General features: G+C 34.5%; 105 protein-coding genes, 2 tRNA genes, 1 other RNA gene and 4 riboswitches (2 of these 112 running past the window's edge). Of the genes, 75 read left to right on the forward strand and 33 right to left on the reverse strand.

Annotation, left to right across the window (positions count from 1 at the left end; translation table 11 throughout):
- The 13 genes from RBR53_01095 to RBR53_01155 form a co-directional block, all read right to left on the reverse strand.
- Window positions 1-81 carry the beginning of a hypothetical protein gene (locus RBR53_01095; protein MDY0131240.1) on the reverse strand. 2,175 nt of this gene lie to the left of the window's left edge, so only the first 81 of its 2,256 coding nucleotides appear in the window; the start codon lies at window positions 79-81; its stop codon lies beyond the left edge, outside the window.
- Window positions 59-910: a hypothetical protein gene (locus tag RBR53_01100; protein MDY0131241.1), complete on the reverse strand. Its 852-nt coding sequence runs from the start codon at window positions 908-910 to the stop codon at window positions 59-61. Before RBR53_01100 ends, RBR53_01095 begins: the two co-directional genes overlap by 23 nt.
- A 45-nt stretch (window positions 911-955) precedes the next feature.
- On the reverse strand, window positions 956-1,465 hold the full coding sequence (locus RBR53_01105) for a hypothetical protein (GenBank protein ID MDY0131242.1): 510 nt from the start codon (window positions 1,463-1,465) through the stop codon (window positions 956-958).
- Window positions 1,466-1,496: 31 nt separating this feature from the next.
- A riboswitch (cyclic di-GMP riboswitch) is annotated at window positions 1,497-1,578 on the reverse strand.
- 80 nt (window positions 1,579-1,658) lie between these two features.
- Window positions 1,659-1,739: riboswitch (cyclic di-GMP riboswitch) on the reverse strand.
- Window positions 1,740-1,742: 3 nt separating this feature from the next.
- A riboswitch (cyclic di-GMP riboswitch) is annotated at window positions 1,743-1,824 on the reverse strand.
- A 245-nt stretch (window positions 1,825-2,069) separates the two neighbouring features.
- Window positions 2,070-3,551: a hypothetical protein gene (locus tag RBR53_01110; GenBank protein MDY0131243.1), complete on the reverse strand. Its 1,482-nt coding sequence runs from the start codon at window positions 3,549-3,551 to the stop codon at window positions 2,070-2,072.
- Complete coding sequence (locus tag RBR53_01115; GenBank protein MDY0131244.1) at window positions 3,535-5,352, reverse strand: outer membrane protein transport protein; 1,818 nt, start codon at window positions 5,350-5,352, stop codon at window positions 3,535-3,537. The genes RBR53_01110 and RBR53_01115 overlap by 17 nt, the downstream gene beginning before the upstream one ends.
- A gap of 14 nt (window positions 5,353-5,366) precedes the next feature.
- On the reverse strand, window positions 5,367-6,491 hold the full coding sequence (locus RBR53_01120) for a transporter (protein MDY0131245.1): 1,125 nt from the start codon (window positions 6,489-6,491) through the stop codon (window positions 5,367-5,369).
- Between the two features lie 17 nt (window positions 6,492-6,508).
- On the reverse strand, window positions 6,509-7,609 hold the full coding sequence (locus tag RBR53_01125; GenBank protein ID MDY0131246.1) for a transporter: 1,101 nt from the start codon (window positions 7,607-7,609) through the stop codon (window positions 6,509-6,511).
- The gene (locus RBR53_01130; protein ID MDY0131247.1) at window positions 7,588-8,331 is read right to left on the reverse strand and encodes a C39 family peptidase; all 744 of its coding nucleotides are present in this window, start codon (window positions 8,329-8,331) and stop codon (window positions 7,588-7,590) included. Before RBR53_01130 ends, RBR53_01125 begins: the two co-directional genes overlap by 22 nt.
- 119 nt (window positions 8,332-8,450) lie before the next feature.
- Entirely contained in the window at window positions 8,451-9,104 is a 654-nt protein-coding gene (locus RBR53_01135; GenBank protein MDY0131248.1) for a hypothetical protein, read from the reverse strand.
- The gene (locus tag RBR53_01140) at window positions 9,101-9,997 is read right to left on the reverse strand and encodes a hypothetical protein (GenBank protein MDY0131249.1); all 897 of its coding nucleotides are present in this window, start codon (window positions 9,995-9,997) and stop codon (window positions 9,101-9,103) included. The genes RBR53_01135 and RBR53_01140 overlap by 4 nt, the downstream gene beginning before the upstream one ends.
- Before the next feature lie 18 nt (window positions 9,998-10,015).
- Window positions 10,016-10,741, reverse strand: coding sequence for a hypothetical protein (locus tag RBR53_01145; GenBank protein ID MDY0131250.1), 726 nt, complete (start codon window positions 10,739-10,741; stop codon window positions 10,016-10,018).
- A 76-nt stretch (window positions 10,742-10,817) separates the two neighbouring features.
- Window positions 10,818-11,591 carry a hypothetical protein gene (locus tag RBR53_01150; protein MDY0131251.1) on the reverse strand — a complete coding sequence of 258 codons (774 nt, stop codon included), beginning with the start codon at window positions 11,589-11,591 and terminating at the stop codon, window positions 10,818-10,820.
- Window positions 11,592-11,642: 51 nt separating this feature from the next.
- A riboswitch (cyclic di-GMP riboswitch) is annotated at window positions 11,643-11,742 on the reverse strand.
- 591 nt (window positions 11,743-12,333) lie between these two features.
- Entirely contained in the window at window positions 12,334-12,783 is a 450-nt protein-coding gene (locus RBR53_01155) for a CBS domain-containing protein (GenBank protein MDY0131252.1), read from the reverse strand.
- 376 nt (window positions 12,784-13,159) lie between these two features.
- On the opposite strand from RBR53_01155, the gene RBR53_01160 reads away from it, so the two are divergent.
- The 3 genes from RBR53_01160 (at window position 13,160) to RBR53_01170 (ending at window position 17,455) form a co-directional block, all read left to right on the forward strand.
- Complete coding sequence (locus RBR53_01160; GenBank protein ID MDY0131253.1) at window positions 13,160-14,467, forward strand: putative Na+/H+ antiporter; 1,308 nt, start codon at window positions 13,160-13,162, stop codon at window positions 14,465-14,467.
- Window positions 14,468-14,735: 268 nt separating this feature from the next.
- Window positions 14,736-16,454 (forward strand): sigma 54-interacting transcriptional regulator, encoded by a 1,719-nt coding sequence (locus RBR53_01165; protein ID MDY0131254.1) that lies wholly within the window; start codon window positions 14,736-14,738, stop codon window positions 16,452-16,454.
- Between the two features lie 425 nt (window positions 16,455-16,879).
- Window positions 16,880-17,455, forward strand: coding sequence for a porin family protein (locus RBR53_01170; protein ID MDY0131255.1), 576 nt, complete (start codon window positions 16,880-16,882; stop codon window positions 17,453-17,455).
- Between the two features lie 95 nt (window positions 17,456-17,550).
- Here the strand turns inward: RBR53_01170 and RBR53_01175 are convergent, their stop codons facing one another.
- From RBR53_01175 to RBR53_01185, 3 genes are read right to left on the reverse strand one after another with little or no spacing between them, the layout of a single operon-like run.
- The gene (locus RBR53_01175; protein ID MDY0131256.1) at window positions 17,551-20,340 is read right to left on the reverse strand and encodes a hypothetical protein; all 2,790 of its coding nucleotides are present in this window, start codon (window positions 20,338-20,340) and stop codon (window positions 17,551-17,553) included.
- A gap of 14 nt (window positions 20,341-20,354) precedes the next feature.
- Window positions 20,355-21,350 carry a hypothetical protein gene (locus RBR53_01180; protein MDY0131257.1) on the reverse strand — a complete coding sequence of 332 codons (996 nt, stop codon included), beginning with the start codon at window positions 21,348-21,350 and terminating at the stop codon, window positions 20,355-20,357.
- Window positions 21,334-21,807 carry a hypothetical protein gene (locus tag RBR53_01185; protein MDY0131258.1) on the reverse strand — a complete coding sequence of 158 codons (474 nt, stop codon included), beginning with the start codon at window positions 21,805-21,807 and terminating at the stop codon, window positions 21,334-21,336. The genes RBR53_01180 and RBR53_01185 overlap by 17 nt, the downstream gene beginning before the upstream one ends.
- Before the next feature lie 379 nt (window positions 21,808-22,186).
- Between RBR53_01185 and RBR53_01190 the strand changes: the two genes are divergently transcribed.
- The 31 genes from RBR53_01190 (at window position 22,187) to RBR53_01340 (ending at window position 57,173) form a co-directional block, all read left to right on the forward strand.
- Window positions 22,187-24,259 (forward strand): flagellar hook-length control protein FliK, encoded by a 2,073-nt coding sequence (locus tag RBR53_01190; protein ID MDY0131259.1) that lies wholly within the window; start codon window positions 22,187-22,189, stop codon window positions 24,257-24,259.
- Window positions 24,260-24,271: 12 nt separating this feature from the next.
- The gene (locus RBR53_01195) at window positions 24,272-25,363 is read left to right on the forward strand and encodes a FlgD immunoglobulin-like domain containing protein (GenBank protein MDY0131260.1); all 1,092 of its coding nucleotides are present in this window, start codon (window positions 24,272-24,274) and stop codon (window positions 25,361-25,363) included.
- 128 nt (window positions 25,364-25,491) lie between these two features.
- Window positions 25,492-28,290 (forward strand): flagellar hook-basal body complex protein, encoded by a 2,799-nt coding sequence (locus RBR53_01200; GenBank protein MDY0131261.1) that lies wholly within the window; start codon window positions 25,492-25,494, stop codon window positions 28,288-28,290.
- Window positions 28,291-28,482: 192 nt separating this feature from the next.
- Window positions 28,483-29,001, forward strand: a complete 519-nt coding sequence (locus tag RBR53_01205; protein MDY0131262.1) for a flagellar basal body-associated FliL family protein — start codon at window positions 28,483-28,485, stop codon at window positions 28,999-29,001.
- Between the two features lie 29 nt (window positions 29,002-29,030).
- A complete protein-coding gene (gene fliM / locus RBR53_01210; protein MDY0131263.1) occupies window positions 29,031-30,008 on the forward strand; it encodes a flagellar motor switch protein FliM in 978 nt (325 codons plus the stop codon).
- Window positions 30,009-30,022: 14 nt separating this feature from the next.
- The gene (gene fliN, locus RBR53_01215) at window positions 30,023-30,361 is read left to right on the forward strand and encodes a flagellar motor switch protein FliN (GenBank protein ID MDY0131264.1); all 339 of its coding nucleotides are present in this window, start codon (window positions 30,023-30,025) and stop codon (window positions 30,359-30,361) included.
- A gap of 8 nt (window positions 30,362-30,369) precedes the next feature.
- The gene (gene fliO, locus RBR53_01220) at window positions 30,370-30,747 is read left to right on the forward strand and encodes a flagellar biosynthetic protein FliO (GenBank protein MDY0131265.1); all 378 of its coding nucleotides are present in this window, start codon (window positions 30,370-30,372) and stop codon (window positions 30,745-30,747) included.
- A 1-nt stretch (window position 30,748) separates the two neighbouring features.
- The gene (gene fliP, locus RBR53_01225) at window positions 30,749-31,510 is read left to right on the forward strand and encodes a flagellar type III secretion system pore protein FliP (protein ID MDY0131266.1); all 762 of its coding nucleotides are present in this window, start codon (window positions 30,749-30,751) and stop codon (window positions 31,508-31,510) included.
- Between the two features lie 11 nt (window positions 31,511-31,521).
- Window positions 31,522-31,791 carry a flagellar biosynthesis protein FliQ gene (gene fliQ, locus RBR53_01230; protein ID MDY0131267.1) on the forward strand — a complete coding sequence of 90 codons (270 nt, stop codon included), beginning with the start codon at window positions 31,522-31,524 and terminating at the stop codon, window positions 31,789-31,791.
- 2 nt (window positions 31,792-31,793) lie between these two features.
- Window positions 31,794-32,597: a flagellar biosynthetic protein FliR gene (gene fliR / locus RBR53_01235; protein MDY0131268.1), complete on the forward strand. Its 804-nt coding sequence runs from the start codon at window positions 31,794-31,796 to the stop codon at window positions 32,595-32,597.
- A gap of 3 nt (window positions 32,598-32,600) precedes the next feature.
- Complete coding sequence (gene flhB / locus RBR53_01240) at window positions 32,601-33,665, forward strand: flagellar biosynthesis protein FlhB (GenBank protein MDY0131269.1); 1,065 nt, start codon at window positions 32,601-32,603, stop codon at window positions 33,663-33,665.
- 58 nt (window positions 33,666-33,723) lie between these two features.
- Window positions 33,724-35,805 carry a flagellar biosynthesis protein FlhA gene (gene flhA / locus RBR53_01245; GenBank protein MDY0131270.1) on the forward strand — a complete coding sequence of 694 codons (2,082 nt, stop codon included), beginning with the start codon at window positions 33,724-33,726 and terminating at the stop codon, window positions 35,803-35,805.
- Window position 35,806: 1 nt separating this feature from the next.
- Window positions 35,807-36,958 carry a flagellar biosynthesis protein FlhF gene (flhF, locus tag RBR53_01250; protein ID MDY0131271.1) on the forward strand — a complete coding sequence of 384 codons (1,152 nt, stop codon included), beginning with the start codon at window positions 35,807-35,809 and terminating at the stop codon, window positions 36,956-36,958.
- Between the two features lie 120 nt (window positions 36,959-37,078).
- Entirely contained in the window at window positions 37,079-37,909 is an 831-nt protein-coding gene (locus tag RBR53_01255; protein ID MDY0131272.1) for a MinD/ParA family protein, read from the forward strand.
- Between the two features lie 66 nt (window positions 37,910-37,975).
- The gene (locus RBR53_01260; GenBank protein MDY0131273.1) at window positions 37,976-38,731 is read left to right on the forward strand and encodes a FliA/WhiG family RNA polymerase sigma factor; all 756 of its coding nucleotides are present in this window, start codon (window positions 37,976-37,978) and stop codon (window positions 38,729-38,731) included.
- Window positions 38,732-38,746: 15 nt separating this feature from the next.
- Window positions 38,747-41,158: a hypothetical protein gene (locus RBR53_01265; protein MDY0131274.1), complete on the forward strand. Its 2,412-nt coding sequence runs from the start codon at window positions 38,747-38,749 to the stop codon at window positions 41,156-41,158.
- A 238-nt stretch (window positions 41,159-41,396) separates the two neighbouring features.
- Window positions 41,397-41,681, forward strand: coding sequence for a hypothetical protein (locus tag RBR53_01270; GenBank protein MDY0131275.1), 285 nt, complete (start codon window positions 41,397-41,399; stop codon window positions 41,679-41,681).
- Window positions 41,682-41,685: 4 nt separating this feature from the next.
- Complete coding sequence (locus tag RBR53_01275) at window positions 41,686-42,186, forward strand: hypothetical protein (protein ID MDY0131276.1); 501 nt, start codon at window positions 41,686-41,688, stop codon at window positions 42,184-42,186.
- Between the two features lie 7 nt (window positions 42,187-42,193).
- Window positions 42,194-43,474 carry a flagellar hook-length control protein FliK gene (locus tag RBR53_01280; protein ID MDY0131277.1) on the forward strand — a complete coding sequence of 427 codons (1,281 nt, stop codon included), beginning with the start codon at window positions 42,194-42,196 and terminating at the stop codon, window positions 43,472-43,474.
- Window positions 43,471-43,740, forward strand: a complete 270-nt coding sequence (locus tag RBR53_01285; protein ID MDY0131278.1) for an EscU/YscU/HrcU family type III secretion system export apparatus switch protein — start codon at window positions 43,471-43,473, stop codon at window positions 43,738-43,740. The genes RBR53_01280 and RBR53_01285 overlap by 4 nt, the downstream gene beginning before the upstream one ends.
- A 233-nt stretch (window positions 43,741-43,973) precedes the next feature.
- Entirely contained in the window at window positions 43,974-44,654 is a 681-nt protein-coding gene (locus tag RBR53_01290; GenBank protein MDY0131279.1) for a flagellar hook-basal body protein, read from the forward strand.
- 18 nt (window positions 44,655-44,672) lie between these two features.
- Window positions 44,673-45,455, forward strand: coding sequence for a flagellar basal-body rod protein FlgG (gene flgG / locus RBR53_01295; GenBank protein MDY0131280.1), 783 nt, complete (start codon window positions 44,673-44,675; stop codon window positions 45,453-45,455).
- A 5-nt stretch (window positions 45,456-45,460) separates the two neighbouring features.
- The gene (gene flgA / locus RBR53_01300; GenBank protein MDY0131281.1) at window positions 45,461-46,393 is read left to right on the forward strand and encodes a flagellar basal body P-ring formation chaperone FlgA; all 933 of its coding nucleotides are present in this window, start codon (window positions 45,461-45,463) and stop codon (window positions 46,391-46,393) included.
- 12 nt (window positions 46,394-46,405) lie between these two features.
- Window positions 46,406-47,086, forward strand: a complete 681-nt coding sequence (locus RBR53_01305) for a flagellar basal body L-ring protein FlgH (GenBank protein ID MDY0131282.1) — start codon at window positions 46,406-46,408, stop codon at window positions 47,084-47,086.
- 10 nt (window positions 47,087-47,096) lie between these two features.
- Window positions 47,097-48,188: a flagellar basal body P-ring protein FlgI gene (locus RBR53_01310; protein MDY0131283.1), complete on the forward strand. Its 1,092-nt coding sequence runs from the start codon at window positions 47,097-47,099 to the stop codon at window positions 48,186-48,188.
- Window positions 48,189-48,217: 29 nt separating this feature from the next.
- Window positions 48,218-48,559: a rod-binding protein gene (locus tag RBR53_01315; protein ID MDY0131284.1), complete on the forward strand. Its 342-nt coding sequence runs from the start codon at window positions 48,218-48,220 to the stop codon at window positions 48,557-48,559.
- Window positions 48,560-48,622: 63 nt separating this feature from the next.
- The gene (gene flgN / locus RBR53_01320) at window positions 48,623-49,120 is read left to right on the forward strand and encodes a flagellar export chaperone FlgN (GenBank protein ID MDY0131285.1); all 498 of its coding nucleotides are present in this window, start codon (window positions 48,623-48,625) and stop codon (window positions 49,118-49,120) included.
- 1 nt (window position 49,121) lies between these two features.
- A complete protein-coding gene (flgK, locus tag RBR53_01325; GenBank protein ID MDY0131286.1) occupies window positions 49,122-52,502 on the forward strand; it encodes a flagellar hook-associated protein FlgK in 3,381 nt (1,126 codons plus the stop codon).
- Between the two features lie 9 nt (window positions 52,503-52,511).
- On the forward strand, window positions 52,512-55,166 hold the full coding sequence (gene flgL / locus RBR53_01330) for a flagellar hook-associated protein FlgL (protein ID MDY0131287.1): 2,655 nt from the start codon (window positions 52,512-52,514) through the stop codon (window positions 55,164-55,166).
- 198 nt (window positions 55,167-55,364) lie between these two features.
- Entirely contained in the window at window positions 55,365-56,357 is a 993-nt protein-coding gene (locus RBR53_01335) for an NAD-dependent 4,6-dehydratase LegB (GenBank protein MDY0131288.1), read from the forward strand.
- A gap of 165 nt (window positions 56,358-56,522) precedes the next feature.
- Window positions 56,523-57,173, forward strand: coding sequence for an acetyltransferase (locus RBR53_01340; protein MDY0131289.1), 651 nt, complete (start codon window positions 56,523-56,525; stop codon window positions 57,171-57,173).
- Between the two features lie 47 nt (window positions 57,174-57,220).
- On the opposite strand, the gene RBR53_01345 is transcribed toward RBR53_01340, so the two are convergent.
- Together RBR53_01345 and RBR53_01350 are read right to left on the reverse strand one after the other, a co-directional pair.
- The gene (locus tag RBR53_01345; protein MDY0131290.1) at window positions 57,221-58,105 is read right to left on the reverse strand and encodes an alpha/beta fold hydrolase; all 885 of its coding nucleotides are present in this window, start codon (window positions 58,103-58,105) and stop codon (window positions 57,221-57,223) included.
- Window positions 58,106-58,160: 55 nt separating this feature from the next.
- Complete coding sequence (locus tag RBR53_01350; protein ID MDY0131291.1) at window positions 58,161-58,817, reverse strand: hemolysin III family protein; 657 nt, start codon at window positions 58,815-58,817, stop codon at window positions 58,161-58,163.
- Between the two features lie 450 nt (window positions 58,818-59,267).
- Between RBR53_01350 and ychF the strand changes: the two genes are divergently transcribed.
- Complete coding sequence (gene ychF, locus RBR53_01355; protein MDY0131292.1) at window positions 59,268-60,374, forward strand: redox-regulated ATPase YchF; 1,107 nt, start codon at window positions 59,268-59,270, stop codon at window positions 60,372-60,374.
- A 62-nt stretch (window positions 60,375-60,436) separates the two neighbouring features.
- Window positions 60,437-61,702, forward strand: coding sequence for a Glu/Leu/Phe/Val dehydrogenase (locus RBR53_01360; GenBank protein ID MDY0131293.1), 1,266 nt, complete (start codon window positions 60,437-60,439; stop codon window positions 61,700-61,702).
- A 196-nt stretch (window positions 61,703-61,898) separates the two neighbouring features.
- Here RBR53_01360 and RBR53_01365 read toward each other — a convergent pair whose 3' ends face one another.
- Window positions 61,899-62,891, reverse strand: a complete 993-nt coding sequence (locus tag RBR53_01365; GenBank protein ID MDY0131294.1) for a nitronate monooxygenase family protein — start codon at window positions 62,889-62,891, stop codon at window positions 61,899-61,901.
- Window positions 62,892-63,089: 198 nt separating this feature from the next.
- Between RBR53_01365 and RBR53_01370 the strand changes: the two genes are divergently transcribed.
- Window positions 63,090-63,212 (forward strand): hypothetical protein, encoded by a 123-nt coding sequence (locus RBR53_01370; protein MDY0131295.1) that lies wholly within the window; start codon window positions 63,090-63,092, stop codon window positions 63,210-63,212.
- Between the two features lie 103 nt (window positions 63,213-63,315).
- Window positions 63,316-64,692 (forward strand): MFS transporter, encoded by a 1,377-nt coding sequence (locus RBR53_01375; GenBank protein ID MDY0131296.1) that lies wholly within the window; start codon window positions 63,316-63,318, stop codon window positions 64,690-64,692.
- Window positions 64,693-64,732: 40 nt separating this feature from the next.
- Here RBR53_01375 and RBR53_01380 read toward each other — a convergent pair whose 3' ends face one another.
- Entirely contained in the window at window positions 64,733-65,089 is a 357-nt protein-coding gene (locus RBR53_01380; protein ID MDY0131297.1) for a hypothetical protein, read from the reverse strand.
- 153 nt (window positions 65,090-65,242) lie between these two features.
- A complete protein-coding gene (locus RBR53_01385) occupies window positions 65,243-67,609 on the reverse strand; it encodes a hypothetical protein (GenBank protein ID MDY0131298.1) in 2,367 nt (788 codons plus the stop codon).
- A gap of 350 nt (window positions 67,610-67,959) precedes the next feature.
- On the opposite strand from RBR53_01385, the gene RBR53_01390 reads away from it, so the two are divergent.
- The 5 genes from RBR53_01390 (at window position 67,960) to RBR53_01410 (ending at window position 73,202) form a co-directional block, all read left to right on the forward strand.
- Window positions 67,960-68,862, forward strand: a complete 903-nt coding sequence (locus tag RBR53_01390) for an ABC transporter substrate-binding protein (protein MDY0131299.1) — start codon at window positions 67,960-67,962, stop codon at window positions 68,860-68,862.
- A gap of 65 nt (window positions 68,863-68,927) precedes the next feature.
- Entirely contained in the window at window positions 68,928-70,034 is a 1,107-nt protein-coding gene (locus RBR53_01395; GenBank protein ID MDY0131300.1) for an ABC transporter permease, read from the forward strand.
- On the forward strand, window positions 70,031-71,107 hold the full coding sequence (locus tag RBR53_01400) for an ABC transporter ATP-binding protein (GenBank protein MDY0131301.1): 1,077 nt from the start codon (window positions 70,031-70,033) through the stop codon (window positions 71,105-71,107). Before RBR53_01395 ends, RBR53_01400 begins: the two co-directional genes overlap by 4 nt.
- Window positions 71,094-71,831, forward strand: coding sequence for an ABC transporter permease (locus RBR53_01405; protein MDY0131302.1), 738 nt, complete (start codon window positions 71,094-71,096; stop codon window positions 71,829-71,831). The genes RBR53_01400 and RBR53_01405 overlap by 14 nt, the downstream gene beginning before the upstream one ends.
- 117 nt (window positions 71,832-71,948) lie before the next feature.
- Complete coding sequence (locus tag RBR53_01410; GenBank protein ID MDY0131303.1) at window positions 71,949-73,202, forward strand: valine--pyruvate transaminase; 1,254 nt, start codon at window positions 71,949-71,951, stop codon at window positions 73,200-73,202.
- A 59-nt stretch (window positions 73,203-73,261) separates the two neighbouring features.
- Here RBR53_01410 and RBR53_01415 read toward each other — a convergent pair.
- Window positions 73,262-73,338 (reverse strand) — tRNA-Arg (locus RBR53_01415).
- Between the two features lie 175 nt (window positions 73,339-73,513).
- On the opposite strand from RBR53_01415, the gene RBR53_01420 reads away from it, so the two are divergent.
- Window positions 73,514-74,254, forward strand: coding sequence for a Smr/MutS family protein (locus tag RBR53_01420; GenBank protein ID MDY0131304.1), 741 nt, complete (start codon window positions 73,514-73,516; stop codon window positions 74,252-74,254).
- Window positions 74,254-74,541, forward strand: coding sequence for a DUF503 domain-containing protein (locus RBR53_01425; protein ID MDY0131305.1), 288 nt, complete (start codon window positions 74,254-74,256; stop codon window positions 74,539-74,541). Before RBR53_01420 ends, RBR53_01425 begins: the two co-directional genes overlap by 1 nt.
- A gap of 42 nt (window positions 74,542-74,583) precedes the next feature.
- On the opposite strand, the gene RBR53_01430 is transcribed toward RBR53_01425, so the two are convergent.
- A complete protein-coding gene (locus RBR53_01430; protein MDY0131306.1) occupies window positions 74,584-75,567 on the reverse strand; it encodes a DUF2804 domain-containing protein in 984 nt (327 codons plus the stop codon).
- A gap of 144 nt (window positions 75,568-75,711) precedes the next feature.
- Here RBR53_01430 and RBR53_01435 point away from each other — a divergent pair, with 144 nt between their 5' ends.
- Window positions 75,712-77,913 (forward strand): dynamin family protein, encoded by a 2,202-nt coding sequence (locus RBR53_01435; GenBank protein ID MDY0131307.1) that lies wholly within the window; start codon window positions 75,712-75,714, stop codon window positions 77,911-77,913.
- A gap of 32 nt (window positions 77,914-77,945) precedes the next feature.
- On the opposite strand, the gene RBR53_01440 is transcribed toward RBR53_01435, so the two are convergent.
- Window positions 77,946-78,575, reverse strand: coding sequence for a putative metalloprotease CJM1_0395 family protein (locus RBR53_01440; protein MDY0131308.1), 630 nt, complete (start codon window positions 78,573-78,575; stop codon window positions 77,946-77,948).
- Window positions 78,576-78,778: 203 nt separating this feature from the next.
- On the opposite strand from RBR53_01440, the gene RBR53_01445 reads away from it, so the two are divergent.
- The 10 genes from RBR53_01445 to ispD all read left to right on the forward strand — a co-directional run bounded on the left by RBR53_01445 (window position 78,779) and on the right by ispD (window position 88,139).
- Entirely contained in the window at window positions 78,779-79,294 is a 516-nt protein-coding gene (locus RBR53_01445; GenBank protein ID MDY0131309.1) for a hypothetical protein, read from the forward strand.
- An 81-nt stretch (window positions 79,295-79,375) separates the two neighbouring features.
- Window positions 79,376-79,957: an imidazoleglycerol-phosphate dehydratase HisB gene (gene hisB / locus RBR53_01450; protein ID MDY0131310.1), complete on the forward strand. Its 582-nt coding sequence runs from the start codon at window positions 79,376-79,378 to the stop codon at window positions 79,955-79,957.
- Window positions 79,958-80,264: 307 nt separating this feature from the next.
- Window positions 80,265-81,911 (forward strand): DNA primase, encoded by a 1,647-nt coding sequence (gene dnaG, locus RBR53_01455; protein ID MDY0131311.1) that lies wholly within the window; start codon window positions 80,265-80,267, stop codon window positions 81,909-81,911.
- 149 nt (window positions 81,912-82,060) lie between these two features.
- Window positions 82,061-83,893 carry an RNA polymerase sigma factor RpoD gene (gene rpoD / locus RBR53_01460; protein ID MDY0131312.1) on the forward strand — a complete coding sequence of 611 codons (1,833 nt, stop codon included), beginning with the start codon at window positions 82,061-82,063 and terminating at the stop codon, window positions 83,891-83,893.
- Between the two features lie 51 nt (window positions 83,894-83,944).
- A tRNA-Ile gene (locus RBR53_01465) sits at window positions 83,945-84,020 on the forward strand.
- A gap of 137 nt (window positions 84,021-84,157) precedes the next feature.
- Window positions 84,158-84,958, forward strand: coding sequence for a Nif3-like dinuclear metal center hexameric protein (locus RBR53_01470; GenBank protein ID MDY0131313.1), 801 nt, complete (start codon window positions 84,158-84,160; stop codon window positions 84,956-84,958).
- A 20-nt stretch (window positions 84,959-84,978) separates the two neighbouring features.
- On the forward strand, window positions 84,979-85,707 hold the full coding sequence (locus RBR53_01475; protein ID MDY0131314.1) for a C4-type zinc ribbon domain-containing protein: 729 nt from the start codon (window positions 84,979-84,981) through the stop codon (window positions 85,705-85,707).
- A gap of 42 nt (window positions 85,708-85,749) precedes the next feature.
- An RNA gene (rnpB, locus tag RBR53_01480) (RNase P RNA component class A) lies at window positions 85,750-86,106 on the forward strand.
- Window positions 86,107-86,137: 31 nt separating this feature from the next.
- Complete coding sequence (locus tag RBR53_01485) at window positions 86,138-87,451, forward strand: HPr family phosphocarrier protein (protein ID MDY0131315.1); 1,314 nt, start codon at window positions 86,138-86,140, stop codon at window positions 87,449-87,451.
- A 4-nt stretch (window positions 87,452-87,455) separates the two neighbouring features.
- The gene (ispD, locus tag RBR53_01490; protein MDY0131316.1) at window positions 87,456-88,139 is read left to right on the forward strand and encodes a 2-C-methyl-D-erythritol 4-phosphate cytidylyltransferase; all 684 of its coding nucleotides are present in this window, start codon (window positions 87,456-87,458) and stop codon (window positions 88,137-88,139) included.
- A 19-nt stretch (window positions 88,140-88,158) separates the two neighbouring features.
- Here ispD and RBR53_01495 read toward each other — a convergent pair whose 3' ends face one another.
- From RBR53_01495 to RBR53_01505, 3 genes are read right to left on the reverse strand one after another with little or no spacing between them, the layout of a single operon-like run.
- The gene (locus RBR53_01495) at window positions 88,159-88,656 is read right to left on the reverse strand and encodes a TIGR00725 family protein (GenBank protein MDY0131317.1); all 498 of its coding nucleotides are present in this window, start codon (window positions 88,654-88,656) and stop codon (window positions 88,159-88,161) included.
- The gene (locus tag RBR53_01500) at window positions 88,637-89,065 is read right to left on the reverse strand and encodes a thioesterase family protein (protein MDY0131318.1); all 429 of its coding nucleotides are present in this window, start codon (window positions 89,063-89,065) and stop codon (window positions 88,637-88,639) included. The genes RBR53_01495 and RBR53_01500 overlap by 20 nt, the downstream gene beginning before the upstream one ends.
- 4 nt (window positions 89,066-89,069) lie before the next feature.
- A complete protein-coding gene (locus RBR53_01505; GenBank protein ID MDY0131319.1) occupies window positions 89,070-89,591 on the reverse strand; it encodes a type 1 glutamine amidotransferase domain-containing protein in 522 nt (173 codons plus the stop codon).
- Window positions 89,592-89,700: 109 nt separating this feature from the next.
- On the opposite strand from RBR53_01505, the gene map reads away from it, so the two are divergent.
- On the forward strand, window positions 89,701-90,588 hold the full coding sequence (gene map / locus RBR53_01510; GenBank protein ID MDY0131320.1) for a type I methionyl aminopeptidase: 888 nt from the start codon (window positions 89,701-89,703) through the stop codon (window positions 90,586-90,588).
- A 39-nt stretch (window positions 90,589-90,627) separates the two neighbouring features.
- Window positions 90,628-91,116 (forward strand): YchJ family protein, encoded by a 489-nt coding sequence (locus tag RBR53_01515; protein MDY0131321.1) that lies wholly within the window; start codon window positions 90,628-90,630, stop codon window positions 91,114-91,116.
- Between the two features lie 128 nt (window positions 91,117-91,244).
- On the opposite strand, the gene RBR53_01520 is transcribed toward RBR53_01515, so the two are convergent.
- From RBR53_01520 to RBR53_01530, 3 genes are all read right to left on the reverse strand, one after another.
- Entirely contained in the window at window positions 91,245-91,772 is a 528-nt protein-coding gene (locus RBR53_01520) for a hypothetical protein (GenBank protein MDY0131322.1), read from the reverse strand.
- 21 nt (window positions 91,773-91,793) lie between these two features.
- Entirely contained in the window at window positions 91,794-92,063 is a 270-nt protein-coding gene (locus tag RBR53_01525; GenBank protein ID MDY0131323.1) for a hypothetical protein, read from the reverse strand.
- A gap of 84 nt (window positions 92,064-92,147) precedes the next feature.
- On the reverse strand, window positions 92,148-92,453 hold the full coding sequence (locus RBR53_01530; protein ID MDY0131324.1) for a hypothetical protein: 306 nt from the start codon (window positions 92,451-92,453) through the stop codon (window positions 92,148-92,150).
- Between the two features lie 543 nt (window positions 92,454-92,996).
- Here RBR53_01530 and argC point away from each other — a divergent pair.
- The 9 genes from argC (at window position 92,997) to RBR53_01575 (ending at window position 104,495) form a co-directional block, all read left to right on the forward strand.
- On the forward strand, window positions 92,997-94,034 hold the full coding sequence (gene argC / locus RBR53_01535) for an N-acetyl-gamma-glutamyl-phosphate reductase (protein MDY0131325.1): 1,038 nt from the start codon (window positions 92,997-92,999) through the stop codon (window positions 94,032-94,034).
- 32 nt (window positions 94,035-94,066) lie between these two features.
- Complete coding sequence (gene folD / locus RBR53_01540) at window positions 94,067-94,978, forward strand: bifunctional methylenetetrahydrofolate dehydrogenase/methenyltetrahydrofolate cyclohydrolase FolD (protein ID MDY0131326.1); 912 nt, start codon at window positions 94,067-94,069, stop codon at window positions 94,976-94,978.
- 71 nt (window positions 94,979-95,049) lie between these two features.
- The gene (locus tag RBR53_01545) at window positions 95,050-95,982 is read left to right on the forward strand and encodes a M23 family metallopeptidase (GenBank protein ID MDY0131327.1); all 933 of its coding nucleotides are present in this window, start codon (window positions 95,050-95,052) and stop codon (window positions 95,980-95,982) included.
- 472 nt (window positions 95,983-96,454) lie between these two features.
- Window positions 96,455-99,001 (forward strand): preprotein translocase subunit SecA, encoded by a 2,547-nt coding sequence (gene secA / locus RBR53_01550; protein MDY0131328.1) that lies wholly within the window; start codon window positions 96,455-96,457, stop codon window positions 98,999-99,001.
- Window positions 99,002-99,066: 65 nt separating this feature from the next.
- Complete coding sequence (locus tag RBR53_01555) at window positions 99,067-99,381, forward strand: ATP-dependent Clp protease adaptor ClpS (GenBank protein MDY0131329.1); 315 nt, start codon at window positions 99,067-99,069, stop codon at window positions 99,379-99,381.
- A gap of 3 nt (window positions 99,382-99,384) precedes the next feature.
- Window positions 99,385-101,628: an ATP-dependent Clp protease ATP-binding subunit ClpA gene (clpA, locus tag RBR53_01560; GenBank protein MDY0131330.1), complete on the forward strand. Its 2,244-nt coding sequence runs from the start codon at window positions 99,385-99,387 to the stop codon at window positions 101,626-101,628.
- The gene (aat, locus tag RBR53_01565; protein MDY0131331.1) at window positions 101,628-102,332 is read left to right on the forward strand and encodes a leucyl/phenylalanyl-tRNA--protein transferase; all 705 of its coding nucleotides are present in this window, start codon (window positions 101,628-101,630) and stop codon (window positions 102,330-102,332) included. The genes clpA and aat overlap by 1 nt, the downstream gene beginning before the upstream one ends.
- Window positions 102,333-102,336: 4 nt before the next feature.
- On the forward strand, window positions 102,337-103,755 hold the full coding sequence (locus tag RBR53_01570; protein MDY0131332.1) for an exodeoxyribonuclease I: 1,419 nt from the start codon (window positions 102,337-102,339) through the stop codon (window positions 103,753-103,755).
- A 44-nt stretch (window positions 103,756-103,799) separates the two neighbouring features.
- Window positions 103,800-104,495, forward strand: a complete 696-nt coding sequence (locus RBR53_01575; GenBank protein MDY0131333.1) for a transglutaminase family protein — start codon at window positions 103,800-103,802, stop codon at window positions 104,493-104,495.
- 36 nt (window positions 104,496-104,531) lie between these two features.
- Here the strand turns inward: RBR53_01575 and RBR53_01580 are convergent, their stop codons facing one another.
- Both RBR53_01580 and RBR53_01585 read right to left on the reverse strand, forming a co-directional pair.
- Window positions 104,532-105,086, reverse strand: a complete 555-nt coding sequence (locus RBR53_01580) for a chalcone isomerase family protein (protein MDY0131334.1) — start codon at window positions 105,084-105,086, stop codon at window positions 104,532-104,534.
- Between the two features lie 119 nt (window positions 105,087-105,205).
- Complete coding sequence (locus RBR53_01585) at window positions 105,206-106,141, reverse strand: dihydroorotate dehydrogenase (protein MDY0131335.1); 936 nt, start codon at window positions 106,139-106,141, stop codon at window positions 105,206-105,208.
- Window positions 106,142-106,399: 258 nt separating this feature from the next.
- On the opposite strand from RBR53_01585, the gene RBR53_01590 reads away from it, so the two are divergent.
- The 8 genes from RBR53_01590 (at window position 106,400) to RBR53_01625 (ending at window position 114,527) form a co-directional block, all read left to right on the forward strand.
- On the forward strand, window positions 106,400-106,993 hold the full coding sequence (locus tag RBR53_01590; protein MDY0131336.1) for a cupin domain-containing protein: 594 nt from the start codon (window positions 106,400-106,402) through the stop codon (window positions 106,991-106,993).
- A gap of 89 nt (window positions 106,994-107,082) precedes the next feature.
- The gene (locus RBR53_01595) at window positions 107,083-108,369 is read left to right on the forward strand and encodes a 3-isopropylmalate dehydratase large subunit (GenBank protein MDY0131337.1); all 1,287 of its coding nucleotides are present in this window, start codon (window positions 107,083-107,085) and stop codon (window positions 108,367-108,369) included.
- A 10-nt stretch (window positions 108,370-108,379) separates the two neighbouring features.
- A complete protein-coding gene (locus RBR53_01600) occupies window positions 108,380-108,904 on the forward strand; it encodes a 3-isopropylmalate dehydratase small subunit (protein MDY0131338.1) in 525 nt (174 codons plus the stop codon).
- A 177-nt stretch (window positions 108,905-109,081) separates the two neighbouring features.
- Window positions 109,082-109,693, forward strand: a complete 612-nt coding sequence (locus RBR53_01605; protein ID MDY0131339.1) for an HAD family phosphatase — start codon at window positions 109,082-109,084, stop codon at window positions 109,691-109,693.
- A 101-nt stretch (window positions 109,694-109,794) separates the two neighbouring features.
- Window positions 109,795-110,058, forward strand: coding sequence for a phosphoribosyl-ATP diphosphatase (locus RBR53_01610; GenBank protein ID MDY0131340.1), 264 nt, complete (start codon window positions 109,795-109,797; stop codon window positions 110,056-110,058).
- Between the two features lie 43 nt (window positions 110,059-110,101).
- The gene (gene hisG / locus RBR53_01615; protein ID MDY0131341.1) at window positions 110,102-110,950 is read left to right on the forward strand and encodes an ATP phosphoribosyltransferase; all 849 of its coding nucleotides are present in this window, start codon (window positions 110,102-110,104) and stop codon (window positions 110,948-110,950) included.
- Between the two features lie 80 nt (window positions 110,951-111,030).
- Window positions 111,031-112,443, forward strand: a complete 1,413-nt coding sequence (gene thyX, locus RBR53_01620) for an FAD-dependent thymidylate synthase (protein MDY0131342.1) — start codon at window positions 111,031-111,033, stop codon at window positions 112,441-112,443.
- Window positions 112,444-112,640: 197 nt separating this feature from the next.
- Entirely contained in the window at window positions 112,641-114,527 is a 1,887-nt protein-coding gene (locus tag RBR53_01625; GenBank protein ID MDY0131343.1) for a class I adenylate cyclase, read from the forward strand.
- 8 nt (window positions 114,528-114,535) lie between these two features.
- Here RBR53_01625 and mtaB read toward each other — a convergent pair whose 3' ends face one another.
- Window positions 114,536-115,343, reverse strand: partial view of a tRNA (N(6)-L-threonylcarbamoyladenosine(37)-C(2))-methylthiotransferase MtaB gene (gene mtaB, locus RBR53_01630; GenBank protein ID MDY0131344.1) — the 3' portion only. Its footprint extends 488 nt past the window's final position; the window shows 808 of its 1,296 coding nt (coding positions 489-1,296); its start codon lies off the right edge, out of view — the gene reads right to left on this strand; the stop codon is at window positions 114,536-114,538.

Below are 115,343 nucleotides of genomic sequence, written 5' to 3' on the forward strand. Positions count from 1 at the left end.
AAATGAATGAATGGAAAAACTGGAAAATCCCATGAATAAAACAAGTAAAACTATTTTTTTAAAATTTAATTTGAGCTTCAAAACTTACCCCCTCTTCATCTCCAATACGCTTTTGGATTGCGAGTGAATATCTGTCTTTGGCAAAAAAACTGATTCCAAAAATCCACCCAATATTTTTTGAGGTTTTAATTTTTTCTTCATATAAAAAGTCTTCTTTTTCAATATAAAGTTTTTCATCTCCTGTTATACTTGAAACTCTTGGTCCCAAAAAAACTTTTATATGATCAGTCGAGCCAGTCAGTACCACCCCTGCTTGAAGTTCATCAAGATCTGCTTCATAAGTTAGATTGTTTCTTCCCTGTTTTTTAGCATCTATGGTTATTTTATTGTATTTAAAATCAAGATGGGCATTTAGATGTTTGAAAATTGAATTAACTTCTTTTTCAAACATTTTAAAGGCCAATCCTCCTCCAAAGCTGACCATTGAATCATCTTTTACATGAAATTTACTTGGAGAGGTATACAAACCACTTATTGTTTCGTCCAGTATCATTAAGTCTGATTCAAATTTCCCAAAACCTGCTTTACCGTAAATTAAAAAATTGTCAAAAAATAAAAAACCTGCCTCAACTTCATTGAGATCAAAGGTATTATTGGAGCTCCTTGTTCTGGAATAATGCCTGTGATCATCTGTAGAGTTCTTGGGTTTGTGCAAGAATGTTTTTATTTGTTTTGGAAAATCGTTTTCTTGGTGATCTCTTCTGATAAGGATCTGAAACCCCGATAAAAATTTACTATCCTTGTTTTCAGTGTAAGAAAAAGAATTGATTCCTGAAACAGGGGCAGATAAAACTGAAACAGAACTTAATGGATATAATAATATAGAAATGAGTAACCATATTTTTTTCAAAAAAAGAACCTCCTTGATGTAAAAATTTGTTTGGAGGCAAAAAACTTAATCATTGAAAGATGATATTCTTATATTGCCTGAAATTTCGGCTTTAAACCCTTCCACAGTGATGCTGCCAAAACTCTTCCCGTCATTCATGAATTTGACACCGTCTTCCCCTTGAATTGTTATTGATCCAATATGGTATCTGTCTATTTGGACCAAAGACTTGTCCAGTTCCACATTTATTCCACTGGTCAATCTACCTGTATAAGGATCAATTGAAGTGGTTTGATTTATGGAAACTGGATTGTCGAGGAAGGTCTTTCCTGAATACACAATTCCTTTAATCAGCAAAGACGCAGGATTCCCGTCGGTGCCGTCGTCATCCCTGAAAATTAAGTTCTCTGCAGTCCAGTCAATTCCAAGAATATTGTCACTGCTAATTCTAATTCCTGACTGTCCTGTCAAGGTCTTCATTTTTTCAGGAGAAACCGGCGAAAGAGCAATGGCTTGTCCAGCGGTAAGGATTATTATAGATACCATTATTGTTGCTATGTATGAAAACTTGGTCATAGCTGACCTCCTATCTGTAAGATCAAATCTCACAGGCAACCCGGCTAGCCTTAAATTAATAAGGTCCCGCAGCTTTCCGTCCCGGAATTACTTCCGGTTTGGCTAAAGAGGGCGGCCCGGCTGACCATAAATTCTGGCCCCGTGGCTTTCCGTCCCATGGTCACCCAGTGGTTTGGCTAGTTATTCTGACTCTCTTGGCAACTCGGCTGACCTGAAAAATTCAGGCCCCGTAGCTTTCCGTCCCGGGATTACTCCCGGTTTGGTTTTTACAAAGTGTACAGGTGGCTAGGCTGACCTTGAGTAAACAAGGTCCCTTGGCTTTCCGTCCCGGAGTTACCTCCGGTTTGGCTCTGGTATCCTTTGGTTTGAATTTCACCCTTAATCGTTTTTTGCCTCCATGCAGATTTTTTTATTTTCATAAAAAGATCTGCATGGCAGTTTTTTTCAAAGAACAGTTCTTACCTGAACATTGCTTTTACAGCAATTGGCCTGAAGCCGGAACAAAGACCTGATAATTTAATCAGGCTAAGTCTTTATCTAACAAGCTAAATCTTAACTTTTATAGATAATAAGAAAAAGAGCCTTAATTGATTAATTATCTGATTTATTTAATTATACATTGATATTTAACAAAATCCAATCCATTTACACCAAGAGAATGAAATTTGTTTTCAGATTCAAAAATTATTGGAAATTTTGATATAAAATTGTCTATTGGTGTTTTTGTTTCAATACCGTCAATATTTAAGATCCATTTTTTATCATCATGGCTTGCACAATAAGCAAGGCGATTTCCTTTGGGACTGAACTTGGGCAGGCCGGTGATAGCCTTGTATTTTCTTCCCTCATTTTCATTTTTTACCATTACAACGTTTTTTCCATCAAATGCCATATAGGCAATTTCATTTTTTACAGGATTAAATATTGGCTGTTTTACATCAAAATAGGCTTTGCCTTCTTTTTTATCCCAAACTACAAACCATCCCTTTTGTTTTAAAAAAGCTCTATAAGCGTAGTTTCTACCATCGGTTGAAAACTTAATAAGACCTGAAGAGTCGTACTCTTTTTCTTTTTTACCGTTTATCACAATTGTGGGTTTGTCTTTTTTTATTCCCGGATATCCGTATGAATTTCCAGTATCAGAATATGCAATAGGACCAAGAGTATCGAATTTGAATTCTTTTTTTCCGTTTACAACCATCTGCCAGTCTTTTCCTGTGTTTGCAGGATAGGAAAGAATTGTTCCTTGCGGGTTGTAAAAAGGTTCGCCAATGGTCTTGTAGGGCGGGTGTTCATTAAAGTTTTCTAGCAAAATGAGGTTGTCTTTATCATTTTGAACCACACAGGCGAAATTGCCCAATTTGGAAAATTTTAAAAGTATGGCATTTTTATAAGGTTTTGATTCTTTTTCATCAATAAAGACCTGCCAGCCATTGTCCTTAAAAGCTATGAACCCTAGCTTTGAAGAATCAGGGCTGAAAACAAGTTCATTTATATTTTTGAAAGGCCCATATTTTTTGTCCTGGCAAATTACATATCCTTTGTGTCTGCCTTCAAAGGCAATATAGGCCAGTCTTTTTCCGTCAGGACTGAAAACAGGGTCATTTTTAAATCCGTCAAAACTTTTGCCTTCTCTTCCATTTATTACAACAAATTGTTTGTCACCTTTTTGGGCTATATAGGCAAAGTTTTTACCATCATTACTTGTTACAAGATTGCCTGTACCATCATATTTTTTTTGTTCCTCCCCATTGATTACTGCAAAATAATTGGAGTTAGAAATTGCTGTAAAAGCAGAGATTCCTGAAAAAGGAGCAAAAAATGGGGTGCCTTTCCCAAGGCTTTGATAGGGTCCATAGACTTTTGAATTTATCTGGGCAAACATTTTTTTATCTTTTAAAAGGGTTATTCCTAGTTTGTCGTAATCAGGAAAGTTTGAGGAAATATCAAGAATATTTGATTGCTCTGGAGGTGTTGATAAGCTTATTATTTTTTCATTTATTTCAAGGATTTCGGCATTAATCAGGGGGGAATAAATTAATGACAGGGCAAAGACAATGGTTGGAACATTAAATCTGATTTTCATGGTTTATCTGATCCTTTTCTACTTTTTTATCTTTTTTAAATGGATTTAATTTTTTTAAAAATTTTTTTACTTTACCTGCAGCGTGGTGGAGCATTTCCTGCTGATGATGCAGCATTTCCATTTGAACAGAAAGGGGCATGGTAACTCCAAAAAGTGCAATATAAAGATAGGTTTCCTGCTCATAATCCAGCCCTGCATAGGGATTGTAAACTATTTTGGTAAAATCTGTTGAGTTCATATTGGTGCTTGAGTTGTTTGGAACTTTAAGTGAATCATTAAACAAATAGCCAAAGCCAAAATCCAGGGTAACATTTTTAGGCAGATGAAGGGAAAATCCAGCAGCATAAAAAGTCATATCAGGGAGAAAATAAAGTGCATCAATTTTATCTTTTGGAAGAGATGCAGGTCGAAATTCATAACCGCATCTTAAAGTAAGCCAGTCTTTTGGATAAACTTCAAGACCAACTCCCCAATGCCAGGTATCTTCCATTTCCCTTTTAACAATAAGATTATTATCTCCGCCTGTATATCCAAGAAGTTTAGCTATCCTGAAAAGCTGAATTCTTTGATCAAAAGTAAATTTATCTTCTTTTAAAGCAGCCCAGTTTGACCAGTGGAGATCTGCTGTGATCTGAATTTTTGACCAGGGTTTTAGTTTTATACCCATATCAATTCTTCTTGGAAAAAGCTGGGTTGCTGTCACTCTTCCAGTTTGAGAAGGCACTGCTTTGTAGGGCATATCAAGCATCCCTGCTGTTGTCATTGTATATTCTGTGCTTCCGTTCCAGGCAATCTGTCGCTGCCATTGTTCACTATAGGTAAATTTGTATTTTCCTGAAAGTTTTGCTTTTGCCTGACTCTGGTAAGAAAGGCCAAATCCAAACCAATGGGTTGGTTCCCATAAAAGACCAAGATTTACCGAAGGGGTAAAGTCATCTCTTAGGTCCATTTCCATGCTTGTGTTGTGCTCATAGGGACCAAGTCCGCCTCCAAGCCAGGGGGCTGGAAGAGTCAATTGTGAAACAACAGGTATTTCAAGATCTCTTGTTGCATCACCAATAACCCTTGTAAGTCCGACAAGCTCGTTTGGGGTTCTTTGATCAAGGGATATTCCCATTGCTGTTTGTCCAAATCCCACTGAAATTCCAAGTGAGAGTTGGTCTGAGGCTTTATAGCTCAAAGTTGGAGCAGCATAAATAAGATGCTGAAGGTAAAGAGATTTACATCCAAAACGAAGAGGATCCCCTGGATCATTATGGGTCATCCCTCCTCCGTAGGGAGCGTAGTTTGTGTATGCAAAAGTCCACTTTGAGTCAGGCTTTCTATGGGATAGTCCAAGGCTCACAGCAGCAAGAAAATCTATTGGACCAAGAAAAGGGATGTACATTTTGGTTGAGGAGTTTGTGCCTTTTGTATTCCTTAATGGATCAGGGCCTCCATGGTTTGAATCCGGGTCATTTATATTAGGTTCAGCATTTGGCCCCCATTTGTCGCCCATAAAACCTTTAAAGTCTTTATTTTCTTTAAAGCTCCCTTTTCTTTTAATTATAGGTATACCAAAACCGTTGGAAAACATTGCTCCTTCATCAATTTTTGATAATCCTGCAGGATTGAAATGAGCAGACATATGACCAGGAGGAGAGGCTGTGCATGCATTTGCAAGACCTAAAGCTCTTGCATCAATTGCAGGGTTTTCATTGAAGGTTGCCAATGTTTCTTTTGATAAAAACAAAACAAGAACAATTGTAATTAAAAGTTTTTTTATTCTCATGTTTTTTGTTTTTGGGCTAAGGAGTTTCATTTCAAATCTTTAAATTAGAGTTTAAAATCAAAGGGTATGCTTAAACTAAAACTTACATCTGAGTTACTATTGAAAAGTCCTATATTTAAACTTGTATTAACTGAGCGGGTGCTTGAAATTCTCCAATTTGTGCCTATGGAAAGTGAAGATGAATAAGATGTGGGAGAAGTGCTTTTTCCTATGTTCCTCCAATAGTAATCCGTTGAGTAGCTATATGTATACTGAAACCCCACACTAACTGAAACAAGATATGATAGGGAATAACCCATCCCAAGATTGGCACTTATTTGGTTTCCCGGACTTACTTTTTCAATATAAATTCCCTGTTCTTTTTGTTCTTTGTCGGTATTGTACTTTGCATCGTCCACATCCATATTTTTGTAAAAAGAAATTCCGCCAAAGGCAATAACCGGGTCAATTGATTTGCTGAAATTTGCACCGGCAAAGACAGTGTAGTATCCATTTCCTATTGCAACCTCATCATCACCGTCCATTTTATAGGGATTGTCTCCAAGGGGGACAATTATCCCTGCATTGAGAATTGTTGTTGGAATTCCTTCTCTTGGCTTGAAGGGTTGGTATTGGATGTTAAAGCTTGGGTCTCCTATTCCACTTCCGTTTTTTGAACCTTTTTGACTGTCTATATATTCATAGGAAAAGGGGATATTTGAAGAAAGGGTGAGGTTTTTTAAAATCGGTACTTTAAATGAAAGAGAATTGGAAAGTTTATGGGAGTTTAAATGCTTTACCATGGTGCTTGTTCTTCCGTTTTCATCTTCAACTGATTGCAATTGGTCATAGGTGTCTCCTGTATAGCTTATTGAATAGGAAATGTTTAAAAGACCTGGAGTTGCAAGAGTGTATTCACGGCCGGCAGCATCAAGAATATCTTCGTCTTTTTGTTTTTTTTCTTCATCAGTTTGTTTAAGCTCGCTCATTACTTCCGAAGCTTTTTGTTTTTTTTCAATCTCAAGTAAGAGCTGTTCAAGCTTTTCCAGTCTTTCTTTTATTTCTGGAGAATTTTTACGATCGATTTCATCTGCATTGAGGTTTGAATAAACTGGTAAAAGAATAAATAATAAAATTATTAAATAGAAAAAAGGAAGTTTTTTGGTTGCTAATTGAAGTTTTGTAGCCATTTGCCTTTGCTTTCCAATCAAAGAATAAAATTAAAAGGTATTCTGAATTTAAAACTAAAATCTTCGTCATTATTTGTGAGCCCAATACCCAGTTCCATATAAATTTTTCTTTTTTCTGTGATTTGCCAGGCAGTTCCTAGCAAGAAAAGCGAGCTGGTGGTTGAAGAAGAAGAAAGTTTTCCTCTTCCTCTCCAAGTATAATCAGTTGGGAATTGATAAATAAATTTACATCCAAAGCTTATGGATACATTTTCTGAAATAACATAGCCCATTCCAGCATTAAAACCAGCCTCATCTCCAGGGTTTATTTTTTTTAAATATTCACCTGTTTCGCCAAGGTAAATTGAGTTTTTAAAATCCAGTCTTGAGTTTTTAAATTTGTATGAGTAAAAAAAGCTTCCATAAACAAGGGTAGGGGAGACTTTTTTACTCATCCCAAGTCCTAGGTTGAATGTATAAACACCTTCTCCTGTTGGGAATTCTGTTTGGGGGTTTATTTCATAGGGGCTTCTTCCCATGGGAAAGGTAAAACCAGAACTTATTGTAAACCCGGGTTTGTTGTCTTGTTTTTTGAAGGGCTGGAATAAAATTCCCATATAGGGGTCTCCAAAATCATCCATATCAGCAGTTTCCCCCTGAATATCATCATAGATTGATACAAAAGGCAGATCAATTAGAAAGGAAAGATTGTTTTTTAAAGGATATTCAATTGAAACAGTATTTACCATTCTGTGAGTTGCTTCACGCTCAAATGAAGTCCCTGATTCTTCTGCTGAACTTATTTGGTCATAGGTTTTTCCATAATATGAAAAACTATAATCTACTCCGACTACTCCTTTGGGTCTCAGTGTATATTCACGGCCCGCAGCAGATAAAAGTTTTGAATACTCGTCTTGTTCAGATAAAAAATCTTTTTTGGTTTTTTCGGTCAGAGTTTTTTTGTTTAGTTCTTCTGCACGTTTTTCAAGCTCTATGATTTGTTTATCAAGAAGGTCTTGGTTGATATCTATTTCATCTGCAAAACAGGCAACAAAGGGCAGGGTTAAAAAACACAAGAAATAAAAAACATATAATTTGCTGAATTTATTGGCCTTGATCATTTTTTGTAAGTCTTCCATGGTCCTGTTTCATCCAGCCTGTAGGTTTCAATTTTATGGGTTGGATCTATTGAGGGAGTCATCAGGGTTTCCTGAAATTCTTTGTCAATATATCTTAAATCTCTTCTTGAAAGCTTAAGGTTTGAGATTGTTTTTTCTTTATCTGCCCAGATGATGAACATTATATTGTCATCCCAGATTTTTTTAAATTTATCCATTGAGTAGCTGGAATTCCCCAGGAAAGGATCAGCAAGAAAAACATGATCTTTATAAATTCCTTTTAAAACAACAAAATGTTTATAATTGTATACCTTGATTGGAAGGATACAAGGCCAGTACTCATTGTTATTCAAGTCTTCCAGTTTAGCTTTGTAGCCCCCGCTTTTATAGCCTATGGCGTCGAGAAACTGCTGCATATCCCATAAAGAAAAAGCTCTGAGTTGTCTAATCTGCTCTTTATCGCCAAATTCCATGAGACCTCTTATAACTTGTTTTTCGCTTAAGTTTTCGTTGAGATAAAAGTTTAAAAGAGTTGCAAGAGCAGCAGAACCGCAGCTGAAATCATGCTCCTGCTTTACTATATGTCTGAAGTTTTCTTCAGTAAAAGGGATGATATCTTCTCTGATGCGAATTTCACCTTTATAGCCTGAAGAAAAAATAGCAATTTTTTTATCTGCTCCTGCTTCAGGAAAAAAATTTGGGATTAAAGCAATTAAAATTGCAAAACCTATGGCAAAGTGCATTTTTTTAATTAATCTTTTTTTAAAGTTTTTATGTTCTCATATCCTAAACACAATTTATCTTTCGGGCAACAAAAATCTGCATTGAATCCTTGTTAATACAAAAAGTTTTTTATATAAATTTAAGGCTGATCCCACCAATGGTTTGGAGCAAAAGCGTTTTGAATATTTCCTTCACTAAAACCAAGAACAGAATGAATTCCCTGATTTCCTGCCTGGGGATTTAGAATAAGAAAAAAACCCTGTCTTTCTGAACTTGAGTCAAAAGAAAAGTTTTTGGAGCCCAGGTTTTCTCTTGAATATTCCAGCGGAGGAGAGTTCCCACCTTCAAGAGCTGGGTGAAATGTTCCTGTAAATGAGTTGAAATTACCGGAAATGTTTCCATTGAGCATATTGGAACCTATTATAAGTCTTTTAAGGGTTGGATTGGCAGAGTTTAAATCGTCAAAATCCGCTTTTATAATAAGTCCGTCAATTGTTAAATTTGCAGTATTTGTTCCAATACTTATATTTGTCCAGTTTTGATCCCAGCCGTTTGCACCTTCTTTTGCATAATAGCCAAGCTTGATGGATTCAATTTCTGTAAAGGTTTCAATATGGGTATTTAAAAATATTCTTGTTGTTGTGTTAGTGGTGGTAAAATCTGAAAAAGAAATTTGTCCTGTGGTTGTTTTCATTTTTTCTTTTGAAAGTTCCTCAAGGGCAAAAGAAAAATTTACAAAAATACTGAAGAAAACAATTAGAATAAAAAGAAAGAATAGTTTAGTTTTAATCATAGATTACCCAAGTTTCTTCCAGGCACTTCAATTGTTAGTCTATGTATATTTATTCCGTCAATTGCAACGGCACCAAAATCTTTATTTCCCAAGTGGATATTTTCAATTCTTAGAGAGCCAGTGATTGGGGCTGAAACATAAATAACTGGTTCTGTATCAGATCCTGTTGGATCATTGGTTGCTCTTTGTCCTATATCAAAGGTGGCAGGAGAGTTGGTTTTAAAATTACCTAATTTAAATTTCCCTGAAGGCTGCCAGGTTGAAGGGTTTTCAGGAATGCCTGAAAACGAATCTGCAATAAATAGGTTTTGAAATCCAAGCCAGTTTCCATTGGCTTCCGGTCCGTAGTCAAATTTAAATGAATCTACCTTAAGCTGGAATCCTGTCTCAAAATCTATGCCTGAACCATGACCTCCAAAGTAAAGATTCCATTTTGGAAAACCTGTTCCTATGATCTCCATGCTTCCAATGGCTGATTGGTTAAATTCCAGTTCACCAATTTTAATAAAGGACTGAACCTCAAAATCATCAGATTCAATTGAAATATAGGGGTTTGGATATCCGCCTGAAGCTGGGTCAGAAGGGCTGGCTATATCAATGAGGATTTCTCCCATAATTCCGTCATTGTCAAAATCAACATTGCCTGTATTATAAGTGGTTAAGGTTTTTACGTTTTTAAAATTGAGATAACCCGGGGTTGGTTTATTTAAGTCATCAATTAATTTGATTTGTGAATCTTCATTGTAAAAAACTGCATTGTCAATGGCAATAGAAATACCTGCCTGGGCAGTTTGAGATTTTAACTCGTTTTCACTCATCAAGGATATTGCGAATAGACTTGAATTTGTCAGGCAGATAAAAATTATAATTGTAGTAAGGTTTTGTAAAAACATAAAGACTTCCTATTTTCTTTATTTGTTTGGACTTACTTCAACAGTGCCTCCAAAAATTACCTGGGTGGCAGGGCCCTTTTCAATTGTAAGAAGAGTCTGGTTGCTGTTCATTGCCTCAAAATCAGATCCAGTAAAAAAAACTATGCTTTTTGTTGAGTGTCCAGTTGTGGCTTCAATGGAAGGAAGTTTTGAAATAATTCCTCCTTTTATAAGGTTTGGTTCCACTGGGAGAATCCTTGAAATCTCTTTGAGGCCTGAATTTATAACACCCATTGCTGTAAGAAGAGGGCAAAAGTCTGTTGTTTCAATTATCAGGGGAGAAAAGTTAACTCCTTTTTCTTTTGTTGATTTCTTATTTTCTTCCCTGTGTATTTTATTAATTTCTGAATTATAATTTTTAATTAAATTTTTATTTAAACTAAGATTCCCGATTTGTTCACCAAAATCTTTTTTAAGTTTGGCATTGGAATATTTTCCAAAATCAGTTACAGGTTTGAAGTATAATCTAGAACCTTGATCATCTGAAATTATCTTTATTCCTGCTTTTTTAATTGAGCCGTATCCGTCGGTGTCAGTATAGATTATGGTACCATATTTAACTTTTACTATAATTTCTTCTAGCTCAATTGCTATTCCAGCCTGGCCTCTTATTTTTTTCAAATCATCCTGGTGAAGTATTTCTTTTGAGAAACAGGGAAAAATAAAAACAGAAAAAATAATTAATGTTGCAATTGTTTTTTTCATTTTTTTTTCTCCTTGGTTCAGGTTGAAAAAAACCCCGCCTTTATATTAAAGACGGGGTTAGTTTATGACTTACTTATTAATGAGGAGCTATTTCAAGGGTTCCACCTAGGATAGCCATTGTTGATGTACCTGATTTTTCAATTGTGATTAGGGCATGATTTGCGTTAAAGTGTTCCTGGTCAGCTGTTCCGTATGAATCTGTAACTATACCAGCAGCCGCATCCCAGGTACCGTTTCTTAATTTAATGGTTTTGAAATCTACTGTTGAATAGGTTTTGATTTCAACTGTAGGAAGACCGATTACAACACCACCAACTGCAAGAGCTGATGCAGGAAGAGTTGCTGCGTCCATTCCAGTTGTATTGTAGTTCCATCCAGCTGTAAGGGCCTTACATGTTCCAACATCAATTGTTAGTGGAGAAATACCTGTTGTAGTTCCTGCCATCTGGCCATTTGTAGGATCTAGAGTGCCACCGGCAATAGCTGCTGCAACACCAGCTGATTCGATAATACCAATGTCTTCTGTGTTACCAAATGTGGCTCTTAGTGCATCTACTCCATAAATATCTGCATTAAGTATTGCATTTATTGTTATAAGTTTTTGCATTTCTTCTGCCTGGTCTATCATGATACCGGCTGCACCAGTCATTCCGTTTACACCATCGGTATCCCAGAATGTGCTGTCTGCTAAACTTTTTTGATAAATTACAATACCATCAACTGCAATAGAAACCCCAGCCTGACCTGTTGCAGATCTAAGCTGTGAATTGTCCATTTTTTCAAGTGCTGATGCTGCCATTGGCATGGTGAGAATTGCTGCTACTGCTAAACCTACGATAAAACGTTTCATAAAAATCTCCTCCTAGACAGGTTAGTTAAAAAAAGTTTGTTCCAACCTACCAGAGGCAGCCTGGCCATCCTTAAAGTCTTTTCAAGTCAGTGCATTAAGGACCCGTTTGGCTTTCCGACCCCCGATTACCCGAGGTGTGGCTTTTTCTTGGCATTTTTAATTTTGTTTCCGTTTGTTAAATTTAAAGGTTAATTCCTTTTCAGTATATAATCTTTTTGGCGGAAGGTTATCCTACTGATTTTTATTTAGCTACGGAAACACTCTAAATTAAAAAGAACAGTGTTTACTGCTTGAGTGAAAGATTCTCATAACCAGGGTTTTGATGTCAATAAAAAAAATAATAAAAAGTGGATTTTTTTTAGTCTTATTTTTAAATATTTGAAATTAATAGGAATAACATTGTTTATATTTCACAGATTTTTAGTGTGAAAACTCTTTTTAAGAAATAAATTGGAACTTAGGGGTCATTTTGGAGGGGTGCTGTTAAATTTTTTAGTTTGGAGTTTGGGCTTTTATTAGGATAAGTTTCAACTGGATTTGTACAAAAAATTGTTTAGGGAATCTGAGGTTAAAATACAAATAAATTTAATTTAAAAAAACAATGTTTACTGCTTATGTTCAAAAGTTTTAAATTTAGAAATAATAAAAAGTTAGTTTGACTAACCTGATCCCAGGGTTAATTCCTGAAATCAGGTTGTTTATTGTGATGATTGTAAATTCAGTCAGTTTTTTTACTTAAAGATTATTTGACCATTGAAAAAGCTTTGATGAGATCTTTTCTTGTAACAATTCCAACAAGTTTTTTGTCTTTTACAACAGGAATCCTTTTCAGGTTCCTGTTGCCCATGAGTTCAACAAGGGCTGTTAAGCTTGAATCAGCACTGATTGTAACTGGATCTTTTGTCATAACTTTGTCAAGGGGGTGGTCTTTTACCTCTCTGTATATTTTCTCAATGTTTCCCCTGTATGCGGTTTTGCCAAAAAGCATTCTAATAGAAGCCATTGCACGGGGAATATTAGCGTCTTTTCCAACAAAATCAGATTCTGTCAAGATTCCCAGGAGCTTATTGTCTGAGTCAACAACAGGAAGAACGCTTATGTTTTTTTCCAGCATCAGGTCAGCAGCGTCTTTGAGAGTTTTATCAACGTTACAGCTAATGACATCAGTTGTCATAAATTCAGAAATTTTCATTCATCCTCCAAAAAGTTAAGCAAAATATTTTTATCTAAACACAAGATAATTTTTATTTATTAAATATTGCAAGGGAAAACTAAAATTATTAAAATAAAAAATATGACACGGTGTAGAAATTTGTCAAGACAAATACTTAAAAAATAAGACTGGAAGATTTAATCTATTTTGGAATTCTATTGACAGAGAAAACTTTTAATTACTATTTATTTTGTAATTACTTTGTCTAAACTGAAAGTTTCATGTATTTGAAAGAAAATATTTGAAGATTTTCAAAGTTTTTTGGTTTAACCGCAAGTTGTGGCAAATGTATAAATGGTTCAGTTCATTTTAGAATCTGAATAAAATATTATCAGGAATATAAGAGGAGGAATTAATGAGCCCCACATCGATTCAGGTAATAGGAACAGTTATTTTTAGTATAGCTGTTATTCACACTTTTTTGGCTAATCCCATTGTGGCCTATTCCCATAAGTTTAAAGAAGGTTCAATGGCTAACCGGCTTCTTCATTTTTTGGGGGAAGTTGAAGCTATCTTTGGTATTTGGTCAATTATATTTATAGTGTTTTATGCAGCGATCGAAGGATTTATGATAGTTGACGAAGCCAATCGTATAATTGGTGGGGCAATTCACTATATTGACAGCGTTAACTACACAGAGCCGGCTTTTGTTTTTGTAATTATGTGTATGGCAGGTACAAAGCCTATTTTAGGGTTTGCCGAAAAGTTAATTAAGTTTATTGCAAATCTTATCCCCGCCAATGGAAAAATGTCTTTTTATATTTCAGCTATGATTTTTGGTCCTCTTCTTGGTTCTTTTATTACAGAGCCTGCTGCAATGACAGTTACAGCTCTTCTTCTTCTCAAATTTTATTATTCTGAAGAAATGAGCCAGAAGTTTAAGTATGCAACAATAGGAACCTTGTTTGTAAATGTTTCTGTTGGAGGTACTCTTACACACTTTGCAGCACCTCCCGTTCTTATGGTTGCGGCGAAATGGGGTTGGGGAATGTCGCATATGATGACCAATTTCGGCTATAAGGCTGCTACTGGAGTTATTGTGGTAACCCTTGTTACTTCATTTTTATTCAGGAATGAGCTTCAAGGAGACCTTGCAGAAAGTGAAGACTCAAGTCAGGATTCAGTTCCTTTCTGGATTATTGCAATCCATATAGTTTTTATTGCTCTTGTTGTTGTAACTGCTCACCACCCAAAGTTTTTCCTTGGTCTTTTTCTCTTTTTTATTGGAATGACCCATATCACCCACGAACATCAGGATCAGCTTAAATTAAAAGAATCTTTACTTGTAGGTTTTTTTCTTGCAGGTCTTGTTACTCTTGGAGGAATGCAGGGATGGTGGCTTCAGGATCTGATTGCCAAACTTCCTGATCTAGCTTTATTTTATGGTACAACTGTACTTACAGGGGTAACAGATAATGCTGCTCTTACCTATCTTGGTACACTTGTTGAAGGTTTAACCGAATCTGCCAAGTACTATCTTGTTGCAGGTGCTGTTGCAGGCGGTGGTCTTACAGTAATTGCCAATGCTCCAAACCCAGCTGGATACGGAATTTTAAATGCTCAGTTTGATAAAGGAGGAATAAATCCCCTTTATCTTTTAATAAGTTCTCTTTTTCCTACAGCAATTATGCTTGTTTGCTATCAGTTTCTTCCAAGTTTATAAGATAATTAGCTAAAATAAAGGGCCGCTTCTTTTTGGCGGCCTTTTTGTTTTTTAATTCCCCTTTCTTGATTGTAAATAACCTCTTGAAGTTTTTTATCCAGATTTAAAAATTAAAATTTTTGACCATGATTTTTTCCCTAATTATAAAAGTATAGAATTTAATTTAATTCAAAGCTTGGTGCTTGGGTTTTTTATCATCTTTGTTGATTTATTAATATTTTTTTGGTTGTATAGTTGTTTACTCGAAAGGTTTAAGGAATAAAATTTGATGAAGAAACCTCGAATACTGTTTGTTTGTGAAAAAGATTTTAAAACTTTGAAGCTGGCAGTTCAAATAGCCTTGGATAAATATGGTGAACACGCTGGTTTTGAGGGATGTTTTACAGGAGAAGTTTCAAACAAATTATCTGATAAAAAACTTGAAGATTTTAATTTAAAAACTCCTTTTGCGTTCAATGGCAAATCCTTTGACATTATAATTTCACTTTGTAGTACAAAATCAGAAAAGTTTCGCCAGTTTGCAGGATTTCCTGTGATTGTTGACTGGTCTGATAAAATTGAGTCCGCGGTTAAAGAAAAAGCCCTTGGCCCAATACTTGAAAAAGAACTTCAATGCTTTTTTGACTCAGGTTATTTTTCCGGGATAAAAAATTATAAGTTCAATATGGATCTTATAATAAACTCTCTTGGAGATGCGGTAATAGCCCATGATTTGAATAGAAGGATTTATTATTTTAATAAAACAGCAGAACAGATTACAGGATACACTCAGGAAGAAGTTTTGGGTAATGATTGTCATGATGTTTTCCCTTCTCCAATTTGTGGGAAAAACTGTTCTTTTTGTGTAGGGCTATCTCCTGATCAAAGTTTTAAAAGCAAATCCTATAAAACAACATTTCATGATAAGTCAGGAACAAGAAAAGAGCTTAAGGTAAATATAATTCCAATCAGGGATTCTTTTAATATTCTAAGGGGAGTAACTGCTTCTATTAAAGACCTTACTGAACTTAATCTTGCCAAGGAGCAAATACTTAAAGAGCAGAATTTTAATGGAATTATAGGTAAAGATCCTGAAATGCTAAAAGTTTTTCAGCAGATAAAAGATCTTGCACTCTATGATACACCGGCTCATATCTATGGTGAAACAGGAACAGGAAAAGAGCTGGTGGCAAGGGCAATCCACAATGAAAGTATAAGAAGTTCTCTGCCTTTTGTTCCTATAAACTGTGGAGCACTTCCCGAGGGCTTAATTGAAAGTGAACTTTTCGGTCATGTAAAAGGTGCTTTTTCCGGAGCTATAAGAGATAAAAAAGGAAGATTTGAGCTTGCAGATAAAGGGACAATTTTTCTTGATGAAGTTGGTGAACTCCCTAAAAATATTCAGGTAAAGCTTTTAAGGGTTTTGCAGGAAGGGACATTTGAAAAGGTCGGTGGAGAATCAACTATCAAGGTTGACGTAAGAGTTTTAAGTGCAACAAATAGAAATTTGAAACAGGCTGTTCAAAAAGGTGAGTTTAGAGATGATCTTTATTATCGTCTTAATGTTGTTCCTATTTACCTTGTGCCCCTTAAAAAAAGAAAAAACGATATCCCGGTTTTGTGTGCCCATTTTCTCAAAAAAATTGCCAGCCGCCATAAACAGGAAAAACTTGATATTTCCAAAAGAGCCTTAAGTGCACTAATGGACTATGACTGGCCTGGAAATGTAAGAGAGCTTGAAAATATTATTGAATATTCAATTATCCATTCTTTAGGTTCTGTGATTGATTTAGAAAGTCTTCCTGAAGAAATTCAAGAAGTTGCCAAAAATAGAGATAAAACCCTTAGAACCAATAAATCAAGGGGAAAACTTAACCGGGCTGCTGTTATTTATGCTCTTGAAAAAACCGGAGGAAATAAAACCAAAGCCGCCAAGATTTTAGGTGTTGGGCGGGCTACTCTTTATAGATATTTGAATAACAATTCTGTTGATTTTGAAATCGATTGATTTTTTAAATCCAGCAATTCTCTCCAATGGGCACAACCATCAAAACTAACAATTTTATACAAACCAACAACTGATCTAAGTTTTTTGGTTTATCTGGATGTACTATGTTTACTTATCTGCATGGCTTTTGTTTGATTAATAAGGTTTGATTTGCTTAAGTTTTGTTAAATTTAAGTAAAGACTGAACCTTGTTTTATAAAAACCATGGAAAATAAAATTCTTGGTTTAGTCTTATGCCTAAAGCTTCTTAGGGTGTTGCTATTTAGACGGCTGTCAATTAAATGGCCTGAGTTCAAAGGCTTTTAAAAGATTTTACGGATGAATTTACTTGTAATTTTTCAATAAGAAATTAGACTCAAATAATATAAAGGCATTTAATGTGAGTGCTCGTTAGAGAAAATAATTATTGATCACGGAGGCGGTAAATGAGGAAAACAATTTTTAAGATTTTTACTATTGTATTTTTGGTAGCGACTATTTCAATTCCTTCTTCAGTAGTGGCAGATCAGGGTAAGTTTTATTTGGGTCCGGCCATGGGTTATAATATGGATGCTTTTAATGGAGAAATGGACAGAGATAATGCCTTTGGGTTTAATTTTGCAGTTGGTTATGATTTTACTGAACGTTTAACTCTAGAAGCACAATTTGATAAGATAAGAGAAATTGGTACAAAAAACCCAGCTTCACATGATGAGGTTGACCTTCAGGCTTATTCATTAAATTTAAAGTTTTATCCAGCCCAGACCAAAGAAAAAATTAACGGCTATGTAACTTTTGGTCTTGGATGGATGGAAGCAAAAGCTCCAGGAAAATGTTCTGATTCAATCAAAAAAGGCAGGGGAAAAGAGGAAGACTTTTGGGGTAAGTTTGGAGTAGGAAGTGATTTTATTGTATCAGATAAAATATCTTTTTTTATTGAAGCTGACTATTCCCAGGGTTTTAAGGACTTGAATCCCATTGATTTTTTCTCAGCTAAAATAGGTTTTAAAATATATCCTTGAAATTAAGATGTTTAAAGTTGAAGTTTTGTCCGGTTTATTAAAAGAATTTACCCTTCCAAACATATTATGTTTGGAAGGGTAGTTTTTATTTAAAGCTAAAAAAAAGAGTTGATAAAGCAGGAGCTTGATGAATTGTTGCTTTTTGAAGAAGACTCTTCCTTTGTTTCAGCCTCAAGGTTACTTCCAAGCCCTGAGACAGTTCTTATAATTTTTTTGTTCGGATTAAGATCGTAAATCCCGTTATCTTCAATGTTTATAAAAACTTGGTCTTTTGAATGGTTGAAGTAGGCTCCGTTTGTTAAGGGAGTATTGGAGTCAGTCATTTCTTGCCATCCTTTTGCACTATTTTCCTGATACCATTTCTGATTGTCCAAAGCTCGCTCAGGCAAATGAATTATTAATTGAGCTGCTGTTTCATCATCTTCAAGATGTTTTTCAATATCTAAAAGGTTATAGAAGATTTTATGGGGCCTGTTTCTTGGATCTGAGCCCGGAGTCTTTATCTTTACTTGTGAAAGACCCTCAATATATTTAATTCCGTAAAAATTGGATTTTTCTCCTGATTCAACAGGTATAATTCCCAAAGAGTCAAACTGATCATTTTTTTCCCTGATTATAAAATCAAATATATGTTTTGACTCAGCTTGATCTATATTTTTTATTTTAAGTATAGCAGTGTATTTTTCATTTCCTTTGACAGGGGGAGCAACAAATTTTGCTTTTTTAGAATTCTTTCTTGAAAGATATACAGGAGGATTTCCGTTTATCACCTCCCAGTGCCAGGAAATTATTCCTTTGTCATCATTAGATTCAGAAGCGTCGAGAACAAGATTGTCTCCTTCGTAAGCCAGGTTTGTTTTAAGATTATTTTTTGTCATAAATCCTTTTGCATGGGGAAAAGAAATATTGTTATCAAAAACTTTTGCTATAATAGAGAAAGTGTTTATTGTGTTTTTGTCTGTAACAAAGATTTCACTTTCACCTTTTAGTTTTCCTGTAACAGTTACTGTTCTTCCAAGAACCGAGGTTGAAGCTATATCCGCCCTTCTTGAGGAGGTTTTGAAAGGAGGGATTCCACCGTATATTTCAAAAACATCAGTTGAACCTTTTCTTATATAAATCAGATTTTTATCAGGAAACATTTCCTTGATAATTATTTTTACCTCATCTTTTCCCTTTGAGTTTCCTGAATCTTTTACGGTAAGTTTTATTAAATGGGTTCCGCTTTTTAAATTATTTAATTTAAAAGAGTTCCCATTCCCAAGCTTTGTTATTTCTCCGTTAAGGTCTGAACTCCAGAAAAGATTTTCCGGAGGAAGATCTCCGTCTTCCATGTCTATTCCTATTCCATGAAAAACAACATCCTCCCCTCTTTCATATTCAGGATAGTCAGGGAAATCAGGTAGTGATTTGTCTGGTTTGAGTATTTTGGCAATAGGAGGCGTATTTCCGTATATTATTGTTGTTTCAGTGGTTGCTGAGGCACCGTATGAATCTGTGGCTTTTAAGCTTATTGTATGGATTCCAGCACTTAGATTCGGATTGAAAATTACTTCTCCAGTTCCTAAATAGCCGTCTCTGCTTGAGTTCCATTCAAGAGCTGTTCCCGGAATCATACCGTCTTCATAATCTTTTGCCTTTCCTGAAAGTTCAACCAGTTCCTTCTCGTCAAAAACAGTATTGTTTTTAGGAGAAATAATTTCAGGTACAGGGTACTTATTCCCAGTAACAATTGTAATTGAGGTGGAATTTTCAAATCCGTCACTATCTGTTGCTTTAAGGGTTATTGTGTGGTTTCCTGGGCTGAGATTTCGTGGTTTAATTTCTGTCCCTGTTCCAATGAACCCGCCAATATCTGAAAACCATTCAAGCCCGGCTCCTGTTATATAACCGTCCTCTTTGTCTGAAGCATTACCTGAAAAAACAATGGATTCATTTTCATTGAAAATTTTATTGTTTAAAGGGGAGCTTATTATAGGGAGAGGTCCTTCATTAGTTATTTCAATTGTGATTTGTGTTGGGTCACTCAAAAAACCGCTTGAATCTTTTACTGTAAGTGAAATTTTGTGTGTTCCTGGAGAAAGCTTGTCTGTATATACAAGAGGGCCGATTCCAAACTTACCGTCAAGATTTGAAACCCAAATTAATGTTTCATTTTGGATATCGGGTTCTTCAGCATCTTCTCCCCAGCCCTGAAAAAGGATTGTGTCCTGGGAAGTAAATTCAGAGTTATCATCAGGAGACTTTATTATTGCAACTGGTTTTGTGTTTATTACTTCTATAGTAACAGATTCCTGGGTTGTTTCACCGCCCGGGTCTGTTACAGTTAATGTGATTTTGTGGCTTCCCGGAGAAAGGGTGGAGACTTGAAAGTTTGCCCCGGTTCCAATGCTTCCGTCAATATCTGAAGTCCATTTCAGATACTTGTCTGGCAGACTGGTGTCACCATCTGAAGCATTTCCCTGAAACGTTATTTTGTTGTTAGCATTATACTTTTCCTCTTTCTCTGGAGAAAGGATGTTTACTGTGGGGGGAGTATTGACTATTGTTATTTTTATTTGAGCACTGGCTGTTTCTCCAGCTTCGTTTTTTACAGTAAGTGTAATAGTGTGAGTACCAACGCCAAGGTCAGATCTTGTCAGATTTTGACCGTTGCCAAGAGCTCCTTTTTCACTTGAGTTCCAGGTAAGAGAGTTTTCTATAATAGGAATTTCCTGTGCATCTGGGTCATGTGCATTTCCTTCAAAATATATAAATTGTCCCAGCTCAAAAGTTTTACTGTCTGCTGGTTTTGTTATTGTTACTATAGGAGGGGCTGTAAAACCAAGACGGGATAAAGCATTTAAAAAAAACAATATAAATAACAAATACTTAAGTTTATTCATTTTGTATCCGCAAATCAGTTTATTGTGATGGTTATATCATCAGTATCAACTGCACCATTTTTGTCAGTAACAGTGAGGGTGATAGTATGAGTGTCGATTGGAAGAAAATTTATTGCAAGATCTCTTCCTTGACCAAAATTACCGTAAACATTTGATCGCCATTTAAGTTCTGAACCGTAAAGCTCCCCGTCTTCATTATCCCAGCCTTCTCCGTTGAAAGTTATTGTATCTTTCAGATTAAAAGAAGAACCGTCCTGAGGATAGGTTATTTTGGCTTCAGGTCTTGTGTTTTTAATTGTTATTGTAACAGGGTCTGCAAAAGCCTGTAAACCTTTTGAGTCTTCTGCAATAAGGGTTATGGTGTGGGTTCCTCCGGAAAGATCGTCCCTGATTAAGGTTCCACCTTCTCCAAGTTCTTTATCTATATTTGAAAACCATTTTAGCCTTTTCCCTGAAAGATTACCATCCTCTAGATCTTCTGCGGTCCCTTCAAATAAAATCAGGTCTCCTGAATTGTATTCAGCATTTTGATAAGGCAATCTTAAAAAAACAGAATGGGGCGGAGTGTTTTGGTCGTCTTCTTGGAGAGAAAATTTGATTTTTGCCATGCCAAGATTCCCTTGAGCATCATTAGCTATGAGTGTTATTTCGTGAGTTCCATCACTTAAATATTTTGGATTAAGCAGATTCCCATTACCAAGATGATCATCTTGACTTGAAGTCCATATCAGGTTTGAGCCTGAAATGGGCAGCCCTTTATGATCATAGGCATTTCCAAAAAAAGTTATAAATGATCCTGAATTGTAAACAGCTCCGTCACTTGGAGATATTATTGAAACTGCAGGGGTAACTTCTGTATTTTCAGGAGATTCAGAGTCTTCTGTTTTGTTCTCCTTGGTAACACTGCTTGAACTGCTGCCCCCTCCGCTGGCAATTATGGTAAAAAGCCCGAAAAGAGTTATTAAAATTAAAATAATTTTTTTTGTTATGTCTTTATTTTTTTCTGACATAAGTTCTCACCTTTGTAAAATAAAAAACAATTGATCTTGATAAAATCAGAAATATCAGTCCTGATAACCCACCTGCAACAGCCATGCCAATATCCATGGGATCATAGGTACCCTTTTTAAAGTAGTTGTTTAAAGGCAAAAATATACCAGCAGAAAAAACTTTATTGAAAAAATCAGGATATTTTTGGCCGATTTCAAAAAATATTTGAATTGCTATCCATGAAAAACTTAAAAAAAACAAGGAACTTATCTTTTTTTTTATAAAAGGTGAAGAAATTAGAATCATTGAAAAAGTGTGAAAAAAAACAGGTGATGAAAACTTTATAAGACCAGGTAGATTAAATGAAAGTTCCTTTGGAAGAATAAAAAAAAGAGAATTTTGCCTTCCAAACCAATACACTGAGCATCCCCCAAGAAAGAAGATTATACCTATGGTAAAGTTTAGCCGGTTTTGCATTTGTTTTTCCTTAAACAATTTTTAAAAAAACTGTTAACTTTTTATTTTATGCTTTATCAAATCTCATGCTTTATCAGGAGTTTGTCTTTATAAAGTTTTGAAATAAAAGTCTTATTCTTTGGGTTTCAATCTTTTTTTAGCCTCAATAAATATTTATATCGGAAAAAGTTTTTTAAAATTTAGGTAATTTTTTGTTTTTTACCCGGGCAACTTTTTCCGTTGTTTATTTCAATCAGGGAAAAAGTTTCTGTTTTTTTGACGGATGAATTGGCTTTTCAAACCTAACTACCTGAAAATATAGCAAAAGAATTAATGTCAAAAAATTGGCACATAGATTGCTTTATTGTAGTTAATAAAAAATTATTCAGGAGCTTAAGTTATGTATACAAATATATTTTTTTCAGGCTTTAAGAGTTTAGAAACATTTGAAGTCTCATCTAAAAGTTCATTTAACTCAGAAAAAAATTCAGGGTTTGATGCTTTTTTAAATAAATATCAAAACTCTGATTTTGAGTTTATAAAAGGTTCTTCATCAGAGGCTGTATCAGAAATAAAAGATTTAACAAAACTAGAAGACCCTAATGAAAAAGTTATTGGTTTGATAGTTGAGAGAATGAAGGAAGTTTTGAGAAATGCTTCTAAAGGCTCGTCTTTTGTAAGTTTTTCCTATACAGAAATTTCTTCATTAAGGCAGGTGCTTATTTCCTCGGAAAATTTGTCAATGGAAGAAATCGACAATGCTCTAAGCTCTGATAAAAACACAAAATCTTATCTCCCTGATCTGTTTTCATCCATAGATAGTTTAGATAAAGAGAAAATTGATTCAAAAGAGGTTTATTTTCCTTTTTCATTTGTTCCCTATTTTGCCACTGCTCTTGAAAGTATAGGGGTAAACTCAGCTGATATAAGATCAACAATTGAGTCAAGTTTGGACATGGAAAAAGGGTTTTCTTTAAAAGGCCTTCTTGATTCAATTGATGAAATCAAGTCAAAAGCAATAAAAACCATGGAAACTCTTGGTAGAGACAATAAAGATCTTAGTTTTGAAAATGCTTGCCACTATGAGCTTCTTTCTAATTTGGTAAAAGGAATTGAGACAATTGAGTCTGTTTTTGAACTTCCCCAGGACAAAAATTCTTTTATAGAGATAGATAAAAACTCTATCAATAATTTCATGGCTGCCATTGAGAAAAGATTGAACCAGTCCTTTTCAGATTTGGAATTGTATAAAAAATCATTGGATAATTCTTCTAAAAACAAAGAAGCAGAGTTTGTGAAAAATCTTTTTAATGAAGAAGGTCAATTGTTTGTAAAAAGAGATTTTAATGAAGAAGGTCAATTGTTTGTAAAAAGAGATTTTAATGAAGAAGGTCAATTGTTTGTAAAAAGAGATTTTAATGAAGAAGGTCAGTTGTCTGTAAAAAGTTATTTTAATGAAGAAGGTCAATTGTTTGTAAAAAGAGATTTTAATGAAGAAGGTCAGTTGTCTGTAAAAAGAGATTTTCATGAAGAAGACCAGTTGTTTGTAAAAAGTCATTTTAATGAAAAAGATCTGGGAAAAGAAAGTTTTGAGCTGACCAGAAATATTTTTGAAGACTCATTTGCCTCCTGGAAAAGAAATCAAAGAGTTTTGTCAGAAGAAAATTTAAAATCAATCCAGGCAGATTACCAGTTAAAAGTTTTTGAAAAATCCCATGAGTATTCTTTTTTTGCAAACTCTCCAATTGATCAGCCAGAAATAAAAGCCCTAAATCTTTCAACAGTTTTGGGTCTGAATTCCTCTTTTAATGAATTAATTCAGGCATCAGTCAGAAATGATAAATTAAATTTTACTTTAGAAGGCTCTGGGGGAGAAGAAATAGATATTAATATTAAAAGTCTTTTGGAAATGAATCTGAAAAATTTAAAAAAAGAAAAGCTTAATGATTTTTCAGAAGATAGATCAGATTTTATGAAGAACTCTTTGACAAGAAACTCAGGTGGAGTGTCTAAGGCTGCCCAGCCTGGCTCAGGAGCAAGTCTTTCAAAACAAATAATGGAACAAATTGAAAAACAGATTTTAAGAACAGTAAGGCTTGGTGAAAAAGAGGTCTCATTTAGGTTAAATCCGCCTGATTTGGGAAGGCTTCACTTAAGAATAGAAAGTGTAAGAAATGGGCTTAATATAAAAATAATTGCTGAAAAAAATTCAACCCATGAACTTATGGTTCAGCAGGCTCAGGAGTTTAAAAATCAGCTTCAGTCTCAGGGAATGCAGGTTGCAGAGGTAAATGTTGAGCTTGCTCATAATTTTGATCAGGCAATGGCAAGAGAAAGAAAAAACAGTTTTGAAAACCAGTCGAAAAATAAAGGCATTTCAGGGGTTAAAGCTAAAAACAATTCAAAAGAAAATGCCGGGCTTGTTAAAAAGAAAATGTTTTTTTCTGACAAAGCCGTTGATTTGATTGCTTAAAGGGAGAAGATTATGACTATTGTATCAGATTCACTAAGTAGCATTACCGGCTATACAGACCATATGGCTGAAAAAATTAAGTCTGACGATGATCTTGGGATGAATGATTTTCTTACCATGCTCATTGCCCAGCTTCAGCATCAGGACCCTTTAAACCCAATGGAATCCCAGGATTTTACTGCTCAGTTGACCCAGTTTTCACAACTTGAAGCTCAGTTCAAGTCAAACAAAATCCTTGAAGATATTTCCAAATCCTTAAATCTTCAGACAGGAAAAAATGCAGAAGATTATCTTGACAAGTATATAACAGCCACAGTTGACACAATAGATCTGACAAATTCTAAAGCAGCCGGAGGTTTTTATACTCTTGAGGAAGCTGCCCAGGTTTCAATAACTGTTTTTGATAAAAACGGCAAAGTTGTTCAAACAATTGATTCAGGACAAAAAGAACCAGGCTCTTATTCTATAAACTGGGATGGAAAAGATCTAGAGGGAAATCCTTGTGAAGACGGAACTTATAATTTTTATGTTGAGGCTCTTACATCTTCAGGATATTCGCCGGTTACTACTTCTGTAAGCGGAAAAGTTGATTCAATAATCTATCAGGGAGAAAAACAGTATCTTGTTGTTGAAGGAGTTCTTGTATCACCCAAGTCTGTAGTTGAAGCAAGAACTGAAAAATCCTCTGAATTTGAACCAGGCTCAACTTTTGATTATCTTGGAAAAACAATTGAAGCTTCAACAGGGGCAATTTCCCTTGAATCTGGCAAGGTTAAAAGTTCTCTTCCATCGTTTATAATTGAAAGTGAAGCATCTACAAGGGTGAATATATTAAATTCAACAGGACAGATTGTTTATTCATATCACAATGGAAATACTAAAGGAGGGAAACCCGTAGAAATTGAATGGGATGGAAAGGATCAAAACGGCAATAAATTATCAGACGGATATTATTATTATGAAGTTGTAGCCTCAGGTAATCTAAAGGCTGATACTTCTGTCAAAGGAGAGGTTACAGGAGTGTTTTATGAAAATGGAAGGCATTTTCTTGATATTAATGGAGTGCGGGTTGCTCCTGAATATATAGAAGCGGTTAAAGGTTAGTCACCTGGAAATTCTGGTTAATTGGAAGCGGGTTAGAAACTGAAATTTTCAGCTTATTTTAAAATATGGAAATGGTTAAAAAAAACAGTTTCTGCTCAGAATAAATAAAAAATAAGGAGGGTTAGGCAATGTCCCTTACAAGTTCATTATATGCAGGTACAAGCGGATTGACAAACATGGGTAATTCCATGCAGGTTATAGGCGATAATATTTCAAACGTAAACACGGTGGGTTTTAAAGGAAACAGGTCTTTATTTGCAGACCTTTTGAACCAGAGTATGGCAACTCAGTCAGGCTCATCCCAGGTTGGTAGGGGTACTGCAATTCAAATTGTGGATACTTCTTTTCAGCAGGGCTCCTTTGAATCAACAGGAAATACAACTGATCTTTCCATAGGCGGAAATGGTTTTTTCCAGATTAGGGATAACAATTCTCAACAAATCTATTATACAAGAGCAGGTAATTTTAGTTTTGACAAGGACGGCCGTCTTATAAATCCGGAAGGCTATGTAGTTCAGGGGTGGCAGCTTCACGAAGAAACAGGCAATGATATAGGAGCTATCAGGGATATAGTTTTAGAATCCTTTACCTCTCCTCCAAAGAAAACAGATACTATAAACATGGTTACCAATCTTGATGCAGATGCTAAAAGTCAGTCGATTGTTCTTGCCAACACCTGGGATGGAACAAAAGATGAATTTATAGCCCCTAATAATTACGAGTATCAAAGTGTTGTAAAGGCTTATGATTCACTTGGAAGCACCCATGATCTTACAATTTATTATGATAAAAAATCAGGCTCAACCTGGGAATATCTTATCACATGTAATCCTGATGAGGATTTGAGAAACCTTGTTCAGGGTACTTCTGCCAAAGGTCTTTTAGCAAGAGGTGAAATAAAGTTCAATGAAAGTGATGGTTCTGTTCGTGATATGACCATGGAAAAGTTTACCGGGATAATAGGCAATGTAAGATCTTACGGGGTTAATAAATCAGAAGACATAACTTTCAGAGTAGATAATTATGATAAACTTGCCCATGATGGATTTAATTTTCATATGGAATTTGACGGGAATAGCTGGAAGTTTCAGGATACCTCAGGTCTTCTTGGAGTTGCCGATGGAACAATTGACAGTTTTGACAAGCCAAAAAATTATCCCAATGCAGAAATAATGACAACAAGTAATGAAAAGAAAATTGATATCAGATTTGATCCTGATCTTACAGACCCCAGGCCTGAACCTGATATGACTATTTATTTAAATAGTGATGCTGCTGCTACAGATTCGCTTCATTTTGATATAAACAGAACCCTTGATATTCATAAGCAAGATGTAACAAATTTAAGATATCAAGGAGATACAGGAAATGATAATTCAACTCTTATGATAAATGATCCCAGTGCTATGATAAGAGATGTTGAAGATTTAAATCTTGTTTGGGATCCAGTCAATGAATCCTGGTATCTTTCATTTCCTACTGAAGATGGTATAATTGAAAAAAATACAGGTGTTTTTGAAATAAGTTCTGGTACTGCTCTTGATCCTGAAGCTTCAATTACTGTAGATAATCCCGATGTTCTTACATACAGGACAGGAAATATTGACGTTGTCTATGGGGCGTCAGGAGACTGGTATTTTAAAGAGCCTGTAAAGTTTGTAAGAGGAACAGGAGAAATTGTTTCAGAGCCCTCTCTTTACTATGATAATCCCGAAGTTTTCACCAGGGCTTCAACTGTAAACTATGCTCTTAATTATGATGGTAACGGGAACTGGAGTTTTGCAAATATTGATGCAGTCAGAACAGACTATCCGGCTGTTCAGGTTTTAACAGGGGCAGATTCAAGTAACAAAAATCAGGTACAGATAGATTTCAATGGAGACGGCAATGCTGATATTACATACAGTTTTACAACCGCACTGGATGCAACAGGAGTTATTCCAAGTACAATGGCTTTTAAAATAGATCCGTTTCAAAACCTTGAATACCCGGGTGCAAGAATTATTTCAACGACAGACAGCTTCAATTTTACAATAGATTTTAATGGCAATGGTTCTGATGACATGACTTTTTCACTTAATGACGGAACTAATCCTGTTGAAGCAAACTCTGGAGATACCCTTACTTTTAATATAGATCCAAGATCAGCTCCCAAAGATTATTCCAAGGCAATTGTAAAAGGTGATAAAGACAGTGTTTATATAGATCTTGACGGTTCAGGCGGAGAAAATGATACTAAAGATATAGTTTTTACCTTTACAGAGTCCCTTGGAACCGGAACAGACGCTAAAAACAGCTTGATTAATTTTGATCTTATCGGCGGAACCTCATGGACTGAAATAAAAAAACAAGATATTGCAACCGAGGGTTATTTTTCTTTTATGGCAGACTTTCTTGGAGCCACAGGAGAGTTTGGTGCAAAAGGAACCTTTGAAACCACAGAGCAGAAAATGAAGTTTGACATAGGGGCTGTGTTTGACGGGATAAGTTTTAAAAAGAGTTCTTTAGCAACAACCCAGTATGCCAAATCATCTACAACAACATTTCAGTCTGCCAATGGATACGGAGCAGGAGACCTTGAAGGTGTTAATGTTTCAGGTGACGGTTCTATGACAGGAGTATATTCAAATGGTGAACAAATCCCTCTTTACAGAGTTTCTTTAGCCAAATTTTTGAGTGAGCAGGGATTGTATAAAGAAGGTGGAAATCTTTACCGTGGAACAAGATCAAGTGGTGATGCCATAACAGGAAGGCCTGGGGATAACGGCCTTGGAAGTATTTCACCAAACTCCTTAGAAATGTCAAACGTTGATATTGCAGATCAATTTGTTTCAATGATTACAACTCAAAGAGGCTTCCAGGCAAACTCAAAAATTATAACAACAGTTGATGATATGCTTGCTGAAGTAATAAATATGAAGAGATAATTTAATTGCCCCTCACTTAAAAAGGTGAGGGGCTTTAAAGCCTGACCTTCCTCAAATAAAAAACAGTCCTTTTTTAAAAAATTCATTATTTAAAAATATCAAACGTTTAATTCAGAATATAATAATTTTACAATTATGGCATATTAATTGTATATCTGTCTTTGATTATAAAAATAAATTCCAGGTGAAAAAATGTCTGAGGAAAAGGAAAAATCCAAATTTAAAATCAGCAAAAATCTTATAATAATAATTGGTGGAGGTTTTTTGCTTCTTGGTTCTGTCTTCTTTATTGTTTTTATTTTATTTTTTACTGATAAAGATATTGATAAAACAAAGAAAGCCCCCAAACCAGATGAAAATCAGGCTCTTTTTGTCTCTGGCCCAGAAGATTTTTATCCCGGGCTTTTAAAGTTTGGGGAAATTATTGTAAAGCTGAAACCTGAGTTTGAGGAAGAATTGGCTAAAAATTTAAGAATTACAATTTATGCTGAAGTTATTGAAAAAAGCGATAAACTTTTGTTAATTGAAAATAAAAATCTGATTGAAAAATATTTGGCCTTATATTTCAGTGGGAAAAAACCTTCTGATCTTGACGAAATCACTGAAAAACTTTTTATCAAACAAAATCTTTTTAAAAAAATCAATGAAATTTCAGGCAAAAATATAATGAGAAATCTTTATTTTACTGAGTTCCTTATTCTTGACTGGTGATGTCATAAATTTGACGGCGGAGAAAGATTATGAGTGAAGTATTAACCCAGGAAGAAGTTGATAGCCTTTTAGACGGGCTGAGTGCAGGCAAAGTTGAAGCAGAATCCAGCGATCCCGAAGAAATCGGGGGAGTTACAAAGTATGATTTTGAACGACAGGAGAAAGTAATAAGGGGAAGGCTTCCTACTTTTGAAGTTATCAATGAAAGGTTTGCAAGAGAAGTAAGATCAGCTCTTTCTGTTCTTTTGCAGACAAATATTGACATAAGCTCGGAATCTCTTGACACTCTTAAGTTTTCTGAGTTTGTAAGATCTCTTCCGGTTCCCACAAGCCTTCATGTATACAGAATGGATCCTTTAAGGGGAAATGCTCTTCTTGTAATGGACACTGAGCTTGTATTTAATCTTATTGATACTTTTTTTGGAGGAAAAGGAACAGGAAAAGCCAAGGTAGAGGGTAGGGAATTTACTCCAATTGAGGACAAAATGATAAGAAAGGTTGTTTCTTCATGTTTAAAAGATCTTGAAACAGCCTGGCAGCCTGTTGAACCAATTGTTACTTCACTCCAGAGATCTGAAGTAAACCCTCAGTTTGCCGCAATTGTTCCTCCAACAGATCTTGTTATTGTTGCAAGGTTTGAAGTTGAGCTGGAACAGGCCGCAGGAAAGCTTACAATTTGTCTTCCCTATGCAATGATAGAGCCTTTGAGAGGAAAGCTTTCTTCAGGGTTCCAGGCTGAAACTGAAGAAATTGACTTTACCTGGCAAAGAAGACTTACAGAAATTATCAGGGAGTCTTCTGTTAATTTTAAGGTTGTACTGGGCAAAACCACAATAAGGGGAGAAAAGCTTATTACAATGAGAAAAGGAGATGTTATTCCCCTTTCCCAGGATGCTTCAGCTCCTCTTCATGGTTATATTGAAGGCGTTCCTAAGTTTAAAGGTTTTGCAGGGGTAAAAAAAGGTTTTCAGGCATTTAGAATTACAAAAACATTAAAAAACAGCTAATCAGGAGAAATTTAATGACTGAAGAGGAAAAAGAAAAGATTGAAAGTGCAGAAGATGAAGAAACAAAAGGATCCCATGAAGATGAAGCTGAGCGGGATCTGGACTTTATTCTTGATATTCCACTTGAGCTTTCTGTTGAACTGGGACGTTCTAAAATGCTTGTAAATGATCTTCTTCAGCTTGGTCAGGGCTCAATTGTCGAGCTGAACAAGCTTGCAGGAGAACCTCTGGAAATTTATATCAACCATAAACTTGTGGCAAGGGGAGAGGTTGTGGTTGTAAATGAAAAGTTTGGAGTCAGGCTTACAGACATAGTAAGTCCAATGGAAAGGGTTAGAACCCTTGGAGAATAGGAAGATTTATGGAACCGGGAAGTATTAATCTTTATGCTGAACTTTTTAAAACCCTTGGGATGTTTGCAATTGTGCTTGGAATTCTTGGGGGCTGCCTTTATCTGGTAAAACGATTTATGGCAAAAAATTTTTCCATGGGAGACAAGTCTGAAATCAGGCTTATCTCATCTTTTTATCTTGGAAGCAGGGAAAAGCTTATAATTATTGATGCAGATGGTGAAAAGCTTCTCATTGGAGTTACCAAGGAAAGTATTACTCTTATTTCAAAACTTGGAAAAACTGATAAAGAGACTGAAAAAAAAGAAGAAAACACCCAGGAGTTTTCAAAAATTTTTAAGGAAAATCTTAAAAGCAGATTCTTTTTAAAAAAAGAAAAAAAGGATTAAAATGAAAAAACAAAAATTTGTTTTATTTTTAATTTTTTCAGGCATTTTTTTTATTCCCTCTTCTGCTTTTGCAGTAAGTTTTCCCATTCCTTCAATTGAACTAGGGGTAAAAGCTGCTGAAAATCCTTCTGAAGTTGCAATTGCCCTGGAAATTTTAGCTCTCCTCACAATTTTGACCCTTGCACCGGCAATTTTAATTTTAATGACTTCATTTACAAGAATTGTTGTTGTATTTCATTTTCTTCGTCAGGGAATGGGAATTCAGACAAGCCCTCCAAACCAGGTTCTTGTAGGGCTTGCCCTTTTTATGACTTTTTTTGTTATGAAGCCTGTTTGGACAGATGTATATGAAAATGCACTTGATCCCTATTTAAATGAAAAAATTAATTATCAGGAAGCATATTTTAATGCTGAAAAACCTTTGAAAAAGTTTATGCTTGCCAATACAAGGGAAAAGGATCTTGCCCTTTTTATAAGTTCTGCAAAAGCTATAAAACCCCAGACAAAAGAGGATGTAAATATTTTACATCTTATTCCCGCCTTTGTGATAAGCGAGCTTAAAACCGCATTTATAATAGGTTTTATGATTTATATTCCATTTATTGTTATAGATATGGTTGTTGCAAGTGTTCTTTTATCAATGGGTATGATGATGCTTCCTCCTATTATGATTTCTCTTCCCTTCAAGCTTATGCTTTTTGTTCTTGTTGACGGATGGAATCTTTTAATTGGATCAATGATAAAAAGTTTTGTGGTTCCCTGAAAGGAAAAATTATGACTCCTGAATTTATTGTAAGTTTTATTAAAGAAGCCATTATCCTGACAATAATAATCTCCATGCCCATGCTTGGAGTAGGTCTTATTGTGGGGGTTGCCATAAGTATATTTCAGGCAGTTACCTCAATTCAGGAAATGACTCTTATTTTTGTACCAAAAATTATTGCAGTTTTTTTGGCTCTTCTTTTATTTGCTCCCTGGATGCTTGACAGGCTTAGTGTTTTTACCATAAGAATTCTTGTCAATATTCCCACATACATAAGATGAAAATGGAAATTTTAAACCTTTTTTCTCCAGAAGAGTTCAAACATTTTCTTTTAATTCTTTTAAGAGTTTCTGTGATTTTGTTTCTTTTTCCTATTTATGGAAGTGAAGTTGTTCCCATAATGGTAAAGGCCGGACTTTCTCTTGTAATAACCCTCTGCCTTTATTCTGTTGTTTATGCAGATCCTTTGGTTTTTCCGGAAAAAGCAGCAGCAGCTCCTGTTCTCATTGTTACTGAGCTTTTCATAGGGCTTTGTCTTTCCCTTGGTGTGAGACTTTTTTTTGCAGCAACCCAGGTTGCAGGCGTTCTTATAGGATTCCAGATGGGTTTTTCAATGATAAATGTTGTAGATCCCCAGTCAGGAAGTCAGGTTTCCATCATGGATCAAGTTGCTTACTGGGTTGTTCTTGTGGTTTTTCTTCTTTTGAACGGTCACCATATAATTATCAGTGCACTTGTGGAAAGTTTCAGGATTTTGCCCATTGGAGGAGGTTTTTTTCTTGAAAAAGGCCTTTTTGACATGATGGGAGAATTTGGCGGGGCGATTTTTTCAATTTCAGTGAAAATGGGGTCTCCTGTAATAGCTGCACTTTTTTTTACCTCAGTTGCCTTTGGAATTATTTCAAAATTTGCTCCCCAGATCAACGTAATGATAGTTGCTTTTCCTGTAAAAATTATAATAGGGCTTTTGTTGTTTGGTTTTATGCTTGAAATAGCCTCTTATTTTACAAGCAGGTATGTTTCTGATTTTTATGGTATTTTGATTCACACCCTTAATTTTTTATCAGGTAAGGCAGGAGTTACTTAAAAAATGGCAGAAAATGAAGGACAGGAAAAAACCGAAGATGCAACCCCCAGGAAAAGACAAACATCAAGAGAAGATGGTCAGGTTGCAAAAAGTATTGAAATTGTTTCTGTTGTTATTCTTTTTTTTGCTGTATCCGCCCTTAATTTATCAGCTGGCTTTATTTATTCAAATATGGAAAAAATCTTTTATGAATCCTTTAATTTCGGGGTTATAATTGATTTGGACATCAAATCTTTTCTTTTCTTTTTTTATGCTGTTATTAAATACAGTGGAATGGCAATGGCACCTGTGCTTGTTGCTGTTTTTCTTGCCGCACTTTTATCAAATTTATTTCAGGTGGGTTTTTTTGTTTCCTGGAAAGCCATAGAGCCTAAGGGCAGCAAGATAAGCCCCATAAAAGGCTTTGGCCGGCTTTTTTCAATGAAGTCTATTTTTGATCTTGTAAAGAGTATTTTAAAAATCACCATAATATTTACTCTTGCCTATTTTGCAGTTATTTATGATGAGGAAAATCTTTTCAGGCTTTACGATAATGAAGTGAGGGGAATTTTTATTTATCTTTTGCAAACCTCTTTCAGGATTTTTGTATGGATTCTTATTGTGATGATAATTCTTGCTGTGATGGACTATCTTTATCAAAAATGGGACTTTGAACAAAAAATTAAAATGTCCAAGCAGGAAGTAAAAGATGAGATGAAACAAAGTGAAGGAGATCCTCATGTAAAGTCAAGGATCAAGCAACTTCAGGCAGAAGCCGCAAGAAACAGAATGATGTCTGAAGTTCCAAAAGCCGATGTTGTAATAACAAACCCTACCCATATTGCAATAGCTTTGAGGTATGATCAGCTCAATATGAAAGCTCCCAGTGTTTTGGCCAAGGGAGCAGGCCGTATTGCTGAAAAAATAAAGGAAATTGCAATAAAGGAAAACATACCTGTAATTGAACAGCCACAGTTGGCACGAAATTTGTTTAAGGTAGTAGGTGTAGGGGAGCAAATCCCTTCGGAATTTTTTCAGGCAGTGGCTGAAATTCTGGCTCAGGTCTACCAGATGAAGAAAAAAGCCTGATATTAATTAAGTTGGCTTCTGTCATAAAATTGACGGTTAAGTAAAAAGCGGGGAGATAATGGCGGAAACAGGTCAGGGAATTTTAAAATCTTTAAAAGCTGATGCAGCAGATATTGGAATGATAGTTGCCATTGTAGCAATACTTATGGCAATGATAATCCCTCTTCCTGCATTTGTTCTTGATTTTTTGCTTGCTCTTAATATCACCCTTGGAATCATTATTTTAATAACCACAATGTATACTGAAAAACCACTTGATTTTTCAGTGTTTCCTTCGGTTCTTCTAATGGTTACACTTTTTAGACTTTCTTTGAACGTTGCTTCAACACGGCTTATTCTCTTAAAAGGAAATGAGGGCGAAGGTGCTGCCGGAGCAGTTATTCAGTCTTTTGGACGCTTTGTTGTGGGCGGTGATTATATAGTTGGTATGATAATTTTTGTTATTCTTGTTCTTATTAACTTTATAGTAATAACAAAAGGTGCTGGAAGAATAGCTGAAGTTGCAGCAAGATTTACCCTTGATGCCATGCCAGGAAAACAAATGGCAATAGATGCTGATCTTAATGCAGGAATGATAGATGAGCATGAAGCCAGGGAAAGAAGGGAAACAATAAGACGTGAGTCTGAGTTTCACGGAGCAATGGATGGTGCCAGCAAATTTGTCCGGGGAGATGCTGTTGCCGGTATAATAATTACCATCATAAATATAATCGGTGGTCTTATAATAGGAATGCTCAAGGGAATGCCCCTTGCAGATGCTGCTCAAAACTACACAATTTTAACAGTAGGTGACGGCCTTGTAACCCAGATTCCATCCCTTGTGATTTCAACTGCTGCAGGTCTTCTTGTTTCAAGGGGCGGTGCAGATGGAAAACTTGGCGGAGATTTGTATAAGCTTTTATCTTCAAAAACCACTCCAATTTTTATTGGTTCGGGAATTGTTTTTTGTCTTGGTCTTGTTCCCGGTCTTCCAACTGTTCCCTTTGTATCTCTTGGTATTCTTCTTGGTATTGCTGCATATTTTATTTCAAAATCTTCAGGAGAAAAAGAAGAGCTTGAAGCAAGTGCAAAAGAAGAAGCAGAAGAAAAGCCTTCAGGGCCTGAAGAAGTTGATGATCTTCTTTCCATGGATCTTATGGAGCTTGAGGTTGGATACGGCCTTATTCCTCTTGTTGATGCTTCAGAAGCGGGAAATGTTTTAGAAAGAATAAGATCAATAAGAAGGCAGTTTGCAACAGAAATGGGGATTGTTGTTCCCCCAATTCACATAAGAGACAATTTAAAGCTTAATTCTTCAGAGTATAGATTTCTCATTAAAGGAGTTGAAGCCGCAAAGTTTGAGATAATGCCTGAACATTTTCTTGCAATGGATCCAGGAGATGTAATTCAGAAAATAAGCGGAATTCCAACAATTGAGCCGGCATTTGGCCTTGATGCCATTTGGATTCCCAAAGACAGGGAAGAGGATGCAAAATTTTCAGGGTACACAGTTGTGGATCCTTCAACTGTGATGGCAACTCATTTAACAGAAGTTATAAGAGACAACTCCTTTGAGCTTTTAGGGCGTCAGGAGGTTCAGCATCTTCTTGACAACCTTTCCAAGTCAAGTCCTAAGGCTGTTGAAGAACTTGTACCATCTTTGATGTCCCTTGGAATGGTTCAAAAAGTTTTACAAAATCTTCTTTCTGAAAAGGTCTCCATAAGAGATCTTTTAACCATAGTTGAAACCCTTGCAGATTATTCAATAATGACAAAAGATACAGATCTTTTAACTGAATATGTAAGGCAAAAACTTTCAAGATCAATTCTTTCCCAGTATCTTGCAAATGACGGGAATCTTAATGTGATTGTGCTTGATAGAAAAATTGAAGATCTTTTAAATAACAGCATCCAGAAAACTGAGCAAGGGGCTTATCTTGCAATGGAGCCAAAAATGGCAGAACAGATTATTTCTTCAATCAAGAAAAAGGCTGACGATGTATTAAACTTAAATATTCAGCCCATAGTGCTTTGTTCACCCAATGTAAGAAGACATTTGAGAAAGCTTACAGAGCAATATATCCCTTCAGCCGTAATAATTTCTTATGCTGAAGTTCCACAGAATATAAGTCTTAAAACCATAGGAAAAGCGGAGATTTGATATGAACGTAAAAACTTTTCGGGGCAGGTCTGTTCAGCAGGCTGTCTCAATGATAAAAGCTGAAATTGGTCCTGATGCTGTGATTTTGTCCACAAAAAGAGTTCCAAAAAACAGGACAAATCCCTATGGTGAACAGGTTTTTGAAGTAACAGCCTCAATGCCTGAAAAAGAGTCATCAATTAAATCCCGGAAATTTGTTTCATCAGGGCAGTCTAAGTTTTGTCCAAAAAAAGATTTTAAAAATTCATTGGAAGATTTTGATTTTAAGGCGGCCGGCAAAAAGGGAAGCAATGATGATGTTTTTAATGAAATTCAATCTCTTAAGGATCTTCTTTTTACTTTTCAAAAAAATGAAAATGTTCCTGAATATGTATTTAGATTTCCAGGAGCTTCTTCTGTTTATTCAAAACTTGTTGAAAGTGGATTGTCCTCTTCTCTTTCAGGTAAAATAATTAAAAGAGCCTATTCAATGGAAAAAAACCTTAAATCAACTCCTGATTCATTTAGAAAAAGGGTGTTTGAAGACATTGTTTCCATGATTGATACAAAAAATATTTTTGAAGGGCAGGGGCAAAGATATGCCTCAGCGTTTATAGGACCCACAGGGGTTGGTAAAACAACAACAATTGCAAAAATAGCAGCGGATCTTACAATCAACCAAGGTAAAAAAGTAGGCCTTGTTTCAGTTGATAACTATAGAATAGGTGCCCTTGAACAGCTTAAAACCTATGCAGCAATTCTTGGAGTTCCGTTTATGCCTGCCTTTGACAGGGCTGAACTTGAAAAAGTGCTTTCAAGAATGAGGTCAAGAGATGTAATTCTTATAGATACAGCTGGAGTTGGAAGTTATGATGCTGAGAAATTAAATGAGCTTAAAAAAATATTTTCAGATTCTGTTTCAGTGTCTTCTCATCTTGTGATGTCACTTACCTCTTCAAGGGAAAACCTTAAAGAGGCAGCTCTTAAATTTTCAGAACTGGCTCCAAGTTCCTATATATTCACAAAAATGGATGAAGTGAAAAACAAAGGGCATATTCTTGATCAAATAGATTATATGGATCTTCCCGTTTCATTTGTTACAAATGGTCAAAGGGTTCCTGAAGATATTGAAAAAGCAACCCCAAAGCTGATTTTGAAAAAGATTTTTATTTGATCTATGGTTTATATAAAATTATCCGGGTAATTTAAAGTGCAGGAGTCATAATTGAAAGATCAGGCAAGTAGTTTAAGAAAGATGGTAAAAAAAGAATTAAATCTTAAAGGGGGGAGTAAAGTGACTCGGAAAAAACCCTTGAGAGTTGTTGCTGTATCAAGCGGAAAAGGCGGAGTAGGTAAAACCAATGTTGTTGTAGGACTGGCTTTGTCCTTTGCAAGAACAGGAAAAAAAGTGCTTATAATTGATGCGGATCTTGGTCTTGCCAATATAGATATTCTTTTCAATGTAAGACCTGAATTCAATATCAGTGATGTTATCAATGGGGAGGTCTCAATTAAAGACATTTTGGTAAGTTTACATGAAAATGTTTTTTTAATCCCTGCTGGTTCGGGAATAAGTGATCTTACACGACTAAGTGATGCTCAAAAGCTTTCCCTTTTAAATGAATTTGATTCAATAGATGGTGATTTTGATTATGTGCTTGTAGACACGGGTGCAGGAATTTCAGATAATGTTTTATATTTTAATCTTGGTGCAGATGATTGTATAATTGTTACCACTACAGAGCCCACAGCTATAACAGATGCCTATGCATTGATGAAGGTAATGTCCCTTGAGCATGGGTATAGGTATTTCAAGCTTGTTGTTAATATGGTAAAATCTGAAAAAGATGCGAAAAGAGTTTATTTTTCATTAAGCCAGGCTGCATCTAAGTTCCTTGGTTCGGCTGTTATAGAGTATTTGGGCTATTTACCCCATGATTCAAAAATCAGTGAGTCAGTAATAAAAAGAGTACCTTATATAAGCTCCAATCCTGATTCTGAATTTACAAAGTCAATGACAAAAATTACAGGTGTTCTTTCAAGGTCTGTCCCTAAAAACACTGATTCTGGGAATTTGAAACTTTTTATGAGCAGGGTTGCCGTAAAAAATAAAAACAATATTTAAAGAACAGAGTTTTTTTAGTCAGTCAGGTGATTGGGTCATTACATTTATAGAGAAAGGCTTGAAGTCATGGAAAACAGAAGTTCTGACCGTGAAAATGAAGCTGTTGAACTTCATGCTAAAGATGAGCTTATAAAAAAGCATCTTCCTCTGGTGAAAAAAGCTGCAGCAAGATTTGCAATGCGGGTTCCTCCATCGGTGACCTTTGATGAACTTATGAGTGCAGGCCACCTTGGGCTTATTGATGCTGCAGGCAAGTTTGATCCCGGAAGACATGTTAGTTTTGAAACCTATGCTGGATTCAGGATAAGGGGATCTATTCTTGATGAATTGAGAAGTCTTGACAAGTATCCAAGATCCCTTAGGCAGAAAAATCAGGAGCTTGAAAAAGCCATTGCAAAAGTGGAAAATAGAGAAGGAAGGACAGCTGAAGAAATTGAAATTGCAGAAGAACTTGGGATAAACATTGAAGAATATCATGAACTTTTAAAAGATGTTCACTCAATAGCTTTTTTCAGCCTTGATGCTTCAATAAGAAATTCCTACAACAATAGCCAGCCTTCCAATACCAGATTTCAAGATCAGCTCAAAGGAGATGATAGTCCTGAAAAAAAACTGGACGAAAAAGAGCTTAAAAAATTTATTGCAAAAGCTATTGATACTCTTTCAGATACTGAAAAAAAAGTAGTTACCCTTTATTATTATGAAGAACTTACCCTAAAAGAAATTGGAGAGATATTTGAAAGAACTGAGTCAAGGATCTGCCAGATTCATTCAGCAGCAATAGTGAAATTAAGATCAAAAATTAATTTATTTGAGCATTAAAAACAGGAAAAGATTATGGCTTCTGAAAACAATAATAAATCAGACTCACTTATATCCCAAGACGATATAGATTCCCTTTTCAGTTCAATGGATGAAGATTTGGATGATTCAGGTGAGGAGCCAATGGATAACTCCCATGAAAAAGATAGAAGCCAGGTTTCCCAAGATGATATAGATTCTTTATTTGATTCTTCTTTAGAAGAAACTAAAGCACCAATAAAAGAAGATGAACTTTCCAAAACCTCAGAAGATTTAAAAGTTTCAGATGAAAATAAAGACGATATTTCTGTGGTTTCCCAAGACGATATAGATTCTTTATTTGATTCTTCTTTAGAAGAAACCAAATCACCAATAAAAGAAAATGAACTTTCCAAAACCTCAGAAGATTTAAAAGTTTCAGATGAAAACAAAGACGATATTTCTGTGGTTTCCCAAGACGATATAGATTCTTTATTTGATTCTTCTTTAGAAGAAACCAAATCACCAATAAAAGAAAATGAACTTTCCAAAACCCCAGAAGATTTAAAAGTTTCAGATGAAAACAAAGACGATATTTCTGTGGTATCCCAAGATGATATAGATTCCCTTTTTGATTCTTCAAAAGAAGAACCAGGGGCTGCCCAAAATACCCAGGAAGAGTCAGCCAAAAAACAGGAAACTACAAAAGATACCAGTCTTTCTCTTGATGATGTTGAAGCTATTATAAAAAATCCTATTTCAGATGCAAGTTCAGAAAACAAAGTGAAAAGCGAAGTAAGATCTGATTTTGAAAATGATGATTATGATTTTTCCGCAGTTTCTCAGGATGCAGTGGATGCTCTTCTTGAAGGAAAAGAATTTGATCCCAAATTAGATTCGGGTTCTGATTTTTCTAAGGAAATGGAGTCGGGAGAAGTTTCTCAAGAAGATATTGAAGCAATCCTTTTAGAAGCAAATGATCTTGGAGTTTTTGATCCTGAAGAAATTTCCAGTGAAGTTGATGAAAAACCAAAAAGCGATTCAGAATTAGTGGAAATGATTTCACAATCAGAAATAGATGATTTTTTTGCAAATGAACCTGAACTTTCTAAAGATGATTTTTCAGATGAAGAAGAGCCGGTATTTGATTCTGCCAATGAACCAGAAAAAGATTTAAATGATGAAACTTCTGTGCCTGACGACCAGAAAAAACAGGAAGAAGAGGAGTTTGTTCCCAAAGAGGACTGGAATTTAAGTCAGGGCGAAATAAACAATCTTCTTGGTAATGGGTCTAATGAAGAAGCAGATGAAACTAAAACCAATGATTTTGTTTCACAGGAAGAAGGCTTCCAAATTAATCAGGATGAATTAGATTCTATTCTTGAAAAAGAGAAGGATAGTCCTGGAGAAAATAAAAACATTGAGCAAGTTCCAGATTATGAATCGGAAAAAGGAGCTAATTTACTTACCCAGGAATATCTTGATTACCTTGAAGAAGAATTTTTAAGCCAGGATTCAGATTCGGATGATGAACTGGATGTAGATGATGTTTTTCAAGATGATGAAATCTCAAGCGATGGAGTTTTATCCGACAATGATATAGATGAACTTCTTGGAGTAGTAGAAGAGGAAGATGAAGAGGGTATAGTTGATGAAGATGAACTCGATTTTATTTCCCAGGATGATATCAATGAACTTCTAGGGGCTGTTGTAGAAGATGAAGCTGAAGAAATTGAGGGAGGCTATCAGGGTTTTAGTGAAAACCTAGAAGACTCAGGTGAAGGGCCTCTTACCCAAGAGGAGCTTGATAGGCTTCTTAGCCAAAAAGAAGAGGTAAAAGACAATGATCTTGAGCAGGCTCTGGTTCAAGAGGAAGTTGTTGATGAAAAAACAGTTATTCTTGAAAAGGAAGAAAAATCCTTTGTAAAGGAAAAGAAACCTGAAGGTAAAAAGAAAAAAATTATTGTTTTTTCAGCAGCAGCTTCATTTGTTGTTTTATTGTCAGCTTCTGTTGTTTTATTTTTTCTTTCTGGAAAGGAGCCCAAGCCTTTGGTTGAAATATCAGATAGTCAGATGATTGAAGAGATTTATCAGCCTGATTTTAGTAAACCTGAGCAGATAATAGAACCAAAGACTTTGAAGAGTGCTGGTTTTGTTTCAACAACTATCCTTTCAGAGATAATAGTTCCAGCTCCCTTGACTTCAAAAAGATATTCATATTTTGAAGTAGATATCTCAATAGATATTAAAGGGGATAAAAACTCAGAACTTTTAAATAAGAACAATGCTTTTTTTAGAGGTGTTTTTTTTAAAGCTCTTGATGAAGAATTTAGAAAAATTTCAAAAAAGGAAAAAGATGAAATCTCAAGAGACGAGCTGGAAAAAGAAATGATTAAAACCTTGGAAGTTTATTTTGAAGAGCCTGATGCTGTTAAAGGGCTTGTTTTTACAAGGTTTGCACCTGTTTAATCCTTTTGTATCAAAAAGTTTGAATTAAGGTGTTTTTTTGATTTATTTATTTTTCTCAAGATTTAACCTGATAAAGTTTTCCAGGTTAAAAATTTTGTTTTTCTAATTTAATTGTGAAAACAGGGGACAGAACTTCAAATTTGGGCTAAACTTGTGGTTGTAATAAATTGTTAAATATAGATATTGTTTAAACAGGATAAAGGCCAGCTCCTTTTAATTATTTTTCAGGAGGTCTGAAATGACAGTTATATCAGGTATTAATATTGTAATCCAGCAAGGCGATATAGCTAAGGAATCTCAGCAGCTGAAGTCCGGGCATCAGGATGCAAATCAGGTTGCTGCTTCAGCTATTCCAGACAAGGCTGTAAAACAAAGAACCCAGGTTCAGCAGACGCCGGATACAAAGAAATCTGAGTGGGAAAAGGAAAGGCAGAGGGAAAAAGACAGGAGAAAAGCTGCCAGAGTTAAAAAATCTGAAAAAAACAAAAAAGATCCAAAACGTATTGTGGACACTATAGCCTGAAAATATGGACATTTCTCAATTTAAAATATGGATTTCTATTCTTCTTGTTATTGATTTTTTAATTGTTGTCGGAGTTTTTTTTTATTTGTCAGGAATAAAAAAGGAAATGGAAAAAAAGGTTTTTGAAAAAGCCTCTAAAGAAGCTTTTGAATTTATTTCCCCTTTGTTTGATGAAGCTGAAAAAACTGCAGAAAAATTTGATATACTTATCAGAGAAAAAAAAAAGATTGTAAACCAACTCAACAAAGCCCTGGACAGCAGAATCTCTACCCTTACTTTTCTTGTAAACAGAGCTGAAAACACAATTAATTCTGCGTCTTTTCAAAACAGCTTTGAATCTGATGAAATAAAACCTCTCCATTCAAATGATGTTAAAATAATGGAACTTTTTAATCAAGGACTTAAAATTGAAGATATTTCAAAAGAGCTTGGTATAAGTTCAGGAGAAGTATCCATGATCTTAAGTTTAAAGAAAAAAATGCAAAAGTCCTTTTTAAAAGGCTGATAAAATCATGTCTTCCCCCTTTAATACTCTTTCAGGAAATATTTTAAAATCTTTGTCTTTTTCCAACAAGGCTGATTTTAAAGGAAGCAGTTTGGTAAAAGCTGTTGTTGAAAAAAAACTATCCTTGTTTGAATACTCATTTAAAACAGATTCTGGGAATATATCTCTTTTTTCAGATAAGACTTTTTCAAAAGGTGATTTGATTAAAATTCAGGCTTCTTTATTGAAAAATGGACAATTGATTTTATCTGACGAAAAAGGAATACCCTTGAAATTTAGCCCTTCACCTGAGTTTTTAAATTCATTTAAGGCTGATTATGGAATAAAGATTAATATCAAAGGTTCAATGGAAAAAGTTTTGTCTTTGCCCAAATTTCTGGTTTCTACTGAGTTTGGAAATCTTGAGGTTGAATCGGAATTGTTTTTAAAGAATGGTGATATTTTAAAACTTGATTTAAATGAAGTGAAAAACTTTATTTCTTCAAGGAATGCTCAGAATTTAGAAAATATTAAAACCGATTTTTTATCAAAACTTCCTTCCAGGGAAATTTTAAAAATTCTTGATAAAAATCCTGAAAAAATTATCAAAAACTTTTTAAATTCTGTTTTAAAGATCGATTCAAAAGAAAGTTTAAAAGTGATTGATAAAATAATTGATAATTTTTTAAATCCTTTAAACAGTTCAGGAAATGAAATCAAAAGCTCTCTAAGTTATTTTCTTGGCTCCTCATTTGATGATTTTCAGGAAGATCTTAATAATTTTAAGGGAAATCTTTTAAAATTTCAATCAGAAAAACCTGGGTTAAACCCTGAAGAATTAAAAGATATTTTTGAAAAAACAGATAAGTTTCTAGAGTCAATTCAGGATCAGAAAAATCTTAATTCATTAAGGTTTTCAGACTCTTCTAAAATGTATTTTTTTCTTCCTTTTCAAGGAAAAGATTCAAGTTTTGGGGAGTTTTTAATTGAACAGGGTAAAAAAAATAAAAAAGGAAATAATGAGTTAAGAGCCTTGTTAAAACTTGAGTTGTCAAACCTTGGCCTTTTAATGGCTGATTTGAGACTTTCAGGTAAAAATTTAAAAATTTATTTTGGAGTTGAATCAGGTTTATCCAAAAATATAATTGAATCCGGATTTGAACTTTTTAAAACCAATCTTAAAAAAGCTGGATTTAATGAAATTTCAATTTATTGCACTGTGGTTGAAAAACAAAAAATCAAGGAATCTTTGATTAAAGATTTCCTTAAAACCGATAATGAAAATTCAAGATTAAGCATAATAGCATGACAATAAGCAGAAAAATAAAAAAAGCTGTTGCTTTAAAATACGACAAATCAAAGGGCTTGGCTCCCAAAGTAAAGGCTAAAGGAAAGGGAGTTTCTGCTGAAAAAATTATTGAAACTGCCAAAGCTCACAATGTTCCTATTGCTGAAGATCCAGATCTTGCCGAAGTGTTGTCAAAGCTTGAACTTGAAGAAGAAATTCCTCCAGATCTTTATAAGGCTGTTGCAGAACTTCTTGCCTATGTTTATTCTCGTAATAAAAACCTTTAAACTTTATTTTATCAAAATTTAACTTTATCTGAATTGAGCTATTTTCAAGTTTGCCGCATTTAACGGCAAGTTTTTCCTTCCACCTGTCAAAAAACCATCCTTTTTTCTGTTGCTAGAATAATTCTAAAATAAAATTCATATAAATTTCAGTATCTTAAGCTTGCTTGTTGGGTTTATGTTTTATGGCATAGTCTTTGCTTTTATTATATACAAACAATGAAAGGAGAAGATTTATGCTTTTGGAAATGACAAGGCCGGTTCAGGGAGGTTTAAGGCAGCAAAGAAAGCTTGATGTGGTAGCAAATCATCTTGCTAATGCAGATACAACAGGATTTAAAAAAGATATTTTGTCTTTTAGCGATACTCTCCATTCAATAATTACCACAGATTTGTCCCAGGGACCTATAAGAAAAACTGAAAATCCCCTTGATCTTGCTTTAAAAGATGAAGGGTTTTTTAAACTGGAAACTGCCCAGGGGCCTAGATACACAAGGGATGGTTCATTTACTCTTGATAATCAAGGTTTTCTTGTAAATCAGAGCGGATTTCCTGTTTTAATGGGGGGAGCTCCAGTTCAGATTGAAGGTGAGCAAATTTATATAGCTCAGGATGGAATGCTTTCTGTTGACGGAGAAGAGCTGGGGCAGATTGATATAGTTACTTTTGGGGACAAGCTTAATCTTTATAAGGATGGAAGTAATCTTTTTTTGTACAGGGGAGATGAGGAAGATGAAATCCTGCCGGAAAATATAAGTGTGGAGCAAGGAGCCCTGGAACTTTCAAATGTTTCTCCTGTGATGGAAATGACATCAATGATTCAGGTTTCAAGAACCTATGAAACCGTTGAAAAAATGCTGAAAACCTTTGATGAGGTTGACGGACTTGCAGTTACAAGTGTTGGAGTGGTTGGATAGACAAAGGAGGGATGAAAAATGATTAGAGCCTTATGGACATCTGCAACAGGAATGGAAGCTCAGCAGATGCAGACAGATGTGGTTGCAAACAACCTTGCAAACACAAATACAACAGGATTTAAAAAGAGTAGAGCCAATTTTCAGGATCTTATGTATCAGACAGTTTTAATGGCAGGGGCAACAACTCCTGGAGGAGGGCAGATACCCTCAGGAATCCAGGTGGGTATGGGTGCCAAGCCTTCAAGTGTTCAAAAAATATTTACCCAGGGTGACTATAAGCAGACTGGAAATGAGCTTGATATGGCAATAGAGGGAAGGGGATTTTTCAGAATCACCAGGGGAGATGAGGAGCTCTACAGCAGGGCAGGAAACTTTACCAAAGACAGCGAAGGTTTTGTCACAACCCCTGCTGGAGATCGGCTTCAGCCTGAAATTGCAATTCCAGAAGAAACAATTTTAATCACAGTTCAGTCAAACGGATTGTTAACGGCCCATGGTGCTGGAGATACTGTTTTAATGCAGGAACAAATTCCTATTTACAATTTTGTCAACCCTTCAGGTCTTTTTGCAATGGGGCAAAATCTTTTCAGGGAAACCGATGCTTCAGGAGATTCAATTGAAGGGATTCCCGGAGAAGAAGGTTTTGGAACACTTGCAAACAATTATCTTGAAATGTCCAATGTAAGTGTAGTTGAAGAAATGGTTGCAATGATAGTTGGGCAAAGGGCTTATGAAGCAAACTCCAAATCCGTTCAAACAGCAGATACAATGCTTGGGATTGCTAATGGACTCAAGAGGTAGATGAAATGAGAATACTTTTTCTGGCACTTTGTTTTATTTTTACTTTTAATTTTAAAGCCTATTCCATGGTTTTAACAATTCCGGAAAAAGTGTCAGTTGAAAGCGGTGAAAAAATAAGACTTGATCAGATTGCAAAGATAGACGGCAAATCCAAATCAATTGGAGATATAATTGTTCATGATGAAATAAGTCCCGGGAAAACTTCTTTTTTGTATAAAACCCAGATTGAATCTCTTTTAAATGAATTTGGAGTTTTTTCTGTAGATCTTTATATGAAAAGCCGGGTGGAGCTTAAAGGCAGTTTTTATGTTCTTGATGAAGATCATGGGGCAAAGCTTATTGATTCACATCTTAATAAATTAAGGCCCGGAGAAAAGTTTGAAATAAAAAAGTTAATCCTTGTTGGAAATAGAAAATTTTCTTCATCAGATTTTGATTTGTCAGAAGTTAGTTTTAATTCAGATTTGATAAAACCAGGGAACAACAGGGGGGAAATTTTTGTATTTTCCAATGGAAAAGAAACAAGAATAAAGTTTATGGTATCACTTTCTAAAGAAGTCGAAATAGTTTGTGCCTCAAAAAATCTATCTCGTGGTAAATCTATTGATTTCAACGACTTGGAGTTAAAAACTTTTTCCCTTGAAATGGAAAAAGGGGACTATTTTCTTGAAAAAAGATTTCTTCTGGGAAAACAATTGAGAAAAAATTATAAAAAAGGTGAAATTATAACCTCAGCAATGATATTTCGACCTTCCCTTATAAATAGAGGTGATGAAATTCAAATAGCAGCTGTTTCTGATGGAATTGTTGTTATAACAAGAGGCCAAGCCCTTAAAGCCGGCCATCTTGGAGATAAAATCATGGTAAAAAATCTTAAATCAGGAAAAAAACTCATAGGGGAAATAATTTCTTCAACCAGTGTAAAGGTTTCTTTTTAAGGAGAAGATCAAATGAAAAATATCTTATTAGTTTTGTTTTTAGTTTTTTCGGGATGTTCACTTAAGGAGGTTCCGGCTGTAAAATCAGATAATATTTCGGAAACATACGAAAATATAGATTTTGGAAATTCAATGGAAGAAGGCTCTCTTTGGCAAAAAGGCAATAGCGGTCTTTTTGCAGACGGACAGGCTCATAGAAGAGGCGATATAATCATTGTTGATATTGTTGAAAATACAAATTCCAATACTTCCGCTTCAACCAAGCTTGAAAGGGAAGCAGATATAAGTGCGGGAATTCCAAATGCCTTGGGTTTTATGTCTCATCTTTCAGGGATGTATCCCCGGATGAATACAGGTAACCTTATAAAAGCGGACACTTTAAATGATTTTGAAGGGAAGGGACGTACAGGTAGAAGTTCCAGTGTTCAGGCCTCTGTTGGTGCTAGAGTTGTTAATGTTCTTCCCAATGGAGATCTTGTTATTCTGGGAAGAAAAGATGTTAAAATAAACAATGAAACCCAAATTATAAATCTGTCGGGAGTTGTAAGAGCAGAGGATGTAAGTTCCAATAACAGGGTTGAATCTACCTATCTTTCAAATGCCCAAATAGAAATTTCAGGTAAAGGTGTGATTGCAGACAAGCAAAAGCCCGGCTGGATGGCAAGGGTGATTGATAAAGTATGGCCTTTCTAAAGGAGGATCTATGAAAAAAATCATTGTTTTAATAAGTTTGATTCTTGCCTTTCCTTCAATGTCTTTTGGGGTGAGGCTTAAGGATATTGGGCAGTTTAAAGGGATAAGAAGTAATCAATTGGTGGGATATGGGATTGTTGTTGGTCTTGACGGAACAGGAGACAAGGCTGGAACTGTTTATACAGCCCAGGCAATGTCAAATATGCTTAAAAGAATGGGAATCAATGTAGGGAAAAATGATGTAAAGCCTAAAAACGTTGCAGCAGTTATGGTAACAGCAGATCTTCCTCCTTTTGCAAGAATAGGAGACAGAATAGATGTTGCTGTTGCTTCTGTGGGGGATTCTCAAAGTCTGGCAGGAGGAACTCTTTTAATGACTCCTATGAAAGGGGCGGATTCTAATGTTTATGCCCTTGCCCAGGGTTCTCTTGTGCTGGGGGGATATTCTGCAGGTGACGGGAATGTTGGAACAGTAAAAAACCATCTTCTTGTTGGTAATATTTCAGGCGGAGCAATTGTTGAAAAAGAATTGAATGTAAGCCTTCAAGGGAAATCAGAACTTATGCTTTCTCTTGATAATCCTGACTTTACAACTGCTGTAAGAACAGCTGAGGCAATAAATAATGCCCTTGGTAGTAATCAGGCAAAGGCTGTTGATTCAGGGGGAATAGAAATTATGATTCCCCAAGCCTTAAAAAACAGTGTTCCCCAGTTTATTGCAGCTATAGAAAATCTTGAAATAGAAACAGACAGTGTGGCAAAAGTTGTGGTTAATGAAAAAACCGGAACCATTGTTATTGGGCAAAATGTTAAAATAGGCAAGGTTGCCTTAACCCACGGCAGTTTGAGTATAAGTGTGATGGAACAAAATATAATATCCCAGCCCCCTGGGTTCAGCCAGGGTGAAACTACAGTTGAACAAAATAGAAATGTCAATGTTGATGAAGAAGAAAGAAAAGTAATGATAATGGAAAAAACAACTTCTGTTGAAGAGCTTTCAAGGGCATTAAATGCACTTGGAGTTACTCCAAGGGATATGATCAGTATTTTTCAGGCTCTTAAAAAAGCCGGGGCACTTCATGCAAAGCTGGAAATAATTTAGCTGATTAATCAATAGTTGAGGGTGGGAAAATGGAAAACTTAGGAATTTCTAAATTAATGGAATCAAAAATAGAATCTAATAAGGCAAAATTTGCCGGGTTAACCAATAAAGTCGGAAAAAAAGAAAATCTTGAGCTTAAAAAAGCCTGTGAAGACTTTGAAGGAATAATGATTCACCAGATTTTAAAGGCAATGAGAAAAACCATTCCTCAGGGTGGAATCCTTGAAAAGTCAAATGGTTCAGGTATCTGGGAGTCAGTCTATGATGAAAAAATATCTTTTGAAGCCTCAGCTAAGGAGAAAGGCACGGGTCTTGCAAGGTTTCTTTATAAGGAGCTTGAAAAGGGCTCAAATTTGAATTTTAAATCTTAATAGCAATGCCTTTTTCAAGAAATAATTTTATTTGCCGATACTAGAAAATCAGGAGAAATCATTATGAGCGGCATTGGTAAACATATTAAAAAGTTTTTGGATGACAAGAAGTCTTTTTACCTCAGGCTTTTATCTGTATTGGAGGAGGAAAGAGATATATTAAAGCGTTCAGATCTTGATGCCCTCTGGAAAATGAATGATGCAAAAAATGAAATAGCATTTCAAATTGAGTCGGCTCGTCAGGATATGATAGAAATTTTAATAAAAAGCGGAATAAAAAATAATCTTTCAGTTAAAGAATTCAGTCTTGATGAATTTCTATTTCTTTTTGAAAATGAAGATGAATATCTTGTTTTCAAGGAGGCTGGCCAAGAAATTACCCAGATAAAAACAAAAGTTTATAATAGCCAGTCAGTGAATCGTCAATTTGTTGAGGAATATCTTGGGATACTTGGGGAACTTGTTTCTGTAATAGCCAATAACGGCTCCAATAGAACTTATTCAAGAAAAAATGACTATCCTGCCAAATCAGGCGGTTTGATTTTAAACCAGGAGGCTTGAAATGGGCGGAATTAACAATACACTAAGCATTGCAAGAAGTGCAATTCAGATTCAGCAATACGGGCTTAATGTAGCAGGTCACAACATTGCCAATGTAAACAATCCTGGATACAGCCGTCAGACCATTCCAATGGAGACCAGCTATTCTATAAACTACGGCGGTCTTATTTTTGGAACAGGGGTAACTGTTAATGATATAAACCAGGTGGTTAACAAATACATGGAAACCCGCCTGACTGAAAACACTTCAACCAGGGCATCCCTTGAGGAAAGTCAGAACTATATGAATGTTCTTGATTCTTTGTTGAATGAAAACAATGAAAGTTCAATAAGTTCGCTTTTGTCAGGTTTTTTTAATTCATGGCAGGGTCTTTCAAATAATCCAGGAGGAGCAGCAGAACGAATTGCTGTTTATGAAAACGGGGTGATGCTTTCAGAAGAATTGAATACTTTAAACAACTCTCTTTCAGACCTTCAAACAGACCTTACAATGGAAATTGAGGCTGGAGTTGGAAAAGTTAATCAAATTACAAAAGAAATTGCTTCAATAAACCAGGCAATTCTTTCACAGGAAACAATAAATCAGACTGCTAATGATTTAAGAGATAAAAGAACTTCTCTTATACGTGAGCTTGGGGAGTATATAGACGTAAAAACTTTTGAGCAGCCTTCAGGCTCTACTGTAGTGACAACTAAAAGCGGGTTTACCCTTGTTTATGATAATGACACCTATGGTCTTAATTTTACTGAAGGCAAGGTTATGTGGAAAGGTTCATACGGTAATGACAAAGATATAACAGACAGGGTTCAATCAGGAAAGCTTGGCGGCTGGCTTGATATGCGAGATGAAACAATCCCTAAATTCAGATCTGATCTTGAAGCAGTTACAAGCGAAATGATCTGGCAGATAAATCTTGTTCATAGTCAGGGAGCAGGTGAAAGTTATTTTGACACAGAGCTTAAAGGAGAATACAAGGCTGATGATTTGTTATGGCTTTCAACTCTTGATTTCGGAGAAAGGATTGATTATTCAAAGGATTTTAAAATCTGGGTTGAAAATTCTTCAGTAGAACCTGCTGAATATGAAGATTATGAAGTTGATATGGGGATTTCCACAGCCGAAATTTCAAATTTCAGGGGAAGTGTTTTAGGAACACCTGACAATTATCCTCCTTTTGTTTATAAGTTTACAGTCGCTGAATCTGGAATGGTGGACAATCTTCAATCACCAGATGATCCTGTTATTTTGTGGGAAAAATATTCCAATGAAGGAATCAGGCTTAAAAGCGGGTATTCTGAAATTAATGCCGGAACTATAAATGTTGATTCATCAGCCACTCCTCATTCACCGGGTATCTCATTTGATATAGGAACCGGTTCTCTTGTTGCAGGAAATACTTTTAGTATAAATACAAATAAATTTGCCCAGGTAGATTCCCTTGAAATGACGGTTGATAAAAAAGGAATTTTAAGCCAGCAAAAGTACACTTTCAAAGTTGTTCAGGCAGGAGATCCTTTAACAAAAGAGATTTCAGGAGAAGTAGGTATAGATCCCATAAAAATTGAATGGTCAAATGGGGCTGGAAAAACAGGAAGTTTTACCCTGGATCCTCTTGATCCATATTTTGTACCTCTTGAAACCGAAATAGATGGAATGAGGTTTCGCTTTAATTCAGGAACAATGATTAAAGGGGATTTATTTGTTGTAACTACCGATGAAAAAGGTGTTCCAACTCTTGAAGATCAAACCGATTATAAGTGGACTTTAAAAACCTTTGCAGAGGAATTCAATAAGAATGTAAAGGGGGTAAGAGCAATTGTTACTCCTGTAAATCAGCTTTCTCTTTCTCCAGACACAGCTGGTTTTGAAATTTCTGACTTAAAACGAAGTGGGAATATTCACCTTCCAGATACAAGGGTAAGTATTCACAATCATAACTCCCTTAGGGCTTTACAGGAAGATATTGTTGTTACAAGGGATTCAAACGGCCATTGGACAATGTCTGGAATAACTGAAAAACAATATTTGAATGCATCTATTGTTCCGTCTACCCTTGATGTTAAACAAACAGGGGGCGCAGCAGCTGCAACTGACTCAATATATAGTTTTGAAGTTACCCGGGGAGGCGTTATTGGAACAGACGAAGTTATAATAAACTGGTCAAATGCGGATAACGGAACAAATGGTACAATTACCCTGACACCTTCTTTAGATGTTCCTTCTTCACCCGGAGTTGATGGTATGGATCTTGATTTTGCAGCAGGCGGACGTTTGTATGAGGGCGATAAGTTTACCATGGAAACCGATGCTGCAGGTAATGCATCAGTCAATCAGGTTCCCCATGACAAAGGTTTTGGAATAGATCTTACAGGAAATGGAATAAAGGACATTGACATAGACTTTATAATTCCTGTTCAGGGGGAAGGTAGTTTTTCCTTTAGTCTTACTCCAGATCAATCTGAATTTAGTTATGCTTTTTCAGATAATCAGTCTTCCGGGCCGGGAATTATGGCTGCAGCAGGTATAAATACTTTTTTTACAGGTGCAGACATAAAAACAATGAAGGTAAATTCTGTTTTATCCGATGTTAACAATATTGCCGCCTCAACTATTAACTCAGTTGAAAGGGAAGTTGTGTCTTCAGATAAAAAAGTTTATTCTCCTATTGTAATAAAAGAAGGAACAAATAACTTTATCAGCTTTTCAGAGGGTGACAGCAAAGTTCTTTCAGCCAAAATAAAGCCGTCTTTATCAGGCGGTGCTTATAAAAATGAAAAAGAACTTGATATTCTTGCCGCAGATATTGAAAAGGCCCTTGAAGATTCAAGTTATTATGGAATTGATTATAAAGTAACTTACAATAAAGAAACCCAGGTTTTTGATATAACCCAGAAAAGAGGGGCAGTTGAAAAGGAAATAACTTTTCATTGGAACCTAAGTTCCATGGGCGATATCCTTGGTTTTGATCCCGGAGATTCCCAGATCAAACCTCCTGTGGATATTGCAGAAGGGGATTTGTCAAAAAGTGACAACTCAAATGCAATGAATCTTCTTCAGGTTCAAGATCTTCAGCTTTCAATTTCACAATGGGCATATCAAAGAGGGAAAGCTGCTTTTTCAGAGCCTGTAAAGGCCTCAATAGAAGGTTATTACAGGGGAATGGTAGGCGGGCTTGGTGTAAAGGCTGCAAGCATAGAAAGAGGTTTTGATTTTTCAAAGACAATGGTGGAAAGGCTTACCCAGGACAGAGATACTGTTTCAGGAGTTTCTCTTGATGAAGAAATGATTAGTCTTATTAAATATCAGCATGCATATACAGTTGCATCAAAGCTTTTATCGGTATCCGATGAAATGCTTCAGACCCTTGTTAGCATGAGATAAGGGGGAGATATGAGAATAGCTTCAAAAACAATTTATGAGTTACAAAAAAATCAGTTGGGCAGTCTTTATAAAAACCTTGCTAAAAACAATAGTATTGTTGCTACTGGTAAAAGAATAAATAAAATTTCAGACGATCCAGTGGGTCTTACCCAGGTTTTAAATTTTAAGTCAGGTGTAAGTTATCTTTCACAAATTGATACAAATATTGAAAATGGGGTAACCTGGCTGAGGTCTGGTGAAACAGCAATAAGCAGTGTGGAAGATTTGACTCTGGAAATGAAAACCCTTGCACTTAAGCTTAAAAATGATTCGGTTAATGCCGGTCAGAGAAAGGAAGCAGTAAACCGGGTAAATGCAGTACTTGCAGAACTTGTAAATTTAGGAAACACCCAGAGCAAAGGGGAATATATATTTTCCGGGAATAAAACAAATGTTCAACCTATTGTTCCAGATGACTTGAATAATCCTCAGAGTATCAAATATAATGGTGATGAATTTTCATATCAGGTGAAAATTTCTCAGACAGATACAGTGGAAGTAGGACATAAAGGCTCTGAAGTTTTTTGGGATGATCAGGTTGTTGTTGACTCAACAAATAATTCAATAGATTTTAAAGAAACCATAAGAGGCGGATTTAAAGTTGGCAATATAAAAGCAGGGGAATCTCTTAAAAACGATCAGGTCAAGTTAGAGGTCAAAAATTACGAGGCCATTGACAAAGGTAGCTTTGAACTGGCTCCTCTCCAATTTGTTTGGAACAGAGATCTTAAAGAGTGGAAGGTGAATAATGATCCAGGTTATGGTCTTCCTGAAACAATTAAAGGTACAGAAGATGCCTTTGATCTTGATCTTGATAAAGACGGATTCGCAGATATAGAAGTAAGGCTTACCCAGGGAGCTGAACATGACGAATATGTTGAGTTTTCCCTTGAGCCCCATGATATTGAAATTAAGGCTGAAATTCCAGATGGAACCTATTCAAGGGAAAAACTTGCCCTGGCTGTTGGAAACGCCCTTACAAAAGCCTCCGAAGAAAACGGATACAAACTTGATTATAAAGCCGTTTATAGCAAGGAAACAAAAAAGTATTCAATTAGCTATGATGAAAATTCATTTGACGGATATATAAAAACAGACTTTTTGTGGACAACAGGCGAAAATTCCGGACGCAGCATAGGAACTGACCTTGGATTTGATATTTCAGATACAAAATTTGAACCGGCAGTAAGTGATAACAGGCTTGGAAAAATAATTCAGATCGGCGTAAATGACACCATGAATTTTTCAGTTGACGGTGGCACTACATTTCAAACAATTATTGTTCCTCCAGGTAAATACAGCAATGAAGAGCTTGCTGAAGAAATTGAAAACCAGATGAAGCTTGCTGTAGGAAACATAGACTTTAATGATAAGTTTGAAGTGAAATTTAACAGTAAAGATGTAAGGTTTGAGTTTGATGCCTCAAATACATTTCCAGGTTCAGTAGACCTTGAACTTTATTGGAATAGCGGCCCCCAGGATCTTGGCCGCACCCTTGGATTTCCTGTTTACACAGATGATACAGGAAGTCTTGAATATAAGGGTTTGAGTTTTGCTCCAAAGGCAGAAATTGAAGAAGGAGTAAATGATACAATAGATTTTGCTCTTGACGGAACACCTTACTCTGTAACCATACCAGCAGATGATTATTCTCTTGACGATCTTGCTCTTCAAATAAAAAAAACAATGATGCTTGAAACAGGAAATGAAAACCTTGATGTAGCCTTTGATTCAAATTCAGGAGAAATTAAATTTGACGCTTCAGGCAGTGGAGTAGCAGTTTTTGAACTTTTATGGAGTTCAGGCCTAAATTCTTCAAAATCTGCAGCAGAAGTTCTTGGCTTTGATCCAACTATAGACAGCACTGCTGCACTTGATTATTCAGGAACAAATCTTCCCCTTGGAGTTGAAATAATTGAAGGTGTAAATGACAGAGTTAATTTCAGGGAGTTGCCTCAAAACGGTGAGTTTTCTCCACAGCTTTCATTTACAATCAAACCTGGGAATTATACTGGAAAAGAACTGGCTGAACATGTGGAATTTCAAATGGAACAGGCATCTGCAGCAGAAGGCCACAATATTGACTATACTGTGAGTTATGATTCAAAAACCCATCAATATAAATTCAGGGAAAACGGCTCAAAGTTAAATGAAATTCAGTTTTTATGGAACTCAGGCTTGGACAGGCCGATTTCAGAAGGGGGAACAGGGCAAAGTGCTGCTGTAACCCTTGGGTTTGATCAAAACAAAAATCATAGTGCAGTTTTAACAAATACAAGTACTGAAGAAGTTTCCTGGGGACTTTTTGATACCCTTGTTGATTTTAAAGAATATCTTGAAAACAATGATATTGACGGGATAAACAGGACGCTTACAAGACTTGACTCTCATTATGAAAAACAATTAAGTCAGGTTGCCAAAATTGGAATGAAAGAGTCAAGACTGGTAACAAGACAGTCAATTGTTTCTAATCTTTCATTCAGATATGAAGAAAACAGGGCTCAGATTGAAGAAGCCGATATTGTGAAGGCGATTTCTGATCTAATGGCTTCTGAAACTGCTTATCAGGCATCTTTGGCTTCTTCAGCAAGAGTGATGAGGTTAAGTCTTGCTGATTATATTTAAATTAATCAATGGATTTAAAATTTAAAAGCTCAAACCCCTTTAAAACTTAAAGGGGTTTTTTTATAAGTTTTTATTTTACAATATTGTTTCTATATTAAATCTGGTGTTTTTTAATTTATCATATTAATTTAGTTGAGTTTTTAAAGTTTTGTTGGGTTTTTTTGTTAATTTAAAATAAAAAATCAAAGGGAGATAGTTATGAAGTTAAAGGGTAAGAAAGTTCTTGTAACAGGGGCTGATGGGTTCATAGGCTCCCATCTTTGCGAGCTTCTTCTTGAAAAAGGTTGTAATTTAAGGGCCTTGTCTCAGTATAATTCTTTTAATTCCTGGGGCTGGCTTGAAGATATTGACAGGTTAAGCGAAATTGAGGTTGTTTCAGGAGATATAAGAGATAATTATTTTATAAAAAAGATAACTGAAGGTATTGATGTTATTTTTCATCTTGCCGCACTTATTGCAATTCCATTTTCATATCTTGCCCCCCAGAGTTATATTGATACAAATATTACAGGAACCTTGAATATATGCCAGGCAGCTCTTGGTAACAATTGTATGAAAGTTGTTCATACTTCAACTTCTGAAGTTTACGGAACAGCTGATTATGTTCCAATTGATGAGGGCCATCCTTTAAAACCCCAGTCCCCATATTCTGCTTCAAAAATAGGAGCTGATTCAATTGCCTGGAGTTTTTATAGATCCTTTGAGCTTCCTGTTTCCATTGCCCGTCCATTCAATGCTTTTGGTCCAAGACAATCTGCAAGAGCTATTATTCCAACAATAATAACCCAGCTTTTAAAGGGTGAAAAACAACTTATACTTGGAGACCTTTCTCCAACCAGGGATCTTAATTTTGTAAAAGATACTTGTCTTGGCCTTATTGCAGTTGCTGAATCTGATGAAACTTCAGGAGAATTCCTAAACATTGGATCAGGAAGGGAAATTTCCATAGGAGCTCTTGTTGATTTAATTCAGGAAAAAATGGGAACAAAGGCAGAAATTGTTCAGGCAAAGGATAGGATAAGACCTAAAGGTTCTGAAGTTTACAGGCTTTGCTGTGATAATACTAAATTAAAAAAACTTACAGGATTTAGTCCAAAAACAGGGCTTGAAGAAGGGATTAAAATAACAGCAAACTGGTTTTCAAATCCAGCCAACCTTGAGAATTATAAAACTGAAATTTATAATCTGTGAAATTATTCAAGTTTTATTTCGAAAAAAATTAAAAATTTAAATAAAATCCCTATTAAGGGTTTGTTTTTTGTAAATAATCTGGAAATCTAGAAATATCAGTGGTATATCAACTAAAGAAACAATGAATTGATTTTAACTTTCAGGCATTTTACCGGGGGAGATTTAATGAGAAGAACAATTTATCTTGTTGGAGGCGGGGGGCATTGCGTTTCAGCAATTGATGTAATTGAGCAGGAGGATAAGTATAAAATCGGCGGTATTTTGGATTTGCCTGAAAAAGTAGGGCAAAAGGTTCTTGGATATGAAATTATTGGAGATGATTCCCAAATAAAAAAATATGCAAGAACAGATAACTATTTTCTTATCACCATGGGTCATATCAAAACTTCTAAAAAAAGAAGACAGCTTGCTGAAATGATTTCTGCTTTTGGAGGCAGGCTTGCAACTATTATTTCTCCATCAGCTTATGTTTCAAAGCATTCACGGGTGGGTGAAGGGACAATAGTAGGACATTCATCTAATATTTCTGCTGGGGTAAGTGTTGGAATTAATTGTATAATAAACACAAAAGCCGTTATTGAGCACAATGTGAGACTAGGAGATTATTGTCATATTTCCACAGGAGCGGTTCTTAATGGAGAATCAAGGCTTGAAAACGGAGTTTTCCTTGGAAGTAATTCAATGGTTAGACAAGATGTAAGAATTGGTGAAGGAAGTGTTATAGGTGCCGGGGTAAGTGTTTTTAATGATCTTCCCTCAAGGTCATATTTAAAATTTCCAAGGCAGATTTTTTACCCAGAAGACAACCAAAAGTGAGCTAAGATTAAATTTGCCGGTTACCATGGTTTTTAAACCGGCTTTTTTTATTTAAACTGGTCTTTTATTTTAATTAAAAAACTATCAATCCCAATAAAAGTTTTTTTGGTAATTTCACCTAAAACAATTCCATGTTCATTAAAATTAACTTCATGATAAAGTTTAAAAGGGTTTTTTATTCTTGAATAAATTTTCATTCCGCTTTTTCCATCCACTTTTGGATCTTTGTCAGCCTGAATTATCAAGGAGGGAAGGGAAAGATAAGGAAGTTTTCTATAAACTTTTCTCATCATTTTTCTAACCTCTGCAATTGAGCTTATAGGGCATCTTTTGTAATTTATATGGGGATTGTCAGGATGGTTTTTAACAAAGATTTTTTTAAATTTATCCAGGTTTTTATCAGGTATTTTATTGAAAAAATCTGCTATTTCAGTAAAGTTGGCTGAAAAACTTTTAAATTTTAAAGGAGCACTTATTGAAATAACAGCCTTATATCTATCAGGATAGTTAAGAGCCTGGAAAAGTGCAATTCCTGCTCCTGTTGAAAAACCTGCAACAATTACATTGTCACAAAGGTTTTTTATAATTTCATAGCCCCGGTTAACAGACTCAATCCATTCATTGTATTTTCTGGATGATAAATCTTCAGGTGAGGTCCCGTGGCCAGCAAGTCTTGGGGCATATACGCTAAATCCTTTTGAAAAGAAAAACTCCCCAAGTTCTTTTACTTCCTCAGGAGCGGCCATTAACCCGTGAATAAGAAGAACTCCTGTTTTAGCATCTTTGTTTTTTAAAAGAAAAGGCTGACCTATTTTTTTAGGCTTGGATTCATTGGGTTTAAAATAGGATTTATATTCTTTACTAAAAAGTAGAACTTCATTTTTAATCAGTTTTTTATAGTTTTTTATGCCGGCTTTATTTTGAGAATTCATTTTAATTTCCATTTTCAAGATTTATTTGCGGCCAGCATACTAAATTTTTTGTGATTTACAAGAGCAGGCTATAATTTGCAAAAAGATTATAAATCATTATGTAATGAAAAACTGCTCCTAAAAGAACCATAAAATGGAAAAGCTCATGAAATCCAAAGACACCTGGGAAAAAACTGGGTTTTTTGACAGCATAAATTATTCCTCCGGCTGTAAATGCAGCAGCTCCTGCAAAAAGAAGGCTTTGCTGGGGGGTTGTCATATTGGAAAGAATTTGTTTTATTGGGAAAATTGCTGACCATCCCATGGCAAGATAAACGCTTGCGTAAAACACTCTTGGAGCTCTTGGAAAAAATATCTGGGAAATTAATCCAAAGCCTACAAGTCCCCATTGGATTCCAATCATTGCCCATCTCCAGGCACCTTCAAGGCAAAAATAACAAACAGGGGTATATGTTCCAGCTATCATGAAAAAAATTGCAACCCTATCCATTTTTCTCCAGAAAGAAAGCTCGTTTTCCTCTTTTTTGAAAGCATGATAAAGGGTGCTTGCTGAAAAAAGAAAGATCACAGATAAAATATAAGCAAGGCATACTAAAAGAGAAGATGGAGAAGAGTCTGTTTGTTTAATAAGCAGGACTGCTCCTGCTGCAGCTGCAATAATTCCACCAAGGTGGGAATAAAAATTAACCCTTTCTGTTGACTTAAAAACCATTTTTTCCTCCAAACTAATGACAAGCGATCAAAATTATATATAATTCGCTGTTAAAATAAAAAGCAAAATAAAAAAATCAGAATTATAAACCTTAAGGATATAAACAAATAAGGTATTCTTTGGGGAAAATACAGGGCAAAATTTAATATTACAATTGTTTTACAAAGCTTTGTTTTATTTGGTTTTAAAAAAATAATTAGAAATGCTCAAAAGGGCAGTGGTCTTATTTAATAAAAAACCCCTTAATTCAGGCTGAAATTTTATTAATTCATAAAAGATATATTTTTTCATGGCAAATCTTTTATAAATTTTTTATTATTTAAAGTTTTGAAAATTATGGCTTTTAAAATTGTGAGCTTAAGTATTTCCTGGATATAATTTTATTTATGAATTCAGGAGTTGTTTTTTTAATAAAGAATTAATCTTTTAGATCAGGAGAATTTTTTTACAATGTTAAACTGCGGTATTGTGGGGCTTCCCAATGTTGGTAAATCAACTATTTTTTCAGCTTTGACTTCAGCCCCTGCCGAGGCGGCAAATTATCCTTTCTGCACCATAGAGCCTAATATAGGCATAGTTAATCTCCCGGACCCAAGGCTTGAAAAAATAAGCAAAATCTTTAAACCTGAAGCCACTATTCCTGCCAGTGTGGAGTTTGTGGATATTGCAGGGCTTGTAAAGGGAGCATCAAAAGGCGAAGGACTTGGAAATCAGTTTCTTGGAAACATAAGGCAGGTAGGTGCAATTTTGCATGTTGTTAGATGTTTTGAAGATGATGATGTTACCCATGTTCATGGAAAAGTTGATCCAGCTGATGATATAGAGGTTATAAATACAGAGCTTGCCCTTGCAGATTTGGAAACTGTTGAAAAACGAGTGTTTAACCTTCCCAGAATGAAAAAAAATCACGATAAAAAAATATCTGAAAAGGCAAAATTTCTTGAACCGATTCTTGAAAAAGTTTCTGAAGCACTTGAAAGGGGTTTTCCTGCCAGATCAGTAGATTTGGAGGAAAAAGAGCTGGAAGCTTTGAAAGATCTTCATCTCATTACAATGAAGCCGGTATTGTATTGTTGTAATGTGGATGAATCAGGGCTTGAAAAAGAACCCTTGTCAGTACAAAAAGTAAGAGAACTTGCAAAAGAGGAAAATTCTGAAATTGTAGTTATCAGTGGAAAAATTGAAGCTGAAATAGCATCTCTTGGTGATCTTGAAGAAAGAAAAGAGTTTTTAAAAGAAATGGGGCTTTCAGAATCAGGGCTTTCAAAAATGATAAGAAGTACTTTTAATCTTCTTGGACTTTCAACATATTTTACAGCTGGAGAAAAACAAGTAAAAGCATGGACATTTAAAACAGGAATCAGGGCTCCCCAGGCTGCAGGAATTATTCACAGTGATTTTGAAAGGGGATTTATCAAGGCGGAAGTGTATTCCTGCGATGATCTTTTTAAATTTGGCTCTGAAGCAAAAATTAAGGAAGTGGGCAAAATGAGGATTGAGGGAAAGGAATATATAGTAAAAGACGGGGATCTTGTTCACTTCAGATTTAATGTTTAGGTTTTATTATGTTAAAATTTATATGTTAAGAATTTAATTCTAAATTACAGGAGGTCTTTTTAATGTCAAAAGAAAATTTAAATCCACTGGATAATGCCAAGGCACAAGTTAAAAAAGCTTGTGATGCATTGAGCCTGGGACCAGACGTTTACGAATTATTTCAAGAACCAATGAGAATGATCGAGGTTTCAATTCCAGTTAGAATGGATGATGGGAAATTAAAAGTGTTTAAGGGGTACAGAGCATTGCACAATGATGCTATTGGGCCTGGAAAAGGCGGAATAAGATTTCACCCGGGAGTTAATCCAGATGAAGTTAAAGCCTTGTCTGTATGGATGACATTTAAATGCGGAGTTATGGACGTTCCTTATGGTGGAGGAAAAGGAGGAGTAACTGTTGATGCTCTTAAATTATCCCAGGGTGAACTTGAAAGATTAGCCAGAGGTTATATCCGTGGAGTTTATAAATATTTAGGAGAAAAAATAGATATTCCTGCTCCAGATGTTGGTACCAACGGGCAGGTAATGGCCTGGATGGTAGACGAGTATATCAAGCTTACCGGAGAAAACAATATGGGTGTGCTAACTGGAAAGCCGGTACCTTGGGGTGGATCTTTAGGAAGAAACGAAGCTACAGGATTTGGAGTAAGCGTTATTGCAAGAGAAGCAGCTAAAAAAATTGGTGTCGATATTACCAAAGCTAAAGTTTCAATCCAGGGTTTTGGTAATGTAGGCAGATATTCAGCTAAAAACATAGAGCGGCAGGGAGCTAAGATCGTTGCTATAGCTGAATGGGCTCCCTCAGTTGGAACTTACGCTATTTACAATGAAAATGGACTGGATTTCCAGGATATGGCTGACTATATTGACCAAAATAAAAATTTAGCAGACTATCCAAAAGCAAAAATGATTTCTTTGGATGAATTCTGGAATTTAGAAGTTGATATATGTTTACCCTCAGCCCTTGAAAATGCAATTACAGAAAAAGAAGCAAAATCAATAAAAGCTAAATTGGTATGTGAAGCTGCAAATGGACCGGTTACTTCAGAAGCAGATTCAATACTTAAGGAAAAAGGAGTTGTAGTTACTCCAGATATATTAACAAATGCAGGTGGAGTAACAGTATCATATTTTGAATGGGTACAGAACAGATACGGCTATTACTGGTCAGAAAAAGAAGTAGAAGAAAAACAGGAAGAAAAAATGGTCAGTGCATTTAACGATATTTGGGCTTTAAGCGAAGAATATAAAGTTTCAATAAGAGATGCAGCTTACATGATTTCAGTTAAAAAAGTTGCAGATGTAATGAAATTAAGAGGCTGGTACTAGATAAAAAAAGATAATAAAAAACTGGTGCTATCCAAATAAATGGTCAGTTAATAGTAAATCAAAGTAATCTGGAGAAATTCAGTGGAAATCAACCATGGTTTCCCCTGACTGATTAAGCTCTAATCTTAATTGAGCCTGAAAAATACTGGTTTAATATAAAACCCGGCTTTTAATTTATAAAGCCGGGCTTTTATTTTTACCCCTGATTTTCAACTATTCCCATAAGCCGTGTTTTTATTATATTTTCAGCATCAGCAATGATTCGTTTAATAAGTTCATCAACCAAAGGGATATCATTGATGATTCCAGCAACCATTCCTGCTGTCCATACTCCGTAATCAAGATCTCCTGTTTCAAAAACTTTTTTACCTCTTATTCCGCTTACAAGAGGTGCAAGCTCTTCTATAGAGGCATTTCTTTTTTCCATTTCAATAATTTCTTTTGCAATTTTATTTTTATAAATTCTTGTTGTATTGTTAAGGGTGCGAAAAATTAGCTTGGTCTGGTTTTCATCTGCATTTACAAGGGCTTTTTTAACATTTTCGTGGACAGGGGCTTCTTTTGTAGCAAGAAATCTTGTTCCCATGTTTATTGCTTCAGCTCCAAGACTAAGTGCTGCAACAAGGCCTCTCCCATCGCCAAAACCACCAGATGCAATTATTGGAATACTTAACTGATCTTTTGCCCTTGGAATCTGGATAAGGCCCGGAATATCATTTTCACCGGGATGTCCTGCACATTCAAATCCATTAAGGGTTACTGCACAGCAGCCAATTTTTTCTGCTTTTTTTGCGTGCTGAATTGTTGTGCATTTATGAATAACTTTTATGCCGGCTTCTTTGAAAATTGGCATTAACTCTTCAGGATTTTTTCCTGCTGTTTCAACAATTTTAACTCCTGATTTGGCAATTGCTTTTGCATATTCATTGTATGGAACTGGTTTTAAAGTAGGCAGGATTGTTAAATTAGCACCAATTGGCTTGTCTGTCATATCAAGGGCTCTTTTAATTTCTTTTAAAGCCTCTTCAGGTGTGGGGCTTATAAGGGTTGTTACAATTCCAAGTCCTCCTGCATTTGAAACAGCAGATGCAAGCTCAGGTGTTCCAACCCACTGCATCCCCCCCTGGATTATGGGATGTTTTATCCCAAGCAATTTTGTAATTTTTGTTTGCATTTCTGTCTCCCTGATTTTAAGAAGGTTTGTTTTTGTTTCAAGATTTTAAGTTTTTGGTTTTTATTTTGTTGAGTTTTTTAATAAAATCTTTGTGGAATTAAAGCGTTTTTTGTTCAAATTTGTATTTTAAAGTTTTTTTAATTGCTAAACCATTAACAATCAATCTATAGCAGAAAAACACAGTCATTGCAGGTGTTTTTTCAGGCGGCTTCCATGAAAACTCTTGATATCCCCGGGATCAAATCATATAAAAAGATGACAAAAAATATTGATAAAGGGATTTTTTCTAAATCCTGGGAAGCCTGTTCCAATACAAAGTTCAATCTTTTTGGTTAAAATTTAAAAAGATTAGTTCCAGCTTAAGGGAGCTTATTAAAATAACTCAGTTGGTTTTAGCAAAACAAAATGCTAAAAGGATTTAAAAAAATGGAGGAAGAATTTGTCAGATCAGAAGTCAGATCCAAAAACAACACTTTTAATAGTTTCCATAGCCCAGTTTTTTACCCCATATATGACATCTGCTGTTGGTGTGGCTATTCCTGCAATAGGAATGGAATTTAAAGCATCAGCTTTTGAGCTTGGCCTTATTCAAACAGCTTATATGCTCGGGATTTCACTTTTTTTAGTTCCTTCCGGAAGAATGGCAGATATTAAAGGAAGAAAAAAAGTTTATACTCTTGGAATCCTTCTTTTTACAATTACAACAGCTATAATTCTTTTTTCCAAAACCATGGTGTTTTTTATTGCACTTAGATTTTTGCAGGGTGCAGGTGCATCTTTAATAATGTCAACAAGTATTGCAATTTTGACTTCTGTTTTTCCTGCAAATAAACGAGGAAAGGCCATGGGAATAGTTGTTGCCTGTGTTTATCTGGGGCTTTCAGCCGGCCCGGGCCTTGGAGGACTTCTTGTAACAGGAATAGGGTGGAGGTTTGTTTTTGTTCTTGTAATTCCTTTTCAGCTTATTGCCCTTTATCTTACTTTTTTTAAATTAAAAGGAGAATGGAAAGAAGCAGAAAATGAAAGGTTTGACTGGGGCGGAACCATAATTTATATGGCAGCTCTTTTTCTCCTTATTCTTGGTGCTACAAGACTTGATACCTCAGCCTGGGGAGTTTATCTTTTTATAGCAGGACTTCTTGGAGTTGTTGGTTTTGTTGTATTTGAATCCTATGTTAAGTTTCCCATATTAAATGTTTTACTTCTTAGAAATAATAGAGTCTTTGCTCTGAGTAACCTTGCAACAATGATAAACTATGCCTCTTCTTTTGGGATCACTTTTCTTTTTGCTATTTATCTTCAAGTGATCAAAGGTTTTTCTGCCAGGGATGCCGGATTTATTCTCATAGCCCAGCCTGTTATCCAGGCAGTTTTTTCTCCTGTTATAGGAAGACTTTCAGATAGGTTTTCCTCTTCAAAACTTGCTACTTTGGGAATGGCAGTTTGTGCTGTTTCTTTATTTTTATGTTCTTTTGTCACTGAAACCACTTCCATAGTAAATATTTATTTGATTTTAATTATAATGGGAACAGGGTTTGCAATTTTTTCTTCTCCGAATATGAATGCGGTAATGAGCTCTGTTGAATCAAAATATTATGGATTTGCTGCAAGTTTTGTTGCAACAATGCGAACAATTGGAATGCTTGTAAGCATGACTTTTATTACTTTTCTTTTTTCTGTTTTAATGGGAGAGCTTGAAGTTTCCTATGAAACAAAGGATTTGTTTCTTGCTACCATGAAAATTTCTTTTATTCTTTTTTCAGGTTTAAGTGTTTTAGGAGTGTTTTGTTCCATGGGGCGGATTAGTAAAAACTAAAACTAGTTGCTTGGAAATAATATAAGTTTCAAGTTATTGATTAAAATGCAAATTCTTCAACTTTGTTTTTGTAAATCAGGGAAATTTTTTTATTGAAATCAATAATTATCTTTTCAGGGTTTTTAAGATTTTCAGGATAAATAAGTTTGGGAGATTTTATTGATATTTTTTTTAAGTCCATTGAGAAATAGCCATTTTGAGCTTTAAATGAAAGCTTTGTTTCTTTGTTTTTTTTAAAATCAACATAAACTTTGTCTGCTTTAAGTTTTTTTATCAAAGCGGTTTTAAAAAATCCAATTTTTTGTTTTTCAAAATAAACAGAATCTGCCTTAATTAAAAAAACATAATCTTTATGGGTGGTAAATCTTTTAACCCTGGTAAGCACAGGGCCGTTCATCAGTTTTTCTTTTTCTGAAATATAATTTGTTTTGTAATAAAATTGGGAGCCAAAAACTGGGGATATAATTAAAAAAATATAAAAAATTGAAAAGGATAGGATTTTTTTCATGGTTAGTTTGGGGGGAGAATTTTCCCCCCTTTTTTTCTTTATTTAATAGAGTTTGAATTCAGCATAGCCATAGTTATTTAAATTATGTTCTAGATCCCAAAGGTCCATCACAACGTTTGTAACCATTTTGTCTTCTAGAAAATTCCAGTTGTTAATGTTAATAGCAAATTCTAATGATTTTCCAGAACTTTTTAATTCATAAGGTTTATCACTTAGGAATGAGTTCTTTTCATCAATTGATAATTTAGAATCATCATATGACCCGTCTACATGAAGATCTAAGTCTTTAGGGTCATCATATTGATAATTGTAATCAAAAGGTTTGTAGTAGTCTATATTTATATAAAAATTTGGGGAAACTTCCTTTTCATCATAAACATTAATTAAAAAGTTTAATTTGCTAGGTTCTAAGCTTTTAGCCATTTTTATTTCAATACCAAAATCTTTGAATACTGGAGAAATTTCTTTCCAGTCGTCAATTTTGCCGTCAATTGTTATTGAAGCTTTTTTTAGCTCTTTTGCAGGTATTTTCCACTCATAATCAATTTCTTCTAAAGAATCTTTGGTAAGCTCAGGTGTTCCTGGTTCATATAAATCGGTTTCATTGTTAATTAGCTTTCTTAAATCAGTTTTTCCTTTAAAAAAATCTGCAATAGTAAGTTCTTTTTCTCTAGCAAATGGATTTGGTTTGAACTCTGTCTCATATAATTCATGGGTAGCTGTGTAATATGCATAATCACCTATTACTTTATATTTTTGTGAGTCTTTTTTTCTTTTATTGTCTACAAGAGTAAAAGATGCACTAGAATCAGACAGCACAGTTTCAAGATTTGATAATGTTACCCCTGCCAATTGTTTAAGCATTTCAATTTCAAGAGTGTTTGTTATATCAAAGGCATGCTGTGCTCTTGAATTTTTTGAAGGATCTGCGGGTAGTTCAATTCTATTAATTGCTTCTTTAAATAACTTTGAAGCATTTAAAATATTTGTTTCTAAACTTGCTAGTTCATCATTTTTAGATTCTGAAAATGTTAGTAATTTTGGATTGTTGTTGAAAAAAAGTTTATCTGCTAAATCTGAATCAATTAAATAATCATCATAGGTTAGATAATCATATTTTTCACCGTTTAATTCAAACTCCCAGTTTTCTACTTCAAGATTATGTGCTTGTAATAGATTTACACAAGCAAGTCCGCCTTCAACAAAAGCATGGATTAATAAAACATCTGTTTTATCAAACCTTATAGTGTCAAATCCTGTAAGACTTAAAGTGAAAAATTCATCATCTGAAATTTTTATTTGATTAAGCTCATCTTTAAGAAGCTCAAGTTTTTTTTCAATGCTTTTAATTAAACTTTCGATGTTTTCTTTTCCTGAAGCTGTAAAAAGTGTTTTGACAAACTCTGAAATTTTTTCATTGATTCCCTCATCATTTAGATCAAAAATGTCAAATTCCTTTTTTATCTTATCAACAAAAGGGTCATTATAAAGATTCAGAATAATAGCTATGGAGTTTATTAGGTGGGCTTCAGGTTCATCAGGCATAGTATTCATAAAGTGTAGAAACTCATCAAGACTGCTTTCTATGTCTTCAAGCCTTAAATCGGTTTCATCTTTTTCAAATACTTTAATAAAATCTATTAAAGCCTTTTTTGCATCTGCAAGTGAGCCTGTTGGTTTAAAGCCTTTTTCAGCTGCAGTGATAGCTTCTGACAATGAATCTTTAGTCTTTTTAGCCCAGTCTTTGCTAGACTTATTGTTAGTTGTATATTCTTCTACTGCTGAATTAAGAGACTTTGCCTTATTGTTGAGTTGGCCGTTTTTTATGTCTTCAGACATCTCAGCCATTAACTTTCCCAGATCTTCAACTTCTTTAAGCATTTGAGAAATTCCGGCAAGAAGAAGGGTGTATTTTTTTTCAATCTCAGTTTTGGCCGTACCCTCATCTTCTGGATCAAAAGGCATGACTGAAGTAATATCAGTAGTGTCATCTCCGACAAGCTGGCCTATTTTTTTATTTGAGGCTTTAATAATTTCAGGTTTTAGACCACCTGAATTTATAGCATCTTGTACAGCAATTTCTGTAAGCGGAGTGATTGAAGCTTTGGTTGTAGTTGAAGCATCTGCAATTGCAGCTCTTAGTTCAGTTTTTAGCTCAACTTTTTCGCCTGTTGCTTCATCTTTGTATTTTCCGCCTTTAGCTATTACAAGTACAGGCCCTGAATATGCTAAGTCAATTTTATAATTACCACTTAAATCTGTAGTTGTGCTGCCAAGTTTTTCACCTGGTTTACCTTCATTGGTTATTTTGTAAAATGTTATTTCTGAGCCACTTAAAGGTCCTTTAGAGGCAACTCCTGATACTGAGGAAGATGAGGAGTCAGAACTGCTGCTAGAAGAGCACCCCAAAACCCAGGCTAGAAGAATTGCAATAATCAAAAGGTAAAAACAATTTTTTTTTCATTTTAATTCCTTTCATTTTAATTCCTTTCATTTTTAATTCCTTATAAATTAAAGTTGAACAAAGTTTTTTTATTCAACTTTTTGTTTCAGGCTTAAATTTAAATTAATGAAACATTTTCAATGTTTTGAAGACCAAACTTTTTAACTTACTTTTTACCTTTGCTAAATGAAATAAAGTCCTAGTTTTCTGATGATTACTGATATAATAGAAAGCATAAAGCTGGTTTGTTTTCAACTATTGTTTTGTATTTGTTTTTATCTGTAAACACTTTTAATGATTTATATCAGGTGTAAAAATGAAAAAAGTTTTTATTTGTTTTTTATTTGTATTTTTTGTTGCTTCTGACTTATGGGCAAAGGGTTTAATAAGGGTTTCGTCCAAAATAGACAGTGAAGGTTTGCTTTTAGGCAACTTAATTAAATATTCGCTTATAGATCAAGGTTTTGAAGTTGAAGATAAAATTCAGCTTGGAGCCACCAGTATTTTAAGAACTGCAATTAAATCAGATCAAATAGATATTTATCCTGAATATACAGGAAACGGGCCTTTTTTCTTTGATATAAAAGACAGGACTTTATTCAATGATTTTAAAAAAGGTTATGAAACAATAAAAAAGCTTGATTTTGAAAAAAACAACCTTGTCTGGCTTGAACCTGCTCCTGCAAGCAATGGCTGGGCTATAGCCGGAAGAAAAGATTTTTGCAAAAAAAACAATTTAAAAACCATGGAAGATTTTGCAGAATTTGTAAGAAAAGGAAACCAGGTAAAACTTGCAGCTTCAGATTCTTTTATAACAAGATTTGATGCTTTGCCTGCATTTGAGGAGGTATACGGATTTAAGCTGAAAAACTCCCAGCTTGTTTCACTTTCTTCAACAAATACATCTGTTACTTTAAAAGCAGCAGCTCTTAACACAGACGGGGTAAATTTTTCCATGACTTATTCAACAGATGGGGCTCTTTCAGCCCTTGGACTTTATGTTCTTGAAGATACAAAAAGTGTTCAGCCAATTTATTCTCCCTGTCCTGTGATAAGGAAGGAAGTTCTTATAAAACACCCTGAAATTGAAAAAATACTTTCACCTGTGTTTTTAAGCCTTGACCTTGAAACCCTTCAAAGTCTTAATTCAAAAATAGCTGTAATGGGTTATCCTCCATCACAAGTGGCAAAAAACTATCTTGAAAGTTTGAAAAAATAAAATTGGTTTTTTTAAAAAAGATTGTAAATAAAATTGATTTTGTGGATTTTACAGCCGTTTTAATTATGATTTCAGGGCTTTTGAATCCTTGTTTTTTTTCTTTGTCTCCAAACAGGATAGTTTCTGGGACCCCTTTGTTTATACAAGATATTTCAGGCAGGTCTTGCTTTGTTTTTTTTCTTATTTTAGGGCTTGTAATTTTAAGAGCTGAAAAAAGATTAATAAAAATATTAAAGTTTTTTTTTGTGTGGGCTCTTTTTTATTTTCTTCTTTTTATCCTGGGTAAATTTGGTTCAGAAGAGGTAATTAAAAATCCTTCAGCAAGGTTTTCTCCTTCTTATGGGTTTTGGATATTTTTTGCAGGTGTGAGTTTTTTTTATGCTTCATATTTTGGAAGGGAAAAACAGTTTTTTAAAAAATTGATTTTTAGGTTTGTGTTAATTTTTCCTTTTTTTGTTTTTCTTTTTTTGGGAGTGTTTTCAGACTTTGCCCTGGGCCGGGAGTTTGTTTTTAATTCGGAAAGATTTTTTATGGAAGTTAAAACCCATATTTTTATTTCCTATGGTTCTGTTTTAGCTGGATGCTTAATTGGAATTCCCCTTGGAGTTTATACATTTAAATTTGCCAATCAAGGTGAGAAAGTTTTTTATTTTCTCAATATAATTCAGACAATTCCAGGGATTGCATTTTTTGGACTTATAATGGTTCCTTTGTCAATTTTAAGCAGTAATTTGTCTTTTTTGGCAAAGGCAGGGATTTCAGGTACAGGAACAGCTCCTGCTGTGATTGTTCTTTTTGGATATTCCCTTCTTCCAATTGTGAAAAACACCCTTGAAGGCCTTAAAATTATAGACAGGGCAGTGATTGAATCGGGTAAAGGAATGGGAATGGGTAAATTTGATATTTTCTGGAAAATAGAGTTTCCTTTAAGTCTTCCTGTTATTTTAAATGGAATAAGAACAGCTCTTGTTCATTGTGTTGGAAGCACAGCCATTGCAGCCCTTATTGGGGCAGGAGGACTTGGTGTTTTTATTTTTCAGGGAATTGGACAGGGAGCTACAGATCTTATCTTGCTTGGAACTTTTCCCCTTATTATTATTGCCATAATCACAGATAAAATTATGGAGTTTTTCACTGAGATTTCCAAAGGACCGGAGGCATTGGGCAAATGATAAAAATCAAATCGGTCTTTAAAACATTTGACGGGGTAAAAGCTGTTGATAATATTTCAATGAGAATTGAAAAAAGTGAAATCTGTGTTCTTATAGGTCCTTCAGGAGCAGGTAAATCAACTCTTTTAAAAATGATTAATAAAATGGTTATCCCAGATTCCGGTGAAATAAAAATAAATAATAAATCAGTTAAGGATATAAGATCTTATAAATTAAGGCGTAAAATAGGCTATGTTATCCAGGGAACCGGCCTTTTTCCCCATATGACAGTTTCAGGCAATATAAAAGTTGTTCCAAAGCTTTTGGGCTGGGATAAAAATAAAATCAAAAAAAGGGTGGGTGAACTTTTAGAAATTTTTAAAATGGAGCCAGGACTTTATCTTGACAAATATCCCCATGAACTTTCCGGAGGTGAAGCTCAAAGAGTTGGAGTTGCAAGGGCTTTGGCTGCTGATCCTGAAATACTTTTAATGGACGAACCTTTTGCTTCTTTAGATCCTTTAACTAGAAAAAAACTTCAGTCAGAACTTATTAGAATTCAAAAAGTTCTTGATAAAACAATTGTTTTTGTTACCCATGATCTTGAAGAAGCCATAAAAATAGCTTCAAAAACTGCTCTTCTTAAAAACGGGAAATTAATTCGATATGAAACCCCGTTTGATTTTTTAACAAACCCCGATGAATTTTCAGAAAAATTTATGGGTTCCAGCCTTTTAAAGCTTAGTGGAATAAAAATAAAAACCATTTTAAAACCTGCTTTTTCTGTTTTCTACTCAGAAAATCTTAAATCTTTTAAATCTGAAACTCAAACCTGGGTTGTGGATCAAGAAAACAAGTTTATGGGTTATTTGAATCCAGATAAAAATTTAAGGGGAGAAAATATAAAAGTTTTGGAAAAGATGGTAAAAAATAAAGACCTTTTTGGAATAAATTATAATTTTTCTTTAAAGGAAGCCCTTGAAATTATTTTAAAAACCGGTCTTGATAAGCTTCCTATTGTTGATTTTTCAGGAGTTTTAATTGGAGAAGTAAAAGGGCTTAATATTTTGAGAATTAAAAATGAATTTAAATAGATTAAATAAAATTGATAAAAGAGAAATTATCACCCTGATTTTTGTTTTGGCTGTAATAATCTTGTCTTTATTAAAATCTTTTTCAGGGGATTTGTTTTACAATTATATTTATCTTAGAACTTCAACTTTAAAACTTGTGTTTGATCATCTTTTTTTAGTAATTTTTTCTTCATTTGTTTCAGGAAGTTTGGGGTTTTTTCTTGGAGTTTTGTTTACACGAAAAAAACTCAGGGCTTTTCTTCCGGGAATTAATGCTTTTTCTTCTGCTGCCCAGACGTTTCCTCCCATTGCTGTTCTTGCTCTTTGTGTTCCGGTTTTGGGGTTTGGAGCAAAGCCAACAATTACAGCTCTTGTTATTTATGGTTTTTTCCCTGTTTTAAGAAGCACAGTTTCAGGACTGGAATCGGTTCCCAAAGAAATTGTTGAAACTGCAAAAGCCATGGGAATGAAAAGCCGGCAGATTTTATTTAAAATAGAAATTCCTCTTTCTTCAGGAGTTATAGCCGGAGGGCTTAGAGTTTCTGTTATTATTGGAACTGGGACAGCTGCCCTTGGAGCTGCTGTAGGTGCTGGAGGGCTTGGGGTTCCTTTAATTTCAGGTCTTATAAATGAAAATTACTTTCATCTTCTCCATGGAGGCATACTTGCAGCACTTTTAGCAGTAATTCTTGATGCTTATCTTGAAAAAATCCAGAAATATTTGAAAAATAAGTTTAAAACCTAGATTAAGTTTTATCAGCTTTTGAATCTTGCTTTATTCTTTTTTTTGAAATATTGACACAGAGTAGAATAAGCATTTAAAAATATATAAGTTAAAAATATATTGAAATTGTGAGGCAAAATGAAATTATCAGCATTTGGTAAGAAATTTACTTCAGAAAGCGGAATTTTAAAATTAATGGATGATCTTGGCAATGCACTTGCCGGAGATAAAGACATGATAATGATGGGCGGAGGAAATCCCGGCCATGTTCCTGAAATTGAAAAAGTCCTTAAAAAAAGACTTGAAACAATTTTTTTAGATCAAAATCAATTTAGAAGGCTTATTGGAATTTATGATCCTCCCCAGGGTGAAAAGGAATTTGTAAAAGAGCTTGCTAAAATGCTTAATAATGATTTTGGCTGGAATTTAACCGAAAAAAACATTGCAGTCACAAACGGAAGCCAATCATCTTTTTTCCTTTTATTTAATATGTTTGCCGGAGTAATGGATGATAATACAAAAAAGAAAATCCTTCTTCCCCTGGCACCTGAATATATAGGATATGCTGATTCAGGTCTTTGCGATGATTTTTTTGTTTCCTTTAAACCTAAAATAGATTTTTTAGATAATAGGATTTTCAAATACAGGGTTGATTTTGATTCCCTTAAAATTACAGATGATGTTGGTGCAATTTGTGTTTCCAGACCTACAAATCCCACAGGCAATGTAATTACCGATCAAGAGGTGAAAAAACTTTCTGAACTTGCACAAAAACATGATCTTCCATTTATTCTTGATTCTGCCTATGGAACCCCTTTTCCTGATATAATTTTTACTGAAGCAAAGCCTTTTTATGAAAAAAATATGATTTTGTGTATGAGCCTTTCAAAGTTTGGGCTTCCTGCGGCAAGAACAGGAATTGTAATTGGAGATGAAGACATTATAAGGGCTGTTTCAGGGATAAATGCTATTGTTAATCTTGCACCGGGATCATTTGGGCCAATGATGGCTCTTGAATTGATAAAAAACAATGAAATCAACTCCATTTCTTCGGAAATAGTAAAACCCTATTATCGTAATAAAGCAGAAATTGCAGTTGAGCTTTTTCATAAAGAACTTGAAGGAACAAATTATTATATTCACAAACCCGAAGGTGCAATCTTTTTATGGCTTTGGTTCAAAGATTTGAAAATTACCACTTATGAACTTTATGAAAGACTTAAAAAAAGAGGGGTGATTGTTGTTCCGGGAAAGTATTTTTTTCCAGGAATTGATGATGAGGCCTGGGTACATAGAAATGAATGTATAAGAGTTACATATTCCCAGGAAAGTGAAAAAGTAACAAGGGGGATAGAAATTATAGGCCAAGAGGTGAAAAAAGCTTATAAATAAGTTTTTTTGATTTGAATAAGTGATTTTTAATTTGTTTTGATTCAATTGAAAGTTTGTATTGGTGTGCCCGGCGGGATTCGAACCCACGATTTCCGGCTTCGGAGGCCAGCGCCCTATCCAACTGGGCCACGGGCACACAAGTTAATCAACTAAGTTATGGGATGGTAAAAGTCAAGTAAATGTTTTTGTTTTTAATATCCCTATCTGCTGGATTTTATTTCAAAGGTTTCATTTGCTTAAATGTGAAATTTTGTTGCAAACTGAATGAATTTGATTAATTTATAGTTTTGTAAAAATCTAAGGAGTTTTTTATGTCTGGATTTAATAATGGTTTTTCAAACAATCCATTTGAAGACTACAGGCATGAATTGGCAGGGCTTGTAAAAAAAAAGAAAAAAGTTTTGCCCTGGCAGTCAAGGGAATTTAAAAAGATTAAAAAATCAGTTCAAAAAGATGAAAATCTTTTTTTAAAAGAAATGTCTGATGTTATCCCTGTAAAAGGAAAGAAAAAAGTCAGGGCTGTTTTAAATAAAAGGGCTGTAAAGCCCATTCCTCAAACTTGTTGTGAAAACAACGATGTTTTAAAAAAGCTTGAAGAGCTTCTTGACTCAGGAGATGGTTTTGAAGTATCAAAAACTCCTGAATATAGTGAGTTAATTGGTGCTGGAGTGTGCGAAGAAGTAGCAAGAAAGCTCCATGAAGGACAGTTTTCAGTCCAGGATTATATAGATCTCCATGGTTTTTCAAGAATAGATGCTGATGAAGAGGTAAGAAGTTTTCTTGAAAAAAGTTTTAGAGAAAACAAAAATGCAGTTTTAATTGTCCATGGAAGAGGGCTTTCTTCAAAAAAAGAGCCAGTGCTTAAACCCCTTGTAAAAGAAATTTTATCCTCAAATTATTGGAGAAGAAGGATCTTTGCCTGTGCAAGTGCAAAGAGCACAGACGGCGGAGCAGGGGGAACTTATGTCCTTTTTAGAAAAAAAGCCCTTACTAAAAACCAGGAAAAGCAGCTTATGAAGCGCTTGTCCATTGTAAATAGCAGGAGTTTGTAATGTTTATAGCCTCTGGAATTTTAAAATATAAAATACATGAGTGTTTTTCTCTTAAAGAAAAACGCTCCTATGTAAAACCAATAATTGCCAAAATTCAAAGGGAATTTAATGCTTCTGTTTGTGAATCAGGAAGCCTTGATAAATTTCAAATCACTGAAATTGGATTTTCCATGGTTGGAAATGATAAAACCGTTTTAAACTCCAAAGTTGATAAACTTTTCAATCTTGCTGAAACATCATCTTTAGCTGAACTTATTGACTCTCAATACGATATTTACAGGTTTTAAAGGTTTAGCTGTTAATTTAAAAAACTGATTTTTTATGTAAAATTACCATTTTATATAATGATCTTCCAGCCATCCCCAAAATTCAACATCTTTAAACTTGCTATCTTCAAGTTTTATTTTTCCTTTAAATATCCCCAGGTACTGAATAAAATTTGAAGCTGTAAATATAAAGTTTACTTTTTCTGTTTTTGTTTTTTTGGGGTAGAATTTTAAATCAATAATTTTATCATTGGATTTAATTGACCAGGTATCATTGTCTTCTTTTTCAAAATTTACCTGATTTATTTTAATAAACTTTTCATCATAAAACACAAAGTTTTCTGTTTCACCTGTTTGATTTATTCCCCATGAAAGATTCATTCCAAATTCTTTAAAATCAAGAAGAAAGGCTGTGGAAGCCCAGTTCCACCAGACTTCTCTTCCTGGATAACCAAGGCTTCTATCTGTAATACTTCGTGAGGTTTCACTAAAAACTTCTATTTTATTATTTTTTTCAAATATTTTTCCCCTGGATTTTATTGGGGTTTGTTTTTTTGTAAAAAACCACCTGTTATATGAGGTTTTAGAGCAAATTCTTAAGGGAGGGGGCGGTTTTTCTTTTAAAAATTCAAGATCCATTTTTAAATTTTTTGAGTCCACCAAAAGATTGGTTGGAGAAAGCTTGATTTCAAGGTCTTTTGCTTTAAAATAAGCTTTTGTATTTTCTGTTCTGGGGTTTATTGTTTTTTTAAAAAAAGGAAAAATAAGGGATGATTTTTCAGTAAAACTATTTGTTTCAAGATTGTGGAGATATACAAACCCTTTTGATGCATAGCCAAGATCTGCAATTGCGGCTCCTGCAATATGAGTTTTTGTTATAATTCCAGCAAAAACAAATTGTTTGAAAAAAAGGGGCTTTAAAAAACCTGGAACTTTTTTACCTAATTTTGTGGTAAGCTTAAAGTCTTCAATGTTTATTAAAGGCTTTGAGTTGAAAAGTTTAAAATAGGGCTGATTTTTACTTGGGCTGATAAGCTTTGTTTTCATAAATTAATTTCTTTTTTAATTGTTTTCTATTTCCAGGTTATCAGAAATATGATTTAAAATAAATAGTTGCTGAGCTAAATTGTAATTTAATTCTTGCTCATTAATAAATGTTTTAGAAAAATTTAATTTTTGTGGAGAATTTTTATGGCAAACAATGCTTTTGATATAAAAAATGAACTTTTAGCCCTTTCAGGTGAACTTAATGAAGTTTATTCAACCTATCTTAAATCAGAAGACAAATCAGGGCTTGAAGAGTTTGAAAAGATTAATGAATTTTTTAGTTTAATAAATAAAAATATCAAAGATCAGGTTTTAAAAATTGCTGTTGTTGGTGCAATAAAGTCTGGAAAAAGTACTTTTATAAACTCCTTTTTGAAATCAGATTTTTTGAAAAGGGGAGCAGGAGTAATGACTTCTGTTGTAACTAGAGTAATGGCTGGAGAGAAAAAAAGAGCTGTTGTTTCTTTTAAAACCATTGATGAAATAAATAATGATATAAAAAAATCTGTTGTCCTTCTTCCTGAATTTGAAAACAATGGAAATTTTGATGATTTCGATATAAGAGACAGTGATTCAAGAGCAAGGCTTGACAGGGTTTTGCTTGAACTTAAAAATGAACACCTTGTAACCAAAGATTCACGGGAAGCAAAAAGTGTTTATCTTCAGTCCTATCTTCAAGGTTATGAAAAACTTAAAAATATTCTTGAAAAGGGTGATTTTGAGTTTTTTGGGGAAAACTTTGACGAATACAAGAATTTTGCAAGTCAGGAACCTTTGGCTGTTTATGTTAAGGATATTTATGTTGAAATACCAGGGAATGCAATTGAAGAAAAAACTGAAATAGCAGATTGTCAGGGAAGTGATTCTACCAATCCTCACCATATAGCACGTATTCAGGATTATCTTTTAAAGACAAATTTTATAATTTATCTTGTAAGCACAAGAACAGGCTTAAGACAGGCTGATATAATATTTTTGAATATGTTGAAAAAAATGGGGCTTACAGGGCAATCTGTTTTTGTATTAAATGCTGATTTGTCAGAACATGAAAATCTTGAAGATCTTAAAAGGGTTGAGAAAAAAACTGCTGAAGAAATTTATCTTTTAAAGCCTGGAGCCAAATATTTTACAATTTCAGCTCTTTACGAGCTTTTTAATGAAAATGAATCAAAGCTTTCTGAAAAAGACAGGTTAAGGCTTGAACAATGGAGGCTTGATCAAGCTTCTTTGCAGTTTTTAATTAAGGGGTTTAAAGATTTTAATAGTTATTTTAAAAATGAGCTTATTCTTAAAAAGCAGTTTTTGTTTTATTCAAGTATTTCAGGAAAAATTAATGATAAAATAAAAGAATTAATTGAGCGTCTTGAAATTAAAATAAAAATTCTTGATTCAGATGCTGATTATGGTGAAAAAGACCTTATTGGGCAGACAAAAAAATTTAAGGAAGTTAAAAACATAATAATAAATACAATGGACGGTGCAAAGTCCAGGTCTGATAGAAATTTAAAAAACGAAATTGATTCCTTTTTTTCTCCTGGATCTAAAATAACAAAGATGATCTTTGATTTCATTAGATCATACAGGGGAGATCTAAATAAATATATTGTTAAAACCGGAGAAAATTCTGTTAAAGTAAATTATTTTGCCTTGTATCAGGATTTCAGGCTAAGCCTTGATAACTTTGTAACAAGGGAGATAAATCCTTATGTAATATCTTTTATAAAAGAAAAGGAAAAAGAAATTGTTTCATACTATTATGAGCTTTCAAAATCCTATGAGTATATGGTTTATGAAACAAGAAGTAATTTTCAAAAAGCCATAGGAAAAGAGCCTGGGAAGTTTGGAACCAATATTGTTTCACCAGAAAATTTTACTTTTGAGCAATTCTTTGAAATTCCTTCTGCCTTTGATTCTTTAAATTATAATGTTGCCTTAAGAAGCAATGCTATGGCTGGCTCTGGAATGGTTTTTTTGAAAAACTTAATGAGCAGATTTTTTAAGCCAAAAACCTCTCTAAAAGATCAAACTCTTAAAATAATTGAAAAAAGCCTTGTAAAAATAAAAAAAGAAACAGAGTCATCTCTTAAAGATCATTTTTTAAATTACAGGGAAAATTTAAAATTTCAGTATATTCTTAAATTTTCCAGGCAGGTAATGGAATTTTACTCTAAAAACCTTATTCAATCTCTAGATTCCTATGTAAGTGATTTCTCAGATATTTTAGATATGATGGAAGAAAACAAAGAAGCAAGAGAGGCTTTCCTGGAGGAGCTGAGGATAATTGAAGCTAGATGTGTGAGTTTGGGTAAAAAGGCGGAAGATATTAATAAGCGGCTGAATTTTTAGGGTTTGCTGACTGCTTGATTTTAGCATCAGGTTTAGACAGCTATGTTTAAAAATTTCCCTGGCTTGCTGGAATTATCATCATGATTTAAGTAAGTTTTTGCAATTTCTGATGGAACTTTTTCATCGTTTTTTTCAAGGCCAGATTTTTCAAGCTGGATTTTTATTAATTCTTCACTGGCCTTGATCCTGGTTGAAGATGCTCTTGATGCTATTGCCCTGTCAGAGCCTGAAGGGTTGGCCGGAGCAAGGGCAGCACTTCTTACTGTATCCATTTTTCTTATGGTGGCTTCTGGGTTTCCGGGTATGGGGGAGGTGTCTATTAACACATCGCCGCCTATGGCATATAAAATTCCGTCGGGCCCTTTTTGATATTCATAGTTTGCCCCGCGTTTTATATATGGCCCGCCTGCTGCAACATGAGCCATTTCATGGTCTCTTACTTCCTGATCCCTTGATTTCAGCTCTTCTATAATTTTTTGTTCATAGGGAGTAAAATCATCTTTTGATGTTTTAATTTTTTTTTCTGGAGAGCTGTCTTTTGTATTGGTTGAAGACTTGGAAAGTTTGGAGTTGTTTTCAGATGAAACAGATTTGTTGTCACTGTATTTTTCAGTGTTTAAGCAAGGGGTAAAATTTTGGGATAAAGAAGTATTTATATTCATTTTATTCACCTTTACAAACTATATAAGTTTTTTGATAATAAGTAAATAAAAACTGATAAACTTGGGAACTCATTGTTTTTTATTGATGTTTTTGGGATTAAACTTTAAATTTTATGATTCCCTGTAAATTTAATTCCCCTGTTTTTAAGCACTTAAATGTGGTAATTAGTAAAAAATAAAAATAAATAAAATGGTGTATCTAAATGAATAAAGAAGTAAATAATTCAATGGAAAATCAAATTGCAAATTCTCTTTTTTCATATTCTGTTTCAAGGGATGATTTGAAAACTCTTGCAAAGGAAATCATTGAAAATACAGATGCAGAAGAGCAAACCCTTTTATATGAGCTTCAGATTTTAAAAATCATAACCACAGGAGTGTCAATAAATTATCTTATTAAATCCTTGGAAAAAAAGAATGAAATATCAAAGTTTTACTGGGAGTATATTCTTGAATTTTCAAAAAGTGTGACAGAGGCTGCAAAATCATATTCAAATGTTGACATTGACTATTTTAAAGTAATCAAAGATAAACTTGATTATTATTTGGAAAAATTATCAGAAAATAAAAATGCCCCTGAACCTGCTTCTGTAATAGGCCCGGCTTTTGCTACCCAGTGCTCAATGGAAGAAAATGTGTTTACAATTCTTGGAGGAGCAAAGCTTTACAAGGGAGTTATGGCTGGACTTAAAGCCTATTATGAAAAAGAGGGGATATGAAATAGTTTATATTAAAAACTTTTAGTTTAGGTCTTGTTTAGATAAATATTTATTTAATTTGAAAGAATATAGGAATTTTTTATGGAAAGAAAAGCAGAAATAAAAAGAACAACCAATGAAACAGATATTCACATTGTTTTTGGGCTTGGGGGTAAAGTAAATTCGGAAATTTCAACAGGAATTCCTTTTTTTGATCATATGCTGAATCTTTTTACTGTTCATGGAGGTTTTGATCTTAAAATAAAGGCAAAAGGCGATATTGAAATTGATAATCACCATACTGTGGAAGATATTGGAATAGCTTTGGGTGAAGCTTTTAAAAAAGCAATTGGAGATAAAAAGGGAATAGCAAGGTATGGTAATTTCTTTATTCCCATGGATGAAACTTTGGCAAATATTGCCTTGGATATTTCAAACAGGCCTTATCTGGTTTTTAATATTCCAGAGGTCATTCGTGCAAAAGGCCCTTTTTCGCCATATCTTGCCAAGGAGTTTTTCAGGGCATTTGCTGTTCACTCTGGAATCACTCTTCATATAAATGTTCCTTATGGTGAAAATGAGCATCATATCCTGGAAGCAATTTTTAAAGGGTTTGGAAAAAGCCTTTCCATGGCTTGTAAAATAGAGTCTGATATTATTCCTTCAACCAAAGGGGTTTTATAGTAAGCTGAAAACTTCAGGTTCTTTAATTAAAAAAGCCTGATTTTTGGTGGTAGGTTTAATTGTTTGACAAAAAATGATTAACTTAAACTGAGCCTAATTATTAAAAATAAGCCCTGAGGCAATTATCTTGTTGTTTCAGGGTTTTAATTTTGTTGTCTAATTTAAAGTTTGACTTTAAGTCAGCGTGTATGATTAAATATAAAGGTTTATGCAGATTTTTTAAGTTTGGATAACCAAACTTAAGTAATCTAAGGTTTTAATTTTTTATTTTAAATTTTTAATAGGCCGAAGAAGTGGGGTTTGAATCTTGTTTATTCCTGAAACGGTCATTTCCGAAATTTTAAACTCAGTAAATATTGTAGATTTTATATCCCAATACCTAAATCTGAAAAAATCGGGCAGAAATTATCTTGGTCTCTGCCCTTTTCATTCGGAAAAAACACCTTCATTTTCAGTTTCTCCGGAAAAAAATATTTTTTATTGTTTTGGCTGCGGAGAAGGGGGAAATGTTTTTTCATTTTTAATGAAGTATGAAAATCTGTCTTTTCCTGAAGCTGCAAGAGCAATTGCAGAGCAATACAATATTGCTATACCAGAAACTTCTTCAGGTTCAAAAAGTGTAAAAGCTAAAAGTTTAAGGCAGGATATTTTAAAAACAAATAAAAAGACAGCTGGTTATTATCACCATATTTTAAAAAAATCTTTGGCTGGTAATTCAGGGCTTGAATATTTAAAAAAAAGAAAAATTCCAGATGAAGTAATAGACTTGTTCATGCTTGGAATGGCACCTGAGGGCTGGGGTAATCTTAATTCTTTTTTAAGGCAGGAAAAAATTTCCGAGGAAGTTCAAAAAGCTGCAGGCCTTATAATAGAAAAAAAATCAGGCAATGGCTGTTACGACAGGTTCAGGGAAAGAATAATTTTTCCCATTTCGGATCAAAGAGGAAATATTGTCGGTTTTGGAGGAAGAACTCTTGGAGATGGGCTGCCTAAATATCTTAATTCACCTGAAACTGTTGTTTATAATAAGAGCAGCTCCTTATACGGGCTTTATCAGGCAAGGGAAGATTGCAGGAAAGAAAATCTGATTTATATTGTTGAAGGCTATCTTGATGTTTTAGCCCTTAATAAATCAGGAATCAAAAATTGTGCTGCATCCCTTGGAACTTCCTTGACTTCCAACCATGTGAAAACACTCAAAGGATATGTTGAGAAAATGGTTCTTGTTTATGACGGTGACGAGGCAGGGGTAAGAGCTGCTGCAAGAAGTCTTGAGGTTTTTGCAAACGAGGAGGCGGATGTTTCAGTACTTATTCTTCCAGATAAAATGGATCCTGATGATTTTATAAACACTTATGGCCCTGAAAAATTCAGAGAAGCTGCTTTGGAGTCTAAGGAAGCCATAGATTTTATAACAGGATACTATCTTAAAATTCATGGGAGTACAATTGAGGGAAAAATAAAGGTTGTTTCAGCAATTGAAGATTTCATGAAAAAAATAAAAGATCCTGTTACCAAAGCTCTTTATACAAAAAGAGTTTCTCAGGTTCTTGGTATTGAGGAAAGAGCTCTTTTGGAAAGATTTGAACCAAAGGATTTGAAGGCTGGATTTACCCAGGATTTATCGGTTTCTACCAATATAAGTTCTGAATATTTGAGAATGGAAGTTTCTCTTTTGGCTGCTTTAGTTGATCTTCCTCAATTAAAAAATGTTTTTATTAAAAAAAAAATTGCCGATAAAATTACCAATGAATCAGTTAAGCAATCAATTCTTAAAATTTTAGACAGGGGAGAAAATCTTAATTCAATGACTGATATTGAAAGTGAAATTGAACCTGTGCTGGCTAAATTCCGGATTGAACAGGGGGAGTGGAGTGAAAGGTCAGCAAAAATGCTTTTAGCCCAGTTTGAGCATCTGTGTAAAAGGAAAAAAGTTGGATTGAGCGTTTTTTGATGTTGATTTAAGGTTAAAAGTTCTTATTTTATCTTATTAATCTTTAAATTAAAGCTGGAGGCTATGGATAAATCCGTCTTTATTTTATTAAAATATAAATTTTGCAAATTAAACCGGGCTTATGGTAAACGACGAGCAGGAGGATATAAATGACCCAAAAAAATGATAAATCAAAAGCATCTAAAAAAAAGGAGCTTCGGGAGCTTATTGACAAAGGCAGAGAAGAGGGGCTTTTGACCTATGATGATATTTATGAAGTTCTTCCAGAAGATACTATTACTCCTGAACAGATGGAGTCTATTCTCGAGACGTTTACCGAATTAAAAATTGAGATAGTTGATAATAAAAAAGTTAAGGCTGATTCAAAAAAAACAGGAGCAAAGTCAGGTTCCTTAAAAAGCAGTAAAAGCTCTGATAAAAAATCTAAAGAAGCAGAAGAAATACTTAAGCTTGCAAGGGCTAATTTTAATCCTGATGATACAGATAAAAATTTTGGTGCAGTTACAGATCCTGTGAAGATGTATTTAAGGGAAATGGGGCTTGTAACTCTTTTAAGCCGTGAAGGTGAAATAGAAATAGCCAAAAAAATAGAAAGTGGTGAGTGTGAGGTTTTAAAAGCTATGCTTGCTACAACCATGGGCATTGATATGTTTTTGTCCTATGCTAAAAGGGTTAAAAACGGAGAGCTTAGAGCTAAAAATATTTTAAGGGATGTAGATGAGGGCGATATTGAAGGCGATGAAAATGAGAATATCACTTCATTTATCGCTATGATTGAAGAAGTTTTGACTGTTTATGACGAAAACGAAAAGCTCAAGGAGTCTCTTTTTGTAGAAGGAATTGAAAGAGACGAAAAAAAGAAGATAAGAAGAAATATATCAAGAAGAAATGAAAAAATTTATGAACTTGTAAAGGATTGGCGTCTGGAAGGTTCAATCCTTGATAAAATGGAAAGCAGTATCAGGCATCAGATTAAATGGTATGAAAATATGAATCAGGTCTTAAGTGATTGTGCCGGTGTTCTTGGTGTAAATATAACTGATTTTAGAGAGATGATTGGGAAAGGTGAAAAAAAGTTTGTCAGCTGGGGTAAGGATAGATCCAGGTTTGCAGAAGATGAGCTTGAAATGCTGTATAGAGATTGTGTAATGCTTCAGGAAGGCATCGGCTTGAGGGAATATAAAATCAAGGCAAGTTCAAGGCAGCTGAAAAAAGTTCTTTCCGAGGTTGATTTGGGAAGAATTTTTGCCAGAAAAGCTAAAAGTGAACTTGTAAGAGCAAACCTAAGACTTGTTGTGAGTATAGCAAAAAAATATACAAACAGAGGTCTTCAGTTTCTTGATCTTATTCAGGAAGGCAATATCGGTCTTATGAAGGCTGTTGATAAGTTTGAGTATAGAAGGGGCTACAAGTTCAGCACTTATGCAACCTGGTGGATAAGACAGGCTATAACAAGAGCCATTGCAGATCAGGCCAGGACAATAAGAATCCCTGTTCATATGATAGAAACAATAAATAAGCTTATAAGAACCTCAAGATATCTTGTTCAGGAACTTGGAAGAGAACCCACTCCTGATGAAATTGCAGAAAAAATGGAAATTCCTGTGGTCAAGGTAAGAAAAGTACTCAAAATTGCAAGGGAACCTATTTCTCTTGAAACTCCAATAGGTGAAGAGGAAGATAGTCATCTTGGAGACTTTATTGAGGACAAGAAGTTTGTTCTTCCTTCTGATGCTGCAATTAACATGAATTTGTCAGATCAGACAAGAAAAGTGCTTGCCACTCTTACTCCAAGGGAAGAAAAAGTTTTAAGAATGAGATTTGGAATAGGTGAAAAAGCTGATCATACCCTTGAAGAAGTTGGAAAAGATTTTTCAGTGACAAGGGAAAGAATAAGGCAGATAGAAGCTAAGGCTTTGAGGAAATTAAGACATCCCACAAGAAGTAAAAAACTTAAAAGCTTTATTGAAATCGGGGAATAAATTTCTTGACATCAAAGCTTACAAAAGCTATATAGCTAGAGTTTTCATTTGGGGCCCATAGCTCAGCTGGAAGAGCCATCGGCTCATAACCGATAGGTCCCTGGTTCGAACCCAGGTGGGCCCACCAAAATTTGAAAATAAAGGAGTGCATTAAAGGTTTGATAAATTTGAGTAAAGAAGATTTAAAACAAATATCAAACAAGCTCTGAAATATAAAGCGTGGCAGATTTCTGCCACGCTTTTTTTGTTTATGGGAGTAGATTAATGGGAAGTCTTAATGAAATAATGAATTTAATGGAAGAAATTGCACCTCTGGGTTTAGCCCAATCATGGGATAATTGCGGTCTTCAGGTGGGAGATCCTTTTCAGGAAATAAAGAAAATCACCATTTCTCTGGATCCTGATTGGGATTCTGTTAATAAGTCGGTTTCAAATGGTTCCAACCTTCTTATAACCCATCATCCTCTTTTTTTTTCAAAGCTTAAATCTTTTGATTTTTCAACTGTTTTTGGAAAGCTGGTAAGAAAAGCTGTAAAAAATGATCTGGCAGTTTATTCAGCCCATACAAATCTTGACAGCGTAAGACCGGGGCTTAATGATTTCTTTTTAAAAAAATTAGGGTTTGAAGCTGGCCCTCCTATTCTTCCTTTTTCAGGTAAAGATGAAATAAATGGACTGGGACGAATTTCATATCTTGAAAATGAAGTTTTTTGTCTTGATTTTGCAGCTGAAGTTAAAAAAAAACTTAATATTGAAACCTTAAGGATTTCAGGGTGCAATAATCTTTCTTCAAATCTAATAGGGGTTTGTACTGGAAGTGGTGCTTCTCTTATGGAAGAAGCAGCCAGGATGGGTGTAAAAATCTTTATCACCGGAGATGTCAAATACCATGAAGCTCAGCTTGCCTCAGAAATAGGTATTTGTCTTATTGATGCAGGTCATTATGGGACAGAAAAAATTGTTTGTGAGCTTTTAAAAGAAAGATTGGATATTTCCATGAAAAATTCAGGTTTAAATGTTGAAACCGAGATTTTTTATAATCAGGATGTTTTTTTTAATTTTTAATATTTAAACAGGGTCTTATTATGAATAATTCAGTGCTAGAGCAGCGCGAGCTTATGATTAAGCTTCAGAGTTATGATAAAAAAATCATTGAGCTTGAAAAGGTCCTTGAAAAAGTCGAGGATGAAACAGGAAAGCTGGATCAAAACTTAAGAAATGAAGAATTAAAGCTTGAAGCGTTAAAGGAAGCCCGTAAGGAAAAAAAGAAGCTATACAATATGCATGAAGCTGATTTTGAATCAAATAATCAAAGAGTTGAAAAATATGAACAGCATTTGAGAAAGCTTGCAAGTCCCAAAGATTACAGAGTTCTTCAAAGGGAAGTTGATGAAACTAGAAAGCTTAATGAAGAAATTCAGGAAACTCTTTTTGCCTTGCTTGAAAAAACAGAAGAGCTTGATTTAAATATCAAGGAAAAGGAAGCTGGTTTTTCTCAGTTGAAATCTCTTATAGAATCTCAAAAAAAAGATATTGTAAAAAAGGCAGATTCTGAAGCAAAAGAAAAGCAAGATCTTGAATTAAAAAAAGCAGAAGTCTCAAAAAGTTTGAATTCAAAAATTAAAGAGATTTATTATAATACTATTCAAAAGTCAGGAGGAGTTGCAATTGTCCCTGTGGTAAATCAGGTTTGCACTGGATGTTTTTTAAGAATTCCTCCTCAGATCCTTATTGAAATCAAAAAGGCAGATGATTTTATATATTGCCCAAGATGCCATAGAATTGTTTACCTTGAAGAAGACAGACCTATATGAGCTTGATATTTTTTTTGTATTTTGATTAAATGAAATTTGGCTTAAGTCTGCAAGATGATCGCTGTGGATTTATCCATAGAGGAAAGTCCGAACACCATAGGACAGGATGCTCCATAACGTGGAGTCACGGTGACGTGGGGAAAGTGCAACAGAAAGTAGACCGCCGCTTTGCGGTAAGGGTGAAAGGGTGCGGTAAGAGCGCACCAGTTCTCTGGGTGACCAGGGAAGCTAGGTAAACCCCATTCGGTGCAAGACCAAATAGGGGAGTGTTTAGGGGCTGTCCGCTCTATGCTTCCGGGTAGGTCGCTGGAGGTATCTGGCAACAGATATCCAAGATGAATGATCATCGTCTTATCTTTATGATAAGAAACAGAATTCGGCTTATTGCAGACTTAAGCTTTTTTTAACAATCAGGAATCAGGGGAAAAATTTGGCTAACAAATATTCTGAAATCACATTTGAGGAAAAAGTAAGAATTTATTCTGAAGATTTTCTTAAATGCTGCCTTTATATCAGCAAATACGAAGAACCTCATATATTTTTTACTAAAAGGCTTTATTCAAAGCTTATTGCCACTTCTCAACTTCTTGAAGATCTCCTTGATTTTCATGGTGCAAAAAGCAACAAACAATGGTTTTATTACAGAGAACTTACAGCCACCGTAAGACATATAAGCCTTTCAGCCTATGTTCAGCAACATATAATAAACAGGCTGGGATATTATATGCTTCCTGATATAGATGCTTTTCCTAGCCAGGCTTTAAATACTCTTAAATATTTCAACTTAGTTCTTAAAAGAATAGCTCCTGCTGTTTTGGACGAGGCTGAAAATCTTGAAATCATTATTCCTGATGAATACTTTGATCCCGCTGATTTCCCCGGAGTTGTAACTTCAGAAATACTTCCTGCTGATATTGATGAGAATGAAAGATCAGAAGTCCATTCTAAATACATTGCAAAAATTACCTCAGAATACCTGTCTGTTGCCGGAAAGTTTGAACAGCTTTTTGGTTTTTATGCTCCTTATTCTACCGGGGAAATAAAAGAGCTGATTCCCGAGAAAGTAAGCAAGGCCGAAATCAGCAGGTACAATATTCTTGTTCACAATCTTCAGTCCTCATACGATTCTTATGTTGCCCACGGCGGTTACAGGGGTGATAGTGAAAATCTTGTGCGTTTAAGAGCCCATATTTCTGTTTGTCTTCATCTTCTTCAAATATTGGAAAGACTTCTTCATTATTATGAACGTCATCTTCAGGAAAGAGGGTATAAGGATACATACAAAAAAGTAATGGAACAGCTTTCTTGCATAGTTGATACAGATTCATTGTTGGATAGAACCATAAATTATGCTCTTTATTATTCAAATTATTTTCTTTCCTCAGGTAAGGATATTGCTGAAACCCTTTTAAATGAAAATATGGAAAGGGGAAAAGTTGTTGTTGGAATTCCCCAGAAATTGGGTTTTCATAGTCGTCCAAGCCTTATGGTTGCAAAAGTTGTTCAGCATTATGGCGGGGAGGTTGAGATGCATGTTGGAGACTCACGCTTTGATGCAAGCAGCGTTTTGGATATTCAGTGGGCTGGAGGCAAAATTCAAAAGGAAAATATAAAAAAAGTTACTTTTATAGGAGATCTCAGAGCTTTAAGCGATCTTGAAATTCTTGCTAGTGTAAATTATGGAGAAGATTCCATGGGCAAGGGAGTTCCTTTGCCAAAAGAACTTGAGTATTTAAAAGAATAACTCCATGGATATTATAAGTGTTGTTATAGTTGCAGGAGGAAGCGGCTCAAGAATGGGGGCAGCCATACCCAAGCAGTTTCTTGAAATAAAAGGTCTTCCAATTTTATTTCATACATTAATCTTATTTGATTCTATAATTGAAATTAATGAGATTATAATTGTTGTTCCTAAAGATTTAAAAAATTCTTTTATGGAAAAGCTCGAAAATCTTGGCTTACAAAAAAAATACAAGGTTAAGTCAGGGGGGAAAACACGGCAGGAGTCTGTTAAAAACGGTCTTTCAGTTATAGATCCACTCAGTAAAAAAGTTCTTATCCATGACGGTGTAAGGCCCTTTGTAAAAGAAGAAGAAATTAAGGCTGTTATAAGTGAATTGGATTTTTTTGACGGAGCTGTTTTGGGTATTCCTGTTGTTGAAACAATAAAAAAAACTGATTCTCAAAACTTGGTAAGTGAAACAATTTCAAGGGAAAATGTTTTTCTTGCCCAGACTCCCCAAGGGTTTAAAACTTCTATTTTAAAAAAAGTCCACCAGTGGGCCCTTGAAGACGGGCTTGTTCTTACTGATGACTCAGCTCTTATGGAAAATTTTGGATTTGGGGTTAAAATTGTTGAAGGAAGCAGGGAAAATATTAAAATAACCACCCCGGCTGATCTTGAGTTTGGAGAAAAATTATTAAGCTTCTAATTTGAGTGGTTTCTTGATTTTATTTTAAAAGTTTTTTTATCTTTTCAATAGCTTCTTCTGAATTTTTTACCATAAAAACTGTTTTATTAATAAATTCATCAACAAATCTTCCTGGATAAAAATCAATCAGGATAATTTTTTTATCAAATTTCAATGCAAATGCAATTTCAGAAATTGTTCCTGAACCGCCTTTAAAAACTGCAACAATATTACTGGAAAGAATATTTATCTGGTTTCTTGCGTTTCCTATTCCAGTTATTATTGGAATTTTAATATAATCTGAAATATTGTCGGAGTTTTCTCCAGGCAAAATCCCTATTGTTGTTCCTCCTGAGTCAAAGGCTCCTTTGGCAGAAGCTTCCATTATACCTGAGTTTCTGCCTCCGTTTAAAAGAATATAATTGTTTTCAGCTATATGTTTTCCAAGTTCATAAGCTCTTTTATAATCTTTGGGAGAAGACGAACCTCCTCCCATTACTCCTATTATAAATTGCTTGTTAATTTTTGAAGGGACCATTTTCAAAGGCTTTTTTAAGAGACTCTGGTATTGATGCCGCTTTGAATCTTTTGTCTATACACACCATTATAAATTTTGATTCATTGGCAACTACCTTCATTTCTTTTGTGTAAATTTTCTGATTGAAAATAATGCTTCTTGTTCCTATTTTTTCAACTTTTGAAACAATAGTTGTTTCTTCATCGTAAAATACAGGTTTCCTAAACTTGATATTTGATTCAACAACAGCAAGGTGTTTTTCATGTTTGATGTTAAAACTTGAATATGAAAAGCCAATGTCTCTCATATACTCATCTCTTGCATAGTTGTATATGTCTGCATATCTTCCATTGTATACAACTCTTCCAATATCAATATAGCTTAGAGGGGGACGATAAAATAACTTATGTTCAGGGTAATTGATTGGCATAATTTTAAGCTTTAAACTTTCCTATAATTGTTCTCATAAATGCTGGAAGATCATCTGGTGTTCTGCTGGTGATTAAATTGCTGTCTACAACTACTGATTCATCAACCCAATTGGCACCGGCATTTACCATATCATCTTTTATTGCAAAAAATGATGTTGCTTTTTTATTTTTTAAAATTTTTGCTGAAACAAGCATCCAGCCTCCGTGGCAGATGGATGCTATTATTTTATTTTTAAGATTCATTTCTGACACAAAACTTACCATTTCTTTACTCCTTCTCATAAAATCAGGAGCAAATCCCCCGGGAATTATTAGGAGGTCATAATCACTGGCATTCAGTGTTGATGCATCTGTGTCAGCAGTTACCTGGGTGCCTGCTTTTCCGGTAAAGACAGAAGTTCTTCCACTTCCGCAGATAACAACATCAGAACCTGCTTCAAGAAGTCTATAATATGGATACCAGAATTCTTGATCATTGAATTGTTCTTCTACAAAAATTATGCTTTTTTTTCCTGTGAGTTCCATGGCTTCTCCATAATTAATTATTATATTTGATTGACTTGAAAATTATATAGGGATATTTTCATAAAGTAAAAAAGTAACAGATAATAAGAAAAAAAGAAAGATATTGATTTTGACTAGAGACAAAAAGAAAAAAACAGGAAGAAACGACCCATGTCCCTGTGGTAGCGGTCTTAAATACAAGAAGTGCTGTATAAGAAGAATTAACCCAAAGACAAACATAAAATCATATTATATGAAAAAATATGGTATCCGAATTAAGACCTTGGAAGAAATTGAGGGAATAAGGAAAGCCGGTGACCTTGTCATGGCAACCCATCGTGAAGTTGAGAAATTTTTAAAACCCGGAATGACTACAGATGAGATAAACACTATTGTCCATGAATTTACCCTTAAAAACGGAGGAATTCCTGCTCCGCTTAATTATAGGGGATTTCCTAAAAGTGTATGTGTTTCTGTAAATGAGGTAGTTTGCCACGGAATTCCAGGACCCCTCATTATAAAAGACGGAGATATTGTTAATGTTGATATTACAACAATTCTTGACGGTTTTTATGCTGACGCAAATTATAGTTATTTTTCAGGAACTCCTTCCCCTGAAGCAAAAGAGCTTGTTATGAATTGCCGTGAGGCATTGAAAAGAGCTCTTGAAGTGGTTGCACCAGGAGCTACAATAGGAGATATAGGCCATGCTATCCAGTCCTATGCTGAAAAAAAAGGCTATTCAGTTGTAAGAGAGTTTGTTGGCCACGGGGTCGGATTAGACTTTCATGAACCCCCACAGGTTATGCATTTTGGTAGAAAAGGTTATGGGATTCCCCTTGTTGAAAACATGACTTTTACAATTGAACCCATGATTAATATTGGCAAAAAGGATGTTGAAATTTTAGATGATGGATGGACGGCTATAACAAAAGATGGGTCACTTTCAGCTCAGTTTGAGCAGACAATAGTTGTAACTGAAAACGGATATGAAAGTCTTACTCCTTTTGACTTGTAAAATTATAAAAAACTAGAAATTACCAGGAGAGTGGAAGAAATGGCAAATTGCCCTTGTAACAGTGGCCTTGATTATTCACAATGTTGTCAACCTTATATTAAGGGTGAAGTACAGTCTGAAACCTGTGAAGCACTTTTGAGGTCAAGATATACAGCCTATACCTTAGGTGAACTTGATTATATTTATGATACTATTCATCCGGAACAGAAACAAGAGCACGATAAAAAAGCTACAAAAAAATGGTCAGAAGAATCGACTTGGCAGGGCTTTGAAATTATAAATATAAAAAACGGCCTTAAAGATAATGAAGAGGGGGTTGTTGAGTTTAAAGTTAAGTATAGGCAGAAGTTTGAAATAATTACCCATCATGAAAAGGCTTTGTTTAAGAAAGAAGAAGGACGTTGGTATTTTTTTGACGGAGAGCCAGTTGTTCCTGAGACATTTATGAGAGAAGATAAAAAAATTGGCCGTAATGAGCCGTGTCCATGCGGAAGCGGTAAAAAATACAAGAAATGTTGTATGGCTTAAATTTGGAAATATCCGATATTATAAATTTAAATATATAGAGTGGTTGGTTTTATTCTTCAATAAATAAAAAATGGAGAATGCCTAGATTAACAAGGTATCTCCATTAAACTTTTATTGAGCCAGGTAAGTTATTTGGTTTGTGGGGCAGCAGTTTTGTTTATTTTTTCTGCGGCAAGCTCATTTTCAAGGTCTTTTTTATTTGTTTTTTCTGCGGCAAGCTCATTTTCAAGATCTTTAATTTTCTTTTCAAAATCCTTAATGTCTTTTTCAACTGCCTTAAGTTTCTTTTCTTGAGTCTTGATTGTTGATTCTTTTTGTGAAACCTTTTTTTTCTGTTCGCTGATTTCTTCTTGAATTTTATTGTACTTTTCTACAAGCTCATCATAGGCTTCTTTTGAAATAAAACCCATGATTTCGAGGTAGCCTGAATAGGAAGAAGTTATAAATCCAGTTGAGTTTTCAAAAAAAGAAACAAAATCGGAATAATCAAAACCTTTTAGCATAAAATCTTTTGAAATTTGTGATGCCTCTTCAAAAATTTTCATGCTTGAATTGATAATTTCATTGTAATCTGTAACAGGAAATAAAGAAAAACTTTCAGGCTTCATAAAATCAAATCCTGAAAAAAAATTATTAAAACTATTTTTTTTACTCATGATAAACCTCTTTAAATAAATTTAGTCTTTGGGAACAAGGGAGATAATATAAGTTTCAAGCTGTTTTAAGCCTGTTTCCATAGACTCTTTAAAGTCTGCCTGGCTTTGATTTATGAATTTAAACCACTCTTCTATAACTTTTTTAGAATCTTCAGGCAGATTGGAGTTGGTAATAAAAGATTTTGTCATATTTTCAGCCTGAACCTGGTAAAGGTTGACAGCATTTAAGGTGTTTTGAAGTGAGCTTGAGTACCAGTTCAAAATGTTTTTGACCATTTCTTTTTGATCCATTTGGATTCCCCTGAGATATTTTATTGGTGAATAAATATTGAAAGATATGAGTTCGCTGGGCGAACTCATATCTACTAAGTAAAATTATTTTTCGTTTTTGGCAGCTGACTTTGCTGTTTTAGTCGCTGAGACGAAATACTCTTCCATCTTAGCAAAATTTTCATCAACTGATTTTTTGAAATCTTCCCTACTTTTTTTAACAGCGAGTATCCATTCGTTTATCATTTTTTGACCTTCTTCAGGAAGAATAGAATTTTTTGATAAAAGGGATTCAGCCATTTTTTCAGTTTGAGACTGCATCATTATTATTGCATTGTAACTATTTTCAAAAACAGTTTTTTGAAAATCGATCATTTGTTGAATCATTTTTGTTGGGTCCATTGTCTTCATTTAAAATTCTCCTTAATTTTTATATTGTTTTCCAATGACTTCTGAATATGAAATAATTTTAATCAAAAAAAAGAGTTGTGTCAAGGTGTTTTTTTGCAGTGCACCAAAGTATTGGGTGTTGATATTTTTTGTAAAATAATAGTTATTGTTTGTATTTAAAGTTGTTATTGTCTATTAAATCTAGATTGTTAGCTTTGCATCCTCAGAAAAAGTTTCTTTTCTTGGTTTAAAAAGCATTTTGGATTTTACTTAGCTTTTGCACAAAAAAATGTCCTCTCGATTAAATTTTTTTTAAAAGAAAATTTCGACCAGTTATTTTATGAGAAATTTACCTTTATTCCTGGATTTCGTTGTGCTTAGATGTCTTTAGATATCCAGGATGAATTGAGTGATTTTTTTAGTTCAAGGTTGATAGTAAGTTTATTTATAAAGAATATCAGAATTAATTAAAAAGATAAAACCTGTTTTTAATCTTTTTCTTTTTTGGTATAGGGAAAAGGGTTGAATGTTTTATTTAAAATTTAAATTTTGGAGAATTCTTTAATGATAAGGGCAGGTATTATTGGAGGAACAGGCTATACTGGAGCTGAGCTGGTAAGACTTTTAAGTTTTCACCCTGAGGTGGAAATTAGTTGTATTACCTCAAGGCAATATTCGGGACAAATTTTTTCCAGTCTTTATCCTGGTTTGAGAACTATTGCTGACATTGAAATTGAAAAGTTTAGTCCAGAGGAAACAGTTGATAAATGCGATATTATTTTTACAGCCCTTCCCCATAAAATTCCCATGGAAATTATTCCGGAATTTTTGGAGGCAAATGTTAAGGTAATAGATCTTTCCGCTGATTTCAGATTTAAATCTCAGAAGGCATACGAAGAATATTATTGTGTGCATAAAGCACCTGAATATCTTGATAAAGCAGTATACGGTCTTTCTGAGATAAACTATAATGAGATTAAAAATGCCAGTCTTGTGGGTAATCCGGGGTGCTATCCCACCTGCAGTCTTCTGGGAATACTTCCCCTTGTTAAGGCCGGCAAAATAAACTGTAAAGATATAGTTATTGATGCCAAATCAGGAGTCAGCGGTGCAGGAAGAGGGCTTTCAATTGGAACTCATTTTTGTGAAGTTGATGAGGGTTTTAAGGCATACAAAGTGATGTCTCACAGACATAGGCCTGAAATTGAAGAAAAAATAGAGGAGATTTCAGGTTTTAAAGCAGAGGTCTGTTTTACTCCCCATCTAATTCCTGTTGTAAGAGGAATGCTTTCCACAATTTATCTAAAAACAGATAAAAGTGTTTCTGAATCAGAATTAAGAAAAATTTTATTTGATTTTTATAAAGACTCAAGGTTTGTCAGGATTTTACCTGAAGGAGAATTTCCAAATATTAATGATGTTGCAGGCACAAATTTTTGTGATATAGGTTTGAAGCTTGATTTTGACTCAGGCCGTCTTGTTCTTGTGTCTGTTATTGATAATCTTGTAAAAGGGGCTTCAGGCCAGGCAGTTCAAAACATGAATCTTATGTTTGGACTTGATGAAAGCCTTGGGCTTTTGATTCCGCCCAGGCCTGTTTAAAAATAATTTAAAATTTTAAGGGTATAATTTTTATGGAAGCAAAAATAATCAGCGGAACAAAACTGCGTGAAGATATTTTAAGTGAGATTACAAAAAAATCTGTCAAGCTTAAGGAAGAATTTGGTCGTGTTCCCGGTCTTGTAACAATTTTGATTGGTAATAACCCTGCCTCTATTTCTTATGTGTCATTAAAAATCAAAACAGCAGAAAAAGTTGGCTTTAAAGAAGTTCAGGAAAATTTGAATGAAGATGTTTCTGAAACGGAGCTCCTTGATCTAATAGAAAGATATAATGAGGATGATACTATTGACGGTATTCTTATTCAGCTGCCCTTACCTAAGCATATTAATGAAGAAAAAGTTATAAATGCAATTGATCCAGATAAAGATGTGGACGGTTTTCATCCTGTTAATGTGGGAAGGCTTGTAATTGGAAAAAATGTTGTTTTTCCACCTTGCACTCCAGCAGGAATAATTGAGATGATAAAAAGGTCTGAGATAGAAACAAGCGGTGCTGAAGTTGTTATAGTTGGAAGATCAAATATTGTAGGAAAACCCATTGCCAATATGATGCTTCAGAAAAATAAAGGAGCAAATTCAACTGTTACAATTGTTCATACAGGAACTAAAGATTTGAAATCACATTGTTTAAGAGCTGATATTCTTATTGTTGCTGCAGGTGTTCCAGGACTTGTAAAACCAGAATGGGTAAAGCCCGGTGCTTGTGTAATTGATGTGGGAGTTAATAGGGTTGGAGAAAAAATAAGTAAAAAAACAGGTAAAAAAATTTCAGTTCTCAAAGGTGATGTTGATTTTGATGAGATAAAAAAAATAGCAGGGTGGATTACCCCTGTTCCCGGAGGAGTGGGGCCTATGACAATTGCAATGTTGATGGAAAATACTTTAAACTCAATGATTGCAAAAGTAGGAAAAGAGATTGTTTAAATTGACTTTTTACAAAAGTTCATGTTAAATTTTTTGTATCTGAAAACATCAACACCAAATAAAGATGGAATATGACTGTTAAATATATAGTAAATATAATAAACGGCGGTAAAGTCAGAACTTTGTCGTTTTCGCGTTTTTTTGCTGTTATAGGACTTTTTATTTTTGCTCTTTTTGTTTCAGGCTCAATGCTTTTATTTTATGATTATATTTCTGTAAAAAAATCAGATTTAGAGCTTTTAAAAACACAAAAAGAACTTGAAAGAAAAAATGAGCTTATCCAAGCCCAGAGAAACAGGCTTCATTTTTTTGCAGAAGAAATAAACTTAATAAGAAACAATCTCGCAGAGCTTGGCAAGCTTGAAGAAAAAATAAGAATTATCGCAGATCTGGGCAAAAAAAACTCTGAGAATAATGAAGATAAAAGTATTTTTGGAATTGGCGGGGTAATGCCAGAACCCCTTGACTCCAGGATAGGTTTGGAAAATTCTCACAGCTCCCTTGTCAGAGGGATCACAGACAATGCTGATTTACTGAAAAACATATCCTCAGTTAAAATTGAAAATTTGGAAGACCTTTTAGGTTCTCTTGAAACCAAGAGAAGTATGCTTGCTTCAACTCCTTCCATACGACCTGCAAAGGGCTGGGTAACCTCTCCTTTTGGCTACAGAGAATCTCCTTTTACTGGAAAAAAAGAATTTCATGAAGGCTATGATATAGCAAACAGACATGGAACTCCTATTGTTGCTCCTGCTGACGGAATAGTTTCGTTTGCCGGGAAAAGAGGACTTCTTGGTACTGCAATTCTAATAGATCATGGACATGGAATTCTTACAAAATACGGCCATCTTTCCCAAACTCTTGTTCAATCAGGGCAGAAAGTTAAAAGAGGGCAGGAAATAGGCAAAATGGGAAATACAGGCAGAAGCACGGGCCCTCATCTTCATTATGTGGTTTATATGAACGGCAGGCCGGTAAATCCTGAAAAATACATTCTTGACTGATGGTTCAATATGAATCCGAATAAAACTTTTCCAGATTTTTCATCATTTTTCATCTTGTTGATTTTTACAAATTGATAAAAATTAAGAACTCATATTTGCTTTATTCAAAATATTTAATTAACTTACAACCCTCCCTTCAAATTTAAGGAGGGTTTTTTGATTTTGATATTTTGACATATTTGGTTTATAAGCAATTTCATTTAAAGCTTGGTGTTGATTTTGGTTTTCAAATATAAAAAACTTTGTTTAATTCAAAAAATGATTGTTCAAAATTAAAGTTTTCTATCAAAATTAATAATAGAGAACAGACTGAACACAATAAATAAACCTTATTTCAGGGTTAAATTTTGAAGATGACTTGGAAGTGGACAAAGAATATGTTTTTATTTGTTATTTATATTAATACTAAGGCTTAACAATAATATATCTCTAGTCTGCAACAGTTTACAAAACAAACTTATAAGGAATTAAAATGATAATAAACCTTTTAAAAGCTTTATTTGGAACAAGAAATGAAAGACAGCTTAAAAGAATATCAAAAATAGTTGAAGATGTTAATAATTTTGAGTCTTCTGTCAGTGAACTTTCAGATGAGGAGCTCAAAGAAAAAACCAGCGAATTTAAGAAAAGATATTCTGAAGGGGAAAGTCTTGAATCGATTCTGCCTGAAGCTTTTGCCGTAGTAAGAGAAACGTCTGTAAGAATACTTGAAATGAGACATTTTGATTGCCAGATAGTCGGCGGGGTAGTTCTTCATGAAGGTAATATTGCTGAAATGAAAACAGGTGAAGGTAAAACTCTTGTTGCAACCCTTCCTGCATATCTTAACGCAATAACAGGAAAAGGTGTGCACATAATCACAGTAAACGATTATCTTGCAAAAAGAGACTCTGAATGGATGGGCAAGCTTTTCATTTTCCTGGGTCTTTCTGTTGGAGTAATCACCCATGGACTCAATGACAGGGAAAGGCAAGATGCTTATAATTGCGATATAGTTTATGGAACTAACAATGAGTTTGGTTTTGACTATTTGCGTGACAATATGAAATTCAGGAAAGAAGATCTTGTGCAAAGGGAGCTTAACTTTGCAATTGTTGACGAGGTTGATTCAATCTTAATAGATGAAGCAAGAACTCCTCTTATAATTTCAGGGCCGGCAGAAAAATCTACAGAGCTTTATAATATGGCTGATTTGGTTGTAAGAAAACTTGATAATGAAATTCATTATACAGTTGATGAAAAAGACAAGAACTCTCTTTTAACAGATGAAGGTATACTTAAAATACAAAAAGAACTTGATATAAAAAACATCTACGACCCTTCACATATTGAAACCCTTCATCATGTCAATCAGTCGTTGAAAGCTCATACTATATTTAAAAGAGATGTGGATTATATAGTAAATGAGGGTCAGGTTGTCATAGTTGATGAGTTTACAGGAAGGCTTATGCCAGGAAGAAGATTCAGTGAAGGTCTTCACCAGGCACTGGAAGCCAAAGAAAATGTAAAAATTGAAAATGAAAACCAAACTCTTGCTTCTATCACTTTCCAAAATTATTTTAGAATGTACAACGTGCTTAGCGGGATGACAGGTACTGCTGAAACAGAAGCAAAGGAGTTTGCTGAAATTTACGGCCTTGAAGTTGTTGTGGTTCCAACAAACAAACCCCTTGTAAGAAAGGATTTTCCTGATGTAATTTTTAAGACTAAGCAGGAAAAATATGAAGCTGCAATAAAAGAAATTTCTGATTGCTATAAAAAAGGTCAGCCTGTTCTTGTGGGTACAGTATCCATTGATGTTTCTGAATATTTCAGCAAAATGCTGAAAAAAAGAGGGGTGCCCCATGAAGTTTTAAACGCAAAACATCACGAAAAAGAAGCTGAGATTGTTGCCCTTGCAGGCCAGAAAAAGTCGGTGACTATTTCAACAAATATGGCAGGTCGAGGAACTGATATTGTTCTTGGAGAAGGTGTGGTTGAACTTGGTGGACTTCATATTATAGGAACGGGAAGACATGAGTCAAGAAGGATTGATAATCAGCTGAGGGGGCGTTCAGGCCGTCAGGGAGATCCAGGTTCTTCAAGGTTTTATCTTTCACTGGAAGATGAACTTTTAAGAATTTTTGGTGGTGAAAAAATTACAAGAGTAATGGATCGTCTTGGAATGAAAGAAGGGGAAACAATTGAACACGGGATTATTTCAAGAGCCATTGAAAATGCTCAGAAAAAAGTAGAAGGACATAACTTTGACATAAGAAAGCATCTCCTTGAATACGATGATGTCATGAATGCTCAAAGAGAAGTGATTTACAGGGAAAGAAAAGAAGCTTTAACCAATGAAGACCTTAAGGGAAAAATAACTGATATTATTGAAAACAAGTCTTTTGTTGTTGTATCAGAATTTTTGAGTTCTAAAGCCGAAGACAAAACCCGTGATTATGGATGGGAAGCTTTTAAAGCCAAGGTAAAAAAAGAAGTCAGCTTTGAACTTGATATATTATCTGATAAAGATATTGAAGAGCTGAGTCAGGAAGAGCTTATAGAAATTGTTTATTCTCAGGCTATGGAGGAATACAGCAGGAAAGAAGAGCTTATAGGTTCTTCAAGCATGAGGGAACTTGAGCATTTTATCATTCTTCAGACTGTGGACACCCTGTGGAAAGATCATCTTCTTAATATGGATCACTTAAAAGAAGGCATTGGGCTGAGAGGCTATGCCCAGCAAAACCCTCTGATTATTTACAAAAAAGAAGGTTTTGATATGTTTCAGTCGATGATTGAAAAAATTCAGGACGAAATAGTAAATATTCTTATGCGTATAGAAATACAAAACGGATATGAAGAGGAAAAAAAACCTTTATTCTCAGAAGTTGAAGAGGATAAAATGGTTTTCTCAAGGGGGGATGATGATTCCCAGCCAAATAGAAAAACAATAAAAAGACAGCAACGAAAAATAGGCAGAAATGAGCTTTGTCCCTGTGGAAGCGGTAAGAAATATAAAAGATGTTGCGGGGCATAACTTGATTTAAATTGATTTAATGTTTACGATTAATAAAAAAGAAAGGTTTGAGGAGGGAGGAAAGTATGGCTTTAAACCATCCGGGTACTCAAGATCAAACTAGATCCAAGAACTCGGAAAAAATAAAGGAGCCTCCTTTATATAAGGTGCTTTTACATAACGATGACTATACTACCATGGAATTTGTTGTTGACGTTCTTATCAGTGTTTTTCACAAGTCAGAATCAGAAGCTGAACAAATAATGCTCAATGTTCATAAAAAAGGTATTGGTATTTGCGGAGTGTATCCTTATGAATTAGCCGAAACCAAAGTGGAAACAGTAACTGCTCTAGCTAAAAACAGTGGGTTTCCATTAAAAAGTACAATGGAGAAGGCCTGACATATGATAAGCAAGGAATTAAGTGCAACCTTGGGTTTTGCTGTAAGAGAAGCTAAGAAAAGAAGGCATGAATATGTTTGCGTGGAGCATGTTCTTTTTGCAATCCTTCATGACGCACACGGAGTTGAGATAATTGAATCCTGTGGCGGCAATATTCACATTTTAAAAACAGATCTTAAAACATACTTTGATGAACATCTTGAAGTCATGCCTGAAGAATCAAACTATGTTCTTCAGCAGACCGTGGGTTTTCAAAGGGTGATTCAAAGGGCGGTTAACCATGCAAGAGCAGCTGAAAAACGGATAATTAATGTTGGAGATATTCTTGTATCAATTTTTGAAGAAGAGTATTCTCACTCAGCTTTTTTTCTGAAAAAAGAAAAAATTCAAAGGATTGATATCTTAAATTATATTTCCCATGGTTCCGGTTTTGAAAAAGGAGGAAGGCAAAAGGCAGCTTTTGATTCAGAGTCTTCCGAAGAACGGCCTGGAAAAGATAATTCCGCACTTTCTCTTTATACAATAGATATGCTTGAAAAAGCAGCTGCAGGCAAAATTGACCCGCTTATTGGCCGGGAAGATGAATTAAAAAGAACAATGCAGGTTTTATGCCGGAGGAGAAAAAACAACCCTGTTTACGTAGGGGATCCCGGGGTAGGTAAAACTGCAATAGCAGAAGGGCTTGCTAGAAAAATTTTTGAAGGTGATGTTCCAGATAAGCTTGTCAATTCAAGTGTTTATTCTCTTGACTTAAGTGCATTGCTTGCCGGAACAAAGTTCAGAGGTGACTTTGAACAAAGATTGAAAAAAGTTTTGAGTGAGCTTGAAGAAACTGAAGATGCCATACTTTTTATTGATGAAATCCATACCATAGTAGGTGCAGGTGCTACAAATTCAGGTTCTATGGATGCTTCAAACATTTTAAAGCCCTCTTTAACAAGCGGAAGTTTCAGGTGTGTTGGTTCAACAACCCATGAAGAGTTTAAAAATCATTTTGAAAAGGACAGAGCTTTGTCCAGAAGATTTGAAAAAATTGACATTTCAGAGCCTTCAGAAGAGGAAACCATTGAAATTTTGAACGGTCTTAAGTCAACCTATGAGCTTTTTCATGGGATAGAGTATTCAAAAGAGGCCATTGAATCTGCAGTAAAGCTTTCTTTGAGGCATTTGAATGAAAGATATCTTCCTGATAAAGCAATAGACGTAATCGATGAAGTTGGAGCAATGACCGCTCTTTCAGATAAAAAGATAGAAGTTGTCAGTGAAAAAGAAATCATTGATGTTATTTCCAAAATGGCAAAAGTTCCTCTTCAGCAGATGAGTGGAAATGATAAAAATAAACTTGCAAAACTAGGGGATGAAATAAAAAAATATCTCTTTGGTCAGGATAGTGCAGTTGATTCTGTTGTTTCAGCAATAAAAAGATCAAAAGCAGGTCTTGGTTCAATTGAAAAGCCAATAGGTTCTTTTCTTTTCACAGGCCCTACTGGAGTTGGAAAAACTGAACTTGCAAAACAGGTAGCTAAAACTCTTGGAATAAGTTTTTTAAGATTTGATATGTCGGAATATATGGAAAAACATTCAGTTTCAAGGCTGATAGGCTCTCCTCCCGGATATGTTGGTTTTGATCAGGGTGGGCTCCTAACAGACTCAATTAGAAAAAACCCCCATTGCGTTCTTCTTTTAGATGAAATTGAAAAAGCCCATCTGGATATTTATAATATTTTGCTCCAGGTAATGGATTATGGTCAGCTCACAGATAACAACGGAAGATTTGCTGACTTTAAAAATGTTATTCTTATGATGACTTCCAATGCAGGTGCAAGAGAAATGGCTTCAAAGTCAATAGGTTTTGGAAACCAGGGCTCTGATTCCAGGTTTAAGGGAAAGAGTGCCTTAAACCAGATATTTTCTCCGGAATTTAGAAACAGACTTGATGAAATAGTTTATTTTAATCAGCTTGACCAGGATATTATATTCAAAGTAGTGGAAAAGTTTATTGATGAAATGAGAGCACAGCTTAAAGAAAAGAAAGTCAATATAAAAGTTACAAAAAAGGCAAAGGAATATCTTTCAGAAAAAGGTTATGATCAAGTATACGGGGCAAGACCCCTTGAAAGACTTATTCAGACTGAGATAAAGGATAAACTGGTTGACGAACTTCTTTTTGGCAGACTTTCAGAGGGTGGTAAACTAACTATAGGATCCAGAAATAACAGTTTGACCTTTAACTATAAAAAGAACTGATGCCTGTATTTCAACTTACTTCAAGAGTTTCTTTTCCTCCTCCTGAATATGCGGATAAATCAGGCCTTCTTGCCATGGGAGGAGATCTTAAGCCCGAAAGAATATTAGCGGCCTATAAAATGGGCATTTTCCCCTGGTTTGATGATTCGTCTCCATATTTGTGGTGGTCGCCTGACCCAAGGGCTGTTTTGTTTATAAAAGATTTTCATATTCCCAAATCTCTTAAAAAAACAATAAAAAAACAAAAGTTTTCTGTTTCCCTGGATAGAGATTTTGAGCTAGTTATAAGAATGTGTGCTGATGTTAGAATAAAAAACAACCAGGAAACATGGATTACTGAGGAAATGGCAGAAGCATATATAAAACTTTACAAAGCAGGTTATGCCCATTCTGTTGAGGTTTGGAATAATAATAAGATCGCAGGAGGTCTTTACGGGGTATCCATTGGCAATGTTTTTTATGGAGAATCCATGTTTACACTTGAATCCGATGCCTCAAAAACAGGGTTTGTCTATCTTGTAAAACAGCTGGAAAAATGGGAGTTTCCCATGATTGATTGCCAGGTGAAAACTGATAATCTTAAAAGGTTTGGAGCAAAAGAAATTCCAAGAAGATTTTTTTTAACCTACCTTGAAGAACTTGCTGATGAAGGTAATTTACCCCCTGGAAGATGGACTTTTGACAAAAGCCTTGAGGTGATTTGAGCAAATGAAAAATACCTACCTTTTTTATGATATTGAAACAAGCGGGTTAAGCAAATGTTTTGATCAAATTGTTCAGTTTGCGGCCATAAGAACCGATCTTGAATTTAATCGGCTTGAAACCCATAATTTTAAAATTAAGTTAAGAGATGACATTGTTATTTCCCCTGAAGCCCTTTTGGTTCACAAGATGGGGCCAAAGCAGTTAAAAGACGGAGTTTCAGAATTAGACGGGGTTTTAGAAATTCACAGACTTTTAAATACTCCAGGAACAATTTCCCTTGGATACAATACTTTGGGTTTTGATGATGAATTTTTAAGGTTTTCTTTTTATAGGAATCTTTTACCCCCATACACTCATCAGTTTAAAAACAATTGTTCCAGAATGGATATCTATCCAATGGCAGTCTTTTTTTATCTTTTTTCGAAAAATTCAATTTCATGGCCGTTTTTGGAAGACAAGGTTTCCCTTAAACTTGAAAATCTTATTTCATTTAACAATCTTACAAAGGGAACTGCCCATGATGCCTTGGCCGATGTTGAAGCAACACTTAATCTTTCCAGGCTTTTTTCAAAGGAGGAAAAGGTTTTCAAGTATATAAAAGATTTTTATTTGAAAAAAAATGATCAAAAAAGGAGTGAGTCCCTTGATGAGGCTTTTCAAAGTGTATTCGGGATTCATAGGGCTGGAATTTTTATTCATGGAAAACTAGGAGCTGACAATGAGTTTATGGCTCCTTATCTTTGCCTGGGAAATTCTATCCCATATTCCAATCAAACAGTCTGGCTTAGATTGGATTCTGAAGAAATCTTGACAATTACCAAGGAAACCATCGAGGAAAAAACTTTTGTAACAAGAAAAAAATATGGTGAACCTCCATTTGTTCTTCCTTTTTATCAAAGATTTAGATCAAAAATATCTGAGGACAGACTGAGGATCTTTGAGGAAAATCTTAAATTTTTTAAAAAAAATCAGAATCTTTTTAAAGAAGTTTGTAATTATCATCTAAACTATAGATACCCTGTAATTGAAGGAGTTGATGAAGATGCTCTTTTGTATGTAAGGGGTTTTTTAAACAATTATGAAGTTGAAAAATGCAGGCGTTTTTTAGAAGCAGACCTTGATGATAAAATTAAGACTGTTAATGGACTTGATGAAATAAATAAAAAGCTTGGGAAAAGAATTCTTTTTAGAAACTATGATCTTAGAGATTTTAAGGAGATTGAAGAGGAAAAAAGAAAGTATTTTGAAAAGATAAATCCAGAGGATCCAGGCAGTGCTCTAATTGACTATATGGGCAATAAAAGAATTTTGCCAAAGGAAGCTGTTTTTACAATAAATGAGTTTTTAAAATCAGATATAAATGAATCTGACAAACAGCTTTTGCTTGATTTAAAGGCAGATATTGATCAAAATTTTTATTAATATTTGAATAGCCTATGGTTCAGGTTATGAAAAGGATAATTAAAATGGCAGAAAAAACTTATGAATTTTATCTTGAACCTAGTTTTTTCATAGACTCTGAACATCCTGTAATTAAAGATTTTGTAAAAAAAAATTTATCAATGGAAATGAGTGAAAAAGAAAAGGCAATAGCCCTTTTCTATACTGTAAGGGATCAGGTTTTTTACAATCCCTATGAGATTGACTTTACACACAAAGGCATGAAGGCAAGCTCGATAATCAAGAAAGGAAAAGGTTATTGTGTTGCCAAAGCTGTGGCTCTTTGTGCTGTTTTAAGAGCTGCAAAAATCCCCTCAAGGCTTGGTCTTGCAGATGTTAAAAATCATCTTACCACAAAAAGGCTCAGGGAAATAATGGGGACAGATATCTTTTATTATCATGGGTATACAGAAATTTATCTAAATGGAAACTGGATTAAGGCAACCCCTACATTCAATAAGGAATTGTGCGAAAAATTTAAGGTAAAACCCCTTGATTTTGATGGAGAAAAGGACTCCCTTTTCCATGAATTCGATGATAAGGGCAGAAAACATATGTCCTATATAAAAGATTTTGGGCATTATGATGAACTTCCGTTTGACGAGATTTTAAGAAGATCCATTGATGTATATAAAAATATTTTTACAAAGTTTAATAAAACAGTCTCCGGAGATTTTGGAAAGGAAGCAGAGGAAGATTTTAAGGGCGGCCTTAAAAAATAATCAGAGCGGAAATTAATTCCGCCCTGTAAATTTTGACTAAAGCATATCTTTTTTTAAGCCTTTATCTATTGGATTATCACCAAGCCAGATTCCAATAAGAGCTTTTTTAAAATCAAGACCTTCAATAATTCCTTTTTCAGTCCCGTTTTTTGAAACAACAACCCCAGTTCCAGGAAGATATGCCATCATAAATTCATCTCCTTTGACGATTTCGTCATTGAAGCAATTGTTGAAAAGATCTATGCTATCCTGAATGGTAGCCTGATTACCATTGGTTGAGGCTTCAAAACCCTCTGTCATTGCTTCCTGCATTTTTTCTTTTGTAACCAGACCTGTAGTGATAACAAGTTTTACAGCCATGGGTTCATCAGCACTGATAATTGCTTTTGAATCACTGTTTTTTTCTTTAAGGTAAAGGCCGCATGCATAAACTTTGATAAAAGCTTTTTTCCTTAGTCCTGCTCCGTTAAGAACCATATTTTTACCCGAAATTTTCATTTGCTCAAGAAAATTAACTCCAGAAACTTCCTTGGCAGAAACTGCCGGTGTGAACATAAAAGCAACAATTAAAACAGCTAATAATTTTTTCATAGTTCTGCTCCTTTTGATTTTTAATTCTTTTAGGTTTGAATTAGTATGATTTTTATTAAAATAACGATGTTGTTGGTTATTAACGTAAAATTTAATCAGATTCAAGTGTTAACAATACTTCAGCCAATCTGAGTTTTAGTTAAATCAATTGAGCCTTTAAGTTCATCAATAGAAAAGAGTTTATTTTTATTCATGAATTTTGAAATTCCTTTGATAATTTTTTCACAGGTTTTTGGATCAATGAAATTTCCTGTACCTACCTGAACAGCAGATGCACCTGCAATAATAAATGAAAGGGCGTCTTCATAATTTGTTATTCCGCCTATTCCTATCACAGGTATTTTAACACAGGAGGAGGCTTCATAAACCATTCTTAAAGCAACGGGCCTTATGGCAGGACCTGAAAGACCTCCTGTTATATTTGCAAGCATGGGTTTTCTTGTATTTATATCTATGGCCATTCCTGTGATAGTATTGATAAGTGAAAGTGCGTCAGCTCCAGAATCTTCTGCACTTTTGGCTATAGGCCTTATATCTGTAACATTTGGTGTTAGTTTGACAATCAGGGTTTTTTTTGTTTTTTTTCTTATTTTTGAGACAAGACTTGAGCAGACTTCTGGAGACGTTCCAAAGGCAAGCCCCCCTTTTTTTACATTAGGACATGAAATATTTACTTCAATAGCAGAAATTCTTTCTTCTTTTTCAATTATTTCAGTTAATTCTTCATAGTCAGCTTCGGTTTGGCCGTATATATTGGCAATAATTGGAGTGGTGAATTTTGATAATAGAGGAAGTCTTGATTTAATAAATTTATTTATTCCTATATTTTCAAGTCCAACTGCATTTAAAAGACCCGAAGGGGTTTCAACAACCCTTGGGTGAGGGTTTCCTGAAGAAGGCTTTAGAGAAAGTCCTTTTACAATGATTGCTCCAAGGCTTTCAGGATTTATTTGATCAAAATATTCTACCCCGTATCCAAAGGTTCCTGATGCTGGCATCACAGGATTTTTCAGTTCAAGAGTTCCGATTTTTACTTTAAGATTAAGTTTTTTCATTTATCACCGTTTTTATTTGAAAAATATGAAATTAGAAGTTTAGTTAAAATATTATTTAACCAGGATAAACTCAATCTAAAAAGTGAAATTAAAGTTTTGTTTGAATTCTTCTAAGGTTTATCGGTACTTTTGGACTGAAATTTTTACCTTAAATGAATTGAAGTGAAAACTTGGTTTTTGGTTAACTGGTTTTAATTATTCTTGTTGCAAGGCCGGTGATTTTTAAGTAAGTTTAAAGATATTTAAGGAGATTAAGTTATGTTAAATTCCGGGATAAAATACCCCTTTGGAAAAAGAATAAGAAAAATAAGAGAAAAGAAAAAACTTACCTTAAAAACAGTGGCCTCAAGTGCGGGGGTAAGTGAAAGTCTTATCTCTCAGATTGAAAGGGACAAGGTGTCTCCTTCGATAGATACTTTGTTTGGGATAGTAGATGTTTTAGATATTGATCTTGAATATATTTTTAAAGATTTTAAAAAAAAGAGGATGGTCAATATAGTAAAATCAGCTCAAAGAAATATCAGGACAATTGGGGATATAACCTATCATCAGCTTTCTTCAATCAGCTCTCCTGAAGGAGATAAGACAAAAGATGTGGAAGCTTATCTCATAGAAATTCCAGCGGACAATGAAAAAGGTAGCAGTGAATATGGTCATGCTGGAAAAGAGATGGGTTTTATCCTTGAGGGAAGTGGAATCCTTGAGTATGGAGGTGTAAATTACAAGTTGGAAAAAGGGGACAGCGTTTCTTTTGAATCAGATATTCCACACAAGCTTAAAAATAATGGAAGTGAAACTTTAAAGGCTTTTTGGGTTACCACTCCTCCAAGGCTTTTTATCCACAATACTTAATTGTAAAAAATAAAAAAACCGGCAAGTTGCCGGGTTTGATTTGTATAGAAAATAAATAAAAATTTTAAATACAGGAGATTTTTTTAGAGATGGGAAAAACAATAGCAGAAAAAATATTTGATGCTCATCTTGTTGATACCCCTGGAAAAGGTATAAATGTCCTTAGACTTGATTCGGTATTTTGCCACGAGATTACAACTCCGGTGGCAATTAATGACCTTAAAAAAAGAGGTAAGGACAGGGTCTTTGATCCTGACAAGATAAAAGTTGTAATAGATCATGTAACACCTGCCAAGGATTCAAAAACAGCACTTCAGGGAAAGATATTAAGGGATTGGGCAAAGGAAAATAAAATTAAGGATTTTTTTGATATAGGAAGAAATGGAGTTTGCCACGCAATTTTTCCAGAGAAAGGTTTTGTAAGGCCCGGGGCAACAATTATTATGGGTGATTCTCATACTTGTACACACGGGGCTTTTGGAGCCTTTGCCGCAGGTGTTGGTACTACAGATTTAGAAGTGGGAATTTTAAAAGGAGTTTGTGCTTTTAAATATCCTGAAACAATAAAAATTGAAGTTGAAGGAAGTCTTAAGCAAGGTGTGTTTGCAAAGGATCTTATTTTGCACATCATCGGTATGCTTGGGGTTAATGGGGCCACTGACAAGGTTATTGAATTTACCGGTCCTGTTATTTCAGAAATGAATATGGAAGAAAGAATGACCCTTTGCAATATGGCCATAGAAGCAGGAGGAACAAGCGGTATTTGTTATCCTGATGAAAAAACAGTGGATTATCTTTGGGAATTTATAAAATCAGACTTTGATTCAAAAGAAGAAGCTTTAAATGATTATTCAAAATGGATTTCAGACAAAGATGCCAAGTATTCAGAAACAATCAAAATAGATGCTTCTCAAGTTGTTCCTGTTTCAACTTTTGGATTTAAGCCAGATCTGGTAAAGCCTGTGGCTGAGTTTGAAAATGTAGTTGTAGATCAAGTGTATATAGGCTCATGTACCAATGGAAGGCTCTCAGATCTTGAAGTTGCAGCCAAGGTTTTGGAAGGCAAAAGGATTTCTGATAATGTCAGAGGAATAGTATCTCCTGCTACTCCTGAAGTTTTTAGCCAGGCTCTTGATAAGGGAATAATCAAAATTTTTATGGATTCCGGATTTTGTGTTACAAATCCCACTTGCGGAGCCTGTCTTGGAATGAGTAATGGAGTTTTGGCAGAAGGAGAGGTTTGTGCTTCAACAACAAACAGGAATTTTAACGGTCGAATGGGAAAAGGCGGGATGGTTCATCTTATGAGCCCTGCCACAGCAGCTCAGACAGCTATAAAAGGTTATATAGAAAACTCACCTTTGTTTAAGGGTTAGGAAGGATAAAATGAAAAACTTTAATGGGAAAGTCCTTTTTCTTGATAGAGATGATATTAATACAGATGAAATAATACCTGCAAGATATCTCACTGAAATTTCAAAAGAGGCCTTAAAACCATATCTTTTAGAAGATCTCAAGCTTGAAGGATTGGATTTGAAAGATATTGAAGATGCTTCTGTTATTATTACAAAAGGAAACTTTGGCTGTGGCTCTTCTAGAGAGCATGCTCCTTGGGCTTTTGAAGTAAACGGAATCAATCTTGTTATAGCAAAATCCTTTGCAAGAATTTTTCGTCAGAATATGTTTAATTGTGGGATGATGGCTGTAACCCTTGAAAGCGATGAAATTGAAATGATTTTCAGTGAGTTTTTAAATGTAAAAGACGTTTATATTGAAACTGATTTTGATAACAAAAAATTTACCATAAGAGGATCTGGTAAAAGAAAAGAAGTTCCTTTTTCAATTTCAGAGTTTGATTCAAAGCTTGTAAAATCAGGCGGATGGGTTGATTTTGCTGATAAAAACTATTAAGGTACAATTATAGTTTAATATAGAAGAGGCCGGAATTTCGGCCTTTTTTTCTAAATGTAAGAAAGCTTTATTTTGATTCAATTAATTTAACTAAAGATGAATTTCATTTTTTAAAAGCCTGTGTTAACTTTTATTATAGATTTGTAAATTTAAAAAAGACAAAAGGAATTATTAAATTTGGATATAAAACTTGTTTTATTGGATTTTGGGGGAGTAATAGCAGAAGAAGGTTTTAAAAAAGGAATAACAGACCTTGCCTTAAAAAATGATCTTGATGTTGATTCCTTAAAAAAAACAGGATTTGATCTTGTATATGATAGCGGATTTACCAGGGGTAAGACTGACTCGGATAAATTTTGGAACCTTTTTAAGGAAAAAACAGGTATAAATGAAGAAAACGACAAACTTACAGAATTTATTCTTGATAGATTTATCTTAAGACCTGAAATGATTAACTTTATCAAATGGCTTAGAAAAAACAATCTCAGAACTGCCATTTTAAGTGATCAAACCAATTGGCTTGAAAAGCTTGACAGGAAAAATGACTTTTTTAAGTATTTTGACAGGGTTTTTAATTCCTATCATCTTAAAATAACTAAAAAAGAGCCTGAAATCTTTGATTATGTTTTAAAAGAAATGAACGAACTTCCTGAAAACACTTTATTTGTTGATGATCATAATCCCCATATTAAACGTGCTTTGAATAAAAAAATTAACTCAATTTTGTTTAAAGATTTGAATGATTTTAAAAAGCAGATAAAAACATATTTTAAAGACGCAGAGTTTTAGTTTTTTTACAGATCCATTTACCGGATTTTTAAGTCAGAATTTAGAAAATTAAAATATATTTTTAGTCTTATAATTAATTTATAAATTTTTAGGTATGAATAATGAAAAGTTTTGAAGAATTGTTTGAAGAGCTTAAAATGAAAAAAGATTCAAATGACCCCAACTCAGGAACTGTAAAAGAACTTAAGAGCGGCATCCATGAAATAGGGAAAAAGATTCTTGAAGAAGCAGGGGAAGTCTGGATTGCTTCGGAATATGAAGGTAAGGAAAAAACAGCTGAAGAAATTTCCCAGCTTCTATATCATATTCAGGTAATGATGCTTGCCTGTGATTTGACACTTGAAGATGTTTACAAATATTTATAGATTTTCAATAAGTTTTAAAAAAAGTTCAGGAGAAAATTGCCAAATGTTAAAAATAGCTCTTCCTAATAAGGGAAGTTTGTCTGAAGATGCAGTAAAGCTTGTAAAAGCTGCTGGATACTCATCAAGGCGTATAGGCAAAGAACTCATGGTTTCAGATTTAGAAAACATGATAGATTTTGTTTTTCTAAGACCAAGGGATATTGCTGTTTATGTGAGCAGAGGGATTTTGGATCTTGGAATAACAGGACGAGATCTTGCCCTTGACAGTAAAACCAATGTAAACGAAGTTTTTAAACTTGGGTTTGGAAAGTCTTATTTTTCCTATGCTTGTAAAAAAGGGGCTTTTGAATCAGTGGAGGAGCTGGATCATAAGCGGATTGCAACTTCATATCCGGAAATAGTTCGTTCAGACTTTAACAAAAGAGGGTTAAAAGCTGATATAGTAAAGCTTGACGGAGCTGTTGAAATATCAATCGAGCTTGGAGTGGCAGATGCAATTGCAGATGTGGTGGAAACGGGCAGAACTTTAAAAGATGCAGGTCTTGAAACTCTTGGAGATCCTGTTTTAAATTCAGAGGCTGTTTTGATTTCAAGGAATTTAAAAACACTTGAAAACAAGGAAGCTTATATTTTTACTGAAAGAATCAAAGGAATTTTAACTGCAAGAGAATATGTTATAATTGAGTATGATGTTGAAGAAAAACTCCTTGAAAAGGCAGCTGCTATAACTCCTGGGATTGAGTCTCCCACTGTTTCTCCTTTAAGCAAAAAAGGATGGATTGCAATAAAGTCCATGGTAAGAAAAAAAGAAGTTAATTTTATGATGGATAAACTTGTGGAGCTTGGAGCAAGGGGAGTTATTGTAATTGATATAAGAACATGCAGAATATAGTTTTTTTTAATTTAATTAGGTTAAGTCTGCTAAGCTTAAAATAAATTATAAGTTATAAATCAATTAAAAAAGAGTTTGCCATGATAAATTCAAAAGCTTTTATTTCAGGCCATACGAAAAAGCCTTCCAATTTTTGTCTTGCAGCAGCAAGAATTTCAACCACTAAAGGCAGTGCCCTTGAAATTTATAAAGATAGCATGGAAAAAGAAGACACCTCATTAATAGAAAAAGTGCTCTCCATGGGCCATCATTCTGTAAGTGAGCATATTTATTTCAATATAATTTTTGATAATGTATCTGTAATTACCGAACAATTTATGATTGAGTTTAGACTTGCATCTTTTACTGTAAAGTCAAGAAGATATGTTGATTATAAGAAGATGGGCTTTGTTTTTCCGGAATTAAGATTCAAGGATGATCTTTCTGAAGATGAAAAAAAAGAGCTTGAAAAAGAATATAATCAAGGAATGGAAGCTCTTTTCAAAGCTTATTCAGAGTTAACTGAAAATGAGGTTCCAAGGGAAGATGCAAGATTTATTCTGCCATATAGTTTCAGGAGTAATTTTTATTGCACTGTGAATGCCAGGGAATTGATGAAAATAATTTATTCTGCTTGCTATGGAAGAGGTTCAAAATATCCTGAGATAAAAAAATTAGGCAAGATGCTTTTGGAACAGGCAAGAGAAGTTTTTAAAGAACCTTTTTCCATGATAGAAAAAATTGCAGGTTTTAAAGATAATCTTCCTTTATTTACAAATTCTCTTTTAAATTCTCAGGTTCAAAGTAGCTGTCTTTCTGAAAAAAAAGTTGAGCTTTTGTCTTCAACAGAAAATGCTTCATATAAAATGGTTGTTTCACAAATTATTGGGCAAACAGGTATCTCAACTGAAAATGCCCAAAAAACAATTAAAGAAAACCCGAAAGTTTACAATGATATTATTTCTGAAACCATAGCAGACGGAAGGGCAAGAGCTTTAGAAAATATCAGCTTTGGATTTAGGATAAACAGAATAAGCCTTGCAGGGCTTACTCATCTTGTAAGGCATAGAATTCAGTCAATTATTGTTCCTGATCTTTCAACTGGGGTAAGGTTTGATGATTTTATTTTACCTGAAAGCATTAAAAACAATCCCAAGCTTAATGAAGTTTACAACAATTCTTATGAAAAGCATTTGGATTTATATAAAAAATTTAAAGAAAAGCTTAAATTTAAAGAAGATCTTGTTTATTTTGCTTTGGCAGGAATGAGACTTGATGTGGTTACTTCAATGAATGCCAGAGAACTTTTTCATTTTTTACGTTTGAGGACATGTATGAGAGCCCAATGGGAAATAAGGGAGTTTGCCTATGAAATGCTTTCATTGTTAAGAGCAAAAGAGCCCGATCTTTTTAAGAAAGTAGGGCCTGGTTGCTTTATGGACGGAGTTTGTCCAGAAGGTAAATTTACCTGTAAAAAAATGGATGAGGTTAGGCAATTAATTTCTAGACTATAATTATATTTTTTTTGGGCTTTGGCTTACCTGTATTTTTTGGAGAGTAAAATTTGCATTTTGTTCCCGAGCTTTGAAAAACTACAAGGGAGGGCACAATTGAACTTTTAAAGCCTAAAGCTTTGCACCCATGCGGATTTTTTTTCTCCCATGTAACATAATAATATTTACATCTATGACAGTTTATACGGTTGCTTGCCATGTCTATAATGGGCCTAGAAAAATTAATAAGAAGAAATAGTCATATATTTAGTTTATATAATGACAAAAGGAAAGCTCTTTTTAAAGAAATCGCCCCTAAAGAGAGTACTCAGATATTATATCTTTTGCCCTGGCTTCTCAGTGTTAATCATAAAAAATGCCCTGGTTATCTGCCTGATTTTAAAGGGGAATTTAAAATATTCGGGTTAGAGTCTGTTCCCTGGATGAAAAAAAAAGAAAAGTTGTTTAAAAAAAAGTTCAAAGTTGAAGATTTGAGACAGCCCTATGGGCAGAGCAGGGAAATTTGTGTTATTGATGGTGTTTATACCATAGGAAGTATAGGAACCCTTGCCCATACAGCATATTCCGATTGTGATATTTGGGTTTGTGTAGATTTTGAGAAGCTTGGAAACAAAAACAGGAGATTTTTAACCCAGAAAATAAATCTTATCAAAGACTGGTATGATGAAAACTGTAGAATTCCCATATATTTTTTTATTTCAGACATAGATAATATCAAAAAAGGTTATTTTGGGAAAGTTGATAATGTAAGTTCAGGCTCTGCCCAGAAAAATATTTTAATAGAGGAGTTCTATAGAACAACCATAGTTATTGCAGGAAAAATTCCTTTTTGGTGGCTTTGTGTAGATTCAGGGGAAAGCCTTGATTATGAATCAACCTTTGCTTCTGTTGAAAAGAGTCTTGGGGGAGGAAGTGAGTATGCAGATTTTGGTGCCCTCCCACCTGTAAACCCGGAAGAGTATTTAGGAGCTTCTTTGTGGCAGCTTCAGAAAGCATTTGCAAGTCCACTAAAGTCAGTAATTAAAATGGCTCTTTTGAAAAGGCAGATTGATGATCCAGGTAGAAGGCTTGCGGCAGACCTTTTCAGGCAAAAAGTTTTGCTTTCAAAATCAGAAGATTTTGTTGAGCCAATGACTTTTACCATGGAGCTCTTAATTCATAGTTTTGATACAGGAGTAAAGCCGGAAAGGCTCTCATTTTTAAAAGAATGTTTTTTTTTAAGATGCAATATAAATGTTTCAGAAAAAAATCCGCTAAAGAAAAAACTTGTCAGCTCTTTTTTAAAGAGTTCAAAGATTCCTAAAACAGTTGTTCGTGATCTTCAAAATTTTAAAAACTGGGATATGTCGTCTCAAATAAAACTTGGGAAACGTTTGGTCCAGGAGCTTTTTTCTTTTTATAAAACAATTGCTTCCCAGGGGAAGGCAAGCCTCCACATAAACTTAAGGGATCTAACTGTTCTTGGAAGAAAAATCACTTCAATTTATCAAAAGAAAAATGGGAAGGTAAATCTGATTCCAAAGCCGGCCGCTCAATTTAATCTTCTTGATATTACTTATGTTTATGAAAACAATAACTGGAAAGTTTTTGCTGGAAATGACCGTTCTTTTCCGTTATTTTCAGGACGTCATATAGTAAAGGCTGCAGCTTTTGCTGTTTGGAATGACCTTTTCAAGGTCGGCAGGGTAAGGATGGAACCCAATCGCACAAGTGTAAGTCTTCAGGAAATTGTTAATCTTTCCTTTAAATTAAAAGATTTTATAGGTAAGTGTGATGTGCTTGACAATTCGCCTCTTTTTTACCTCAAAAAGGAAAAAATCCAAAAAGTTCTTATTGTGGTAAGTTTTGAAGAGGTCCATTATGAAAAAAATATAAATAATTTTGCCATCATATATAAAACAACTTGGGGAGAACTTTTTGTTAAAAGGATTGAATCCCCATACGCACTTCAAAGTGAGCTAAAAAAAATTAAGAAAGATAATTCAGATTTTCAGATTGAGTTTTATCTACAGAGAAACAGCAGTTATTATGAGAAAATAATAAGACGAACCAGGGTTATAATTGAAAGGTCTTTTGGTTTTTAAAATTTATTTCAAATCAACTCTGATTCCATAAATCCAGTTTTTTGATCAAGTTTGAGTTTAACTTGTTTTATTTCATTTTTAAGTGAATTCTCACCTCTAACAAAAACAGAAACATAGTTTTCTGTAAAACCTTTTAAATTGCCTGTTTGCTTATCCCTTTGGTTTTCAATTAATACATTTTTAACTTTACCTGATTGAGATTTGTAAAATTCATCTTTTTTTAAATTACTCAGACTTCTTGCAAGTTGGCATCTTTTTTTTGTTATTTTACCGTTTATCTGGTTTTTAAATCCTGCTGCAGCTGTATTTTTTCTTGGAGAAAAAGGGAAGACATGAAAGTATGAAACAGGGAGTTCTTTTAAAAGGTTGAATGTGTTTTGAAAACAACTTTCTGTTTCACCTGGGAATCCAAATAAAACATCTACTCCTATTGAGGCGTCATTAATTCTGTTTTTTATTTTCAACACAAGTTCTTCTAAAAATTTTCTGGAATAGGGTCTTTTCATTTTTTTTAAAATATAGTCATCGCCGCTTTGAAACGGGATATGGAAATGAGGACATAAAATTGAAGTAGAAGCTCCTATTTCAATTATCTCATCAGTAATTTCATCGGGTTCTATTGAGCTTATTCTAAGCCTTGGAAATTTTTGATTGTTTTTTGCAAGATGTTTTATAAGGGAAGTAAAGTTGGTTTTGTTTTTTAAATCTTTTCCATAACAGCCAATGTGAATCCCTGTTAACACAACTTCTTTATATCCATTTTCTTTAAGCTTTACAAGTTCTTCAATTACCTGTTCAAAGGCCATGCTTCTGCTT

The organism is Desulforegulaceae bacterium (genome assembly GCA_034006035.1).
Classification (GTDB): Bacteria; Desulfobacterota; Desulfobacteria; order Desulfobacterales; family JACKCP01; genus JACKCP01.

Bases quoted from the DNA above. Each gene is read 5' to 3' on its own strand.
- RBR53_01420 (MDY0131304.1), top strand. From the start codon at position 73,514: ATGTCTGGATTTAATAATGGTTTTTCAAACAATCCATTTGAAGACTAC.
- RBR53_01180 (MDY0131257.1), bottom strand. From the start codon at position 21,350: ATGTCAGAAAAAAATAAAGACATAACAAAAAAAATTATTTTAATTTTA.
- RBR53_01520 (MDY0131322.1), bottom strand. From the start codon at position 91,772: ATGAGTAAAAAAAATAGTTTTAATAATTTTTTTTCAGGATTTGATTTT.
- RBR53_01280 (MDY0131277.1), top strand. From the start codon at position 42,194: ATGTCTTCCCCCTTTAATACTCTTTCAGGAAATATTTTAAAATCTTTG.
- flgN (MDY0131285.1), top strand. From the start codon at position 48,623: ATGAGCGGCATTGGTAAACATATTAAAAAGTTTTTGGATGACAAGAAG.
- secA (MDY0131328.1), top strand. From the start codon at position 96,455: ATGATAATAAACCTTTTAAAAGCTTTATTTGGAACAAGAAATGAAAGA.
- RBR53_01570 (MDY0131332.1), top strand. From the start codon at position 102,337: ATGAAAAATACCTACCTTTTTTATGATATTGAAACAAGCGGGTTAAGC.
- RBR53_01495 (MDY0131317.1), bottom strand. From the start codon at position 88,656: ATGGTCCCTTCAAAAATTAACAAGCAATTTATAATAGGAGTAATGGGA.
- RBR53_01120 (MDY0131245.1), bottom strand. From the start codon at position 6,491: ATGGCTACAAAACTTCAATTAGCAACCAAAAAACTTCCTTTTTTCTAT.
- RBR53_01110 (MDY0131243.1), bottom strand. From the start codon at position 3,551: ATGAAAATCAGATTTAATGTTCCAACCATTGTCTTTGCCCTGTCATTA.
- RBR53_01185 (MDY0131258.1), bottom strand. From the start codon at position 21,807: ATGCAAAACCGGCTAAACTTTACCATAGGTATAATCTTCTTTCTTGGG.
- rpoD (MDY0131312.1), top strand. From the start codon at position 82,061: ATGACCCAAAAAAATGATAAATCAAAAGCATCTAAAAAAAAGGAGCTT.
- RBR53_01335 (MDY0131288.1), top strand. From the start codon at position 55,365: ATGAAGTTAAAGGGTAAGAAAGTTCTTGTAACAGGGGCTGATGGGTTC.
- fliM (MDY0131263.1), top strand. From the start codon at position 29,031: ATGAGTGAAGTATTAACCCAGGAAGAAGTTGATAGCCTTTTAGACGGG.
- RBR53_01175 (MDY0131256.1), bottom strand. From the start codon at position 20,340: ATGAATAAACTTAAGTATTTGTTATTTATATTGTTTTTTTTAAATGCT.
- RBR53_01610 (MDY0131340.1), top strand. From the start codon at position 109,795: ATGAAAAGTTTTGAAGAATTGTTTGAAGAGCTTAAAATGAAAAAAGAT.
- flgK (MDY0131286.1), top strand. From the start codon at position 49,122: ATGGGCGGAATTAACAATACACTAAGCATTGCAAGAAGTGCAATTCAG.
- fliQ (MDY0131267.1), top strand. From the start codon at position 31,522: ATGACTCCTGAATTTATTGTAAGTTTTATTAAAGAAGCCATTATCCTG.
- RBR53_01405 (MDY0131302.1), top strand. From the start codon at position 71,094: ATGAATTTAAATAGATTAAATAAAATTGATAAAAGAGAAATTATCACC.
- fliN (MDY0131264.1), top strand. From the start codon at position 30,023: ATGACTGAAGAGGAAAAAGAAAAGATTGAAAGTGCAGAAGATGAAGAA.
- RBR53_01285 (MDY0131278.1), top strand. From the start codon at position 43,471: ATGACAATAAGCAGAAAAATAAAAAAAGCTGTTGCTTTAAAATACGAC.
- RBR53_01340 (MDY0131289.1), top strand. From the start codon at position 56,523: ATGAGAAGAACAATTTATCTTGTTGGAGGCGGGGGGCATTGCGTTTCA.
- RBR53_01350 (MDY0131291.1), bottom strand. From the start codon at position 58,817: ATGGTTTTTAAGTCAACAGAAAGGGTTAATTTTTATTCCCACCTTGGT.
- RBR53_01435 (MDY0131307.1), top strand. From the start codon at position 75,712: ATGGCAAACAATGCTTTTGATATAAAAAATGAACTTTTAGCCCTTTCA.
- hisG (MDY0131341.1), top strand. From the start codon at position 110,102: ATGTTAAAAATAGCTCTTCCTAATAAGGGAAGTTTGTCTGAAGATGCA.
- RBR53_01195 (MDY0131260.1), top strand. From the start codon at position 24,272: ATGACTATTGTATCAGATTCACTAAGTAGCATTACCGGCTATACAGAC.
- RBR53_01165 (MDY0131254.1), top strand. From the start codon at position 14,736: ATGAAGAAACCTCGAATACTGTTTGTTTGTGAAAAAGATTTTAAAACT.
- RBR53_01140 (MDY0131249.1), bottom strand. From the start codon at position 9,997: ATGTTTTTACAAAACCTTACTACAATTATAATTTTTATCTGCCTGACA.
- RBR53_01525 (MDY0131323.1), bottom strand. From the start codon at position 92,063: ATGGATCAAAAAGAAATGGTCAAAAACATTTTGAACTGGTACTCAAGC.
- ispD (MDY0131316.1), top strand. From the start codon at position 87,456: ATGGATATTATAAGTGTTGTTATAGTTGCAGGAGGAAGCGGCTCAAGA.
- flgL (MDY0131287.1), top strand. From the start codon at position 52,512: ATGAGAATAGCTTCAAAAACAATTTATGAGTTACAAAAAAATCAGTTG.
- fliP (MDY0131266.1), top strand. From the start codon at position 30,749: ATGAAAAAACAAAAATTTGTTTTATTTTTAATTTTTTCAGGCATTTTT.
- RBR53_01115 (MDY0131244.1), bottom strand. From the start codon at position 5,352: ATGAAACTCCTTAGCCCAAAAACAAAAAACATGAGAATAAAAAAACTT.
- RBR53_01160 (MDY0131253.1), top strand. From the start codon at position 13,160: ATGAGCCCCACATCGATTCAGGTAATAGGAACAGTTATTTTTAGTATA.
- flhF (MDY0131271.1), top strand. From the start codon at position 35,807: ATGAACGTAAAAACTTTTCGGGGCAGGTCTGTTCAGCAGGCTGTCTCA.
- RBR53_01475 (MDY0131314.1), top strand. From the start codon at position 84,979: ATGAATAATTCAGTGCTAGAGCAGCGCGAGCTTATGATTAAGCTTCAG.
- RBR53_01470 (MDY0131313.1), top strand. From the start codon at position 84,158: ATGGGAAGTCTTAATGAAATAATGAATTTAATGGAAGAAATTGCACCT.
- RBR53_01530 (MDY0131324.1), bottom strand. From the start codon at position 92,453: ATGAAGACAATGGACCCAACAAAAATGATTCAACAAATGATCGATTTT.
- RBR53_01445 (MDY0131309.1), top strand. From the start codon at position 78,779: ATGAATAAAGAAGTAAATAATTCAATGGAAAATCAAATTGCAAATTCT.
- RBR53_01130 (MDY0131247.1), bottom strand. From the start codon at position 8,331: ATGCACTTTGCCATAGGTTTTGCAATTTTAATTGCTTTAATCCCAAAT.
- RBR53_01270 (MDY0131275.1), top strand. From the start codon at position 41,397: ATGACAGTTATATCAGGTATTAATATTGTAATCCAGCAAGGCGATATA.
- RBR53_01145 (MDY0131250.1), bottom strand. From the start codon at position 10,741: ATGAAAAAAACAATTGCAACATTAATTATTTTTTCTGTTTTTATTTTT.
- RBR53_01315 (MDY0131284.1), top strand. From the start codon at position 48,218: ATGGAAAACTTAGGAATTTCTAAATTAATGGAATCAAAAATAGAATCT.
- RBR53_01505 (MDY0131319.1), bottom strand. From the start codon at position 89,591: ATGGAACTCACAGGAAAAAAAAGCATAATTTTTGTAGAAGAACAATTC.
- ychF (MDY0131292.1), top strand. From the start codon at position 59,268: ATGTTAAACTGCGGTATTGTGGGGCTTCCCAATGTTGGTAAATCAACT.
- RBR53_01170 (MDY0131255.1), top strand. From the start codon at position 16,880: ATGAGGAAAACAATTTTTAAGATTTTTACTATTGTATTTTTGGTAGCG.
- RBR53_01135 (MDY0131248.1), bottom strand. From the start codon at position 9,104: ATGATTAAAACTAAACTATTCTTTCTTTTTATTCTAATTGTTTTCTTC.
- RBR53_01305 (MDY0131282.1), top strand. From the start codon at position 46,406: ATGAAAAATATCTTATTAGTTTTGTTTTTAGTTTTTTCGGGATGTTCA.
- clpA (MDY0131330.1), top strand. From the start codon at position 99,385: ATGATAAGCAAGGAATTAAGTGCAACCTTGGGTTTTGCTGTAAGAGAA.
- RBR53_01190 (MDY0131259.1), top strand. From the start codon at position 22,187: ATGTATACAAATATATTTTTTTCAGGCTTTAAGAGTTTAGAAACATTT.
- RBR53_01345 (MDY0131290.1), bottom strand. From the start codon at position 58,105: ATGAATTCTCAAAATAAAGCCGGCATAAAAAACTATAAAAAACTGATT.
- RBR53_01555 (MDY0131329.1), top strand. From the start codon at position 99,067: ATGGCTTTAAACCATCCGGGTACTCAAGATCAAACTAGATCCAAGAAC.
- folD (MDY0131326.1), top strand. From the start codon at position 94,067: ATGGAAGCAAAAATAATCAGCGGAACAAAACTGCGTGAAGATATTTTA.
- RBR53_01275 (MDY0131276.1), top strand. From the start codon at position 41,686: ATGGACATTTCTCAATTTAAAATATGGATTTCTATTCTTCTTGTTATT.
- RBR53_01310 (MDY0131283.1), top strand. From the start codon at position 47,097: ATGAAAAAAATCATTGTTTTAATAAGTTTGATTCTTGCCTTTCCTTCA.
- RBR53_01430 (MDY0131306.1), bottom strand. From the start codon at position 75,567: ATGAAAACAAAGCTTATCAGCCCAAGTAAAAATCAGCCCTATTTTAAA.
- aat (MDY0131331.1), top strand. From the start codon at position 101,628: ATGCCTGTATTTCAACTTACTTCAAGAGTTTCTTTTCCTCCTCCTGAA.
- RBR53_01595 (MDY0131337.1), top strand. From the start codon at position 107,083: ATGGGAAAAACAATAGCAGAAAAAATATTTGATGCTCATCTTGTTGAT.
- RBR53_01370 (MDY0131295.1), top strand. From the start codon at position 63,090: ATGAAAACTCTTGATATCCCCGGGATCAAATCATATAAAAAGATGACA.
- thyX (MDY0131342.1), top strand. From the start codon at position 111,031: ATGATAAATTCAAAAGCTTTTATTTCAGGCCATACGAAAAAGCCTTCC.
- RBR53_01590 (MDY0131336.1), top strand. From the start codon at position 106,400: ATGTTAAATTCCGGGATAAAATACCCCTTTGGAAAAAGAATAAGAAAA.
- RBR53_01600 (MDY0131338.1), top strand. From the start codon at position 108,380: ATGAAAAACTTTAATGGGAAAGTCCTTTTTCTTGATAGAGATGATATT.
- RBR53_01380 (MDY0131297.1), bottom strand. From the start codon at position 65,089: ATGAACGGCCCTGTGCTTACCAGGGTTAAAAGATTTACCACCCATAAA.
- RBR53_01395 (MDY0131300.1), top strand. From the start codon at position 68,928: ATGATTTCAGGGCTTTTGAATCCTTGTTTTTTTTCTTTGTCTCCAAAC.
- fliO (MDY0131265.1), top strand. From the start codon at position 30,370: ATGGAACCGGGAAGTATTAATCTTTATGCTGAACTTTTTAAAACCCTT.
- RBR53_01575 (MDY0131333.1), top strand. From the start codon at position 103,800: ATGGCAGAAAAAACTTATGAATTTTATCTTGAACCTAGTTTTTTCATA.
- flhB (MDY0131269.1), top strand. From the start codon at position 32,601: ATGGCAGAAAATGAAGGACAGGAAAAAACCGAAGATGCAACCCCCAGG.
- RBR53_01580 (MDY0131334.1), bottom strand. From the start codon at position 105,086: ATGAAAAAATTATTAGCTGTTTTAATTGTTGCTTTTATGTTCACACCG.
- RBR53_01155 (MDY0131252.1), bottom strand. From the start codon at position 12,783: ATGAAAATTTCTGAATTTATGACAACTGATGTCATTAGCTGTAACGTT.
- RBR53_01150 (MDY0131251.1), bottom strand. From the start codon at position 11,591: ATGAAACGTTTTATCGTAGGTTTAGCAGTAGCAGCAATTCTCACCATG.
- flhA (MDY0131270.1), top strand. From the start codon at position 33,724: ATGGCGGAAACAGGTCAGGGAATTTTAAAATCTTTAAAAGCTGATGCA.
- RBR53_01205 (MDY0131262.1), top strand. From the start codon at position 28,483: ATGTCTGAGGAAAAGGAAAAATCCAAATTTAAAATCAGCAAAAATCTT.
- argC (MDY0131325.1), top strand. From the start codon at position 92,997: ATGATAAGGGCAGGTATTATTGGAGGAACAGGCTATACTGGAGCTGAG.
- RBR53_01500 (MDY0131318.1), bottom strand. From the start codon at position 89,065: ATGCCAATCAATTACCCTGAACATAAGTTATTTTATCGTCCCCCTCTA.
- RBR53_01625 (MDY0131343.1), top strand. From the start codon at position 112,641: ATGTCTATAATGGGCCTAGAAAAATTAATAAGAAGAAATAGTCATATA.
- flgA (MDY0131281.1), top strand. From the start codon at position 45,461: ATGAGAATACTTTTTCTGGCACTTTGTTTTATTTTTACTTTTAATTTT.
- RBR53_01585 (MDY0131335.1), bottom strand. From the start codon at position 106,141: ATGAAAAAACTTAATCTTAAAGTAAAAATCGGAACTCTTGAACTGAAA.
- RBR53_01265 (MDY0131274.1), top strand. From the start codon at position 38,747: ATGGCTTCTGAAAACAATAATAAATCAGACTCACTTATATCCCAAGAC.
- RBR53_01290 (MDY0131279.1), top strand. From the start codon at position 43,974: ATGCTTTTGGAAATGACAAGGCCGGTTCAGGGAGGTTTAAGGCAGCAA.
- RBR53_01400 (MDY0131301.1), top strand. From the start codon at position 70,031: ATGATAAAAATCAAATCGGTCTTTAAAACATTTGACGGGGTAAAAGCT.
- RBR53_01360 (MDY0131293.1), top strand. From the start codon at position 60,437: ATGTCAAAAGAAAATTTAAATCCACTGGATAATGCCAAGGCACAAGTT.
- RBR53_01410 (MDY0131303.1), top strand. From the start codon at position 71,949: ATGAAATTATCAGCATTTGGTAAGAAATTTACTTCAGAAAGCGGAATT.
- RBR53_01390 (MDY0131299.1), top strand. From the start codon at position 67,960: ATGAAAAAAGTTTTTATTTGTTTTTTATTTGTATTTTTTGTTGCTTCT.
- RBR53_01545 (MDY0131327.1), top strand. From the start codon at position 95,050: ATGACTGTTAAATATATAGTAAATATAATAAACGGCGGTAAAGTCAGA.
- RBR53_01200 (MDY0131261.1), top strand. From the start codon at position 25,492: ATGTCCCTTACAAGTTCATTATATGCAGGTACAAGCGGATTGACAAAC.
- hisB (MDY0131310.1), top strand. From the start codon at position 79,376: ATGGAAAGAAAAGCAGAAATAAAAAGAACAACCAATGAAACAGATATT.
- fliR (MDY0131268.1), top strand. From the start codon at position 31,794: ATGGAAATTTTAAACCTTTTTTCTCCAGAAGAGTTCAAACATTTTCTT.
- RBR53_01260 (MDY0131273.1), top strand. From the start codon at position 37,976: ATGGAAAACAGAAGTTCTGACCGTGAAAATGAAGCTGTTGAACTTCAT.
- flgG (MDY0131280.1), top strand. From the start codon at position 44,673: ATGATTAGAGCCTTATGGACATCTGCAACAGGAATGGAAGCTCAGCAG.
- RBR53_01440 (MDY0131308.1), bottom strand. From the start codon at position 78,575: ATGAATATAAATACTTCTTTATCCCAAAATTTTACCCCTTGCTTAAAC.
- RBR53_01105 (MDY0131242.1), bottom strand. From the start codon at position 1,465: ATGACCAAGTTTTCATACATAGCAACAATAATGGTATCTATAATAATC.
- RBR53_01125 (MDY0131246.1), bottom strand. From the start codon at position 7,609: ATGGAAGACTTACAAAAAATGATCAAGGCCAATAAATTCAGCAAATTA.
- RBR53_01425 (MDY0131305.1), top strand. From the start codon at position 74,254: ATGTTTATAGCCTCTGGAATTTTAAAATATAAAATACATGAGTGTTTT.
- RBR53_01515 (MDY0131321.1), top strand. From the start codon at position 90,628: ATGGCAAATTGCCCTTGTAACAGTGGCCTTGATTATTCACAATGTTGT.